The sequence below is a fragment of the Paraburkholderia sp. C35 genome (assembly GCF_003121405.1).
Classification (GTDB): domain Bacteria; phylum Pseudomonadota; class Gammaproteobacteria; order Burkholderiales; family Burkholderiaceae; genus Paraburkholderia.
On record NZ_QBUY01000012.1, the window covers coordinates 1 to 114,373 of the forward strand.

The 114,373-nt window shown below is 62.7% G+C and carries 102 protein-coding genes, 7 tRNA genes and 3 pseudogenes (1 of these 112 cut by a window edge); 54 read left to right on the plus strand and 58 right to left on the minus strand.

The annotated features are described in order from the left end of the window. Window positions 1-372: 372 nt before the first annotated feature. From DK391_RS10270 to DK391_RS10280, 3 genes are all read right to left on the minus strand, one after another. A complete protein-coding gene (locus DK391_RS10270) occupies window positions 373-831 on the minus strand; it encodes a GNAT family acetyltransferase (RefSeq protein WP_109477911.1) in 459 nt (152 codons plus the stop codon). Further along, entirely contained in the window at window positions 828-2,012 is a 1,185-nt protein-coding gene (locus tag DK391_RS10275) for an acetylornithine transaminase (protein WP_109477912.1), read from the minus strand. Before DK391_RS10275 ends, DK391_RS10270 begins: the two co-directional genes overlap by 4 nt. Window positions 2,013-2,339: 327 nt before the next feature. Beyond that, on the minus strand, window positions 2,340-3,371 hold the full coding sequence (locus DK391_RS10280; protein WP_109477913.1) for a CDP-6-deoxy-delta-3,4-glucoseen reductase: 1,032 nt from the start codon (window positions 3,369-3,371) through the stop codon (window positions 2,340-2,342). Between the two features lie 73 nt (window positions 3,372-3,444). On the opposite strand from DK391_RS10280, the gene DK391_RS10285 reads away from it, so the two are divergent. After that, entirely contained in the window at window positions 3,445-4,470 is a 1,026-nt protein-coding gene (locus DK391_RS10285; RefSeq protein ID WP_109478018.1) for an NAD(P)-dependent oxidoreductase, read from the plus strand. A gap of 44 nt (window positions 4,471-4,514) precedes the next feature. Here the strand turns inward: DK391_RS10285 and DK391_RS10290 are convergent, their stop codons facing one another. The 6 genes from DK391_RS10290 to DK391_RS10315 all read right to left on the minus strand — a co-directional run bounded on the left by DK391_RS10290 (window position 4,515) and on the right by DK391_RS10315 (window position 9,873). Then, window positions 4,515-4,703 (minus strand): hypothetical protein, encoded by a 189-nt coding sequence (locus tag DK391_RS10290; protein WP_109477914.1) that lies wholly within the window; start codon window positions 4,701-4,703, stop codon window positions 4,515-4,517. Window positions 4,704-4,869: 166 nt separating this feature from the next. Then, window positions 4,870-5,574 (minus strand): 16S rRNA pseudouridine(516) synthase, encoded by a 705-nt coding sequence (locus tag DK391_RS10295; protein WP_109477915.1) that lies wholly within the window; start codon window positions 5,572-5,574, stop codon window positions 4,870-4,872. A 138-nt stretch (window positions 5,575-5,712) separates the two neighbouring features. Next, window positions 5,713-6,534, minus strand: coding sequence for a glycine betaine/L-proline ABC transporter ATP-binding protein (locus tag DK391_RS10300; protein WP_109478019.1), 822 nt, complete (start codon window positions 6,532-6,534; stop codon window positions 5,713-5,715). 14 nt (window positions 6,535-6,548) lie between these two features. Continuing rightward, window positions 6,549-7,535 carry a proline/glycine betaine ABC transporter permease gene (locus DK391_RS10305; RefSeq protein WP_109477916.1) on the minus strand — a complete coding sequence of 329 codons (987 nt, stop codon included), beginning with the start codon at window positions 7,533-7,535 and terminating at the stop codon, window positions 6,549-6,551. Window positions 7,536-7,575: 40 nt separating this feature from the next. Beyond that, window positions 7,576-8,613, minus strand: a complete 1,038-nt coding sequence (locus DK391_RS10310) for an ABC transporter substrate-binding protein (protein ID WP_109477917.1) — start codon at window positions 8,611-8,613, stop codon at window positions 7,576-7,578. An 84-nt stretch (window positions 8,614-8,697) separates the two neighbouring features. Continuing rightward, window positions 8,698-9,873, minus strand: coding sequence for a mandelate racemase/muconate lactonizing enzyme family protein (locus tag DK391_RS10315; protein ID WP_109477918.1), 1,176 nt, complete (start codon window positions 9,871-9,873; stop codon window positions 8,698-8,700). A 206-nt stretch (window positions 9,874-10,079) separates the two neighbouring features. Between DK391_RS10315 and DK391_RS10320 the strand changes: the two genes are divergently transcribed. After that, window positions 10,080-11,510 (plus strand): PLP-dependent aminotransferase family protein, encoded by a 1,431-nt coding sequence (locus DK391_RS10320; protein ID WP_109477919.1) that lies wholly within the window; start codon window positions 10,080-10,082, stop codon window positions 11,508-11,510. Window positions 11,511-11,576: 66 nt separating this feature from the next. On the opposite strand, the gene DK391_RS10325 is transcribed toward DK391_RS10320, so the two are convergent. Further along, window positions 11,577-12,527, minus strand: a complete 951-nt coding sequence (locus tag DK391_RS10325; protein WP_109477920.1) for an alpha/beta hydrolase — start codon at window positions 12,525-12,527, stop codon at window positions 11,577-11,579. Window positions 12,528-12,803: 276 nt separating this feature from the next. On the opposite strand from DK391_RS10325, the gene DK391_RS10330 reads away from it, so the two are divergent. Further along, a complete protein-coding gene (locus DK391_RS10330; RefSeq protein WP_109477921.1) occupies window positions 12,804-14,183 on the plus strand; it encodes an amino acid permease in 1,380 nt (459 codons plus the stop codon). Window positions 14,184-14,417: 234 nt separating this feature from the next. On the opposite strand, the gene DK391_RS10335 is transcribed toward DK391_RS10330, so the two are convergent. After that, on the minus strand, window positions 14,418-15,059 hold the full coding sequence (locus tag DK391_RS10335) for a hypothetical protein (RefSeq protein ID WP_109477922.1): 642 nt from the start codon (window positions 15,057-15,059) through the stop codon (window positions 14,418-14,420). A gap of 188 nt (window positions 15,060-15,247) precedes the next feature. Between DK391_RS10335 and DK391_RS10340 the strand changes: the two genes are divergently transcribed. After that, window positions 15,248-15,688, plus strand: coding sequence for a hypothetical protein (locus DK391_RS10340; RefSeq protein WP_109477923.1), 441 nt, complete (start codon window positions 15,248-15,250; stop codon window positions 15,686-15,688). A 236-nt stretch (window positions 15,689-15,924) separates the two neighbouring features. On the opposite strand, the gene DK391_RS10345 is transcribed toward DK391_RS10340, so the two are convergent. After that, window positions 15,925-16,009, minus strand: a tRNA-Leu gene (locus tag DK391_RS10345). A 99-nt stretch (window positions 16,010-16,108) separates the two neighbouring features. Continuing rightward, entirely contained in the window at window positions 16,109-17,521 is a 1,413-nt protein-coding gene (gene hemN, locus DK391_RS10350; RefSeq protein WP_109478020.1) for an oxygen-independent coproporphyrinogen III oxidase, read from the minus strand. Between the two features lie 250 nt (window positions 17,522-17,771). Between hemN and DK391_RS10355 the strand changes: the two genes are divergently transcribed. From DK391_RS10355 to DK391_RS10365, 3 genes and pseudogenes are all read left to right on the plus strand, one after another. Next, window positions 17,772-18,068, plus strand: coding sequence for a YkgJ family cysteine cluster protein (locus tag DK391_RS10355; RefSeq protein ID WP_109477924.1), 297 nt, complete (start codon window positions 17,772-17,774; stop codon window positions 18,066-18,068). Window positions 18,069-18,122: 54 nt separating this feature from the next. Continuing rightward, the gene (locus DK391_RS10360) at window positions 18,123-18,716 is read left to right on the plus strand and encodes a DUF1439 domain-containing protein (RefSeq protein WP_109477925.1); all 594 of its coding nucleotides are present in this window, start codon (window positions 18,123-18,125) and stop codon (window positions 18,714-18,716) included. A 79-nt stretch (window positions 18,717-18,795) separates the two neighbouring features. Further along, window positions 18,796-19,632, plus strand: a pseudogene (locus DK391_RS10365) (undecaprenyl-diphosphate phosphatase). A 93-nt stretch (window positions 19,633-19,725) separates the two neighbouring features. Here the strand turns inward: DK391_RS10365 and trmB are convergent. The 5 genes and pseudogenes from trmB to DK391_RS10390 form a co-directional block, all read right to left on the minus strand. Beyond that, window positions 19,726-20,526: a tRNA (guanosine(46)-N7)-methyltransferase TrmB gene (trmB, locus tag DK391_RS10370; RefSeq protein ID WP_109477926.1), complete on the minus strand. Its 801-nt coding sequence runs from the start codon at window positions 20,524-20,526 to the stop codon at window positions 19,726-19,728. Between the two features lie 183 nt (window positions 20,527-20,709). After that, window positions 20,710-20,783, minus strand: a tRNA-Gly gene (locus DK391_RS10375). Between the two features lie 80 nt (window positions 20,784-20,863). Beyond that, window positions 20,864-21,427, minus strand: a complete 564-nt coding sequence (locus DK391_RS10380; protein ID WP_109477927.1) for a YggT family protein — start codon at window positions 21,425-21,427, stop codon at window positions 20,864-20,866. Window positions 21,428-21,555: 128 nt separating this feature from the next. Then, window positions 21,556-21,876: an EthD family reductase gene (locus tag DK391_RS10385; protein ID WP_109478021.1), complete on the minus strand. Its 321-nt coding sequence runs from the start codon at window positions 21,874-21,876 to the stop codon at window positions 21,556-21,558. 171 nt (window positions 21,877-22,047) lie between these two features. Continuing rightward, window positions 22,048-22,985: pseudogene (locus tag DK391_RS10390) on the minus strand (DUF2520 domain-containing protein). A gap of 276 nt (window positions 22,986-23,261) precedes the next feature. On the opposite strand from DK391_RS10390, the gene DK391_RS44825 reads away from it, so the two are divergent. Continuing rightward, on the plus strand, window positions 23,262-23,423 hold the full coding sequence (locus DK391_RS44825; protein ID WP_204117332.1) for a hypothetical protein: 162 nt from the start codon (window positions 23,262-23,264) through the stop codon (window positions 23,421-23,423). A 27-nt stretch (window positions 23,424-23,450) separates the two neighbouring features. Here the strand turns inward: DK391_RS44825 and DK391_RS10400 are convergent, their stop codons facing one another. After that, window positions 23,451-23,651: a hypothetical protein gene (locus DK391_RS10400; RefSeq protein WP_162600778.1), complete on the minus strand. Its 201-nt coding sequence runs from the start codon at window positions 23,649-23,651 to the stop codon at window positions 23,451-23,453. A 171-nt stretch (window positions 23,652-23,822) separates the two neighbouring features. Here DK391_RS10400 and DK391_RS10405 point away from each other — a divergent pair, with 171 nt between their 5' ends. Next, on the plus strand, window positions 23,823-24,119 hold the full coding sequence (locus DK391_RS10405) for a hypothetical protein (protein ID WP_109477930.1): 297 nt from the start codon (window positions 23,823-23,825) through the stop codon (window positions 24,117-24,119). Between the two features lie 130 nt (window positions 24,120-24,249). Here the strand turns inward: DK391_RS10405 and DK391_RS10410 are convergent, their stop codons facing one another. Together DK391_RS10410 and DK391_RS10415 are read right to left on the minus strand one after the other, a co-directional pair. Continuing rightward, complete coding sequence (locus DK391_RS10410) at window positions 24,250-24,927, minus strand: LysE family transporter (RefSeq protein WP_109477931.1); 678 nt, start codon at window positions 24,925-24,927, stop codon at window positions 24,250-24,252. Between the two features lie 50 nt (window positions 24,928-24,977). Continuing rightward, entirely contained in the window at window positions 24,978-26,555 is a 1,578-nt protein-coding gene (locus DK391_RS10415; protein WP_109477932.1) for a UbiD family decarboxylase, read from the minus strand. Window positions 26,556-27,169: 614 nt separating this feature from the next. Here DK391_RS10415 and DK391_RS10420 point away from each other — a divergent pair. Then, a complete protein-coding gene (locus DK391_RS10420) occupies window positions 27,170-28,381 on the plus strand; it encodes a transglycosylase SLT domain-containing protein (RefSeq protein WP_109477933.1) in 1,212 nt (403 codons plus the stop codon). Between the two features lie 116 nt (window positions 28,382-28,497). Here DK391_RS10420 and DK391_RS10425 read toward each other — a convergent pair whose 3' ends face one another. The 8 genes from DK391_RS10425 to DK391_RS10460 all read right to left on the minus strand — a co-directional run bounded on the left by DK391_RS10425 (window position 28,498) and on the right by DK391_RS10460 (window position 36,041). Then, window positions 28,498-29,691, minus strand: coding sequence for a pyridoxal phosphate-dependent aminotransferase (locus tag DK391_RS10425; protein ID WP_109477934.1), 1,194 nt, complete (start codon window positions 29,689-29,691; stop codon window positions 28,498-28,500). Between the two features lie 145 nt (window positions 29,692-29,836). Continuing rightward, window positions 29,837-30,274, minus strand: coding sequence for a transcription antitermination factor NusB (nusB, locus tag DK391_RS10430; RefSeq protein ID WP_109477935.1), 438 nt, complete (start codon window positions 30,272-30,274; stop codon window positions 29,837-29,839). Continuing rightward, the gene (gene ribH, locus DK391_RS10435; RefSeq protein WP_109477936.1) at window positions 30,271-30,789 is read right to left on the minus strand and encodes a 6,7-dimethyl-8-ribityllumazine synthase; all 519 of its coding nucleotides are present in this window, start codon (window positions 30,787-30,789) and stop codon (window positions 30,271-30,273) included. Before ribH ends, nusB begins: the two co-directional genes overlap by 4 nt. A gap of 89 nt (window positions 30,790-30,878) precedes the next feature. Beyond that, on the minus strand, window positions 30,879-32,015 hold the full coding sequence (ribBA, locus tag DK391_RS10440) for a bifunctional 3,4-dihydroxy-2-butanone-4-phosphate synthase/GTP cyclohydrolase II (protein ID WP_109477937.1): 1,137 nt from the start codon (window positions 32,013-32,015) through the stop codon (window positions 30,879-30,881). 114 nt (window positions 32,016-32,129) lie between these two features. Next, window positions 32,130-32,744 carry a riboflavin synthase gene (locus DK391_RS10445; protein WP_109477938.1) on the minus strand — a complete coding sequence of 205 codons (615 nt, stop codon included), beginning with the start codon at window positions 32,742-32,744 and terminating at the stop codon, window positions 32,130-32,132. A 25-nt stretch (window positions 32,745-32,769) separates the two neighbouring features. After that, window positions 32,770-33,891, minus strand: a complete 1,122-nt coding sequence (ribD, locus tag DK391_RS10450; protein WP_109477939.1) for a bifunctional diaminohydroxyphosphoribosylaminopyrimidine deaminase/5-amino-6-(5-phosphoribosylamino)uracil reductase RibD — start codon at window positions 33,889-33,891, stop codon at window positions 32,770-32,772. Between the two features lie 39 nt (window positions 33,892-33,930). Continuing rightward, window positions 33,931-35,211, minus strand: coding sequence for a glutamate-1-semialdehyde 2,1-aminomutase (gene hemL / locus DK391_RS10455; protein WP_109477940.1), 1,281 nt, complete (start codon window positions 35,209-35,211; stop codon window positions 33,931-33,933). A 200-nt stretch (window positions 35,212-35,411) separates the two neighbouring features. After that, on the minus strand, window positions 35,412-36,041 hold the full coding sequence (locus DK391_RS10460; protein ID WP_109477941.1) for a hypothetical protein: 630 nt from the start codon (window positions 36,039-36,041) through the stop codon (window positions 35,412-35,414). 193 nt (window positions 36,042-36,234) lie between these two features. On the opposite strand from DK391_RS10460, the gene DK391_RS10465 reads away from it, so the two are divergent. Further along, a complete protein-coding gene (locus tag DK391_RS10465) occupies window positions 36,235-37,461 on the plus strand; it encodes a Bcr/CflA family multidrug efflux MFS transporter (RefSeq protein ID WP_109477942.1) in 1,227 nt (408 codons plus the stop codon). 125 nt (window positions 37,462-37,586) lie between these two features. Here the strand turns inward: DK391_RS10465 and DK391_RS10470 are convergent, their stop codons facing one another. From DK391_RS10470 to zwf, 3 genes are all read right to left on the minus strand, one after another. Then, window positions 37,587-39,506 (minus strand): bifunctional transcriptional regulator/glucokinase, encoded by a 1,920-nt coding sequence (locus DK391_RS10470; RefSeq protein WP_109477943.1) that lies wholly within the window; start codon window positions 39,504-39,506, stop codon window positions 37,587-37,589. Further along, the gene (pgl, locus tag DK391_RS10475; RefSeq protein ID WP_109478022.1) at window positions 39,484-40,191 is read right to left on the minus strand and encodes a 6-phosphogluconolactonase; all 708 of its coding nucleotides are present in this window, start codon (window positions 40,189-40,191) and stop codon (window positions 39,484-39,486) included. Before pgl ends, DK391_RS10470 begins: the two co-directional genes overlap by 23 nt. 244 nt (window positions 40,192-40,435) lie before the next feature. Then, window positions 40,436-41,893 carry a glucose-6-phosphate dehydrogenase gene (gene zwf, locus DK391_RS10480; protein ID WP_109477944.1) on the minus strand — a complete coding sequence of 486 codons (1,458 nt, stop codon included), beginning with the start codon at window positions 41,891-41,893 and terminating at the stop codon, window positions 40,436-40,438. Window positions 41,894-42,420: 527 nt separating this feature from the next. On the opposite strand from zwf, the gene DK391_RS10485 reads away from it, so the two are divergent. From DK391_RS10485 to ugpC, 4 genes are all read left to right on the plus strand, one after another. Further along, complete coding sequence (locus DK391_RS10485; RefSeq protein WP_109477945.1) at window positions 42,421-43,668, plus strand: ABC transporter substrate-binding protein; 1,248 nt, start codon at window positions 42,421-42,423, stop codon at window positions 43,666-43,668. Between the two features lie 152 nt (window positions 43,669-43,820). After that, on the plus strand, window positions 43,821-44,762 hold the full coding sequence (locus DK391_RS10490; RefSeq protein ID WP_109477946.1) for a sugar ABC transporter permease: 942 nt from the start codon (window positions 43,821-43,823) through the stop codon (window positions 44,760-44,762). Beyond that, window positions 44,752-45,609: a carbohydrate ABC transporter permease gene (locus DK391_RS10495; RefSeq protein ID WP_109477947.1), complete on the plus strand. Its 858-nt coding sequence runs from the start codon at window positions 44,752-44,754 to the stop codon at window positions 45,607-45,609. The genes DK391_RS10490 and DK391_RS10495 overlap by 11 nt, the downstream gene beginning before the upstream one ends. Before the next feature lie 102 nt (window positions 45,610-45,711). Continuing rightward, window positions 45,712-46,827 (plus strand): sn-glycerol-3-phosphate ABC transporter ATP-binding protein UgpC, encoded by a 1,116-nt coding sequence (gene ugpC, locus DK391_RS10500; RefSeq protein WP_109477948.1) that lies wholly within the window; start codon window positions 45,712-45,714, stop codon window positions 46,825-46,827. Between the two features lie 87 nt (window positions 46,828-46,914). On the opposite strand, the gene DK391_RS10505 is transcribed toward ugpC, so the two are convergent. The 3 genes from DK391_RS10505 to trxB all read right to left on the minus strand — a co-directional run bounded on the left by DK391_RS10505 (window position 46,915) and on the right by trxB (window position 49,523). After that, window positions 46,915-47,535 carry a trimeric intracellular cation channel family protein gene (locus DK391_RS10505; RefSeq protein ID WP_109477949.1) on the minus strand — a complete coding sequence of 207 codons (621 nt, stop codon included), beginning with the start codon at window positions 47,533-47,535 and terminating at the stop codon, window positions 46,915-46,917. Between the two features lie 15 nt (window positions 47,536-47,550). Continuing rightward, window positions 47,551-48,366 carry a Smr/MutS family protein gene (locus DK391_RS10510; protein ID WP_109478023.1) on the minus strand — a complete coding sequence of 272 codons (816 nt, stop codon included), beginning with the start codon at window positions 48,364-48,366 and terminating at the stop codon, window positions 47,551-47,553. A gap of 155 nt (window positions 48,367-48,521) precedes the next feature. Beyond that, window positions 48,522-49,523 carry a thioredoxin-disulfide reductase gene (gene trxB, locus DK391_RS10515; protein WP_109477950.1) on the minus strand — a complete coding sequence of 334 codons (1,002 nt, stop codon included), beginning with the start codon at window positions 49,521-49,523 and terminating at the stop codon, window positions 48,522-48,524. A gap of 416 nt (window positions 49,524-49,939) precedes the next feature. Here trxB and DK391_RS10520 point away from each other — a divergent pair, with 416 nt between their 5' ends. Both DK391_RS10520 and lolA read left to right on the plus strand, forming a co-directional pair. Further along, window positions 49,940-52,255 carry a DNA translocase FtsK gene (locus tag DK391_RS10520; RefSeq protein ID WP_109477951.1) on the plus strand — a complete coding sequence of 772 codons (2,316 nt, stop codon included), beginning with the start codon at window positions 49,940-49,942 and terminating at the stop codon, window positions 52,253-52,255. Between the two features lie 164 nt (window positions 52,256-52,419). After that, on the plus strand, window positions 52,420-53,106 hold the full coding sequence (gene lolA / locus DK391_RS10525) for an outer membrane lipoprotein chaperone LolA (RefSeq protein ID WP_109477952.1): 687 nt from the start codon (window positions 52,420-52,422) through the stop codon (window positions 53,104-53,106). Window positions 53,107-53,115: 9 nt separating this feature from the next. Here lolA and DK391_RS10530 read toward each other — a convergent pair whose 3' ends face one another. Further along, window positions 53,116-54,030 carry a LysR family transcriptional regulator gene (locus DK391_RS10530; RefSeq protein WP_109477953.1) on the minus strand — a complete coding sequence of 305 codons (915 nt, stop codon included), beginning with the start codon at window positions 54,028-54,030 and terminating at the stop codon, window positions 53,116-53,118. Window positions 54,031-54,192: 162 nt separating this feature from the next. Here DK391_RS10530 and speB point away from each other — a divergent pair, with 162 nt between their 5' ends. After that, on the plus strand, window positions 54,193-55,185 hold the full coding sequence (speB, locus tag DK391_RS10535) for an agmatinase (RefSeq protein ID WP_109477954.1): 993 nt from the start codon (window positions 54,193-54,195) through the stop codon (window positions 55,183-55,185). A gap of 69 nt (window positions 55,186-55,254) precedes the next feature. On the opposite strand, the gene cytX is transcribed toward speB, so the two are convergent. Next, the gene (cytX, locus tag DK391_RS10540; protein WP_109477955.1) at window positions 55,255-56,571 is read right to left on the minus strand and encodes a putative hydroxymethylpyrimidine transporter CytX; all 1,317 of its coding nucleotides are present in this window, start codon (window positions 56,569-56,571) and stop codon (window positions 55,255-55,257) included. A gap of 314 nt (window positions 56,572-56,885) precedes the next feature. On the opposite strand from cytX, the gene DK391_RS10545 reads away from it, so the two are divergent. The 20 genes from DK391_RS10545 (at window position 56,886) to DK391_RS10640 (ending at window position 78,533) form a co-directional block, all read left to right on the plus strand. After that, entirely contained in the window at window positions 56,886-58,196 is a 1,311-nt protein-coding gene (locus tag DK391_RS10545; RefSeq protein ID WP_109477956.1) for a replication-associated recombination protein A, read from the plus strand. A 93-nt stretch (window positions 58,197-58,289) separates the two neighbouring features. Continuing rightward, entirely contained in the window at window positions 58,290-59,588 is a 1,299-nt protein-coding gene (serS, locus tag DK391_RS10550; RefSeq protein WP_109477957.1) for a serine--tRNA ligase, read from the plus strand. 159 nt (window positions 59,589-59,747) lie between these two features. Next, a tRNA-Ser gene (locus DK391_RS10555) sits at window positions 59,748-59,838 on the plus strand. A gap of 313 nt (window positions 59,839-60,151) precedes the next feature. Next, a complete protein-coding gene (locus tag DK391_RS10560) occupies window positions 60,152-60,382 on the plus strand; it encodes a hypothetical protein (RefSeq protein WP_109477958.1) in 231 nt (76 codons plus the stop codon). Between the two features lie 640 nt (window positions 60,383-61,022). After that, window positions 61,023-62,324 (plus strand): PAS domain-containing sensor histidine kinase, encoded by a 1,302-nt coding sequence (locus tag DK391_RS10565; RefSeq protein ID WP_239482787.1) that lies wholly within the window; start codon window positions 61,023-61,025, stop codon window positions 62,322-62,324. Between the two features lie 5 nt (window positions 62,325-62,329). Continuing rightward, the gene (locus tag DK391_RS10570) at window positions 62,330-63,055 is read left to right on the plus strand and encodes a response regulator (RefSeq protein WP_109478024.1); all 726 of its coding nucleotides are present in this window, start codon (window positions 62,330-62,332) and stop codon (window positions 63,053-63,055) included. Window positions 63,056-63,115: 60 nt separating this feature from the next. Continuing rightward, complete coding sequence (locus tag DK391_RS10575) at window positions 63,116-63,502, plus strand: response regulator (protein ID WP_109477960.1); 387 nt, start codon at window positions 63,116-63,118, stop codon at window positions 63,500-63,502. Window positions 63,503-63,738: 236 nt separating this feature from the next. Then, window positions 63,739-64,218 (plus strand): glycine zipper family protein, encoded by a 480-nt coding sequence (locus DK391_RS10580; protein WP_109477961.1) that lies wholly within the window; start codon window positions 63,739-63,741, stop codon window positions 64,216-64,218. A 136-nt stretch (window positions 64,219-64,354) separates the two neighbouring features. Beyond that, on the plus strand, window positions 64,355-65,602 hold the full coding sequence (locus tag DK391_RS10585) for an efflux RND transporter periplasmic adaptor subunit (RefSeq protein WP_239482788.1): 1,248 nt from the start codon (window positions 64,355-64,357) through the stop codon (window positions 65,600-65,602). 44 nt (window positions 65,603-65,646) lie between these two features. Continuing rightward, window positions 65,647-68,952, plus strand: a complete 3,306-nt coding sequence (locus tag DK391_RS10590) for a multidrug efflux RND transporter permease subunit (protein WP_109477962.1) — start codon at window positions 65,647-65,649, stop codon at window positions 68,950-68,952. 1 nt (window position 68,953) lies between these two features. Then, the gene (locus DK391_RS10595; protein ID WP_109477963.1) at window positions 68,954-70,423 is read left to right on the plus strand and encodes an efflux transporter outer membrane subunit; all 1,470 of its coding nucleotides are present in this window, start codon (window positions 68,954-68,956) and stop codon (window positions 70,421-70,423) included. After that, window positions 70,420-71,769, plus strand: a complete 1,350-nt coding sequence (locus DK391_RS10600) for a paraquat-inducible protein A (protein ID WP_109477964.1) — start codon at window positions 70,420-70,422, stop codon at window positions 71,767-71,769. Before DK391_RS10595 ends, DK391_RS10600 begins: the two co-directional genes overlap by 4 nt. After that, window positions 71,766-73,370 (plus strand): MlaD family protein, encoded by a 1,605-nt coding sequence (locus DK391_RS10605; protein WP_109477965.1) that lies wholly within the window; start codon window positions 71,766-71,768, stop codon window positions 73,368-73,370. The genes DK391_RS10600 and DK391_RS10605 overlap by 4 nt, the downstream gene beginning before the upstream one ends. After that, a complete protein-coding gene (locus tag DK391_RS10610; protein WP_109477966.1) occupies window positions 73,367-73,957 on the plus strand; it encodes a PqiC family protein in 591 nt (196 codons plus the stop codon). The genes DK391_RS10605 and DK391_RS10610 overlap by 4 nt, the downstream gene beginning before the upstream one ends. Window positions 73,958-74,181: 224 nt before the next feature. Then, entirely contained in the window at window positions 74,182-74,967 is a 786-nt protein-coding gene (map, locus tag DK391_RS10615; RefSeq protein WP_109478025.1) for a type I methionyl aminopeptidase, read from the plus strand. A gap of 224 nt (window positions 74,968-75,191) precedes the next feature. Then, window positions 75,192-75,734, plus strand: coding sequence for a GNAT family N-acetyltransferase (locus tag DK391_RS10620; RefSeq protein ID WP_109477967.1), 543 nt, complete (start codon window positions 75,192-75,194; stop codon window positions 75,732-75,734). 200 nt (window positions 75,735-75,934) lie between these two features. Further along, on the plus strand, window positions 75,935-76,732 hold the full coding sequence (gene minC / locus DK391_RS10625; RefSeq protein WP_109477968.1) for a septum site-determining protein MinC: 798 nt from the start codon (window positions 75,935-75,937) through the stop codon (window positions 76,730-76,732). A gap of 89 nt (window positions 76,733-76,821) precedes the next feature. Then, complete coding sequence (minD, locus tag DK391_RS10630; RefSeq protein WP_109477969.1) at window positions 76,822-77,637, plus strand: septum site-determining protein MinD; 816 nt, start codon at window positions 76,822-76,824, stop codon at window positions 77,635-77,637. Between the two features lie 15 nt (window positions 77,638-77,652). Then, a complete protein-coding gene (minE, locus tag DK391_RS10635; RefSeq protein WP_007583338.1) occupies window positions 77,653-77,907 on the plus strand; it encodes a cell division topological specificity factor MinE in 255 nt (84 codons plus the stop codon). Window positions 77,908-78,218: 311 nt separating this feature from the next. After that, a complete protein-coding gene (locus tag DK391_RS10640; RefSeq protein ID WP_109477970.1) occupies window positions 78,219-78,533 on the plus strand; it encodes a YXWGXW repeat-containing protein in 315 nt (104 codons plus the stop codon). Window positions 78,534-78,869: 336 nt separating this feature from the next. On the opposite strand, the pseudogene DK391_RS10645 reads toward DK391_RS10640, so the two are convergent. Continuing rightward, window positions 78,870-80,255, minus strand: a pseudogene (locus DK391_RS10645) (chloride channel protein). A gap of 284 nt (window positions 80,256-80,539) precedes the next feature. Between DK391_RS10645 and waaC the strand changes: the two are divergent. Next, complete coding sequence (gene waaC / locus DK391_RS10650) at window positions 80,540-81,547, plus strand: lipopolysaccharide heptosyltransferase I (RefSeq protein ID WP_109477971.1); 1,008 nt, start codon at window positions 80,540-80,542, stop codon at window positions 81,545-81,547. 808 nt (window positions 81,548-82,355) lie between these two features. Here the strand turns inward: waaC and DK391_RS10660 are convergent. The 7 genes from DK391_RS10660 to rph form a co-directional block, all read right to left on the minus strand. Then, a complete protein-coding gene (locus tag DK391_RS10660) occupies window positions 82,356-82,535 on the minus strand; it encodes a hypothetical protein (protein ID WP_109478026.1) in 180 nt (59 codons plus the stop codon). Between the two features lie 283 nt (window positions 82,536-82,818). Next, entirely contained in the window at window positions 82,819-84,126 is a 1,308-nt protein-coding gene (locus DK391_RS10665; RefSeq protein ID WP_109477973.1) for an MFS transporter, read from the minus strand. Window positions 84,127-84,606: 480 nt separating this feature from the next. Further along, the gene (locus DK391_RS10670) at window positions 84,607-85,113 is read right to left on the minus strand and encodes a TonB family protein (RefSeq protein WP_109477974.1); all 507 of its coding nucleotides are present in this window, start codon (window positions 85,111-85,113) and stop codon (window positions 84,607-84,609) included. Between the two features lie 400 nt (window positions 85,114-85,513). Next, window positions 85,514-85,603 (minus strand) — tRNA-Ser (locus tag DK391_RS10675). Between the two features lie 57 nt (window positions 85,604-85,660). Next, window positions 85,661-86,875, minus strand: coding sequence for a radical SAM family heme chaperone HemW (gene hemW / locus DK391_RS10680; RefSeq protein ID WP_109477975.1), 1,215 nt, complete (start codon window positions 86,873-86,875; stop codon window positions 85,661-85,663). After that, window positions 86,872-87,495 (minus strand): RdgB/HAM1 family non-canonical purine NTP pyrophosphatase, encoded by a 624-nt coding sequence (rdgB, locus tag DK391_RS10685; protein ID WP_109477976.1) that lies wholly within the window; start codon window positions 87,493-87,495, stop codon window positions 86,872-86,874. The genes hemW and rdgB overlap by 4 nt, the downstream gene beginning before the upstream one ends. Further along, window positions 87,488-88,228 carry a ribonuclease PH gene (gene rph, locus DK391_RS10690; protein ID WP_109477977.1) on the minus strand — a complete coding sequence of 247 codons (741 nt, stop codon included), beginning with the start codon at window positions 88,226-88,228 and terminating at the stop codon, window positions 87,488-87,490. The genes rdgB and rph overlap by 8 nt, the downstream gene beginning before the upstream one ends. Before the next feature lie 309 nt (window positions 88,229-88,537). On the opposite strand from rph, the gene DK391_RS10700 reads away from it, so the two are divergent. The 5 genes from DK391_RS10700 (at window position 88,538) to DK391_RS10720 (ending at window position 93,457) form a co-directional block, all read left to right on the plus strand. Then, a complete protein-coding gene (locus tag DK391_RS10700; RefSeq protein ID WP_109477978.1) occupies window positions 88,538-89,461 on the plus strand; it encodes a YicC/YloC family endoribonuclease in 924 nt (307 codons plus the stop codon). An 18-nt stretch (window positions 89,462-89,479) separates the two neighbouring features. Next, window positions 89,480-90,169, plus strand: a complete 690-nt coding sequence (gene gmk / locus DK391_RS10705) for a guanylate kinase (protein WP_109477979.1) — start codon at window positions 89,480-89,482, stop codon at window positions 90,167-90,169. Window positions 90,170-90,231: 62 nt separating this feature from the next. After that, window positions 90,232-90,435: a DNA-directed RNA polymerase subunit omega gene (gene rpoZ / locus DK391_RS10710; protein ID WP_006025620.1), complete on the plus strand. Its 204-nt coding sequence runs from the start codon at window positions 90,232-90,234 to the stop codon at window positions 90,433-90,435. A 74-nt stretch (window positions 90,436-90,509) separates the two neighbouring features. Next, the gene (locus DK391_RS10715; protein ID WP_109477980.1) at window positions 90,510-92,894 is read left to right on the plus strand and encodes a bifunctional (p)ppGpp synthetase/guanosine-3',5'-bis(diphosphate) 3'-pyrophosphohydrolase; all 2,385 of its coding nucleotides are present in this window, start codon (window positions 90,510-90,512) and stop codon (window positions 92,892-92,894) included. Window positions 92,895-92,968: 74 nt separating this feature from the next. Beyond that, window positions 92,969-93,457, plus strand: coding sequence for a phage protein NinX family protein (locus DK391_RS10720; RefSeq protein ID WP_109477981.1), 489 nt, complete (start codon window positions 92,969-92,971; stop codon window positions 93,455-93,457). Between the two features lie 79 nt (window positions 93,458-93,536). On the opposite strand, the gene DK391_RS10725 is transcribed toward DK391_RS10720, so the two are convergent. Both DK391_RS10725 and DK391_RS10730 read right to left on the minus strand, forming a co-directional pair. Beyond that, a tRNA-Arg gene (locus DK391_RS10725) sits at window positions 93,537-93,613 on the minus strand. Window positions 93,614-93,706: 93 nt separating this feature from the next. Then, window positions 93,707-93,783 (minus strand) — tRNA-Arg (locus tag DK391_RS10730). A 120-nt stretch (window positions 93,784-93,903) separates the two neighbouring features. On the opposite strand from DK391_RS10730, the gene greB reads away from it, so the two are divergent. Further along, complete coding sequence (gene greB / locus DK391_RS10735) at window positions 93,904-94,476, plus strand: transcription elongation factor GreB (RefSeq protein WP_109477982.1); 573 nt, start codon at window positions 93,904-93,906, stop codon at window positions 94,474-94,476. Between the two features lie 107 nt (window positions 94,477-94,583). Here the strand turns inward: greB and DK391_RS10740 are convergent, their stop codons facing one another. After that, on the minus strand, window positions 94,584-95,747 hold the full coding sequence (locus DK391_RS10740) for a porin (RefSeq protein WP_109477983.1): 1,164 nt from the start codon (window positions 95,745-95,747) through the stop codon (window positions 94,584-94,586). Between the two features lie 536 nt (window positions 95,748-96,283). Beyond that, the gene (locus DK391_RS10745) at window positions 96,284-96,526 is read right to left on the minus strand and encodes a hypothetical protein (RefSeq protein WP_109477984.1); all 243 of its coding nucleotides are present in this window, start codon (window positions 96,524-96,526) and stop codon (window positions 96,284-96,286) included. Window positions 96,527-96,934: 408 nt separating this feature from the next. Between DK391_RS10745 and DK391_RS10750 the strand changes: the two genes are divergently transcribed. After that, complete coding sequence (locus DK391_RS10750; RefSeq protein WP_109477985.1) at window positions 96,935-97,138, plus strand: cold-shock protein; 204 nt, start codon at window positions 96,935-96,937, stop codon at window positions 97,136-97,138. A 140-nt stretch (window positions 97,139-97,278) separates the two neighbouring features. On the opposite strand, the gene DK391_RS44260 is transcribed toward DK391_RS10750, so the two are convergent. After that, window positions 97,279-97,467 (minus strand): hypothetical protein, encoded by a 189-nt coding sequence (locus tag DK391_RS44260; protein ID WP_162600779.1) that lies wholly within the window; start codon window positions 97,465-97,467, stop codon window positions 97,279-97,281. Here DK391_RS44260 and DK391_RS10755 point away from each other — a divergent pair. Then, window positions 97,466-98,644: an exonuclease domain-containing protein gene (locus tag DK391_RS10755; protein ID WP_109477986.1), complete on the plus strand. Its 1,179-nt coding sequence runs from the start codon at window positions 97,466-97,468 to the stop codon at window positions 98,642-98,644. The two genes, DK391_RS44260 and DK391_RS10755, sit on opposite strands and share 2 nt — an antisense overlap. On the opposite strand, the gene DK391_RS10760 is transcribed toward DK391_RS10755, so the two are convergent. Both DK391_RS10760 and DK391_RS44830 read right to left on the minus strand, forming a co-directional pair. Next, complete coding sequence (locus tag DK391_RS10760; protein ID WP_109477987.1) at window positions 98,641-99,237, minus strand: chorismate mutase; 597 nt, start codon at window positions 99,235-99,237, stop codon at window positions 98,641-98,643. The genes DK391_RS10755 and DK391_RS10760 overlap by 4 nt on opposite strands. Window positions 99,238-99,590: 353 nt before the next feature. After that, complete coding sequence (locus DK391_RS44830; protein ID WP_204117333.1) at window positions 99,591-99,740, minus strand: hypothetical protein; 150 nt, start codon at window positions 99,738-99,740, stop codon at window positions 99,591-99,593. Window positions 99,741-99,966: 226 nt separating this feature from the next. Here DK391_RS44830 and DK391_RS10765 point away from each other — a divergent pair, with 226 nt between their 5' ends. The 4 genes from DK391_RS10765 to DK391_RS10780 all read left to right on the plus strand — a co-directional run bounded on the left by DK391_RS10765 (window position 99,967) and on the right by DK391_RS10780 (window position 104,650). Further along, the gene (locus DK391_RS10765; RefSeq protein WP_109477988.1) at window positions 99,967-100,347 is read left to right on the plus strand and encodes a DUF2946 domain-containing protein; all 381 of its coding nucleotides are present in this window, start codon (window positions 99,967-99,969) and stop codon (window positions 100,345-100,347) included. 191 nt (window positions 100,348-100,538) lie between these two features. Beyond that, window positions 100,539-102,920: a TonB-dependent receptor gene (locus DK391_RS10770; RefSeq protein WP_109478027.1), complete on the plus strand. Its 2,382-nt coding sequence runs from the start codon at window positions 100,539-100,541 to the stop codon at window positions 102,918-102,920. 95 nt (window positions 102,921-103,015) lie between these two features. Then, window positions 103,016-104,179 carry a sialidase family protein gene (locus DK391_RS10775; protein WP_239482789.1) on the plus strand — a complete coding sequence of 388 codons (1,164 nt, stop codon included), beginning with the start codon at window positions 103,016-103,018 and terminating at the stop codon, window positions 104,177-104,179. Beyond that, window positions 104,180-104,650: a thiol-disulfide isomerase gene (locus DK391_RS10780; RefSeq protein ID WP_109477990.1), complete on the plus strand. Its 471-nt coding sequence runs from the start codon at window positions 104,180-104,182 to the stop codon at window positions 104,648-104,650. It abuts the gene before it with no gap. 15 nt (window positions 104,651-104,665) lie between these two features. On the opposite strand, the gene DK391_RS10785 is transcribed toward DK391_RS10780, so the two are convergent. After that, window positions 104,666-105,601, minus strand: coding sequence for a LysR family transcriptional regulator (locus DK391_RS10785; protein ID WP_109477991.1), 936 nt, complete (start codon window positions 105,599-105,601; stop codon window positions 104,666-104,668). A 93-nt stretch (window positions 105,602-105,694) separates the two neighbouring features. Between DK391_RS10785 and DK391_RS10790 the strand changes: the two genes are divergently transcribed. Together DK391_RS10790 and DK391_RS10795 are read left to right on the plus strand one after the other, a co-directional pair. Beyond that, complete coding sequence (locus tag DK391_RS10790; protein WP_109477992.1) at window positions 105,695-106,933, plus strand: CoA transferase; 1,239 nt, start codon at window positions 105,695-105,697, stop codon at window positions 106,931-106,933. Further along, window positions 106,926-108,065, plus strand: a complete 1,140-nt coding sequence (locus tag DK391_RS10795; RefSeq protein WP_109477993.1) for an acyl-CoA dehydrogenase family protein — start codon at window positions 106,926-106,928, stop codon at window positions 108,063-108,065. The genes DK391_RS10790 and DK391_RS10795 overlap by 8 nt, the downstream gene beginning before the upstream one ends. A 133-nt stretch (window positions 108,066-108,198) precedes the next feature. On the opposite strand, the gene DK391_RS10800 is transcribed toward DK391_RS10795, so the two are convergent. From DK391_RS10800 to pepN, 4 genes are all read right to left on the minus strand, one after another. Beyond that, a tRNA-Thr gene (locus DK391_RS10800) sits at window positions 108,199-108,274 on the minus strand. Window positions 108,275-108,357: 83 nt separating this feature from the next. Beyond that, window positions 108,358-109,374 carry a class 1 fructose-bisphosphatase gene (locus DK391_RS10805; RefSeq protein ID WP_109477994.1) on the minus strand — a complete coding sequence of 339 codons (1,017 nt, stop codon included), beginning with the start codon at window positions 109,372-109,374 and terminating at the stop codon, window positions 108,358-108,360. A gap of 126 nt (window positions 109,375-109,500) precedes the next feature. Beyond that, entirely contained in the window at window positions 109,501-109,938 is a 438-nt protein-coding gene (locus tag DK391_RS10810) for a HigA family addiction module antitoxin (protein WP_109477995.1), read from the minus strand. 302 nt (window positions 109,939-110,240) lie between these two features. Then, a complete protein-coding gene (gene pepN / locus DK391_RS10820; protein WP_109477996.1) occupies window positions 110,241-112,943 on the minus strand; it encodes an aminopeptidase N in 2,703 nt (900 codons plus the stop codon). 191 nt (window positions 112,944-113,134) lie between these two features. Between pepN and DK391_RS10825 the strand changes: the two genes are divergently transcribed. Beyond that, entirely contained in the window at window positions 113,135-113,839 is a 705-nt protein-coding gene (locus DK391_RS10825) for a DUF4136 domain-containing protein (protein WP_109477997.1), read from the plus strand. A 136-nt stretch (window positions 113,840-113,975) separates the two neighbouring features. On the opposite strand, the gene DK391_RS10830 is transcribed toward DK391_RS10825, so the two are convergent. After that, window positions 113,976-114,373, minus strand: the 3' portion of a protein-coding gene (locus tag DK391_RS10830) for a TMEM165/GDT1 family protein (RefSeq protein WP_109477998.1). It continues 175 nt past the right edge of the window; 398 of the gene's 573 nt are visible here — the last part of the coding sequence; its start codon lies off the right edge, out of view — the gene reads right to left on this strand; its stop codon occupies window positions 113,976-113,978.

Below are 114,373 nucleotides of genomic sequence, written 5' to 3' on the forward strand. Positions count from 1 at the left end.
GGCCCGCTGAGACGCGGGAGTGTGAAGCGGGTGATGCGCTCTTAAAGAGCGTTGGCAGCGGGCATCAAGAAGAGTGATGCCGTGTGAAGGATAAGAACAGTGGGGGACCCGCAGGCAACTACAAGGGTTGGCGGTGTTCAGCGGCTTTCTTTTGCCTACTTTTCTTTGCCGCGGCAAAGAAAAGTAGGTGCTGCCCCGCACAGGGGCGACGCATGAAGAACCACTAACAAAACGCGGATGCCAGCGAACCCACAAGCAACCCAACCCAGCACCGCAAGACAAACCAAAGCCAGGTGCCGCCCGCACAGGGACAACACATCAAGCACGAAAGCAAATCGCGGATGCCAGCGAAAACCAAACGCAACCGCCCAGCTACGCTATAGCTCCCAACCTCTTCCCAAGACTGATTACCTCATCAGCCCGATACCCGAGGGACTCATAAAACCCCCTCACATCAGCCTTGGCGCTAAGCACCTGCAAATTCACCTTAGGACAATCCAGCGCGGTGAGTGCCGCTTCGGCATGATGAACCAGCTGCGTCCCGATTCCGAGTCGCCTTGACGACGCATCGACAGCGAGCGAATACATCCACCCACGATGCCCGTCATACCCGGCCATCACCGTGCCGACAATACTGCCGTCTTTAACGGCAACAAAGAACAGTTCAGGCTGCGTAGCGAGTTTATTCGCGATAGACAGATGCGGATTGCGCTGCGGCCTCGAAGCATCCCGATACTCAGGAAACGCTTCGAGCCAAAGCGCAATCACATCGTCCGTATCGCCCGCGTCGAACACGCGGATCGATACAGTCGAAGTCAAAGCCTCGATCACAGCGAATCCAGAATCGAGCGCAGCATCGCCATCATCTGATCGATCTCTTCCGTCGTCACGTTCAGCGCGGGCATGAAACGCAGCAGATTCGGACGCGCTGCGTTCAGCAGCAGACCGTCCGGGCCCATCAGGCGCGCCTTCTCGACGATCTGATTGCCGATATCCTTGCCGAGCAGCAGCGCACGCAGCAGACCTTCACCACGCTCGCCGAGGAAGCCGCGCTCTTCCGACAGTTCCAGCAGCTTCGCACGCAGATACTCGCCGCGCGCCTTCACGCCGTCCAGGAAACCCGGCGCCGTCAGTTGCGAGATCACCGAATAGCCCGCTGCCGTCATCAGCGGATTGCCGTTGTACGTGCCGCCCTGGTCGCCCGCTTCGAACACTTCCACATGCTTCTTGCACAGCAGCGCGCCCAGCGGCACGCCACTGCCGATACCCTTTGCCAGCGTCATCACGTCAGGCTCGATGCCCGACAGTTCATACGCGAACAGGGTGCCAGCGCGGCCACAGCCGCTTTGCACTTCATCGACGATCAACAGCAGGCCGTGCTTCGTCGTCAGTTCGCGCAGTTGCTGCATGAACTCGCGCGTGGCCGGAATCACGCCGCCTTCGCCCTGGATCGGCTCCAGCATCACGGCGATGGTCTTGTCGGTGATCAGCTTTTCGACGGAGGCGATGTCGTTCAGCTCGGCCTTCGGGAAGCCCGGCACCTGCGGTGCATAGATCGTGTCCCAGCCCGGCTTGCCGCTCGCCGACATCGTCGCGAGTGTGCGGCCGTGGAAGCCGTGATCGAACGTGATGATCTCGTACGCGCCGTTCTTGAACTTCTTGCCGTACTTGCGCGCGAGCTTGATCGCGCCTTCATTCGCTTCCGCGCCGCTGTTCGTGAAGAACACCTTGTCGAAGCAGCTATGCTGCGTGAGAAGGGCGGCCAGCTTCGCCATCGGCGCGTTGTAGAACGCCGGCGACGGATTGATCAGCGTCTTTGCCTGTTCCGTCAGCGCTTCGACCACGCCGTCGTTGCAATGGCCGAGGCTGTTGACGGCCCAGCCCTGAATGAAATCCAGATATCGCTTGCCGGTGTTGTCGTAGAGCCACGAGCCCTTGCCGTGCGTGAAAACGATTTCGGGCCGGTTCGTGATGTACATCAGCGAATCGATCGGATACTCATTGAAATTCATGGCTACAGGCTCCAGGCAAACAGGGATGAAAATCCGCCTCGGACAGAATGGCCCAGCAACGGAAAGAAAAAGGCACTGCGGAAATACAAAAAGCCACGGCATGCCGTGGCTTTCATGATTCGAACTGCAAGCGCGTTGTTCGCGCGAATCCGTGACGAAGCCAGCGGCGCCCCTAAGGGAGCAGCGAGCGGCGACGTCGAAGTTCGGACAGGATGCGGTTCATGCGCGAAAGAATACGACAATGCCGGCGCCCGTGTAAACCTGCAATTTGCATGTTTTTCACGCAGTGCCGGCCGGTTTCACTTACACAACGTGACAGCGCAACGATCAGACGGGGTTCGCGAGATCGGCGGCGCTGGTGAACGAATCCGCATAGAACTCGTCTTCCGGCAGGCGATGATGCTGCGTGAAATCGCGCTGCGCCGACTCGACCATCACGGGCGCACCGCACGCGTACACCTGATACGCCGACAAGTCTGGCAGATCTTCGATGACGGCCCGATGAACAAAGCCCGTGCGGCCCGTCCATGCGTCGTCAGCGTCCGGCTCGGACAGCACCGGCACGAACTTGAAGTTCGGAATCTCGCGCGCCCATTGCTCGGCGAGTTCCAGCATGTACAGATCCTTCTTGCGGCGCGCTCCCCAGTAGAGCGTCATCGGGCGCGTGATGTTCTTGAACACGGCATGTTCGACGATCGCTTTCAGCGGCGCGAAGCCGGTGCCCGATGCGAGCAGCACGATCGGCTTGTCCGATTCTTCGCGCAGGAAGAACGTGCCGAGCGGCGCTTCGAAGCGCAGGATGTCGCGCTCCTTCATCGTGTTGAAGACGTGGTCCGTGAACGCGCCACCCGGCATGTGACGGATATGCAGTTCGACGGGACCTTCCGCGCTCGGCGCGCTCGCCATCGAATAGCTGCGGCGCTTGCCGTCCTTCAGGATGAATTCGAGGTACTGGCCCGCCATGTACTGCAGGCGTTCATTCGCGGGCAATTGCAGCTTGAGCACGACGACGTCGTCGGCCTTGCGCTCGATTGCGTTCACGCGGCACGGCAGTTTCTTGATCTGCACGTCGCCGATGCCCGTCACTTCGCGGATATCGACTTCGAGGTCGGTGCAGGCCGTCGCGCAGCACAGCAGCGCCATGCCACGCGTCTTTTCATCGTTCGACAGCGCCGACGACGAATGCGCGCGCTGCTCGACTTCACCCGCGACCACCGTGCCCTTGCATGAACCGCATGCGCCGTTCTTGCAGCCGTACGGCAGGCCGATGCCCTGGCGAAGGGCGGCGGTCAGCACGGGTTCGTCGGGTTCTACCTGAAACTGCCGGCCACTCTGCCGGAGCGTTACGTTGAATGCCATATGTGTTCGATCTTCGAATGCAGGGAATCAGTCACCAATGCGTGTCGTGGATCGCAGATACAATGCGTCCACGATGAAAGCCACACGAACAATGCGCAGGCCGCGCGTGCTGATCGTCGGTTGCGGCGATGTGGGCATGCGCTGCGTACGGCAACTGCAAGGACGCGCGCGTCTCTATGCGCTCACGAGTCACGCGGAGCGCCGCGACGAACTGCGCGCGGCGGGCGTCACGCCGATTGTCGGCGATCTGGACGTGCGCGCGAGCCTCTCGCGTCTTGCACGCCTCGCGCCGACCGTGCTGCATCTCGCACCGCCGCAAAAAACGGGCGACACCGATACACGCACGCGCGCCTTGCTGGCCACACTGACTGCGCCGCGTAACAGCCGCGCCCGCCGTGTGGCGACGGGGCGATTGCGGCGCGCGCAGCATGCCATTCGTGCACGCAAAACATCCAGTATTGTACCCGACGGGGGGGCTCCCGCTCCGCGTGCCGGGTATCGGCCGAATGGGCGATTGCGCCTCGTTTATGCCAGCACCACGGGGGTCTACGGCGATTGCGGCGGCGCCTGGCTCGACGAAACGCGTCCCGTCGCGCCCGCCAATGACCGCGCGATACGCCGCGTATCGGCGGAAACGCAATTGCGGCGCGCGACGGCGCGACGTTCGATCACGGCAAGCATCGCCCGCATTCCGGGCATTTATGCGGGCAACCGGCTGCCGCTCGCGCGGCTGGAGAAGCGTACGCCCGCGCTCATCGACGCCGACGACGTCTACACGAATCACATTCACGCCGACGATCTCGCCGCGATCCTGCTGCGCATGACGACACATGGCCGTCCGTCGCGCGTAATCCACGCCTCGGACGACACGACGCTGAAAATGGGCGAATACTTCGACGAGGTCGCGGACGCGTTCGGTATCGAGCGCGCGCCGCGCATTACCCGCGCCGAAGCGGAACAGCAACTCGGCGAGATGATGCTGTCGTTCATGCGCGAATCGCGGCGGCTCATCAACGCGCGACTGAAACGCGAGTTGCATGTCAGGCTGCGTTATCCGAGCGTCGAGGATTTTTTGCGCACGGTCACGCGCGCCGGCTGACAGCAGCCGGACGCGGGCAAGCCCGAAAACGGCAGTCGGACTGCTCAGGTGAGTGCAGGCAGCGCTTCCAGCAACAGGAAGCAGCAGAACGCGCCGATCAGCGCGGCGATCAGGTTCGGCTCATATCGGTGCCGAAGATGCATGACGGCGACCACGCCGCCGATCATCAGCATCGCGAGCCCGATGAACGCGATCATCCCGTACGAAACCGCCAGGTTGCCGAGTGTGACCATGGCGCCTCCTTGCCTGCTTTGTAATGTTTGTTGATCCGAGTATAGGACGGGCGTTCGGAGCAAGCATGCTGCGTCGCAGCGTTTTTGCAAGGTTATGGTAGGGGTTTTGTTCGGAATCCCACGTAGTGTCAGGGACTTGCGACAAGCCGCACGTAGCGCTAGTCGTTTACCCGTTCCGTAGTGCGCCCAGGTCGGCTTCCGTGAGCCATTGCCACGCGCCTTCGGCGAGCGAGTCAGGCAGCGCCAGTCCGCCCACCCGCTCGCGATGCAGCGCTTCGACCCGGTTGCCTGCCGCCGCGACCATCCGCTTCACCTGATGGTATTTGCCTTCCAGCACGGTCAGTTCCAGCAGATGCTCACCGCGCGCCTTCGCGGCGACGGCGGCGATCGGCTTCGCTTCGCCATGCAGCAGCACGCCATCGCGCAAGGCGGCGAGTTGGGTGTCGTCGAGTGGATGGCGGGTGGTGGCCAGATAGACCTTCGGCACCTTACGCTTCGGCGACGTGTACGCGTGGACGAACTGGCCGTCGTCGGAGAGCAGCAGGAGGCCCGTCGTGTCCTGATCGAGCCGGCCGACGCATTGCACATTGCGCGACGCGAACTGCGCGGGTAGCAGGTTGAACCCGCTCAGATGATGCTGCGGATCGCGCGAGCATTCATAGCCCGCAGGCTTGTTGAGCAGGACGTACGCGCGTTCGTGATAAGGCCAGGCGGTGCCGTCGACTTCGAACGGGAGCGTGTTCGTATCGACATCGGCGTCGGGATCGTCAAGGGTGACACCCGCAATCGACACGCGGCCGTCCGCGATCATCGCGCGGCATTGACGGCGCGAACCGAAACCCTGGGAAAAGAGAACGCTTTCGAGATTCATGGGAGCGGGCAGAAGGGCATCGGGAAGCCGCGATGCATCAAAACGTCGACGGCGTCCTTCGTACGGAAGGACGCCGTCATTGCCTGCATTTTACCTTCCGCCTCGCGTCGCTCCGCCCGCAAAGACGCAAGACGTGCGTCAGTGCGCGCCCGAACGCCGCTCGACGAACCGCGCGACGTAATCGTCGGCGGGCCTGGTGAGGATTTCGTTCGGCGTGCCTTCCTGCACCAGCGTGCCGTCGCGCAGGATCGCAATGCGATTGCCGATGCGCAGCGCTTCGTCCAGATCATGCGTGATGAACACGATGGTCTTGTTGAGCGTCGCCTGCAGCTGCAGCAACTGGTCTTGCATCTCTGTGCGGATCAGCGGATCGAGCGCCGAGAAGGCTTCGTCCATCAGCAGCACGTCGGTATCGGCGGCGAGCGCGCGGGCCAAACCCACGCGTTGACGCATGCCGCCCGACAGCTCATCCGGATAGTGATCGGCGTAACCGTCGAGACCGACCTTGCCGAGCCACATGCGCGCCTTCTCGTTCGCTTCCGCCTTGCCTTCGCCGCGCGTGCGCAGCGCATAGGCAGTGTTGTCGAGCACGGTCTGATGCGGCAGCAGGCCGAAGTTCTGGAACACCATGCTGACCTTGTAGCGGCGCAGTTCGCGCAAACCATGCTGATCGAGCTTGATGACATCCGACCCGTCGATCACGATCTCTCCCGCCGTCGGCTCGATCAGCCGGTTGAAGTGGCGCACGAGCGTCGACTTGCCCGAACCCGACAAACCCATGATCACGTAGATTTCGCCCGAGCCGATATGCAGGCTCACGTCGTTCAGGCCGACATTGCAGCCCGTTTGCGCCAGCACTTCGGCCTTGGTCTTGCCGCTTTTCAAAAGATCCAGCACGCGCCGGTGACCCGCTTCATGGCCGAAAAGCTTGTACACGTTCTTGACTTCAATCGATGACATGTCCATGCCCTCCGTCAATCTGCCGTGCGGGTTTCGAGTCCGCTTTGCGTTGCGTTTTCACCGCCTGCTGCTGCCGTGGCTTCATCGCGTGCGCCTGCATTGCGATACGGCACACGCGATGCCGCCTTCGCCTTGCGGCGCTGCGCAGCGAGGCGTCGCGTGCGGCGGTCCTGTCCATAACCCTGACTGATCCGGTCGATCACGATAGCCAGAATCACGATCGCGATACCCGCCTGCATGCCCTTGCCGATATCGAGCGTCTGGATGCCGGCGAGCACGTCTTCACCGAGACCACGCGAGCCGATCATCGACGCGATCACGACCATCGACAGCGCCATCATCGTCGTCTGGTTGATACCCGCCATGATGCTGGGCCGCGCGAGCGGCAACTGCACGTTCATTAGCAACTGCCAGCGCGTCGTGCCGAATGCGCGTGCCGCTTCGACCACATCGGCATCGACGTGACGGATGCCGAGATCGGTCAAACGGATCAGCGGCGGCAGCGCGTAGATGATCGTCGCAAGAATGGCGGGCACCTTGCCGAGGCCGAACAGCATCAGCACCGGGATCAGATACACGAAGCTCGGCAGCGTCTGCATGATGTCGAGCACAGGCAGCAGCATGCGGCGCATCCACGGGCTGCGCGATGCCCAGATGCCGAGCGGAACGCCGAGCACCACCGACAGCACGGTTGCCACCAGCATCAGCGCGAGCGTCTGCATCAGCTTGTCCCACAAGCCAAAGCAGCCGATCACATACAGCAGCAGCACGAAAAAGCCCGCAATGCCGATGCGGCGCGTCGCGTTCAGCGTGAGCAGCCCGACGGCGATCAGGATCACCAGCGGCGGCGTCGCGCGCAGCATGCCTTCGAGCGGCACCAGCACGTAGCGCAGCAGCGCCGTGCTGAAGTCGTGAAAACTGTCGCCATACGCGGCGACGAACGATTGCACATGGTCGTTCACCCAATCGGCGATCGACAGATGCAGAAAGATCGAATTCATATTGAAACCCTCCGATGCGTCATCACGCGTCGCTGCTGAATCAGCTGGCCAGCGCGGCCTGAACCTTCTGTGCGACGTCGGTCGGCACCCATGCCTTCCACATGTCCGGATGGTCGCGCAGGAACTGCTTCGCCATCGTCTGGCCGTCGATCTTCTTGCTGGTCATATCGAGGATGGTCTTGTTGAGGAAGTCCATCGGGAAGCTGACCTTCGAGTAGGTTTCCATCAGTTGCGGCTCGGCCTGATAGAACGGCGTCGACACACCCACCTTCAGATGCGAAACCAGATACGACGACGCGCATTGCGACGTGCTGTTATCCGCGCGCAGCGTGTCCCAGCACTTCTGGTTGAAGGCGGGCATCTTCAGCTGGACGAACTTGTACTTCGCCATCAGCGCAGCAGGTTCCCAGTAGTAGAAGAGGATAGGCTTGCCGCGCTGATACGCCGATTCGATCGCGGCATCGAGCGCAGCGCCCGTGCCGGGACGGAAGTCGGTGTACGAATCGTCGAGGTTCAAGGTCTTCAGCAAGCGACGGTTCACGCGCTCGCAATCCCAGCCCGACGGGCAATTCAGGAAGCGGCCTTTGCCCGGTTCTTCATCGTCTTCGAACACGCCTTTGTACTTCGGCAGATCGGTGACGGAAACGAGGTTCGGCGCGACGGGCTTGATGTTGCGTTTCGCGTCGCCTTTCACGACGTACTCGGGCACGAACCAGCCTTCGTTGGTGCCGCCCGGCAGCGTGTCGCCGAGCAGTTTCACGTGGCCATCGGCGACCGCTTTCGCGATGATTTCCGAGCGGCCCGTCCACTGTTCGGACCACACCTGCAGATCGTCGCGCGACAGCGCGGTTTCGGTGGCGGCGGTGTTGCCGGGGATCGTGTCCGTCTTGCAGCCGTAGCCCTTTTCGGTAATGAAGCGCAGCACTTCCGACGTGAACGAACCGCTTTCCCACGTGACGCCCGCAAAGCGCACCGGCTTGCCTGCCGAGCACCACGTACCGGCGTGAGCGGCGGCGGGCCATAAGGCGCCGGCGGCGAGCGCGACCGTGACGGCGCGCATCAGGGATCTGATCTGCATGGTGTGTCTCCGATTGTGATTGGATGTCTGGCGCTGTCGTGGAGCGCCTTTCGTTGCGTTGCGTGTATTGCTTGCGTCGCGGCGTCAGCCGTACGTGCTGCTGGAACTGAGCGTCGCGGCGAGAATGTCTTCGTCGATGGCAAGACCGAGGCCCGGCGCATCAGATAGCGTGATCCAGCCTTCGCTGTCGATATCGATCGGGTTCCTCAACATGAAGTCGCGGCGTTCGATCGACCACTCGGGCGGGTCGTACGGAAATTCGATGAACGGCGCGCTCGCGGCACCCGCCGTCAGATGCAGGTTGGCGGCAAGGCCGATGCCGTTGCCCCACGTATGCGGCGTGAACACCTTACCGCGCGCCTCGACGGCCTGCGCGAGCTTGCGCAGCCCTTCCATGCCGAGCGAGCAGGCGACGTCCGGCTGGTACACGTCGAGGCAATCGCGTGCGAGCATCTGGTCGAACTCGTAGCGCTCGCGCGTCATCTCGCCGCCGGCTATGCGCAATGCCGGCGACACCGTTTGCCGCAGCCGCGCCATGCCGTCGTAGTCGCCGCGGTGCAGCGGCTCTTCCATCCAGTAGACGCGCTGCTGTTCCAGTTCGCGCGCGACGGCGAGCGCTTCGTCGAAGGTCCACGGCGCGGCCGTGTCCCACGGCATGCGCCAGCCCTGATTGCAATCGACCATCAGTTCGAGCCTGTCGCCGACGGCGTCGCGCACGGCGGCGAGCACGGTGAAATCGTCTTTCAGTTGCGGACGGCCAAAGCGGATTTTCAGCGCCGGAAAGCCGCGTTCCGCGACATGCAGCGCCATGCGCGCCATTTCATCGGGACGGCGGTGCACGCCGCTCGACGCATACGCGCGAATCCGGTGGCTGCGACCACCCGCCATCTGCCAGCACGCCTCGCCGCGGATTTTTCCGGCGAGATCCCACAGCGCGATATCGAGCGGCCACGGACGGCCCGCATGAAAACCGATGTTGTCGAGCACGGCGCTATGGCGCGCGAGATCGAGTGGATCGGTGCCGACAAAAAGATGCTGGTAGTCGGCGAAACCGTACATCGCGTCGCCGGAACCGATGCCGACATGACCGGCATCGTCGTGCACCCGCACGATGGTCGCGGGAAATTTGCGGCGCGGCTGGCTATCCCACGAGGCGGGGAAAGGCGGATCGAGCACCAGCTGATGGTGCGTCACTTCGATCCGGGTGATCCGGGTGGCTTGAGCGGTACAGCTCACAGCCTCGCTTGCTTCACGATCCATCAGGCGTCTCCTCCTGAATTGACGCAGTGCCGCATGCAATGCGGTCACAATGCGTATCGAATGGGATAAGAATGACGCAATGCTATGAAGGTGACGCAGGCAACTCAATCGGTTCAATAAAAGTAAATGACTGCATCCAATTCTGGGATATGCGTTGCGTATCATCCGAATGACACAACTCAACAAACTCCGGAGACCGTCGCATCATGGCGATGAATGCCTGGCTGCCGAGAATCGAGGCGGGCAGCGAACCGAAATATCAGGTGATTGCGCGCGCGTTCGCGCAGGCCATTCTCAACGGCCAGTTGCCTGCCGGCGAGAAGCTGCCGCCGCACCGGTCGCTGGCGAGCGAACTGAAAGTCACGACGGGCACGATCAGCCGCGCCTACGCCGAACTCGAGCGCCAGGGTCTCGCCAATGCGCGGGTCGGCGACGGCACGTACGTCGCGCAGGCGCGCTCGCGTGAGTTGCCGGCGGTCGCCAACGGTTATGCGGCGCTGCGTCCCGGCGTGGGCAGCGCGCCGCCGCTGATCGACCTCGGCCAGAACGTGCCGCAATCGACGGAAGAAGCTGCCGCGCTTTGCGCCACCCTCGCCGATGTCGCCACTGATCAGCGCCTTGCGGCCGAACTACTGCAATACGCGCCGGAAGCGGGTTCGATGCGCCATCGTCTGGCGGGCGCCGCGTGGCTTGGGCGCGCGGGCAGTCCGGCCAGCGCCGCGCGCGTGCTCGTCACGCAGGGCGCGCAACATGCGCTCGCGTCGGTGCTGCGCGCCGTCACGCGTCCCGGCGACACCGTGCTGGCCGAAGTGGTCAGCTATCCAGGCTTCATCGCGCTCGCGCGGCAGTTGCGGCTGCATCTGGTCGGCGTCGAAATCGATCAGGAAGGGCTGGTGCCCGCCGCGCTGGAACTCGCGTGCAAGTCGCTGCATCCGCGCGCGAGCTTTTGTGTGCCGACCATCCACAACCCGACCACGGCGACGATGTCGTCCGAACGGCGTGATGCTGTCGCCGAAATCTTGCAACGGCATGGCGTGCTGCTGATCGAAGACATCGTGCCGGCGATGCTGCTGGAAACGCCGCCGGAACCGCTCGCCGTGCGCATGCCGGAGCAGGCGTTTCTGATCGCGGGGCTGTCGAAATCGGTGGCGCCGGGTTTGCGGGTCGGTTATCTGCAGGCGCCGAGCGCGTGGTGCTCGAAAATTGCCGCGGTGATCCGCAGTGACTGCTGGATGACCGCGCCGCTGATGGCCGAGATTGTGTCGCGCTGGATCGAAAGCGGCGAGATGGACCGGCTCAATGGCTTGCAGCGGGTGCGTATCGACGCCGAGCACGAAGTGGCCAACGCCGCGCTCGAAGGGGTCACGTACCGGCAGGCGCCGACCAGTTCGCACCTGTGGCTGCCGTTGCCCGAGCCGTGGCGCGCGGCCGAGTTCGCGGCGGCGCTGCGTCAGGAAGGCGTGCTCGTCAAAACAGCCGACAGCTTCGTGATCGGCCGCAATGCCGCGCCGCACGCGATCCGCATCTGCATGAGCGGGGCAACCTCGCTCGACGCGCTCGCGCGTGGACTATCGCTGATTCGCACGACGCTCGAACATGGGCTTGAAAGCGGCATGGCGGCGTCGTACGCGCCTTGATGCGCGTTCCTGTCTGACTCGACGAAAGGACTGCGCGTCGTAATCGTAGGGTCTGCCGCCCAGGCGTCACTCCTTGCCGAATTCCTTCGCCGCGCGATCGATTGCATCGGCAGTCGCGCCCGCATGCGCGACGGGCACCAGATGGCTCGACGGCGTCTCGATGATGGTCGCGCCGATCCGATGCGCCATCCAGCGCTGGATTTCCGGCGACACGGCGCGGTCGCGCGACGTCACGAGATAGAACGAGGGCTTGTAGCGCCACGCGGCTTGCGTGGCGTGCTCTTCGAAGGCTTTGGCGGCAATTGGCTGCTGCGCGGCGACCAGCACGCGGGTCAGGCTTTCGGGCACATCGGCGGCGAAGTCGTCGTGATAGCGCGCCGGGTCGAGCCACAGGAAGCCGGTGCTGTCCTTCATCATCGCGGAGCCGGCGGGCATCTGCGGGCCGCGCTTGAGAATATCGACCGCCGATTCGCCCACGTCAGGCGCAATCGCCGACACATAGACGAGACCGACCACTTTCGACGCCTCCGGTCCCGAGCCCGCCTCGGTAATCACGACACCGCCCCACGAATGGCCGACCAGCACGGTCGGTCCGGATAGTTGAGCGAGCACGCGATTGGTGGCGGCGAGATCGTCGGCGAGCGAGGTCAGCGGAATCTGCACCGACACCACGTGATATCCCTTCTTTTGCAGCCGTTCGATCACGCCGTTCCAGCTAGAGCCATCGACGAACGCGCCATGCACGAGGACGATGTTCCTGACAGGGCCGCTTGGCGGCGCGCCGCCAGCGCTCGGGCGAGGCGCGGGCGCAGGCGCAGCGGCGGGCGGCGGCGGCGCGGGTTCGGCAGCGGCAGGAGCGGGTGCAGCAGGTACAGCAGGCGGAGGCGGCGCCTCATCGGCAGCGGGCGCCGCAGCAGGCGCAGGCTGTGGCGCGGGTTGTCCCGTCTGCGCGAACACGCCGGTGGTGGCGACACACGCGCCCAGGAGAACGGCATAGAGCAGACGTTTCGGCGACATGGCGACTCCATCGGCTGGGCGGGATTCTGCGACCATACCGAACGCAAGGCAGGGTGACAACCGCTATCCCACGGAGTTTTCGGACACGTTGCGCAACGGTTTGGCGGCTGCGTGGAAATCTGTTGCGAGAGCGGCGATGTGGATGCGGCACGCTTCGACCGGATCGGCGCCCGTCCTGCCCGATAGGTGGGCACTGCATCGAAGGGTACAATTTAGGGTTTTTCCGCACGGCTTCTCCCCGGGCGACGCGTATCCAATGCAGTGGAGTGAGACATCTTGAGTAACGAACAGCAGCATGATGGCCTGAAGCGTGGGCTGAAAAACCGGCATATCCAGCTGATCGCGCTGGGCGGCGCGATCGGCACGGGCCTCTTTCTCGGCTCGGCGGGCGTGCTGAAGTCGGCAGGGCCGTCGATGATTCTCGGCTACGCGATCGGGGGTTTCATCGCTTTCCTGATCATGCGGCAACTCGGCGAAATGGGCGCGCAGGAGCCGGTAGCGGGTTCGTTCAGCCACATCGCGTACAAGTACTGGGGCGATTTCCCCGGCTTCCTGTCCGGCTGGATTTACTGGGTGCTGTACGTGCTCGTGAGCATGGCTGAACTCACGGCCGTCGGGACTTACGTGCACTTCTGGTGGCCGGCTGTGCCCGCTTGGGTGTCGGCGCTGGTGTGCTTCGTCGTGATCAATGCGATCAACCTCGCGAACGTGAAAGCCTACGGCGAGACCGAGTTCTGGTTTGCGATCATCAAGGTCGTGGCCGTGATCGGCATGATCCTGTTCGGCGGCTATCTGCTGGCGACGGGCCAAGGCGGCCCGCAGGCGTCGCTGTCGAACCTGTGGAGCCACGGCGGCTTCTTCCCGCACGGCTTCAATGGCCTGTTCATGATGCTGGCCGTGATCATGTTCTCGTTCGGCGGGCTGGAACTCATCGGCATCACGGCGGCGGAAGCGGCCGAGCCACAGAAGAGCATTCCGAAAGCCGTGAATCAGGTGATCTACCGTATTCTCATTTTCTACATCTGCTCGCTGGTGGTGCTGCTGTCGCTGTATCCGTGGAATCAGGTAGCCGAAGGCGGCAGCCCGTTCGTGATGATCTTTTCGCAGATCGGTGCCGGGCTGACGGCGAATGTGCTGAACGTGGTGGTGCTGACGGCGGCTCTGTCGGTGTACAACAGTGGCGTGTATGCGAACAGTCGCATGCTGTACGGTCTCGCCGAGCAGGGCAATGCGCCGCGCGCGCTGCTCAAGGTCGATCGACGCGGCGTGCCGTATCTGGCGATCGGTCTGTCGGCGCTCGCGACGTTTGCTTGCGTGATCATCAATTACCTGATTCCCGCGAAAGCGCTCGATGTGCTGATGGCGCTCGTCGTCGCGGCGCTCGTGCTGAACTGGTCGCTGATCAGCCTGACGCATCTGAAGTCGCGCCGCGCGATGCTGGCGCAAGGCGAAACGCTCGTGTTCCGGTCGCTGTGGTTTCCGCTCGGCAACTGGATCTGCCTGGCCTTCATGGCGATGATCCTCGTGATTCTCGCGATGACGCCTGGGTTGAACGTGTCGGTGCTGCTGGTGCCGGTGTGGCTGATCGTGATGTGGATCGGCTATGTGGTGAAGCGGCGCCGTGCGGCGGCGCATCAGATGGCGGGAGCGCGCTGAGCCTTTACCGTTATCGCTGACATAGTCGTCGAAGCGTTGAAGCAAAGCCGGATTGGCCGCAAGGAGCCACAGGAGGATTACTCGCTGGAGGCTGCCTTCCGTATGCACTATGAACTTCTGAAGGGCAAAGTGAAAGCAGCAGAGGAAGCAGAAGCTGCGCGGCTGGAGGCGAAAGCTAAGACGAAGGGTGGGTGAGTGGTTAGAAGGCCTGCTGCGTGCAGGCCTTCCCGCGTCTTACTGGCCGATTCGGTAGCGCAAACTCGGAAGTATTTCGTGTCCGCCGCTGGTGAGCGCCCACTGCATTTTGCCTTGGTCTGGAGTCAAAGTGATCGCGCCAAAGTCATGTAGCTTCACCTTCAGCGATTGAAAATCGGCATCGAGTACATGGACGCTATTGAGTCTCCCAGCGGACTCGTCCTTCAGGGCCTTGTCGAGATAGCGCTTCACGGCCAGTTCGTCCGCGCCAGCCATCAGCATTGGTCCAAGAATGCGAAACAGTTCAAGGTAGTTGCCTCTCCATACGTCTTGTCCGACTAACTTTATCTCTCCAGGCCGCGCCACGAAGTCGTATCGAAGCTTGAGTTGTTCCGACATTCGTTCGATCGAAATCTTCTTTTGCGGCGCGGATGACTTGACTGGTTTCGGGGGGTCGCCGCTGATAGTGGCGGGCTTGGCGGTCGCAGTACGAACGATGTAGAGCGCGGCTAAAGCGGACAGAACTACCCAAATCGCGAGCAGCCAAAGCGGAACGTTGACGGGCTGATTCCATTTCAGTCCTGACAGGGCCGCGCCTGCTGAGGTGGTGGCAAGAAGAATCAGGCCAGCGATGACGTTCGCACCGACTGAATCTTTCCAAACTCGTTGAATGACGCTCATGTACGCCTGACGGGATTTCGTCCGATTGTTGTCGTGCCGCCGATTGTACAAGGCGGAAAGGCGGTCAACGCGTCGTGATGCTGCGTGAGTGATAGTAGGTGCTTGCGTGCGTTTTCGTACGTTTTCGTGCTTGACACTGCGTTTCTTTGCTGTAAAGTGCAAATACGTTCAAAAAAGGAGGTTCGAGCATGGAAACGCAAATTTCTGTTCCTGTCCAAACGCAGCAGTTCATTTCCCTAGTGGACTTCCTACGCAGCAACGGTGATTCGCGTGACCCCGTGCTTGTGGTCACAGAGGCCATCGACTATTGGATGGAGAACGCAAGCTGGAAATCGGAGTTGCTCAAAAAGAGCGCCACGCTCGGTTACCAGTGGAAGGAAGTCTTCATGGAAGATGGAACGGAAGTGCGGATGCAGTACAAGGGGCAGTACTACTACGCGAAGGTGGAGGGGGATCAGCTCATTTACGAAGGAGCGCCTACTACACCTGGGAGCCTTGCCAACACAATCGCAAACAGCAGCCGCAACGCGTGGCGCGATTTGTGGCTAAAGCTGCCGAGCGATCCGCAGTGGCGGCTGGCAGACGATTGCCGTGGATTGGCGCTGGGCGCCATGTTCAATGCCGGGTGATCGCGTAGAGTAAGCGTCGAACAGGAGCGCCGCGCATGGTCTATAAGCTCGCCGCCCGGCCCGTGGATCGCGAGTAGGGAAGGGATAGACGTTGCACTCGCGCGTCCGCTATAGTCGCGGCTCCGCAGTTGCGGGAAAATCGCGGAAAAGCTGAGAAGTAGCGGAAAAGTGCGGCTTAGACGGATGCCTGCAAAGGCTCGGAATCGAGCCTTTAGAATCAACGACTTTAAGAATTCTGGTGCCCAGGGCCGGACTCGAACCGGCACGCCTTGCGGCGGGGGATTTTGAGTCCCCTGCGTCTACCTGTTTCACCACCTGGGCTTGTACTGCTTACTGCGGCTCGACCTGGCGTTGCCGCCAGGCGAAGACGCAGATTATGGCGGAAAACGCGTCCGCGGGCAAGCCGACGCAACTGCGCGGCTACACCGTGCGCGAAAAGCGCTGCATCGTCTGCTGACCGAGATAGCGGTCGAACACCATCGCGATGTTGCGAACCAGCATCCGTCCCGCCTGCTGCACATCGAGCCGCCGGGCGCCGAGCTTCACCAGCCCGTCGTCCTCGAAGCCACGCAGCCGCTCCAGTTCCGGCGCGAAGGCATCCTGAAAGCGGATGCCATAGGCGGCTTCGAATTCGTCGAAACGCAGTTCGAGATTGCACATCAACTGGGTGATGATGTCGCGCCGCAGCCGGTCATCGGCGGACAGGCGCACGCCGCGCCGGATCGCCAGTTCGCCCTTGTCGATCGCGGCCGCGTAGCCCGGCAGGTCTTTCGCGTTCTGCGCATAGACATCGCCGACCTTGCCGATCGACGACGCGCCGAAGCCGATCAGATCGCATTCGGCGCGCGTGCTATAGCCCTGAAAATTCCGATGCAAGGTGCGCTTTGCCTGGGCGCGCGCGAGTTCGTCGGTGGGCAATGCGAAGTGGTCCATGCCGATATAGACATAGCCCGCGCCCGTGAGCCGTTCGACCACCAGTCGCAACAGCGCAAGCCGTTCGGCTGGCGAGGGCAGCGTGGATGCATCCATCTGACGTTGCATCTTGAAGAGCTGCGGCATATGCGCGTAGCCAAACACGGACAGCCGGTCGGGCGCGAGTTCGAGCATCGTATCGAGCGTCCTGCTGAAGCTGCTGACGGTTTGCGAAGGCAACCCGTAAATCAGATCCACGCCGATCGAATGAAAGCCCGTTGCGCGCGCGGCGCGTATGACGCTGGCCGTCATTTCGAGCGGCTGGATGCGGTTGATCGCGCGCTGCACGACGGGATCGAAGTCCTGCACGCCGAGGCTCAGGCGGTTGAAGCCGAGATTGCGCAGATGCACGATGGTTTTCGGCGACGCTTCGCGCGGATCGATTTCGATCGAAAATTCGCCTTCGGTGTCGCTGCGCATCAGGAAGTATTCGCGCGTCGTGGCCATCAGGTCTGTCATTTCGTCGTGCGACAGAAACGTCGGTGTGCCGCCGCCCCAATGCAGTTGCGATACGGGCCGCGCGGTGTCGAACAGCGCAGCCTGCATGGCGATTTCGCGCTTGAGCCGCGCCAGATACGGCGCCGAGCGCGCACGGTTCTTCGTCACCACCTTGTTGCAGCCGCAATAGAAACACACGGTGTCGCAGAACGGAATGTGAAAGTACAGCGACAGGTCGACGTCCGTCGCGCCGCGGTCGGCGGCGGCGCGTTGGTAATCGTCGATGGAAAAATCGTCGTGGAATTGCAGGGCGGTCGGGTAGGACGTGTAGCGCGGGCCGTTGGCGCTGTACTTCGCGAGCAGATCGGGGCGAAACAGCGAATCTGCCGAAGGAAAGGCGCGGCCGGAAGGAGCGGTGGTCATCGTATCGTTCTCCAGACGCCCGCCTGACGATGCACGAAGCCGCATGAATCGCGGCTTCCATGATGCGCGGGCAAGCAGGTCAGGCGGCACGCGACAGTGGGTTTGAGCGCGAACCAGTGTACGGGACGCCACGTGCGAGACGCTGGGTAAAAAGGTCACAACCCGGCCAATGGCACAATGTCGGTTGATCTGCGTCAAGTTATTGGCGATTTGACGCCGTCTCGAAGATTTGTGTTTCAGGAAGCGCGTAGTGTCCGTCCATCTGTCTCAACCGCCGTCCGCTTCTGCGGATCATGCGTGCCGTCCCGATTGCGGCGCGTGCTGCATCGCGCCGTCGATCAGCAGCCCGATTCCCGGCATGCCGCAAGGCAAGCCCGCAGGCGTGCGCTGCGTGCAACTCGGCGACGATTTGCGTTGCGCAATTTTCGGCAAGCCGGAACGTCCGGCCTGCTGCTCGGGTCTACAGCCGCAGGCAGACATGTGCGGCAACTCGCGCGATGAGGCGCTCGTCTGGCTCACGCGGCTGGAAGTCGACACGCGGCCCTGAGCGCAGCAAACGCATGCGTCGCAAGACTATCGTTCGAATCCCTGGAGAACCTGCATGACCCAACCCGCTGCGCCCGCACGGCGCCGCTTCCTGATGTCCGCGCTGTCCGCGTGTGCGAGCGCAAGCATTGCGGTGCCGCTGGCCGCGTGCGCCACGGCGACGTTCCCGTTTATTCCGGATCACTACACGTTTTCGCAGAAGCAGGTTCAGGAGGCCGTACAGCGCAAGTTCCCGTATCAGCGCACGGTATCGCAGGTATTCGATGTCGCGCTGAGCAACCCGGTAGTGGGCTTGCTGCCCGATACGAACCGCGTGGCGATCCGGCTCGACCTCCGCCTTGCCAGCCCGTTCCTGCAGCAGCCCGTCAATGGCGTGTTCACGCTGTCGAGCCAGCTCGAATACGATCCGCAAAGCCGTTCCGTCGTGCTGCGCGCGCCGAACGTCGACAATGTGAGCGTCGATGCCAACGTGCAGGCCTACGCGCAGCAGATCAACGCGGCCGCCGCGCTGATCGCGACCCAACTGCTGACCAACTATCCCGTCTACACCTTCAAGCCCGAACAGCTTCAATTTGCCGGAGTGAATTACGAACCCGGTACAATCACGGTCCTTACAAACGGCATACGCGTGCAGATCGTCGAAAAGTGACGTGCGCGCGGCCGGGCGGCCGCGCCATCCATGCTGACGCGGCCGGAATCGCCACCAACTCCAAGCGAAAAGGCCACGGATGGACTGGATACTCACGTTGAAGGCGCTGATTCTCGGCGTCGTGGAAGGCTTGACCGAATTTCTGCCGGTTTCGAGCACGGGTCACCTGATCGTCGCGGGCAGCGTGCTCAACTTCGATGTGCCGCAGGAAAAGACGTTCGACGTGGTGATCCAGCTCGGCGCCATTCTGGCCGTGTGCTGGGATTTCCGGCAGCGCATCATAAACGTCGTGTCGGGGCTCGGGACGCGTCCCGAGGCGCGCCGCTTCACGCTCAGCGTGATCATCGCGACGATTCCCGCCATCGTGCTGGGCCTGCTGTTCGAGAAATCGATCTAGGCGGTGCTGTTTTCGCCTGTGCCCGTGGCGTTTGCGCTGGTGGTGGGCGGCGTGCTGATCCTGTGGGTCGAGGCGCGGCAGCGCAACCGGCCGGACGTCCAGGCGCGCGTACATTCCGTCGACGATATGAGTCCGCTCGACGCGCTCAAGGTCGGTCTCGCGCAGTGTTTCGCGCTGATTCCGGGCATGTCGCGCTCGGGTTCGACGATTATCGGCGGGATGCTGTTCGGGCTGGACCGGCGCGTCGCCACCGAGTTTTCCTTCTTTCTTGCGATCCCGATCATCTTCGGCGCGACCGTGTACGAGTTGCACAAGGGCTGGCACGAACTGTCGACGGATGCGCTCGGGCTGTTCTCGATCGGCTTTATCGCTGCGTTCGTCAGCGCGTTCGCGTGCGTGCGCTGGCTGTTGAGCTACATCGCGGCGCTCGATTTCAGCGCGTTTGCCTGGTATCGGATCGGTTTCGGGCTGCTGATCCTGCTGATCGGCTATAGCGGCGGTCTGGCCTGGGCGGATTGAGGTTTTGCCGGGATCGTCGACAGTCCGGCAGATGTAAAAAAGGCCTGCGGTAGATTACAACCGCAGGCCTTTTTCATTCGACGCCACCGCGCTTCAGCTAACCGGACGCCGCTTGTAGATGAGATCCCACACGCCATGCCCGAGGCGCAGGCCGCGCTTCTCGAACTTCGTGACGGGACGGTAATCCGGGCGCGGCGCGTAGCCGTCGGCGGTGTTCTCGAGCGCGGGATCGGCGCCCAGCACTTCGAGCATCTGCTCAGCGTAGTTCTGCCAGTCGGTTGCGCAATGAATGTACGCGCCCGGCTTCAGACGCGACACGAGCAACGCGACGAACTTCGGCTGGATCAGGCGGCGCTTGTGGTGACGCGGCTTGTGCCAGGGATCGGGGAAGAAAATGTGCACGCCGTCGAGACTCTCGGGCGCGATCATGTTTTCGAGCACTTCCACGGCGTCGTGCTGGATGATGCGGATATTCGACAGGTTCTGCTCGCCCATCAGCTTCAGCAGCGCGCCAACGCCCGGCTCGTGCACTTCGACGCCCAGGAAGTCGTCATCCTGACGCCGCGCGTCGATTTCGGCTGGGGTAGCGCCCATGCCGAAGCCGATCTCCAGAATGCGCGGCGCGCGGCGCGCGAACACGGCATCCCAGTCCGGCTCTTCGGGCGAGTAGGGCACCACGAAGCGCGGCCCGAGTTCATCCATCGCGCGGCGCTGCCCCGTCGACACGCGGCCAGCGCGCGTCACGAAGCTGCGAATGCGGCGCAGATGCAGCGCGTTTTCCGGCGTTGTCGCGTCGGCGTCGATGCCGGCGGTATCGTTCGATTCGGGCAGTGCGTCGCCCGACAGTTCGGAAGCGTCGCTTGGCAGGCCGGCTTCGTTCGGATCGTGAATCATCGTGATGAAGGCAAGAGTGGCGGCGGGAAACCGATGTGCGGGAGAAGCGTCGTCGAGCGTCTTGTGACTGTCGCGGCAGGACGCACGCTATAAAAAAGCCGCCTTCAGGGCGGCGGCTCTCACGCTGGATTCTCCGCCTGGTCTCCCTGCTCGCGTGATGTGCGGAGAGGGAGCGGCTGAAAGTGGAGCGGGCGATGGGAATCGACCCCACGGCTCTAGCTTGGGAAGCTAGGGTATTACCATTATACGACGCCCGCAGAGCGCGCTATTTTACGCGGATTCGGCGGCTTTGGGCAAATTGGCCGGACGCGCGGCGCGTCCGGCACGCCAGTTTGCTTCAGATACCGAACAGCGTCAGTGAGACAGCCGCGCGCGTGCCGACCATCAGCAGCACCTGCACGATCACGAACAGCAGGATCGGCGAGAGATCGAGCCCGCCGAGGCGCGGCATGATCTTGCGCAGCGGATCGAGGAACGGCGCCGTCAGCTGGAACAGGATCGGCATGGCGGGCGAGCGCGGGTTGAGCCACGACAGCAGCGCCATCAAAATGGTCAGCCAGATCAGCAGGTTGAGCGCCCATTTGATGACGGTCAGCAGCGCGACGATCAGCAGCGACGGCATCAGCCCGAGCGGATCGACGCCGACGATCGCCACCATCAGCACGACATACACCACCGACGTGATCAGCGCGGCGACGATGCTCGCCCAGTCGATCCCGCGCGTGCCGGGAATGATCTTGCGCAGCGGCAGAACGAGCCAGTTGGTGACCTGCATCACCGCGCTCGACACCGGGTTGTACGGCTGCATGCGGATGAACTGGAGCCAGGCGCGCAGCAGCAGGGCCGCGCCGAACAGCGTGAAGACGGTATTGAGCAGAAAACGGGCGATATCGCCGAACATCGTGGATCCTTTCCTTCAGAAAGCGCCCCGTTTTGCGGAACGCGTGGCGCCGGCAGGCCGGCGGACGGCTGACAACATCGGGCGCGCGACGCTCGCGGTGACGCCGCAGCATCGCGCAGGTCGCCGCGCTAGTGCGCGACCTTGACTTCGCTAATCAGGATCTTGCCGTTGCCGCCGTCCGTGTAGTTGGGAATGTCGGCGAGCAATGTGTCGCTGGCGGGTTTGAAGACGTCGTAAAACGCTTCGATGGTATCGAACAGAAAATGCCCCGCGGCAACGAACGGCGGCGGCGAGCCGGGCGGCCCGGCGTTGATGCCGATATCGACCGACCAGCCCTTGAGCGCCGCGCCGAACAGCTTCGCGGCAAGCGGCATGTGCGTGCCGCAGTAATAGTCGACGTCGAAACGTCCGCCTTCTCGATACGGATACAGGATGCTGACCTTGATCATTGTGCGTTCTCGTCGGTTGGTCGCGATGCGCGGCTGGGCGTCGTGTGCCCGCTGCGCATCTGCCCGCGTGGTGGTCCCGGCGTTGCCTGCGAGGCTGTCCATGCCGCCGCGCCCCGTGATGGATGGCGGTCATGACGGTCCCGCTCATGCCGGACGTCACATTATCACGGCTTACTCGGCGCTTGCACCTTTCGCCGCGCCTTTGAGCGTGCGGCTCAGCGAGCGTTCGACGGCCGCGCCGATCGCGTCGACCGCGGCGGGCGGCGTCGTGCGCTGGCGAGCGAGTGCGACCGCACGACGCGACATCAGTCCGAACAGCGCGGCGTGATCGTCGCCGAGCGCTTCCATCAGCGACAGTTGCTTTTCCACCACGCCCAGATCGCCGCGCGACACGGGGCCCGCGAGCGCGTTGGCGAGGCCGCGGTCGCGCGCCGTTTCGAGCGTGCGGGCCATCATCGGCAGCAGCGCGCGGAGCGCGTCGTGCTCGTCGAAGCCGAGCTTGCGCCACAGGTTTACGTTTTCAGCCAGATTGCATAAGGTAAATCCTGCCGCGTAGTGGGCGGCGGCGTGATACAGCAGCCGACCGTCGGCGGGAATCGACAGGGGATGGCAGCGCAGCGCGGCCGCGAGCGCCAGCAAGGCGTCCTTGAGCGCGCCGTCCGCCTCGATGGTCACCGAGCAGCCGGCAATGCGGTCGACGTCTGTCGAATCGCCGCTGAACAGGTAAAGTGGATGAAAACCGCCGATCGACGCGCCCTGGTCCCGAGCCGGGGCAAGCAGTTCGACGGACGACGCGCCGCTGCAATGCACGACGGCCCAGGCTCTCGCGCCGGGTGCCGCGTGAGCGGGAAAGGCGAGTGTGTTCGCTGTCGTACCGATGCTGTCATCGGGGACGGTTAAAAAGAGTATGTCGCCGACTCGACGGCCCGCTGCGGGTCGTCATACGCGGCGCAGGATTCGATCTGACTGGCGAGTTGCCGTGCTGATTCCAGCGAGCGGCTCGCAATGGCCGTGACGGGATATCCGGCGCGTGCGAAGCCGGGCGCAAGGCAGCGCGCAATCCGGCCCGCGCCGACGAAGCCGAGGCGCGGCAGGGAGGGCTGGGACATGATTCCTGCTCCCGACGGGACTGAAGACAGAAGCTGGAGTATCGCGCTCCAATATTCCAGGGCGCGAACTGGCGGCATTCGTAGGTGGTTTGGGCGCATACAGGCGGGCGTTTCGCGGTTTACTGATGCCTCAGGGTGAGGCGTCAGGGCTGCTCAGGACGCGCGGCAACGGGCGCGCGAACGCACAGGCGCAAAAACTGCTTCAGGATTTCCGTAGGAGTGGATTGGCAGTTACCGTGGTTTTCAATGTCTCGCAGTCAGATTCGGGAGGTTACGATGAGCATCTTCGCGTACCGAAAGCACTTGCGGTTTCTCACGCATTCCCAACGCCGACGCTGGTGGGATCAGAAAAAGCGGCTCACCCCGCGGGTCAAGATCAGTGGCGCCTACGTGCCGCCTAATGTCTCGCGCGAATTCACCTATGTGAAAGTCGGTTGACGCCGATTCATAGCGGATCTGCAAGAATCAAGAGAAACGCCCGGCCTGTGCCGGGCGTTTTCGTTTGTGCATGCCGTTCTCGCGATGCCGTTCGATGCGCGCCCGCAACGCCCGCTGCTGAATTTGTAAATAAACATTACCGACGACGGCAGGGCGTTGCGAGGCGGAGCGGTCGAGTTGCCCGATTCGCATGCAATCAACCGCCAAACCCTTGATTTTCCGGGCCATCCACATCATATGACCAATGTGTAGAGGGCATTGCCTGACGAACCGCTTTCCCGCAATTGCAATTTGCAACAAATGCAGACAACGGCATGCAGGCTTTTTCGATACATTGAATTCAGCGCATGTCCGTCATGCGAACCGGTCATCAGGACCGGGCCGCCAGGAGAAATACAAGTGAAGAAGATCGTTCCGTTTATCGCTGCTGCTGCTCTCGGGGTGGGGTTGACCACTGCAGCACAGGCTCATGTGTCCGTTGGTATCGGTATTGGCGTGCCTGTTGCGCCGGCTTATCCCGTCTACGCCGCGCCGCCGCCGGCCTACTATGCACCGCCGCCTCCGCCTGTGGTGTACGCGCCGCCGCCGCCCGTCGTGTATGCGCCGCCTGCTGTCGTCGTGGGCGGTGGGTATTACGGCTATCACCGGCCTTATTACCATCACGGCTATTATGGCCGCCCATACTACCGCTATTGATGTCTGATTGCGTAGCGCTTGACGCTGCGCAAGCCGGATTGAAAAACGGCGCAACGCCGGCTGATTGCCGGGTTGCGCCGTTTTTGTTTCATCGTGCCGCCTCGTTCGTAGCGGACCGCCGCGTTGCCGCTCAGCTTGCGGCGTGAGCGGTTTGCACGATCAGATCGTTGTAGCCGTTGACGATCACGCTGTACGAAAAATACGCGAACAGCAGCGCCGACAGCACATGACACACACGCAACAGACGCGTGCCTGCGCGTTTGCGGCCGTGGCTCGCGAGGCCGCAGATAAAGAGCGTCCAGCACAGGCCACCAAGAAAAAACCCGCCTAGAAACACGGGTGCCGTCGTCACCGTTGTTGCGCCCGCTTTCGCGATCAATGCGCCGCCAACGGCCGCGAACCACAAGATCGCGCTGGGCGACGAGATCGCGAGCAATACGCCGCGCAGGAAACCGCGCTTCGGATCGAGATGTGGTGTCGATGCATCGGCTTCACCTTCGATGGGTGGCGCCGATGCAGGTATCAGCGCCTCGCGCGCCATCTTCCACGTGAGAAATAGCAGGATCGCCGCGCCGCCGATCCACACGACCCAGCGCACCGACTCGAATTGCAGCAACGCGGCCATGCCCGCCAGCGCGAGCGCGGCGTAGATCAGATCGCCGAAACAGGAACCGAGGCCGAGCCAGAAGCCAGGCCGGAAGCCATGCGACAACGTCAGCGAAATGATCGCGACGTTCACGAGGCCGATATCGAGACACAGCGACAACGACAGAAAAAAACCTTCCGACAACATCGACAAGCTATGCATCCGTCCAACCGTTTCTAGTGCGTGTTGTTATTCAGATCCGCGCTGGCGAATTACAAACCGAGCTCGCTCCACAAGCTGTCGATGCGCGTCTTCGTCGCCTGGTCCATGACGATCGGCGCGCCCCATTCGCGATCGGTTTCGCCCGGCCATTTATTGGTCGCGTCGAGTCCCATCTTCGAGCCGAGACCCGCAACGGGCGATGCGAAATCCAGATAATCGATTGGCGTGCGATCGACCAGCACGGTGTCGCGCGTCGGGTCGATGCGTGTCGTGATGGCCCAGATCACTTCCTTCCAGTCGCGGATGTTCACGTCTTCATCGACGACCACGATGAACTTCGTATACATGAACTGCCGCAAGAAGCTCCACACACCGAACATCACGCGTTTCGCATGGCCCGGATAGCTCTTCTTCATCTGCACGATCGCCATCCGGTAGCTGCAGCCTTCCGGTGGCAGATAGAAGTCGGTGATCTCCGTGAACTGCTTCTGCAGCAGCGGCACGAACACTTCGTTCAGCGCGACACCGAGCACGGCGGGTTCGTCGGGCGGTTTGCCTGTGTAGGTGGAGTGATAGATCGCGTCGCGGCGCATCGTGATGCGCTCGATCGTGAAGACGGGGAACCACTCCTGCTCGTTGTAGTAGCCGGTGTGATCGCCGTACGGACCTTCGAGCGCGTGCTCGTAAGCGGCGCTCGCACCTTTGGATGGACGTGGCGGCGCGCCTTCGGGTGCAGGCGCAGGCGCACCTTCCTGCGGATAGATGAAGCCTTCCAGCACGATCTCAGCGCGCGCCGGCACCTGCAGCGTATCGACGCCCGGCGTGATGCACTTCGCCAGTTCCGTACGGCCGCCGCGCAGCAGGCCCGCAAACTGGTATTCGGACAGCGTGTCGGGCACGGGCGTCACGGCACCAAGGATCGTGGCCGGATCCGCGCCGAGCACGACGGCCACGGGATACGGCTTGCCGGGGTTCTTCAGTGCGAATTCGCGGAAGTCGAGCGCGCCGCCGCGATGCGCGAGCCAGCGCATGATGACCTTGTTGCGTCCGATCACCTGCTGCCGGTAGATGCCGAGGTTTTGCCGCGTCTTGTTCGGCCCGCGCGTGACCGTGAGGCCCCAGGTGATCAGCGGACCGGCGTCGCCCGGCCAGCAGGTCTGGATGGGCAGCTTCGCGAGATCGACATCGTTGCCTTCCCAGACGATTTCCTGGCAGGGCGGTGCGCTCACCGTCTTCGGCGCCATGTCCCACACGGCCTTCGCGAGCGACAGCAGCTTGCCGGCATCCTTGAGACCTTTGGGCGGCTCCGGCTCCTTCAGCGCGGAGAGCAGCCGCCCGACATCGCGCAGCGATTCCAGCGCGACGCTATCGCCGTCCGCATCGCCTTGAGCGGCAGCATCGATACCCATGCCGAGCGCGACGCGCCGCGGTGTGCCGAACAGATTGCCGAGCACCGGGAACGCATGCGTTTCCTTCGACTCGAACAGCAACGCAGGGCCACCCGCGCGCAACACGCGGTCGCACACTTCGGTCATTTCCAGGATGGGCGACACCTTTTGCGGGATACGGCGCAGTTCGCCGAGCGATTCGAGGCGGCTCGCAAAGTCACGCAGGTCTTTGTATTTCATCGGTCCGGTTAGGCAGCCGCGAAGCGGCCAACGTAGGGCTGAAGCGGTGGCGGAGCGGGCAGCGGCACAGTGACAAACGTATGACGAACAACCCGCCCGAACGGATTGTCGATTTTACCTGCGTTAGCAAGCGCACGTTGAATACGGAAATTGTCAATCGGCTGGAAAGGCCCATGCGCAGCGGGTTGAGCGCCCTGAACACCGTTCATTATTACAATTGGTTATAGTTTTGGCGGTTTATAGTGTTGACGATCTATAAAACCCTGATAAAATCCGGACACATTGGTTGCAGGGATTGATAGTTTTTACCACCGTCCCCCGGTCCTTCAGACGCAACGCGTCGCTCTTACCGCCCCTGCTCGGTATTGACGGTCATATGTAGTCTCCACCAGCGCATATCGACGCTGGTTTTTCGCGTGGGAGCCATCGAATGCGTGCTTTTTGGCATGCAGGCGGTCCTTTTCGAGATTTTGGCTCCCCAACGGTACTTTTTGCCGTTTTCCCGACGTCGTTGTCGCCTTAACCAGAGCAGGCGGCGTCTTGGCTCTTCCGAACACGCAGTTCAACCGGTCGTTTTTACGGCGTTCGAGGAGCCAGCAACATGGGAGATCTGAATGAACGCCTGGTTATCGTGGCGTCCCAATGAGCGGCTCGCGCAGGTCATGCGCGGTGTGCTGCGTCAGGGGACGCGAGTAAGTCATCATCTTTTCAGCGTGGTCGGCGGATTTGCTGTCCTGTTCGCGCTCACGCTGTGGCTGATGCCGAGCTGGCGCCTGACGCTGGCAACGCGGCTGATGCCCTTCATCACGGCGGCCGTGCAGGCTGGCCCAGCGCGCCTGCTGCAGGGCAACCCGCTGCCGTCGTTCGCGCCTCAGCAACGTAACGCGGCGCCGCAGGACGACACGCTGTCCAGCAACGCGCCGACTCCCGCCGACAACGCCAACACGGCTGCGGCGGCTGCCGACGCCGGCTACACCGTCGCCAGCGACAACACCAGCTTCACCGCTCCGTCAGGCAACGGCGTGAGCACGGGCCTGTCCTCGGCGGCCCTCAACGGTCTCGATCCGCGCACGTTGCCAAGCGTCGGCACCATCGCTTCGATGATTCCGTCGCAGCGCGTCTCGCCGGATGCACGCGACGACCGCGTGCTGGTGTCCACCCGCGAGCAGGATCTCGTCGCGACGTTTATTGCGCGTCGTTACCGCGTCGCTCAGGAGCCCGTCAGTGAGCTCGTGAAGGCGGCGTTCGACACCGGTCGCGAAGTCGGCCTCGACCCGCTGCTGCTGCTCGCCGTGATGGCGATCGAGTCGGGCTTCAATCCGTACGCGGAAAGCGGCGTCGGTGCGAAGGGACTGATGCAGGTGATGTCGACGGTTCACTCGGACAAATTCCGCTACTTTGGTGGTCAAAGCGCGGCGCTCGAGCCGCTTGCGAACATCAAGGTCGGCGCAATCGTGCTGAAGGATTGCATTGCGCGCGGCGGCTCGCTGCCGGGCGGTCTGCGTCTGTATGTCGGTTCGACGTCGCAGGACGACGGCGGCTATGGCGCAAAGGTGATGGCCGAGCGCACCCGTTTGCGCGATGTCGCACGCGGCCGCAAGGTGCCGATCAACTCGCCGCAATCGCCGACGACCGTGACGGCTTCGACGCAACAGGCTCCTGCCGCAACGTCGAATAACTCGAACGGTTCGAACAAGCGTGTGCAGATGACGCTCGACGGCCACCCGCTGAGTGCCAACGGCACGGCGGTGAAGGGCACGGAACAGGATGACGCGAGCGCGAATGCCGCCAAGCATGTTGCGCAGCAGTCTGAACTGGGCGCCTGATTCCCCAGATCACGCTGTAAGCGAAATAGAAAAGGGCACCTTCGGGTGCCCTTTTTGTTACTGCGACGCCGGCTTTGCGTTGCCTTCGGCGCGAGGCACGCTCGCGCGCTGACAATTTACTTGCCGAAGAGCTTCCCGAGACGCGCCACAGCCTCTTCAAGCTTCGAATACGCGGTCGCATACGACAGCCGAATATACTCGCGCGGCTGATACGAACCGAAATCCATGCCCGGCACGAGCACAACGCCCGCATCGTGCAGCATCGCTTTCGTCAATGCCGCGCTGTCGCCGGCTGCGGGATGCGCGACGCCGCGGCAGTCCGCATACACATAGAACGCGCCGTCCGGCATGACAGGCACCGAAAAGCCCAGCGACTCCAGCGCCGGCGCAATGAAATCGCGTCGACGCTTGAACTCCAGCCGGCGGCCCTCGTAAATCGCCAGCGTGTCCGGATCGAAACAGGCAAGCGCTGCGTGCTGCGCAAGCGCCGACGCGCAGATGAACAGGTTTTGCGCGAGCTTTTCGACCGCACCGACGAGCGACGGCGGCACGACCAGCCAACCCAGCCGCCAGCCTGTCATGTTGAAATACTTCGAGAAGCTGTTGACGGTAACCACATCCTCGCCGAACGACAGCGCCGAAACGGGCGGCGCGTCGTAACTCAAGCCCTGATAGATCTCATCGACGATGGTGAAGCCGCCGCGCTTGCGCACGGCTTCAACGATCCGCTTCAGTTCTTCAGGTTCGATCGACGTACCGGTCGGGTTCGACGGCGACGCGAGCAGCACGCCGCGCGTGCGCTCGTTCCACAGACGCTCGACATCGGCTGCCGTTAGCTGGAAGCGCTCAGCCGGACCGCTCGGCACCATCACCGGCTTGCCTTCGGCCGCGGCGACGAAGTGCCGGTTGCACGGATAGCTCGGATCGGGCATCAGCACTTCGTCATCGCGATCGACGAGCGCCGCGCACGCCAGCAACAGCGCCGCCGACGCACCCGCCGTCACGACGATCCGCGCCGGATCGACATCCAGGCCATAAGAATGCTTGTAGTGACCGGCGATCGCCTCACGCAACGCGTGAATGCCAAGCGCGCTGGTGTATTGCGTGACGCCGCTGCGCAGCGCCCGCGTTGCCGCCTCGATCACAGGTTCCGGCGCCGTGAAATCGGGTTCGCCGATGCCCATATGGATGATGTCGCGCCCGGCGCGCTCCAGCAGCGCCGCTTCCTTCGCCAGTTCCATGACATAGAACGGCTGGATGGCATCGACGCGGGCGGCCAGTTTCACGAGGGGTTCGGTCACGCTGTTCATTCGCTGAGTCCAGTTCAATCCAGTTCAATACCAACGCGCGCTGATGCTCGCGGAAAAAACAAAGGCGGGTCCGCGTAACGCTGGACCCGCCTGCATCGCCAACTGCCGAGCCAACCATGAAGAAGGCCAGGCGCGTGACGTGAGCTTACTGCTTGCGGCCGGCCGCCTGCGTTTCCGCTTCGCGCAGCTTCACCGACAGCTTGTCCAGCACGCCGTTGACGTACTTGTAGCCGTCTGCGCCGCCGAAAGTCTTCGCCAGTTCGACGGCCTCGTTGATGACGACGCGGTACGGAATGTCGACGTGATTCTTCAGCTCATACGCGGCCACCAGCAGCACCGCGCGTTCGACGGGCGACAACTGGTCGATCGGGCGGTCGAGGCAGGGCGTGAGATCCGTGGACAGCGCTTCCGAATCGCGGATCACGCCATGCAGGATCGCGTCCAGATGTTCGTGGTCGGCCTTGTCGTAGCCCTGGGCACCACGCAGCTGCGCGTCGATTTCACCTGCCGGCGAACCCGACAGCAGCCACTGATAAAGCCCCTGCGTGGCCAGTTCGCGGGAGCGTCGGCGTGCGCTTTTCATGCCCGTTCCTCTTCGTCGTCCTCGTCTTCGCCTTCCTCGTCGTCGTCGCCGTCCAGTTGCTCCAGTGCGACTGCGAGGTTCGCCATTTCAACCGCGGTGCGTGCCGCGTCGCGGCCCTTTTCGGTCATGCGGGCGACAGCCTGCTCGTCGTTTTCCGTGGTCAGCACGGCGTTCGCGACGGGGATGCCGAAGTCGAGCGCGATGCGCGAAATGCCCGAGCCGCTTTCGTTCGACACGAGTTCGAAGTGATACGTCTCGCCGCGAATGACCGCGCCGAGCGCGATCAGCGCGTCGAACTGGCCGCTTTCGGCGAGCTTTTGCAGCGCCAGCGGGATTTCCAGCGCGCCCGGCACGGTGACGAGCAGCACGTCTTCGCCCGTGACGCCGAGGCGTTCGAGTTCTTCGATACATGCATCGGCGAGGCCGTTGCAGACGGGTTCGTTAAAGCGCGATTGGACGATGCCAATGCGCAGGCCGTCGCCGTCGAGATTCGGTTGGTATTGTCCGATTTCCATATGAGGTCCGTAGTGTGTTGGTTGAGCGCAGGTTAGCGTGAACTAAGCAGGAACTAGGCGAAAACTGTTCGTGAAAGCAGTTGATGCGTTCAGCAGTTTTGCGGCTTTTCAGCCGCGCTGCCTGGCATCGGCACGAAGCCGGTTACTTCGAGCCCGTAGCCGGACATGCTGCCCAGCTTGCGCGGGTTCGACAGCACCTGCATCTTGCCGACACCGAGTTCGCGCAGAATCTGCGCGCCGATGCCATACGTCTTGAAGTCCACCGGGCGGCGCTTGAGCGCCTCGGCCCGGCTTTTTTCGTCGAATGCCTTGAACACGTCGATCATGTGTTCCTTCGAGTCGCCGCAGTTCAACAGCACGATCACGCCGTGATCGCGCTCGGCGATTTCCTTCATGGCGGCGTCGAGCGTCCACGAGTGGGTGGACGTGCCGACTTCCAGCAGATCCAGCACCGAAAGCGGCTCGTGCACGCGCACCATGGTTTCTCGATCCGGCGTGGGCGTGCCGCGCACCAGCGCCATATGCGGCTGGCCGCTCGGTTGATCCAGATACATTACCGCGCGGAACGGGCCGTGCACGGTTTGCATGGTGCGTTCGCAGACACGTTCGACGATCGATTCTGTGCGGCTGCGATAGTGGATCAGATCGGCGATCGTACCGATCTTCAGGCCGTGTTCTTCCGCGAACGTCATCAGATCGGGCAGGCGCGCCATCGTGCCGTCGTCCTTGATGATTTCGCAGATCACGGCCGCCGGCGTCAGGCCCGCAAGCGCCGTGAAATCGCAACCGGCTTCCGTGTGGCCCGCGCGTACCAGCACGCCTCCCGGTTGCGCCATGATCGGGAACACGTGGCCCGGCTGGACGATGTCTTCGACGCGCGCATTCGCCGCGACGGCCGTCGCGATGGTGTGTGCGCGATCCGCTGCCGAAATGCCCGGGGTGACGCCTTCAGCCGCCTCGATGCTGACGGTGAACGCGGTGCCGTACTGGGTGCCGTTGCGGGCCGTCATCAGCGGCAGGTTCAGCAGCTTGCAGCGTTCCTGCGTGAGCGTCAGACAGATCAGACCACGGCCGTAACGCGCCATGAAGTTGATCGCTTCCGGCGTGATGAATTCCGCTGCGATCACGAGGTCGCCCTCGTTTTCGCGGTCTTCTTCGTCGACAAGAATCACCATCCGGCCAGCTTTGAGCTCGGCGATGATTTCAAGGGTGGAGGCGAGGGTCATGTTGGCGAGAAGTTTGGGAAAGCGCGTATTTTACGCCACGCCGCCCGGCAAGTCGCCCGTCCGAACGGCATATGCCATCCGGACGAATGTTCAGTTGCCTGGAGCCGCGCCAGACTACTTGGGCGCGTTGAGCATCCGCTCGACGTAGCGCGCGATCAGGTCGATCTCCAGATTCACCTGCGCGCCTTCCTTCAAGGCCTTGAGCGTGGTGACTTCAACCGTATGCGGAATCAGATTGATCGAAAACTCGCAGCCGTCGGCAAGATCTTCGACCGAATTGACGGTCAGGCTCACGCCGTTCACGGTAATCGAGCCTTTGTACGCCAGATACTTGCCGATCTCGCGCGGCGCCAGCACGCGCAGCTCGTGCGATTCGCCCACGCGGGCGAAGCGCGTCACCTTGCCCAGACCGTCCACATGGCCCGAGACGATATGGCCGCCCAGCCGGTCATGCGAGCGCAGCGCCTTTTCCAGATTCACTTCGCCCGTGTCGCCGAGGCCCACCGTGCGGTTCAGGCTTTCGCGCGACACTTCCACGTCGAACGAAGACGGCGTCTTTTCGATCACCGTCATGCACGCGCCCTGGATCGCGATGCTGTCGCCCAGTTGCACGTCTTCCATATCGAGGCCGCCCGCTTCGACGCTCAGCCGCACGCCTGCGTCCGGCTCGCTGCCCAGCGGTTTGATCGATGCAATGCGGCCGACTGCCGCGACGATTCCCGTAAACATCGTGTCGTGTCCTCTATCTAATCGGTCAATGCGTGGGTTGCTTCGTCAACAGGCGCGCGAGAATGCGCACGTCAGTGCCGATCCGGTCCACGGAGTGAAATTCGAGTTGTGTGCGCGCATCCAGCGAGTCGGGCGCGGCAAGGTTGAACATGCTCATCGAATTGTTGCCGAGCAGGCTCGGCGCCAGATAGACCAGCAATTCGTCGACGCAACCTTCGCGCAGCAGCGAGCCATTCAGTTTATAGCCCGCCTCGACATGCAGTTCGTTGACCTCGCGCTTGCCGAGTTCCTCGAGCATGCGTGGCAGATCGACCTTGCCTTGCTCGTTCGCGAGCGGCACGATTTCCGCGCCACGGTCGTGCAGTGCGGCGGCGCGCTCTTCGAGCAGCGGCGTGAGCGTGCTGCAGAAAATCAGCGTCGGCGCGCCGGCCAGAATCTGCGCCTCGGGCGGCACTTCCAGCTGACTGTCGATCAACACGCGATGCGGCTGGCGCGGCGTATCCACGGCGCGCACGGTCATGCGCGGATTGTCTTCCCTCACGGTGCCGATGCCCGTCAGGATCGCCGACGCGCGGGCGCGCCACGCGTGGCCATCGTTGCGTGCCGCTTCGCCCGGGATCCACTGGCTTTCGCCCGACGGCAAGCCGGTGCGGCCATCCAGCGAAGCGGCCACCTTCATTCGAACCCAGGGCCGGCCGCGCGTCATCCGCGAGACGAAGCCGATGTTCAGTTCGCGCGCTTCGTTTTCGAGCAGGCCGCAGCGCACCTCGATGCCCGCGTCGCGCAACATCGACAGGCCGCGTCCCGACACGCGCGGGTTCGGGTCTTCCATTGCCGCCACTACGCGCGCGAGCTTCGCTTCGATCAGCGCGTTCGCGCACGGCGGCGTGCGTCCGAAATGGCTGCAGGGTTCGAGCGTGACGTAAGCGGTTGCGCCTTGAATGTCGTGGCCGCGCTTGCGCGCGTCCTTGAGCGCCTGGATTTCCGCGTGATCGTGACCGGCGGGCTGCGTAAAGCCTTCGCCGATCACCTCGCCGTTCTTCACCAGCACACAACTGACACGCGGATTCGGGTCGGTCGTGTACAGGCCGCGCCAGGCGAGGGCCAGCGCGCGTTCCATGTGGACAAAATCGGTCTGCGAGAACATCGGCTTCGGCTTATCCGTTCAGAGTTTCGGCAGCGTGAATCAAACCAGCGCCTTGAAGGCGCCGCGCGCGGCTTCGACGGTGGCGTCGATGATCGCGTCGTCGTGTGCGCTCGACACGAAGCCGGCTTCGTACGCGGACGGCGCGAAGTACACCCCTGCATCCAGCATCTTGTGGAAGAACGCGTTGAAGCGCGGCACGTCGCAGCGCGAGATTTCCGCGAAGCTGCCCGGCACCGATTCCGAGAAGTACAGCCCGAACATGCCGCCGACGGAATCGGCTGCGAACGGCACGTTCGCTTCGCGCGCCGCTTCAGTGAGGCCTTGCACGAGGCGCGTGGTTTGACGCGTCAGCGCATCGTAGAAACCGGGTGCCTGGATCAGTTGCAGCGTTTTCAGACCCGCCGCGACGGCGCTCGGATTGCCCGACAGCGTGCCGGCCTGGTACACGCCGCCCAGCGGCGCGAGATGAGCCATGATGTCGCGGCGTCCGCCGAAGGCCGCCGCCGGCATGCCACCGCCGATCACCTTGCCCAGACACGTCAGATCCGGCGTGATGCCATACAGTTGTTGCGCGCCGCCCAGCGCAACGCGGAAGCCGCACATCACTTCGTCGAAAATCAGCACGGCGCCGTACTCGGAGCACAGGCGGCGCAGCGCGCCGAGGAATTCGGGCGTAGCGCGCACGAGGTTCATGTTGCCCGCGACCGGCTCGACGATCACCGAGGCGATCTCGTCGCCGAACGCCTTGAAGGCCTCTTCGAGCGCGGCGACGTTGTTGTATTCGAGCACGGTGGTGTGCTTCGCGATATCGACGGGCACGCCTGCCGAAGTCGGATTGCCGAACGTCAGCAGACCCGAACCCGCCTTCACCAGCAGGCTGTCCGCGTGACCGTGATAGCAGCCTTCGAACTTGACGATACGGCTGCGGTTCGTGAAGCCGCGCGCGAGACGCAGCGCGCTCATGGTCGCTTCCGTACCGCTCGACACCATCCGCACCTGTTCCATCGAAGGCACCAGCTTGCAGATTTCTTCGGCGATCTCGATCTCGGCTTCCGTCGGCGCGCCGAACGAGAAACCGTTGGCCAGCACGCGCTGCACGGCTTCGAGCACTTCAGGATGCACGTGGCCGACGATCATCGGCCCCCACGAACCGATGTAATCGATATAGCGCTTGCCCTCGGCGTCCCAGAAGTACGCGCCTTGCGCGCGCTCGATGAAACGCGGCGTGCCGCCGACCGAACGGAAAGCGCGCACGGGCGAATTGACGCCGCCAGGAATGGTTTTCTGGGCGCGGTCGAAGAGTTCTTGATTGGTGGACATGAGCGTTGGACCTGCTTGGGTTGGGCTCGCGCGCAAGATGGCCATCACGTGCGCGAGTGCAGTACAAGGGCGGTGCGGAGGCCGTGCGAACGCGCGCCTCGAAGCGCGCAGGGAACGCATGAGCCTGGAAATGACCTCACGAAATTGTACCGGAGTCGTATGGAATCGGCCTTGAGCGGGGCGAGGCGCTCCCTTTGCGCTCAGGTCTCGCCGCCGTTGCCTTCGCCGTCGCCGGGCGTGTCGTTCTGGCGGTTGGGCGAGCTGAAGTACATGGCCACACGCGCCGCGCGTTTGCCGGCGGCCGCCTTGTTCGCGGCGCTCCAAGCCTCGTTTGCCTGTTCTTTGGTCGATTTTGCGGGCATGTCCGCGTGCGGCGCGATAACAGGACGCGCCCGCTTGCCGGTGCGCTCGATCCACAGCTTTTCGAGCGCGCCTTCCGCCATCGGCTTGATCGAGATGCCGGACGTCTGGGCGTCCCACGTCTGCACGGAAAACGGATGCTTGCGCAGTTCGTCGCGAGTCACCACGACTTCATGATGCGCGTCGACCAGATAGTCGTAGACGAAGTCCACGCACAGCCGGTAACCGCTCTTTTTGGTGGCGTCGGGCATTTCATACGGCGCGCGCGTCACGTAGCCGGAAGCGAACACGCCTTTCGGTTCCAGCGTCACGCGGTGAAGAAACACGCGATCTCCCGGCAGAATGCTGCGCGAGAAGCCGCAGCCCCAGACGTCGGTGACGGCTTCGCCCGCGGCGACGCGCTGTGCCACGTCAGGCAGTTCGGGCCACGGCCACTTTTTCGGGCTCCAGATCAGCAGAAAGGCAGTCATCCGGCTCGGATATCGGAATGGAAGGCAAGGACGGCCAGCTTACCCGATAAGGCGTGGAAAGCCCGCTTCACGTGCCCTCGGGGAAGGGAAGGACAGGGCGTCGGTTACAATCGGGGGCCGTATCCGCAGCGCTGCACGGCCCGCTGGGTCCAGCATCGGCCCATCTTCGCGCGCTGCATCTCACTGGAATCCCATGTCTTACGACGTCAGATCCCGGCCGGATGCCCGGCTGATTCTGCTGCTCGGCGCGCTGGCCGCGTGCGGGCCGATTTCGATCGATATGTATCTGCCCAGCCTGCCGTCCATTACGCAGGCGTTCAGCGTCAGCGCAGGCGCTGCGCAGGGCACGCTGACCAGCTTCATGCTCGGCTTTTCGTTTGGCATGTTGCTGTACGGCCCGATGTCCGATGCTTATGGTCGGCGTCCCGTGCTGCTCGGCGGCATCATCATGTACACGCTGGCGACGATTGCCTGCGCGCTGTCGCTGTCGATCGGTGCATTGGTCACCTTCCGGTTTCTGCAGGCACTTGGCGCTGGCGCGGCGTCGGTGCTGGCGCGCGCGATCGCCCGCGATGCGCACGGCCCGTCGGACGCCGCGCGCGTGCTGTCGATGCTGGCCATCGTCACATCGATCGGGCCATTGCTCGCGCCGCTGATCGGCGGGCAGTTGCTGCTGCTGGGCGGCTGGCGCGTCGTGTTCGTCGCGCTGACGATCTTCGGTACGATCTGCGCCGTCACCGCGTTCCTGCGGGTGCCGGAAACCTGGCCGCGCGAGAAGCGCGCGCACGGCGCGGTGCTGAAATCGTTTGGCGCGTATGGCACCTTGCTCAAGGATCCCGTGACGTGGGGGCACATGTTGTGCGGCGGCATGGCGTTCGCGTCGATGTTCGCGTACATCACGGCGACGCCGTTCGTGTATATCGAATACTTCCACGTGTCCGCGCAGCACTATGGCTTTCTGTTCGGACTGAACATCGTCGGCATCATGCTCGGCAACTTCATCAACACGCGGGTTGTCGGCAGAACTGGGCCGCTGCCTGTTATCTCCGTGGCGGCGATGATCAGTTTCATCGCGTCGCTGTTCGTCGCGCTGATGTGTCTGACGGGGTGGGGCGGATTGTGGTCGATTGTCGCCGGGCTGTTTTTTGTGGTGGGCGTGGTCGGGGTGCTGTCGGCCAATTGCACGACGGATCTGATGCATCGCTATCCGAGCAATGCCGGCGCAGCAGCAGCCGTGTTCGGTGCGATGCAGCTTGCGCTCGGCGCGCTGTCGAGTTTCGCCGTCGGGCTGTGGCACGACGGCTCGCCGCAAGGGATGGGCGTGACCATTGCCGTGGCGGGATCGCTTTGCTTCGTTGGTCGATTGCTGGTGATCCGCTGGCATGGAAGAAAGGCGCCAGTGGGAGCGACCTCGATCTGAGGGTGGCAGCGTGGGTTGCCTGACGATCCAAAACGCTGATCTCATAACGAGAAAGCGTCAGCGCATCCGCAAATAAAAACCGGGCCTTCGCAGCCCGGTTTTTTTTCAGCAAGACAGTGACGTCATCAATCCCGCGGTGAAGCCGCCGCACCGTGACTCAGCCAGTCGAGCACAGCCGACGTATCGTCATCGGCGCCCTTGCGCGCCTTCGTCACTGCCGCGCTGACCTCGGAAGAAGCCGGCGCAGCACGTCGAATCGCCACGCCGACAGCCAGAATGTCGATCATCAGCAGATGCAGAACCCGCGAGATCATCGACAGCTGCGACTCGCGAATCTCGATGTGATCGGTCTCCAGCGCGACGGTCGCGCGCTTGGCGAGCGGCGTGTTGCTCGACGTGATCGCGATCACCTTCGCGCCTGCCTGCATCGCCACTTCCAGCACGCGCAGCAGTTCAGGCGCACGACCCGACTTCGACACCGCGACAATCACATCGCCCTTGCCGAGCAATGCAGCCGACGCCGCCTGCATATACAGATCGCCATAAGCAATAGTCGGAATACCGAAGCGGAAGAACTTGTAGTGCGCGTCCTGCGCGACGATGTTCGAATTGCCGAGACCATAGAACTCGATGCGTCGCGCGCTGTTCAACAGATCGATTGCCGCCTCGACGTGCTCGAAGTTCAGATGCTCGCGCAACTGCAAAATCGCGGAAACGGTGTTGTCCAGCACCTTTGCACCGAAGTCCGTCGCCGTATCGCCGAGATGCACCTGGCTGTGCGAGACGGGAATCGTGCCCGTCAGACCTGTCGCCAGCTTCAGCTTGAAATCGGACAAGCCCTGGCAGCCCAAAGAGCGGCAGAAGCGGATCACCGTCGGCTGGCTCACATCGGCCTTGCGCGCAATATCGACGATAGGATCGTTGATGATCGAGCGTGGATGATTCAATGCGAGATCCGCGACGCGGCGCTCAGCGGGCGTCAGCGCATCGCGCATCTGGCGAATCCGCTCGAACACCGCCGACGAACTGCCGCCCGCGCGATTCGACAATTGCTCCGCGAGAATCGCCGACACGCCCAGGAAGGCCGGATACTCCGCCGTAATCACGTAGGTCGGCACGTTCTTCAGATACGCCTCGAAGCGGCCTTTCGCCTCGAAACGCTGACGGAACGACGAACGCGCGAACACGTCGCCCAGACGCGGCACCACGCCGCCACCGATATAGATGCCGCCCAGCGCACCCAGCGTCACCGCGATATTGCCGGCGAACGTGCCGAGAATGCCGCAGAACACGTCGATGGTTTCAGCCGCGAGCGCATCGCCGTCGAGTCCCTTCTTGACGATCTCCGAGACTTCGAGCGTGGCCGGCACGCGCTTCTTGTCGCGTTGCGCGAGCGCACGGTAAATGATCTCGATGCCAGGACCCGCCGCCACACGTTCGAACGACACATGCGACCACTTCTTGCGCGCGTATTGCAGCACGAGGTCTTCACGTTCATCCATCGGCGCAAACGTCGCGTGGCCGCCTTCGCTGCCGAGCGCGATCCAGCGGTCGTCGGCGGGAATCCGGCCCGAGACGCCCATGCCCGTGCCCGGACCGAGCAGACCGATCACGCTGTTCTGCCGGCGCGCGCCGCCGCCTACCTGCACACGTTGCGTATCGGTCAAGCCCGGCAAGGCCATTGCCAAAGCCGTGAAGTCGTTGACGACCAGCAGCGTATCGAAACCCAGCGCACGGCGCGTCGCTTCGATCGAGAAGGTCCAGTCGTGATTGGTCATGCTGACCTGATCGCCGTCGACCGGGTTCGCAATCGCGATCGCCGCATGGTTCACGCGGCCGATCTTCGTGTCCTTCAGATACTTCTTGATGACTTCCGCAACGCCCGGATACTCCGCGCAGGGATAAACGAGCACCTGCGTGATTTCGCCTGGACCCGTCTCGAGCGCGAAGCGCGCATTGGTGCCGCCGATATCGGCAAGCAGCCTCGGTCCGTCGGCGTGCTGTCCCGCGCCGGGCACAGTCTTAGTTTGCACACCAGTAGACATCGAGTCTCACTCCCTTATCGTTCGCCAGCGTCGAGATGGCATTTTTTTGTGGGGCGGCTGCGGCGGCATTGAGCACGTCGAGCTTTTTCTGACCGGCGATCAGCAGGAACAACCGGTCGATTTTCTTCAAGGCGGACATCGACCAGCTCACGCGCGCATGCGGCGCGGCGCCGGGATGCACGGCGACGAACGGCTCGGCTGTCGAGATCGCGTGTTCCCATTCGGGCGCGTCCGCAAAAATCGATGCCGTGTGGCCGTCTTCGCCCATACCAAGCACGGCGATATCGGGCAGATGCCGGTCGCCGCTCGCGACTTCGCCGTTCAATGCAGCGACATACGCGTCGAGCGATTGCGCCGTGTCCACCAGCGGGAGGAAGGCGGCGTCGCGCGCGGCGTGCTGCAACAGCGTCTCGCGTGCGAGGCGGGCGTTGCTGGCGCTATCCGTTTCAGGCACCCAGCGGTCGTCGACGAGCGTCACGGCGATGCGCTTCCAGTCGAACGGCTGTGTGGACAGGGTTTGCAGAAACGGACGCGGACTCGTGCCGCCGGACACGGCAAGCGTCGTCGCGCGGGCGCGGGTCGCGCTCGCACGAGCGGCGAGCGACGCATGTAACGCGTCGCCAACCGCCTTCGCCAGCGCGTCGGATTGGGCGCGCGGGTCGTCGAAAGCGTGAAGCTCGATCACTTCTCCTCCATGCTGCTTTCTTTGTTTGATCTGAAGTGCGACGGGCGATGACGTCGAGCCATTCCAGCCGACGTCGATAGATCCCGCTGCTGCCGCGAACGGACCCGTGCGATCCAGGTCCGTTCCGGCCATTCATGCTGTGTTCAACCGCTGTGTTGAGCGCTTACTGCACACGGCGCGCTGCGAGCGAAACGATCATGATCGCAGGACAAAACAAAACGCGCCGCTCAAACAACCATTCACATCAATTCTCTTCTTCGAGCCAGCAGGTGCCGTGCTGCGCGAGCATCGCGCTCGCGGCAGCGGGGCCCCACGTGCCGGCCGCATAAGGCTTCGGTTTGCCCGACGCGGCCCATTCGTTGAGGATCGGCTCGACCCACTTCCAGGCCGCTTCCTGTTCGTCGCGGCGCACGAAGAGGGCGAGGCGTCCGTTGATCACGTCGAGCAGCAGACGTTGATACGCCTCCATCTGGCCTTCCTTGAAGAACTGATCGAAGGCGAGGTCGAGGTGGACGCTCGACAGGTTCATCCCTTCGCCCGGCTTTTTCGCGAGGCAATAGAGGCGAATCATTTCGTTCGGCTGCAGGCGGATCACCAGACGGTTCGCACCCGCGCGCAACGCCGACGCACCCAGCGCCGAATGCGGCACCGCACGGAAGTTAACGACGATCTCCGCGACGCGATCAGCCAGCCGCTTGCCCGTGCGCAGGAAGAACGGCACGCCTGCCCAGCGCCAGTTTTCGATCTCGACCTTCAGCGCGACGAAGGTTTCTGTCGCGCTGTCGGGCTTCACGCCGTGTTCGGTGGCATACGCGGGCACCGAGGTGCCGCGAATCACGCCCGCGTGATACTGGCCACGCACGGCGACCTTGCTGATGTCGCGCGGATCGATCGGTTTCAATGCGCGCAGCACGCGCAGCTTTTCATCGCGGACGGAATCGGAATCCATCGAATGCGGCGGTTCCATCGCGACGATCGAAAGCAGTTGCAGCAAATGGTTTTGCACCATGTCGCGCAGTGCGCCCGTGTTGTCGTAGAAGTCGCCGCGTGCTTCGACGCCGAGTTCTTCCGCAATCGTGATCTGGATGCTCTCGACCCACTCGCGGCGCCACAGCGGCTCGAACAGCGCATTGCCGAAGCGCAGCGCCAGCAGGTTCTGCACGGGCTCTTTGCCGAGATAGTGGTCGATACGGTAGATCTGCTCTTCGGCGAAGATCTCGCCGACGGCATCGTTGATTGCATTCGACGAACGCAGGTCGTAGCCAAGCGGCTTTTCCAGCACGATGCGCGCGTTCTCGTTCAGGCCGACGGAGGCCAGCGCGCGGCAGATCGGCACGAACAGCGACGGACCGGTCGCCAGATAGAACACCCGCGTACCCGCATGATCTTGCAGTGCATCACGCAGCGTGACGAAGTCTTCCGCTTTGCCGAGATCGAGCTTCACGTACTCGATGCGATCGATAAAGCTCGCCCACGCGCTTTCGTCGAGACCGTTCTTCGCGACGTGCGCCTTCACATGTTCATTGACCCATTGCAGATAGCTCGCGCGGTCGTCTTCATGACGTGCGACCGCGACGATCTTGCCGCTCGCCGCCAGCATCCCTGCACGGTGCGCTTCATACAGAGCCGGAAGGATCTTGCGCATCGACAGATCGCCGGTTCCGCCGAAGAGAACGAAGGTGAAGCTAGAGTCGGTTTGCATGCGTCTCCGGGGGGTATCTGATGGGCCTGTAAGGCGCCCGTAGTCCGATAAAATTTTTTTTGACACTGAATTGTAGTTTAACTACAATCCAAATCAAGAGGTAACGTGAATTCGTTGAAAAAAGCGGGCGGGGCTTGAGAACAAGCGCCTTTTCGCGGGTGCACGTAGCTTCCCTGCATGTTAACGGACAACGCGTTCCAGCATGCGCCAGCGTGCCTTTGCACGCGGTGCTGCACCACGGAATCAGGCGTTTTCGGCGAATGACGTGCGCGGACACCTCGAGTCTGCAACGCGCCGCAGTCAGAAGGCGGAGCAGGCAAAAATCAAAAGAGGAGACAGTTCTTGCATCGCAAACCACTCATCTCTTGAGCGTCTCGCGGCCGAACCTCGGCGCGCTGGCACACCCACATCATGTGTGCCTGTCGGGCGCTCGACCGTCCTTCGCATTGCCTGTTTGACCAACCATCACACCCTGGTGACATCAGGGGCCACTCGTTTTTAGTTCAGGTGTCTGGAGGAGATAAGCAATGAAATTCCGTGCGATCATGGGCGCCCTGTGCGCCGCAGGTCTGATGTGTGGCGTCGCCACGGCACAGGCGGCCGAATCGGTTGAAGTGCTGCACTGGTGGACGTCGGGCGGCGAATCGAAGGCCGTCGGCGTGCTGAAGGACGATATGCAGAAGCAGGGCTACGTCTGGAAGGACTTCGCGGTGGCAGGCGGTGCGGGTGCAGCGGCCATGACGGCACTGAAGACCCAGGTGATCTCGGGCAACGCGCCGAGCGCGGCCCAGATCAAGGGTCCGCTGATCCAGGACTGGGCGTCGCAAGGCGTGCTGGTGAACATCGACTCCGTCGCTGGCGACTGGAAGAAGAACCTGCCGCCGGAAATCGACAAGATCATGCATGCAGACGGCCACTACGTCGCGGCGCCGTTCTCGGTGCACCGCGTCAACTGGCTGTACATCAACAAGGCAGCGCTCGACAAGGCAGGCGGCAAGGTCCCGACCACGTGGGCTGAGTTCTTCGCTGTCGCCGACAAGATGAAGGCAGCCGGCATCCAGCCGATCGCCATGGGCGGCCAGCCGTGGCAAGACCTGACGCTGTGGGAAGACGTCGTGCTGTCGCAAGGCGCGGATTTCTACAAGAAGGCGCTGGTCGACCTCGACCAGAAGACGCTGACGTCGGACAAGATGGTTGGCGTGTTCGACACGGTCCGCAAGATCCAGGGTTACTTCGACAGCGGCCGCACGGGCCGTGACTGGAACCTGGCAACGGCCATGGTCATCAACGGCAAGGCCGGCATGCAGTTCATGGGTGACTGGGCGAAGGGCGAGTTCGCGAACGCGAACAAGAAGTCCGGTACGGACTACATCTGTGCTGCAGTGCCGGGTACGGAAAAGTCGTACACGTTCAACGTCGACTCGTTCGTGTTCTTCCAGCAGAAGGACCAGAAGGCGGCAACGCCGGGTCAGCTCGCGCTCGCGAAGACCATCATGAGCCCGGAATTCCAGGAACAGTTCAGCCTGTACAAGGGTTCGATTCCGGTTCGTCTGGGCGTGTCGATGGATAAATTCGACGACTGCGCGAAGAAGTCCTACGCTGATGAACAGGTCGCCATCAAGTCGGGCGGTTATGTTCCGTCGCTGGCTCACGGCATGGCTCAACCGGACGCAGCAGCAGGCGCCATCTCGGACGTCGTGACGAAGTTCATGAACTCGAACGAAGACTCCAAGACGGCTGTTGCCGCTCTCGCGAAGGCTGCGAAGACCAAGTAAGGCAGTCGTAGCAAAGTTGTAGCAGAACGCCCGGCGCGCATGGCCTTTAATACACCATGCGCGCCGGACGACGATGGTGCGATGCATCACCGCGCCTCTGCCGTTCGGGTACCTCCCTCGATGCCTGACGGTACAGTTCCAGGAGTCTCGTTGTGACTGCTTCTATTAGCGGAAACGCAAAAGGCACGGCGTCCGCAGCACGCCGCGCGTCGCCGATGGCGGCCATGGCCGACCGCTGGATTCCGAAGCTGGTGTTGTCTCCCAGCATCGTGATCAGCATTGTCTTTGTCTACGGTTTCATTCTCATCACGGGTTATCTGTCGCTGTCGACGTCGCGACTGATGCCTCGCTACGATTTCTCCGGTTTCGACCGCTACGCCGAACTGTTCGACAACGACGTCTGGTGGACGTCGGCGAAGAACCTCGGCTGGTTCGGCATTCCGTTCATCGCGATCTGCGTCGGCCTGGGTCTGTTTCTCGCGATCCTGCTCGATCAGAAGATCCGCAATGAAGGCGCATTGCGCGCCGTGTTCCTGTACCCGATGGCGCTGTCGTTCATCGTGACGGGCACGGCATGGCAGTGGATTCTGACCCCGGATCTCGGCTTCCAGAAAGTGTTGAACGACTGGGGCTGGACGAGCTTCTCGTTCGGCTGGCTCGGCGACCCCGACAAGGCGATTTTCTGCGTCGAGATCGCGGCGGTCTGGCAGTCCACCGGCTTTGTGATGGCGCTGTTCCTCGCCGGTTTGCGCGGTGTGGATAGCGAAATCTTCAAGGCTGCGCAGGTGGACGGCGCGACGCTGCCGACCATCTATCGCAAGATCGTGATTCCGAGCATGCGCCCGGTGTTCTTCTCCGTGCTGCTGATTCTCTGCCACATCACGATCAAGACCTTCGACCTGGTCGTCGCGTTGACGGCAGGTGGTCCGGGCACGTCGTCGTCGCTGCCCGCCATGTTCATGTACACGTTTTCGTTCAACCGTGGGCAACTCGGTGTCGGCGCAGCGTCGTCGATGATGATGCTCGCGACCGTCGTGGCCGTGCTCGTGCCGCTGATGTATCTGGAATCGAGGAGCACGCGCAATGCAGCCTAAGATGAACATCAGCCGCGCATTTATTTACGCGGCGCTGATCCTGTTCGCGTTGTACTTCCTGTTTCCGCTGTACGTGATGCTGTCGACGTCGTTCAAGGACATCGACCAGTTGCGCTCGGGCAACCTGCTGACGCCGCCTACGCACTGGACGTTCGCGCCGTGGGTGAAGGCGTGGAGCGAAGCCTGTACGGGGGTGCGCTGCGACGGCATGCAGCCGTTCTTCTTCAATTCGGTGAAGATGGTGATTCCGGCCGTGCTGATCTCGTCGATCATCGGCGCGTTCAACGGCTATGTGCTGACGCACTGGCGCTTCCGCGGCGCGGATGCGCTGTTCACGATGCTGCTGGTCGGCTGCTTCATTCCGTTCCAGGCGATCCTGCTGCCGATGGCGCGCGTGCAAGGCTACTTCGGGCTGTCGAACACGATCGGCGGGCTGGTGCTGGTGCACGTGGTCTACGGTATCGCGTTCACGACCATGTTCTTCCGCAACTTCTATGTGAGCGTGCCGGCGGAACTCGTGAAGGCGGCGCGTATCGACGGTGCGGGTTTCTTCATGATCTTCACGAAGATCATGATGCCGATCTCGCTGCCCATCTTCATGGTGTGTCTGATCTGGCAATTCACGCAGATCTGGAATGACTTCCTGTTCGGTATCGTGTTCTCCGGCGTCGATTCGATGCCGATCACCGTGGCGCTGAACAACCTCGTGAATACGTCGACGGGCGTGAAGGAATACAACGTCGATATGGCGGGCGCGATCATCGCGGCTCTGCCGACGCTGCTCGTCTATGTGATCGCCGGCCGCTACTTCGTGCGCGGTCTGACGGCGGGCGCGGTGAAGGGTTAATTCATTTTCAATGCGCCCGCCCGATGGCGGTGCGCAACGGTATTCGGCTCGCGTCGCCAGCTAGCGACGCATCAGCAGTACAGAGACTAGAGGATTCACAGCATGGCAAGCCTTTCCATCCGTGACGTGTACAAGACCTACCCGAATGGGGTGCCTGTCCTGAAGGGTGTCAATATCGACATCGAAGACGGTCAGTTCCTGATTCTCGTCGGCGGCTCGGGCTGCGGTAAGTCGACGCTGCTCAACATGATCGCCGGTCTCGAGACCGTGACGAAGGGTGATATTCAGATCGGCGGCAAGACGGTGAACAACCTGTCGCCGAAAGATCGCGATATCGCGATGGTGTTTCAGTCGTACGCGCTGTATCCGTCGATGACGGTGCGCGAGAATATTTCCTTCGGGTTGAATATCCGCAAGGTCGCGAAGGGCGAGCAGGATCAGATCGTGGCGCGCGTGTCGAAGCTGCTGCAGATCGAGCATTTGCTGGATCGCAAGCCGGGGCAACTGTCGGGCGGTCAGCGTCAGCGGGTGGCGATGGGGCGTGCTTTGGCGCGCGATCCGGCGATGTTCCTGTTCGACGAACCGCTCTCCAATCTTGATGCGAAGCTGCGGATTGAGATGCGCTCGGAAATCAAGTTGCTGCATCAACGCCTGGGTACGACGATCGTTTATGTGACGCACGATCAGATCGAGGCTATGACGCTGGGCGATCGGATCGCGGTTATGAAGGACGGCGTCGTGCAGCAGTTCGGCGCGCCGCAAGAGATTTATGATTCGCCTTCGAATCTGTTTGTCGCTGGCTTTATTGGCGCGCCGCCGATGAACTTCATTCAAGGTAAGGTGGTTGAGCAAGGTTCAGGCGTTGGGCTGGAGCTTGATACCGGCGTGAAGCGCTCGGTGCTGAATCTGCCTTTCGATGGCGCGGTGAAGGGCCATGTCGGCAAGGAAGTGATTCTGGGGCTGCGTCCTGAGCGGATTACGGATACGCGCAATGCGCATAATGTCGAGGACGGGAAGCTGCAGCCGATCGAGGTTAAGGTCGATGTGATCGAGCCGACTGGGCCGGATACTTTGGTGTTTGCGCAGGTGAATGGCAAGCGCATCGTTAGCCGTGTGCATCCGGGTGCTAATCCCCAGCCTGAACAGAATATGTCGCTGATGTTTGATGTGTCTAAGGCGGTTCTGTTTGATCCTAAGACGGAAGAGCGGATTGCTTAAGGGTTAGTTGGTCTGGTTGAGTTGTTTTAAGGAAGGCCCCGAGCGTTTAAGATGCGCTTGGGGCTTTCTTGTTTTTGGCTGGGCCTGTCAATGCGGCAACCTGACATCCAGCTTGAACGTCACCAACCGCGCCACAAGAATAAATCCCGTCGCAATCAACACGCTATAAACCGTATCGAAGTTAATGTAGTCGAGCAGTAGATACAGCCAACAGCCCACCAACGCGCAAGTTGCATAGGGCCGCGAATCACGAAGGATGAGCGGCACCTCATTACAGATCACATCCCGAAAAATCCCGCCAAACACGCCGGTCGCCACACCCATCATCGAAGCCACAAACCACGGCATCTGCGCATCGAGCGCGAGCGAAGTCCCCGAAATACTAAACAGCCCCAACCCCACCGCATCGGCGACCAGCAGCACGCGTTCATTAAAGACCCGCGTATAAGCCTTCAGCACAAACGGCGCAAAGAACGAGAGCACGAAGATCAGAATCGGATACCACTGATGCTCGACCCAATAGAACGGTCGCCGATCAAGCAGAATATCTCGAACAGTCCCACCGCCAAACGCAGTCGCCATCGCGACAAGAAACGTCCCAACGGCATCAAGCCGTTTCGTCCTTGCCTCGATAAAACCTGAGATCGCGTAGGCGAGAATAGCCAGCGCTTCCATGATGGCAAGCGCGAGAGTGAGACGAGGAGGCATCGTTGAAAAGCCTTCTCAGACTTTGCCGGACGAGGGCGAGGACGATGAAGAAGCGGAAGACCCGGACGACCCACCAGACCCAGGCTGCAACAGCACCAGCACAGCGCCTGCGCCACCATCATGCGCACGGGCCTGCGAAAACGCGATGACTTCTTCCTTCTGCACGAGCCACGCGCGAACCTTGCCTTTCAGCACAGGCTCTTTCCCAATCGATCCAAGACCTTTCCCATGAATCACGCGAAGGCATCGTAGCCCTTTCTTACTGGCTTCGCGTATGAACTCGGCCAACGCCTCACGCGCTTCCTCGCGACGCATCCCATGCAGATCGAGCTGCGCCTGGACAATCCACGCACCGCGTCGCAGTTTCTTAACGACTTCCTGGCTTATTCCCGGCCGGCAATAAGAAAGCGACTCATCGGTATCGAGCAGCACTTCAGGATCGAACTCATCTGAGATCGCTTCATGGAGCACGGCTTCTTCGTCGAGTTTCGTCTGAAGGGGAAGGGGCTCGGGCGGGGTGCGCGCAACGGACGCCCGAGGTTTCGCACCCAATGGCGCGACTTGTCCAATCTCACGCCGGAACAGATCAGAATCGGCGGCTGCTTCACGCGATGCTTGCGTCGCCGCAGCCTTCTCGCGTTGGGCGCGTTGCGACGCGCCTTTCAGTGCGTCGCGTAAGCCGCCGAGACCGGACAATCCCGCGCCAGTCTCGACCAACGGCTTTTTCGGCGAAGCGACAGCACCCGAAGACGCATCAGCGCCAGCAGCAGGACCAGGCTTCGCATTACGCGGACGTTTCGGTTCACTCGGATGGGGAAGATTCTTAGGCATGGCGATCGAAGCAGGAAAACAAAAAGGGCCGCCGGCAAACCGCCGCGGCCCTTCGAACATCGAGACTCAAAACAAGCGCGGCAAGCGTGCTGCATGCCGCCATTTTACCGATCCGCGCCGAAAACCGGCGACGCGATCAGTCCATCACGCTCAAATCAACGATCCGCCTCAGCGCTCATCGCGCGCTCGCCGATCGATTCGTGGATGGTTTCCAGATAACGCTGTGCATCCAGCGCGGCCATACAGCCCGTGCCTGCGCTCGTGATCGCCTGACGATACACGTGATCCTGCACGTCGCCGGCTGCGAACACGCCCGGCACGCTCGTGCCCGTCGCGTTGCCGTTCAGGCCGCCGTTCGTGATGATGTAGCCGTTCTTCATCTCCAGCTGGCCTTCGAAGATATCTGTGTTCGGCTTGTGGCCGATCGCGACGAACAGGCCTTGCAGGTCGAGATCGGTGGTCGCGCCCGTCTTCGCGTCCTTGATGCGCAGCCCGTTGACGCCGCCTTCGTTACCCTTCACTTCGTCGAGCACGTGGTTCCACTTGATTTCGACGACGCCTTCCTTTTCCTTCTCCAGCAGACGGTCGATCAGGATCGGCTCGGCGCGGAACTTGTCGCGGCGGTGGATCACCGTCACTTTCTTCGCGATGCCGGCCAGATACAGCGCTTCTTCAACGGCCGTATTGCCGCCGCCGACCACCGCGACGTGCTGGTTCTTGTAGAAGAAGCCGTCGCAGGTCGCGCATGCCGACACGCCGCGGCCCATGTACAGCTCTTCCGACGGCAGGCCGAGATACTGCGCCGACGCGCCCGTCGCGATGATCAGCGAATCGCAGGTGTACTCGCCCGAATCGCCGATCAGGCGAATCGGCTTTTCGTCCAGCTTGGCCGTGTGGATATGGTCGAACACGATCTCGGTGTTGAAGCGCTCGGCGTGCTCGAGAAAGCGCGCCATCAGTTCCGGACCTTGCACGCCGTTAGGATCGGCGGGCCAGTTTTCGACTTCCGTCGTGGTCATCAACTGGCCGCCCTGCGCGAGGCCCGTGACGAGCATCGGCGACAGGTTGGCGCGCGCCGCGTAGACGGCCGCCGTGTAACCGGCAGGGCCGGAACCGAGAATCAGAACCTTCGCGAGTTTGGTCGGGGAAGCTGGCATGATCGAAATCCGTAAAAAGCGTCGGCGGGCGGCGAAAACGGGGCTGCCACAACCGGCGGTACTGGCGTCGAGCCGGGAAACCTGCTTGACACGTTAGTTGGGTATCAGGCCGTCATTATAAAGGGCAGGGCAAGCCGCTGCTTCATGAAGCTTTACGATCACAGCGATAGCCATGCCGGATGCGTATGCCCCGTTTTGCTGCCAAAAGCGGCCAAAACCGGCCGTGTTTCGCCCCGAAACGTATGGGAATTACGACATTCCTGGCCGTTCGGCCACCGTTACCGTCATTTACAGCCTTGTGCGCAACAGTGCGTTTACAATAGTCGCCAACGAACGACAGGCGGCTTGCCGGCAGCAAACGGGGCATCCGGACCGGCGCCCGAAACCGCTGCAGGCCGTCACACGCAACAGGCTCAATGGCAAAAGCACCATACTCCGCGAACGCGCAGGCATTGCCTCACCGCATGTCGCGCCTTTTCACCGAAATCCGCTGGATTCTCCAGGTGGCGCTCGGCGTTTTCCTCGTGATGGCGCTGATCAGCTACAGCCGCCGCGACCCGAGCTGGACGCACGCAGCGCAGGTCGACCACATCTCGAACTGGGCCGGCCGCGTCGGCGCCTGGACTTCCGATATCCTCCTGCTTCTCTTCGGCCTGTCCGCCTGGTGGTGGATCGTGCTGCTCGCGCGCCGCATCTCGGCGAACTACAAGCGCATTACCCGACACGAAGAACCCGCCGAAGACGCGCCGCGCGATAACAGCTGGCTCGCCGATGTGTTCGCGTTCCTGCTGGTGCTGCTGGCATGCGACGGCATCGAGGCGTTGCGCATGTGGTCGCTGAAGGTCCAGTTGCCGCGTGCGCCGGGCGGCGTGCTGGGCGAGGCGGTCGCGAAAGGCGTGTCGCACGCGCTCGGCTTCACAGGCGGCACGCTCGCGTTGCTGATCGCGCTTGGCATCGGCCTGTCGCTGTACTTCCGTTTCTCGTGGCTGTCGGTGTGCGAAAAAGTCGGCGATTCGATCATCAACGGTGGGACGCTCGCCAAACTGCGCCGAGAAGCCGGCCGCGACCGCAAGCTCGGCGAAGCGGCGGCCGTGAAACGCGAAGGCAAGGTCGTCCAGAGCCGCGTGAAGATCGAAGAACACGAGCCGGTGATGATCGTGCCGCCCGTGACGAAGCCGGAGAAATCGGAGCGCGTCGAGAAAGAACGTCAGGTGCCGCTGTTCGAAAGCCTGCCCGGCGATTCCACGCTGCCCGCCATCTCGCTGCTCGACCCGGCGCCCGCGACGCAGGAAACCATTTCCGCCGATACGCTCGAATTCACCTCGCGTCTCATTGAGAAGAAGCTGAAGGATTTCGGCGTCGATGTGAGCGTGGTTGCGGCTTATCCTGGTCCCGTTGTCACGCGTTACGAAATCGAACCGGCTGTCGGTGTGAAGGGCAGCCAGCTCGTGAATCTCGCGAAGGATCTCGCGCGCTCGCTGTCGCTCACGTCGATCCGCGTCGTCGAGACGATTCCGGGCAAGAACTTCATGGCGCTCGAACTGCCGAACCAGCGTCGTCAGACGGTTCGGCTGTCGGAGATTCTCGGCGCGGCGGTCTATGCCGACGCCGGTGCGCCGCTGACGATGGGCCTCGGCAAGGACATCGGCGGCAAGCCGGTGTGCGCGGACCTCGCGAAGATGCCGCACTTGCTGGTCGCGGGTACGACGGGTTCGGGCAAGTCGGTCGGTATCAACGCGATGATTCTCTCGCTGCTTTACAAGGCGAGCGCGGATCAGGTCCGAATGATCCTGATCGATCCGAAGATGCTCGAAATGAGTGTCTACGAAGGCATTCCGCATCTGCTGTGTCCCGTCGTCACTGACATGCGCCAGGCTGGCCACGCGCTGAACTGGACCGTCGCCGAAATGGAACGTCGCTACAAGCTGATGAGCAAGCTTGGCGTGCGTAACCTCGCGGGCTTCAACAACAAGATCGACGAAGCCGCCAAGCGCGAAGAGAAAATTCCGAATCCGTTCAGCCTGACACCGGACGAACCTGAACCGCTGTCGCGTCTGCCTAATATCGTCGTCGTGATCGACGAACTGGCTGACCTGATGATGGTGGTCGGCAAGAAGGTTGAAGAACTGATCGCGCGGATCGCGCAAAAGGCGCGTGCGGCGGGTATCCATCTGATTCTCGCCACGCAGCGTCCGTCCGTCGACGTCATCACCGGTCTGATCAAGGCCAACGTGCCGACACGGATGGCGTTCCAGGTGTCGTCGAAGATCGATTCGCGCACGATTCTCGATCAGCAGGGCGCGGAATCGCTGCTCGGCATGGGCGACATGCTGTATCTGCCGCCGGGTTCGGGTCTGCCCGTTCGCGTTCACGGCGCGTTCGTGTCCGACGAAGAAGTGCATCGCGTCGTCGACAAGCTCAAGGAGCAGGGCGAGCCGAACTATATCGAAGGGCTGCTGGAAGGCGGCGTGTCGGGTGAAGGCGACGAAGGCTCGGCCGACGGCGCGGGAACCGGAGCAGGCGGCGGCGAGTCCGATCCTCTGTACGATCAGGCGGTCGAAATCGTCATCAAGAATCGCCGCGCGTCGATCTCGCTGGTGCAGCGGCATCTGCGCATCGGCTACAACCGCGCGGCGCGTCTGCTGGAGCAGATGGAGCAGTCGGGGCTGGTGTCAGCGATGTCCTCGAACGGCAACCGCGAAATTCTGGTGCCCGCGCGCGAAACGGAGTGACGTGCGGCGCTTCAATCATGCGACTGATGGCGGACAGCGGCACGCATCGAGCGTTGCCGCTTTTTTGATTCATGTCCTGCTGTTGTCCGAATCGCAAGCAACGCTTTGATGGACCAGATTCAGCGCGAGGGCGCCGAATCCGGTAGATATAGGGAGAAAACAACATGGTTGGATCTAAGACTCGTCTTGGCAGTCTGATGCGCACGCTGGCTTTCGGCGCGTCGATGCTCGTCGCGTCGCATGCATTCGCAAGCGGCACGGATCAACTGAAGCAGTTCGTGTCGCAAGTGCATTCGGCGCGCGGCGAATTCACGCAAACGGAAGTGCGCGCACCGAGCAACGCGCAGCAACAGGCGAGCGGCGTGCTGTCGACGCAAAACGCGACGCAGAACAAGGTGTCGAGCGGCACGTTCACGTTCGCGCGTCCCGGCAAATTCATCTGGGCGTATGAGAAGCCGTATGCGCAATTGCTGCAGGCCGACGGCGACAAGCTCTACGTCTACGACAAGGACCTGAACCAGGTCACGGTGCGCAAGCTCGGCGGCGCGCTCGGCGCGAGTCCGGCAGCGATTCTGTTCGGCAGCAACGATCTCGACAAGAACTTCACGCTGAAGGACGCGGGCGTGAAGGCGGGCATTGACTGGCTCGAACTGATTCCGAAGTCGAAGGACACGCAGTTTCAGCGCGTCGGCATCGGCTTTCGCGACGGCAATCTCGAAGCGATGGAACTGCACGACGTGTTCGGCAACGTGACGTTGCTGAAATTCTCGAACATCCAGAAGAACCCGCCGCTGCCGGCCGACGCGTTCAAGTTCACGGTGCCGAAGGGCGCCGACGTGATCAACGGCTAAACACTCTGCTCAAACCTGAAGGCCGGGCGATGGATGCGCGGCCTTCATATCGTCGATAAACGCATCGACGATTTCCGTCCGATGCTGCCGCGTGCGCGTGACCATATGAAACGCGACGCGGTAGCCCATCTCCTGCGGGTTCACCGCGGCAAGCAATCCTTCCTTCACATACGGCGCGGCGAAGTGCCCCGGCAGATAGCCGAGGTGATGTCCCGACAGCACGAGCATCGCGACGGCTTCCATGTTGTCGGCGACAGCCGTGACGTTGTGCGGTGTCGCCGATGCTTCGGCTTCGGGCAGCGGATAGCTGCGCCACGCCCATTCGTGCTGCGCTGCTTCTGCGGGCGAAACATCGCCTGCCTGAGCGAACAGTGGATGTCCCTTCGCGCAATACGCAAACTGTTCCTCAGAGAAGATCTCCGTGTACTCGAGCGACGGCACGCGATGCCAGAAATAGCCGATGCCGATCTGAATGCGTCCGCTCAGCAGCAATTCCTCGAGTTCGCCCGGCGATCGAACGAGAATTGAGAAACGCACGGACTCGTCGCGGGCGCGGAAGCGCGCAATCGCATCGCTGATTCGCGCACTTTCCGACACCGGCGTGTGCCCGATCATGCCGATTCCGAGCGTGCCGACCAGTTTTCGCCCGACATTTCGCGCCTGCGCGCCGAACGCATCCACAGCGGAAAGCAGTGCGCGGGCGGCGTCGACAAACTGTTCGCCTCGCGCGGTCAGGCTAAAACCGCTGCGGCCGCGCTCGCACAGGCGATAGCCCAGACGGGTCTCGAGCGTCGATAGCTGGGTGCTGATGGTCGATTGACCTACATTTAATGTAGCTTGTGCAGGCGAAACGCCACCCGCGTCCACGATGGCGAGGAATACGCGTATCAGGCGCAGGTCTAGATCGGTCAGTTGCGAAAACATACGGCAGGATACATCGGTGGGGATCGATGTGAAGTTTTTTCTGTCGGCATTTTATATTGGCCAGAACTGCACAAAAATAAGAAATGCCCCGGCGTCGCGTGCTTTGCGGCGGCTGGATCTCACGCTTTTATAAGACGCTGTGCCTTTCATTGGCGAACCACGATGAATACTTCCTCGAATTTCGTTTCCCCGGACCTGACTGAGCGGCCGCAGCCGCTGTCGGGCAACGCGATGCCGCGCTCGGGCGGCATTGCCACCATGATGCGCTTGCCGAATGTCGGCTCGGCGGAAGGACTCGACGCGTGTTTCGTCGGCGTGCCGTTCGATCTGGGCACGTCGAACCGCACGGGCGCGCGTTTCGGTCCGCGCCAGATCCGCGCTGAATCGGTGCTGCTGCGCCCGTACAACATGGCCACGCGCGCCGCGCCGTTCGATTCGCTGCGCGTCGCCGATATTGGCGACGTGGCGATCAACCCGTACAACCTGCTGGATTCGATCGGTCGTATCGAGCGTGCTTACGACGAAATCCTGCAGCACGGCACCAAGCCGATCACGCTGGGCGGCGACCACACCATCGCGCTGCCGATCCTGCGCGCGATTCATCGCAAATATGGCAAGGTCGGCCTGATTCACGTCGATGCGCACGCCGACGTCAACGACACGATGATGGGCGAGAAGATCGCGCACGGCACGCCGTTCCGCCGCGCGGTCGAAGAGGGCTTGCTGGACACGAACCGCGTCGTGCAGATCGGTCTGCGCGGCACGGGTTACGCGGCGGAAGATTTCGACTGGTGCCGCGATCAGGGCTTCCAGGTCGTGCAGGCCGAGGCGTGCTGGAACCAGTCGCTGGTGCCGCTGATGTCGCGTGTGCGCGAGCAGATGGGCGACGGTCCCGTCTACATCACGTTCGATATCGACGGGATCGATCCGGCGTTTGCGCCGGGTACGGGCACGCCGGAGATCGCGGGGCTGACGGTGCCGCAGGCGCTCGAAATCATTCGCGGCGCGCATGGGCTGAATATCGTTGGCTGCGATCTGGTGGAAGTCGCGCCGCCGTACGATCCGTTCGGCACGACGGCGCTGCTCGGCGCGAATCTCGCGTTTGAGTTGCTGTGTGTGCTGCCTGGCGTCGAGTATCGACCGGCGACGCGCTAAGTCGTCGAGACAAATAAAAAACGCCCCGTGACCCAAGTCACGGGGCGTTTTTTTCGCGCGCTGCGAGCGTTACGCGTAAGCCTGCTTGCGCGTCGACACCAGCGCGAGATAACAGACGGCGCCGATCACCAGCGCCGGCAGCGTCGCGCCGAGATTCGGCAGCCACTGGTTGATCGCCTGATACGCGGCAATGCCAATCGCCCACGCGATGAACGCGCTCACGTGCCAGCCGCCCGAAAAACCGTAGCGGCCTTGCGTATCGGCGAGTGCTTCGGCGTCGATGCGGCGTTTGCGCACGATGAAGTGATCGACCAGCACCACGCCGAACAGCGGCGCAAACACCGAACCGATCAGCAGCAGGAAGTTCTGATACTTCGCCATCGGCACGATCAGCGCGATCAGCGTGCACAGCGCGCCGAACGCAGCCGACAGCAGCGGCACGCTCGCACGCGTCCAGAATGTACCCGTCGATACCGCCGCAGAGTGCACATCGGCGAACGCGTTGTCGATCTCGTCGATCAGCACCAGCAGCAGCGCCAGCCCGCCGCCCGCTTGCGCGAGCGCGGTGGTCAGCAGCGCATCGCCGCCACCTGCCGCGAGGCCGTACACCGCGCCCAGCATGTAAAACCAGATATTCGCGATGCCATAGCCCAGGATCGTGCCGCGGAACGTCTCGCCCGCCTTGCGGCCGAAGCGCGTGTAATCGGCGATCAGCGGCAGCCACGACAGCGGCATCGCGACCACCAGATCGATTGCGCCGCCAAACGACATTTCGCCCGTGCCCGGACGGCGCATCAGCGCGCCGAGATCATGTTGCGCGAGCAGGCTGTAGGTGAGCCACGCGGCGCCCGCGAGCAGCAGCCAGATACCCCACGAGCGCAGAAAGCGCCGCACGAACGACAGTGGGCCGCTGATAGCGAGCAGCGTTGCCAGCACGCCGAAAATCAGCGTCCAGACGAGCGGCGCGGAAAAGCCGAACGCCTGCTTTGACAACGCATCGGCGGAATCGCGCATCACGATCACTTCGAACGAACCCCAGCCGACCAGCTGGATCATGTTCAGCACGGCAGGAATCGACGCGCCGCGCACGCCGAGCGTGGGACGCAGCGATGACATCGCGGCCAGCCCCGTGTCCGTGCCGATCACGCCCGCCAGCGCGAGCAGCACCACGCCGATCACGCTGCCGATCAGAATGGCCAGCAGCGCATGAGGCAGCGACAGCCCCGGCACGAGCAGCGCGCCTGCCTGCGCGACCAGCAGCCCGATGCCGAGCGAGAACCACAGCGCGAAGGCGTCGTGCGTCTTGAACGCGCGGCGCGACGCCGGCACGGGCGTGAGCGGCGCGTAGGTCGAACCGGTCTCGCCGGCGGTGGGATCCTGAGCCATCTGATCTGTTTCCTGTCTGTCGTTGTCGTGTCGGCCGTGCTGGTGGCCGCGTTGTTTGCCGTGTTATTTGCCCTGCGGTATGCGTCTTGCGGACCGCCGCATCAGAAAGCACTTATGACGTTTGCCGGGAGCCTCGCCGCGCGACGGCTGTCATAATGCACAACTCTGGATGCACCGCAGTTCACAGGATGACGGTTCCGCGCGGTTGCATGCCGTTCTGGGCCATGCCGCTGCGCAGATTGTCGTGCACCCTCGTGCATGTTGTGTTGTGTGACGGTTTATACCCGAAAAGCCGAGATTATCCCCAAAACGCCATGTTTGAAGAAACCCGCGCCAATGTTCCCCTCGCCGAGCGCCTGCGGCCCCGCACCATCGACGAAGTCATCGGGCAGAAGCATCTGCTGGGCCCGAACAAGCCGTTGCGTGACGCGTTCGAATCGGGTGAAGCGCATTCGATGATTCTCTGGGGGCCGCCCGGCGTCGGCAAGACCACGCTCGCGCGGCTGATGGCCGACGCGTTCCACGCGCAGTTCATCGCGGTGTCGGCGGTGCTGTCGGGCGTGAAGGACATCCGCGAGGCCGTCGAAACGGCGCAGATCCATCGCGCGAACGGCCACCAGACACTCGTGTTCGTCGACGAGGTGCATCGCTTCAACAAGAGCCAGCAGGACGCGTTCTTGCCGCACGTCGAGTCCGGGTTGTTCGTGTTCGTCGGCGCGACGACGGAAACCCCGTCGTTCGAGGTGAATAGCGCCTTGCTGTCGCGAGCGGCCGTGTATGTGCTCAAAAGCCTCGATTCGGACGAGCAGACAGAGTTGCTGGAACGTGCGTGCGCGGAACTCGGCGGCCTCACATTCACGGACGAAGCACGCGACGCGCTGATCGGTTCCGCCGACGGCGACGGCCGCAAGCTGCTGAACAATCTGGAGATCGTCGCGCGCGCGGCGGCCCAGCAGAAGAAGACGGAGATCGACGGCGAACTGCTCGCGAGCGCGCTCTCTGAAAACCTGCGGCGCTTCGACAAGGGCGGCGATGCGTTCTACGACCAGATCAGTGCGTTGCACAAGTCCGTGCGCGGCAGCAATCCGGACGGCGCACTGTACTGGTTCTGCCGGATGCTCGACGGCGGCGCCGACGCGCGCTATCTGTCGCGGCGCCTCGTGCGCATGGCATGGGAGGACATTGGTCTCGCCGACCCGCGCGCCGCGCGCATCGCGCTCGACGCCGCCGAAACCTACGAGCGCCTCGGCACGCCCGAAGGCGAGCTGGCGCTGGCGCAGGCGGTGATCTATCTGGCCGTCGCACCCAAGTCAAATGCGGGCTACAACGCGTACAACGCGGCGCGTGCGTTTGTCGGCAAGGACCAGTCGCGTGCCGTGCCGATCCATCTGCGCAACGCGCCGACCAAGCTGATGAAGGAACTCGGCTACGGCCACGAGTACCGCTATGCGCACGATGAGCCCGACGCGTACGCGGCGGGCGAAACCTATCTGCCCGACGGCATGCGCGATCCGCGCTGGTATCAGCCGACGCCGCGCGGCCTCGAAGGCAAGATCGGCGAGAAGCTGTCGCGTCTGGCCGAACTCGACGCACACTGGCGTAGCGAGAACCGCAAGAAAAGCTGAGGCGCGCGTTGCGCCTGAACCGAGAATGCCGCCGGACAGCCGCGCCGGTGCGCTAAAATCGCCCATTCATACAACGAACTGTCGTCCCGACCCATGCTTGACATCCAGCTGCTGCGCAAAGACATCGACGGCGTCGCCAAGCGCCTCGCCGATCGCGGCTATACGTTCGACGTCGCGGCTTTCTCCGCGCTCGAAGCCGAACGCCGTGCCATCCAGACCCGTACCGAAGAGCTGCAGGCCAAACGCAACAGTCTGTCGAAGCAGATCGGCGCGATGAAAGGGCGGGGCGAGGACACGTCGGCGGTGATGGCCGAGGTGGGCGGTCTCGGCGACGAGATGAAGGCGTCGGCGCTGCAGCTCGAAGAAATCCAGAAGGGTTTGTCGGATCTGCTGCTCGGCGTGCCGAACCTGCCGCACGACAGCGTGCCCGTCGGCCGTGATGAGGCGGACAACGTCGAAGTGCGCCGTTGGGGCACGCCGCGCCAGTTCGATTTCGAGGTGAAGGATCACGTCGATGTCGGCACGCCGCTCGGTCTCGACTTCGAAACGGGCGCGAAGCTGTCGGGCGCGCGTTTCACGATGCTGCGTGGCCAGATCGCGCGTCTGCACCGTGCGCTCGCGCAATTCATGATCGACACGCACACGCAGCAACACGGCTATACCGAAATCTATACGCCGTACATCGTCAATCCTGAAATCCTGTTCGGTACGGGCCAGTTGCCCAAGTTCGCCGACGACATGTTCCGTGTCGAAAAGGGCGGTGGCGAAAACACGGTGACGCAGTATCTGATCTCGACGTCGGAGATCTCGCTGACGAACACGGTGCGCGACAGCATCGTCGATGCGAATGAACTGCCTATCAGGCTGACGGCGCACTCGCCGTGCTTCCGTTCGGAAGCCGGTTCGTATGGCCGCGATACGCGCGGCATGATCCGCCAGCATCAGTTCGACAAGGTCGAGATGGTGCAGATCGTTGCGCCCGAAACGTCGTATGACGCGCTCGAGCAGATGGTCACGCACGCGGAAACGATCCTGCAGAAGCTTGAGTTGCCGTATCGCGTCATCACGCTGTGCACGGGCGACATGGGCTTTTCCGCGACGAAAACCTATGACCTCGAAGTGTGGCTGCCTGCGCAGAACACCTATCGCGAAATCTCCAGCTGCTCGAACACGGAGTCGTTCCAGGCTCGCCGGATGCAAGCACGCTTCCGCAACGCGCAAGGCAAGCCGGAACTCGTGCATACGCTCAACGGTTCGGGGCTCGCAGTGGGCCGTACGCTCGTCGCGGTGCTGGAGAACTTCCAGAACGCGGATGGCTCGGTGACGGTGCCTGCCGCGCTGCGTCCGTATCTGGGTGGCGTCGAACGCCTGGAACTGAAGGCGTCTGCCTGAGCCCGGAAGGCAGTTCGGATCGGTCCAGGTCCTTTTTCAAGTTTCTGCGAAAAAGGGCTTGGAATCCGAAAACAGGTGTTCTATAATCTTTGTCTCACGCAAGCAGCGACCCGCTTAGTGTGGCACGACAAGACCACTCGTTGGTAAGTCAAAGAATCTGGAAAGGTGGCAGAGTGGTCGAATGCGCCGGACTCGAAATCCGGTGTACAGTTATGCTGTACCGTGGGTTCGAATCCCACCCTTTCCGCCAGATGCAAAGCGAAACAGACCCTTCGGGGTCTGTTTTCGCTTGTGCGGCGATTTTATGCATTGCCAGGCATCTGACTTCGCCGCGGGTTACTGTCGGGCTTCGCAAATTACAACGCGACTGCGCCGCGCGCCCCACTTTCTCCTCTCCTCGAATCCCTCAAATCTGCGCTTTGCGCAAGCGCATGTTCGTTTGCACATCCGTGCGCGACCCGGCAGGGCGGGCAATGGGCGCATCCGTTGTATGCGCCCGCACAATCGATTGGTACATTCGTTGCATGACGGAAGGCGTCTGCCAACCACAATTGGAGTCCACGATGACGAACCCCAATCGCGAGGAAAGCACGCTGCCCGAAGATCCGGCCGAAATCCCGCCGACTGAGTTGAACAAGCCCATCGGCGATGCGATCCCGACGCCTGTCGAGCCGGGCCTCGATCAGCCGTTGCCCGAGAAACCCAAGACGGACGACGCAAACACCGCCGAGCCGATAGGCGACGACGATCCGCCTCCGGGCGTGCCCGCGCCGGGCCCATCCGATTTCGCGTGACTTCGCGCGTCCAAACGTTCGCGCGGCCAACGCTTAACCACGCATCGGGATCCAGTGGATCCCTTCCTTCAGGCCTCTCCTACGCGCTGTCCGAAACGATAGAAGAATCGCATCAACGTTTCGGGCCGCGCATCAAATACTCCGCTAAAAGCTGCCAGTCACCAATGCGTGCCTGATGCGCATTCCCCCGGTGGGAAATGGCATCCACCTTCACATTGCCGCCAATGGGCCGGACTCAGCCTTTACTAAGCCCTGCTTTATGCATACGATGAAGTTGCACTTTTTTCCTCCTGATTCGATGCGGGTAAGTAAAAAATCGACTGCAATTATTCACAAAAAGATAAACAGAAATATTCGTAGTCCATATGAAGATTCGACCTGTCGGTATTAGGCACTTCCATCATTCAAGTCAATCATTGCAGGGCATTGAACTCGTCGACAGACGAGAAGCTTCACGGCAAGACGTTGTCACGGTTCCATGCGTCAAGACAAAGGCGTCGCGCGCCCGATTCCCGCGCCGTCGTCCGGTTGCGTTGCTAACAACAACGAAGGCGTGCGCAGATCGTCACGGCACTTCGCGTGCGGACGCCTTGAGGAACGGTGAGTCATGCACATCGCTATATCTGCTTTGACAGTCGCGGTGGCTGCAATCGTAGTCTGGTGGTCGCTGCATCCACGGCGCATTGCGCCGGAACGCACGGGGGAATCTGCGTCCGTCCGTCATGTCACGCCAGTCTGGCCGCCGCGCCATCGCGTAGCCAGCGCTGCCGCGCGCGAGGCGGGCTTGCGAGGCACTGGTGGCTTCCTGGCGTTTGCGCGCCGTCGTATGGACACGACCGACGAACTGGCCGACGTCTTCGAATGTTTGCCCGTCGCCTCTGTCGTGTTCGATGAGCATGGCGTGATCGTGCTTGCGAATGCGCAGGCCGAGCGTCTGCTCGACTACAGGCGCGGAGCGCTGGCGGGTGCATGTCTGGGTCTGGTCGCGCCGGGGCTGTCGCACGAACAGCATCGCGCGGGCGCCTCGCAGGCGAGCCGCCAGGCCTCTACGCGCACGCGCAGTCTGCGCGCGCGCCGCCGCGACGGCAGCGAGTTTCCTGTCGAGATCGCGACCAGCGCGATCCGCCACGAAGGGCGCACGGCAACTGTCGCGTTCATCACCGACATGACCGAGCGCTTCGAGCTGGAGCGCAATCGTCGGGAGTTGGCGCATCTCACGCGTGTGTCGACGATGGGCGAGCTCGCCGCATCGCTCGCGCATGAGCTGAACCAGCCGCTGACGGCCATTCTCAGCAACGGCCAGGCCGCACAGCGTTTCATGGATCAGCAGCCGATCGATCTCGCCGAAGTGCGCGACATCCTGAAAGACATCGTCGACGACAGCGGCCGTGCAAGCGAAGTGATCCGCCGTATGCGCGCCTTCGTGAAGAAGGAAGAGCAGCAGCAACTGACGACTGTCGATGTCGGTGGCTTGCTGCGCGACGTCACGCTACTCGTGCATGCCGATGCCGTCGCGCGCGGCATTAACGTGTCGCATGTGATCGACGACGGTTTGCCGTCCGTGCGCGGCGACAAGGTGCAACTGCAACAGGTGCTGCTCAATCTGCTGCTCAACGCTTTCGATGCCGTCGGTGAGCGCGCCGCAGCCGATCGTTCGGTGGCGCTGTTCGCGCAACCAGGCCGCGATGGCATGGTGCGGATCACGGTGCGTGACCGCGGGCATGGCCTGACGCCCGACAAACTGGAATGCATCTTCAAGCCCTTCGTCTCGTCGAAGCCGCAAGGACTCGGTCTCGGCCTGTCGATCAGCCGCTCGATCGTGCAGATGCACGGTGGCCGTCTGTGGGCCGAGAACAATCCGGATGGCGGCATGACCTTCCATGTCGAATTGCACGCATCGCGAGATGTCTGCCATGCGGGCGTGGCGCAGGCGGCCACATGAGCGTCATGAGTGACATGGCGGCCCTCGTCTACGTCGTCGATGACGACCCGTCAGTGCGCCGCGCGCTGACGCGGCTGATCAGGTCGGCGGGCCATGAAGTCGAGGCCTACGGTTCGGCATGCGAATTTCTCGAGCATGCGTGTGCCGGGCGTGGACCCGCTTGCGTCGTACTCGACGTGCAGTTGCCCGATCTGAGCGGACTCGAATTACAGCGCCGCCTCGATGCCCGCCTGCCCATCGTTTTTCTGACGGGGCACGGCGATATCGCGATGACGGTCGGCGCAATCAAGGCCGGCGCGAGCGATTTCCTCACCAAGCCCGTCAGCGACAGCGACCTGTTGCACGCGATCGATCAGGCGCTCGCGCGTTCCGTCGAAGTGTCGAAGTCGCTGCACGAACTGGAAGAATTGCGCAGCCGTGTCGACCGTCTGACGGTGCGCGAGCGTGAAGTAATGAACCTCGTCGTGCTGGGACGGCTGAACAAGCAGGTCGCGTGCGAGCTCGGCACGGTCGAGAAGACGGTCAAGGCACATCGCGCGCGCGTGATGCAGAAAATGGAAGTGAGTTCGCTGGCGGAACTGGTGCGCATCGCCGACAAGGTGGCCGTCGCAGCCGTCAACCACCAGGCCGCCGTGCCGCTTCCAGCGGTTTCATCCGTTGTTCCGCCTGGCGTTGCCGCCGGACGGATACGAGACCAAGGTCCAATACCCCCGACGCCCACAGTTTCATAGTCTATTGCTGAGACGCCCACGCACCATGCGTGGACGCAGCGGCTCAACAGGCTAATCAGAATGGGCACAGATAAACCCTTCGTCGTCGTGGTCGACGACGATGCGTCGGTGGGCAGGGCGATCAGGCGTCTGCTGCGTTCCGTCGGGATCGCGGCAGATACCTACACGAGCGGCGACGAGTTTCTCGACGTGTTGTCGGCGACGCCTTCGTATCGTCCCGACTGCGCGATCCTCGACGTGCAGATGCCCGGCTTCAACGGCATCGAGGTCCAGCACCGCCTGGCCGGCAGCGCCGTGCCCATCATTTTCATCACCGCACACGACGACCCGGGCGTGCGCGATACCGCACTCGCGGCGGGCGCAAAGGCGTATCTGCGCAAGCCGTTTAACGATGTGCTTTTCATCAGGACAGTGTGCGCGGTACTCGGCATTGCTGCGCCGCTATGACGCGGCGGCTCCCTCTTGCACGCAGGAAAAGAGCGCGGACGCGTGCCCGGTGTTGCGCAAGATCATTGTTGTCGGCGGGGTATTGGACCAAGGTCCAATTGTTTTCGACTTGCCCCGATTCCACACTGGATCACATCGGACTCGCCGGGCCAACTGGCGCGCATCTGGAATTGTCCGCCGCGCGATGCGCGCGCACTGAGCACGACGGACGCAACTATCGCTTGGGGAGCTTCACCATGAGACGTACCTTTCGAAACACGCCGATCCTCGCCGTGATGCTGACGATGGCAGGCGTGGCAGTGGCGCAGCAGCCAATTTTCTATCCCGCCAAAGGGCAGAGCCAGCAGAAGCAGTCCAGCGACACCGCTCAGTGCCACAGCTGGGCGACGCAGAACACGGGTATCAATCCCGCCGTGCTGGCGCAGAACGCGGCCAATCAACCGCCGCCGCCTGGTCCGCAGGGGCAGCGGCTGGGCGGCGCGGCACGTGGCGCTGCAGGCGGCGCCGCGATCGGCGCGATCGCCGGCGATGCCGGCAAGGGTGCGGCGGCGGGCGCTATCGCGGGCACGATGGCGGGCGGCGCGCGGCAACGCCGTCAGGCGGCCGCGGCCGAACAGCAACAGCAGGCGACACAGCAGCAGACCTCGCAGCAGATGGCCACGTGGAACCGCGCGGTTGCCGCCTGCATGACAGGACGCGGCTACACGGCGCAATGACATGGCGATCGAAGGGAGTCGCGCAATGAATGGTCGATCGTACGCAGGCATGAACGGGAAGCAGGCAGCCGCTGCGCTGCATGTGGGCGGCGCGGCGGCGCGCGCGAAGGCTGCGTTGCGTTGGCCGCTGGCCGCGATGCTGGTGTCCGTCCTGTCGCTCACCGCCTGTAAGAAAGCCCCCACGGAAACCCCACGTCCTACCGTCGAGGTGACGGTGGTCACCGTCGCGCAGAAGGAAACGCCTGTCGATTTCGAATTTACCGCGCAGACGCAAAGCTCGCGCGAAGTGGAAATCCGCGCGCGCGTCGATGGCTTCCTGGAGCGGCGCATGTACACGGAAGGCTCGCTGGTCAAGGAGAACCAGATCCTTTTCGTGATGGATAAAAAGCCCTTCGAAGCCGCGCTGCAATCGGCCCGCGGCGCGCTTGCGCAGCAGCAGGCCCGCCTGCTCGTCACGAAGCAGAACCTCGCCCGCGTGATTCCGCTGGCCGCACAGAACGCGCTGAGCAAGAAAGATCTCGACGACGCCACCGGCAATGAGAAACAGGCCGAAGCGGCCGTGATCGCCGCCCAGGGCGAGGTGCGCACGGCCGAACTGAACCTGAGCTACTGCACGATCCGCTCGCCGCTCAAGGGTCTGTCGAGCTTCGCGCGCGTGCAGGACGGCAGCTACGTGACGCCGAACCAGTCGGGATTGCTGACCTATGTGTACCAGCTCGATCCGATGTGGGTGAACTTCAGCATCTCGGAGAACGAACTGCTGCGCTACCGTGACCAGATCGCCAAAGGCTTGCTGCGCTTTCCGGCTGACAACAAGTTCGACGTGACGGTGATCCAGGCCGACGGCTCGGTCTTTCCGCAGCAGGGCCGCATCGACTTCACCAACCCCGCGTTCAGCCAGGAAACGGGCACCTTCCTCGTGCGGGCGAGTTTCGCCAATCCGCAGGGCACGCTTAAGCCGGGGCAGTTCGTGCGCGCGAAAGTGTCGGGAGCGGTGCGCCCGAACGCGATTCTCGTGCCGCAGCGCGCGGTGCTGCAGGGCGCGAAGAGTCACTTCGTGTGGGTGCTCGATCAGGACTCGAAGCCGCATCAGCGCGTGATCGAGGTCGGCGACTGGCACGGCGACGACTGGTTCGTCAACGACGGCCTGAAGCCGGGCGAGCGCGTGGTGGTCGATGGAGCGATACGAGTGTCGTCGGACGCGCAGATCAAGGTGGTGAGTGCGCCGCCCGCCTCGGGCGCGCCTGGGGCGCCCGCTTCGGCACCTGCGCCCGCGAGTGCGGGGGCGGCATCGGCACCCGCTGCGACGCTGGCGCAGGGCGCCACGCCTGCACCCGCGCCAGCAGCGGCGGGCCGCAGTGCGACACAAACCGCCAGTCAGTGACATGACCCGATGACGACGACCGCCCTCGGGCGCACACCGATCCAATGAACATCTCCCACTTCTGCATCGACCGTCCGATCTTCGCGTCGGTCATCTCGATTGTGATCACGCTGGGCGGCGCGCTGTGCATGTTCGCGCTGCCCACGGCACAGTATCCCGACATCACGCCGCCGCAGATCACGATCTCCGCGACCTACCCGGGCGCGAGCGCCGATGTCGTCGCCAACAACGTCGCCGCGCCGATCGAGCAGCAGGTCAACGGCGCCGACAACATGATCTACATGAGCTCGTCCAGCTCCTCGACGGGCAACCTGACCATCAACGCGTACTTCCAGATCGGCACGAACCCCGAACTCGCGCAGGTCGACGTGCAGAACCGCGTGAATCTCGCGCTGCCGCAACTGCCGCAATCGGTGACGAACCAGGGCGTGCAGGTCCAGAAGAAGTCGCAGGCGTTCATGATGGTGATCGCGATCTACTCGCCCTCCGAACGCTATGACGCCACCTACATCGCCAACTACGCGAACGTCTACGTGCTCGATGCGTTAAAACGCGTCCCGGGCGCCAACCAGTCGAGCATCTTCGGCACGCCCGACTACGCGATGCGTATCTGGCTGCGCCCCGACCGCATGGCGCAGCTAGGCATCACCGCCGCCGACGTGCAGCGGGCAGTGGCGAACCAGAACCAGCAGTTCGCCGTCGGGCGATTAGGACAGTCGCCAACGGGCAGTCCCGTCGAGCAGTCGTTCGCTGTCACCACGACAGGCCGGCTCACCGAGCCGTCCGAGTTCGAGAACATCATCATCCGTGCACAGAACGGCAGTGCGGCCATCGTGCGGCTGAAGGATATTGGCCGTGCCGAACTGGGCCAGAAAGATTATTCGATACGCAGCCGCTTCCAGGGCAAGCCTGCCACCGTGCTGGCCGTCTATCAGCAGCCGGGCGCGAACGCGCTCGATGTGTCGAAACAGGTGCGCGCCACGCTCGCCGAGATGAAGAAGACGTTCCCCGAAGGCATCGACTACGAAATCGCGATGGACACCACAGAGTTCACGCGCGCGTCGATCACGGACGTGGTGCACACGTTCTTCGAGGCCGTCGTGCTGGTGGTGATCGTCGTGTTCGTGTTCCTGCAGAGCCTGCGTGCCACGCTGATTCCCGTGCTGGCCGTGCCCGTGTCGATTGTCGGCACGTTCATGGGGATGGCGGCGCTCGGCTTCTCGATCAACATGCTCACGCTGTTCGGCATGGTGCTCGCAATCGGGATCGTGGTCGACGATGCCATCGTCGTGATCGAGAACGTCGAACGCAACATGACGGTGCACAAACTCGATCCGAAGACGGCCGCCAAGCAGGCGATGGATGAAGTGGCCGGCCCGGTGGTGGCCATCGTGCTGGTGCTGTGCGCGGTGTTCGTGCCCGTGGCGTTTCTCGGCGGCATCACCGGGCAGATGTACAAGCAGTTCGCCATTACGATTGCGATTTCCGTGGTGATCTCGGGCATCGTCGCGCTGACGCTCTCGCCCGCGCTCGCGGCGCTGCTGCTCAAGCCGGGGCATCACGAGAAGAAGGGCTTTTTCCGCTGGTTCGACAACCAGTTCGCGCGCATGACGGCGGGTTATACGCGTGCCGTGCGGCTGATCATCAAGCGGTTCGTGATTGCGCTGCTGCTGTTCGTCGGCATGATCGTGCTGGCCGTGATCATGATGCGTGACATTCCTTCGGCATTCCTGCCGCCTGAAGATCAGGGCTATCTGCTCGGCGCAGTGATCATGCCCGATGCGGCGTCGCTGGATCGCACGGGTGCGGTGTCGGATCGCGTTTCCGAGTACTTCATGAAGCAGCCCGCCGTGAGCAGTATCACGACAGTCGATGGCTTCAGCATTCTCGACAGCCAGAACAAGAACAATGCATCGACGTTTTTCGTGGGCTTCAAGAGTTTCGAGGAACGCTATACGTCGGCGAACATTCGCACGCAGAATGCGCGTGCCGTGCTCATCGATGCGTACAAGACACTCTCGCAGATCCGCGAGGGCATCGTCGTGCCGCTCAATCCGCCGTCGATTCCAGGTCTCGGCACCACGGGCGGCACCGAGATGTGGATCCAGAGCAAGGGCGATGCGACCATCGCGCAGTTCAACGCTGTCGTGCAGGATTTCGTGGCGAAGGCCAAGCAGCGGCCCGAACTCACGGGTGTCACGTCGACGTTCAACGCGAATTCGCAGCAACTGCTGGTCGACGTGGACCGCGACAAGGCCGAGACGCTGGGCGTGCCGGTGGAAGATGTCTACAGCGCGATGCAGACGATGTTCGGCTCGCTGTACGTGTCGCAGTTCAACCGGTCGAGCCGCCTGTGGCAGGTGATTCTGCAGGCCGAGCCGTCGTACCGGCTGAGGCCGGAGGATCTCACGCAGGTCTACGTGCGCAGCAAGACGGACAGCATGGTGCCGCTCAAGTCCGTGGTCACGTCGCGCTATGTGACGGGGCCAGACCTGATCACGCGCTTCAACAACTTCCCGGCGGTCAAGATCACGGCGAACGCGGCGCCCGGCTATGCGTCGGGCCAGGTGATCAGCGCGCTCGAAGATGTCGCGGCGCAGATGCCGTCGGAATACGGCATCGCGTGGAGCGGTGAAGCGTTCGAAGCGAAGCAGTCGGGCGGCACCTCGGGTCTGGTGTTCGTGTTCGGTCTGATCATGGTGTTCCTGATTCTCGCGGCACAGTACGAGAAGTGGAGCCTGCCGTTCGGCGTGCTGATGGCAGTGCCGTTCGCGCTGTTCGGCGCGCTGCTGGCCATCCTCTTGCGCGGGCTGAACAACGACGTGTACTTCCAGATCGGCCTGACGATGCTGGTCGCGCTCGCGGCGAAGAACGCGATCCTGATCTTCGAGTTCGCGGTGCTCAATCGCGAGGCGGGCAAGTCGGTGTTCGAGGCGACGATGACGGCGGCCGCGGAGCGGTTAAGGCCGATCGTGATGACGTCGCTGGCGTTCATTCTGGGTTGCGTGCCGTTGGCAATTGCGACGGGCGCATCGGCCAACAGCCGGCATTCGATCGGCACGGGTGTGATCGGCGGGATGCTGGGGGCGACGGCTATCGCCGTGTTCTTCATCCCGATGTTCTTCTATGTGCTGGAGACGCTGTCGGAACGTTCGGAGAAGAAGAAGGACAAGAAGGCGGGCGATGTGCCGCCTGCGGGGCCCTCTGCCGGGCCGGGTTCAGGAACCGCATCGGGTGGTTCCACGCCAGGTGCGCCGGAAGCGCCGCCGAAGGTGCCACCGTCGGCGGGTGGTCCAAAGGTGGGCGGTGGGCCGACCACCAACCCGTCCGCCCCGCGCGAGGGTGACTGACATGCGCCGCGCTCTCGTTCTCTGCGTGCCGTGCGTCATTGCCCTGAGCGGCTGCCTGCTCGGCCCGAACTATTCGCGCCCGCCGCTCGACGTGCCCGCGACGTACCGCTTCCCCGACAACTACGCCACCGACATCGCCAATACCGAATGGTGGAAGCAGTTCAACGATCCCGTGCTCGACGATCTGATCACCGCGGCGCTCGCGAACAACAACGATGTGAAGGTCGCCGCCGCGCGCGTGGACCAGTTCCTCGGCCAGTTCGTCACCACGCGCGCCGCGTTGCTGCCGCAGGTCAACGGTGGCTTCGACGCGCAGCGCGAGCGCATCTCGACCTCGTCGTCGCCGTTGCTCGCGAACGTGCAGAACCCCGTGTTCAACACGTATCAGCTGGCGCTATCGGCGTCGTGGGACATCGATCTGTTCGGCCATAACCGGCGCCTGACGGAAGCGGCGCGCGCGAGCCTGCTGTCTACCGAGGAAGCAAAGCGCGGCACGATCCTGACGCTGGTGGCGTCGGTGGCGACGGCGTACATCAATCTGCGCAGCCTCGACCGGCAACTCGAAATCGCGACTGCGACAACAGCAAGCCGTGCCGAATCCGTGCACGTGTTCGAACTGCGCTTCAAGGGCGGCGAGGTCTCGCAGATGGAACTGGCGCAGAGCCAGTCCGAATACGAAGCCTCGCGTGCCGTGATCCCGCAGATCGAGGCGCAGATCGCGCAGCAGGAAGATGCGCTGTCGGTGCTGCTCGGGCGCAATCCGGGCGACATCTTGCGCGGGCACGCGCTGGCGGAACTGGCAGCGCCTGCCGTGCCAGCCGGTCTGCCATCCGATCTGCTCGAACGGCGTCCCGATCTGCGTCAGGCCGAGCAGGATCTGGTTGCGGCCAATGCGCAGATCGGTGCAGCGAAAGCGCTGTATTTCCCGCAGATTTCGATTACCGGATTGCTCGGCACACAGAGCGGACAGTTCTCGAAACTCTTCACGGGGCCGTCGAAGGTGTGGTCGTTTGCCGGCTCGGTGACGCAGCCGATCTTCGAAGGCGGCGCGATCGCCGGTCAGGTGAAACAGGCTGAAGCCGTGCAGCAGCAGGCGCTGTACTCGTACCGTAAGGCCATCCAGGTGGCGTTCCAGGAAGTGAACGATGCGCTGATCTCGTCACAAAAGCTGCGCGAGCAGTTCGACGTGCAGGGGCGTCAGGTGGAGGCGCTCGGGACGTACGCGCACCTTGCGCGACTGCGCTATGAAGGCGGCTATACGAGCTACATCGAAGTGCTCGATGCCGAGCGCAGCCTCTTCAACGCGCAACTGAGCCAGACGCAGACGCAGGCGGGGGTGCTGGTGTCGTATGTGAACCTGTACAAGGCGATGGGCGGCGGCTGGGTCGTGACAGCTGAAGGGCTGACGACGCAGGCGGCCCAGGCGCCTCAGCCAGGCGGCGAACCGACCGCTCCCCAGAGCGCGAAATGAGCGACACGGCTGCCGCCACCTATCTGGGTCACGCGGCGCGCGTGCGGGTGATCGCCTGCCACGAATGCGACCTGCTGCAGCGCGAGAGCGACGTGCCGGCCGAAGGCGTGCTGCGCTGCTGCCGCTGCCGCGCCACGCTGTACCGGCGTCACGCCGACAGCCTCGATCGCACGCTGGCTTATGCGCTCGCCGCATGCGTGCTGTGGGTCGTGTCGAATGCGTTTCCGATCGTCGGTCTGTCGGTGAACGGCGATCTGGTCGAAACGACTATGTTCGGCGCCGTGCGCGTGCTGTATCGCGACGGCATGTGGCCGCTCTCCGCACTGATCTTCATCACCACGATGCTGATGCCGGCGTGTCAGGCAGTGGGCCTCGTGTGGCTGCTGTTACCGTTGCGCCTCGGACGCACGCCGTTTCGTGCGGACGCCGTGTTTCGTGCGCTGCGCATCGCGCAGGAGTGGGGCATGACCGAGGTGCTGATTCTCGGCCTGCTGGTCGCGCTGGTGAAGCTCGCGCATATCGCCGCGGTGGTGACGGGGCCGGCGCTATGGTCGTTCGGCGCGCTGATGCTGACGCTTGCCGCCGCGGCGTCTGCCTTCGATACGCGCGACATGTGGGCGCGTCTCCAGGGCGTGCCCGATGCCGGCCCGGCGTTCGACGGCGACACGCCGTTCCCCGCCGCGACAGCGGCCGCGTGCGGCCTGTGCGTCTGCCACGACTGCGGGCTGCTGACGCGCGTCGCGCCCGCGCAGGCCCACGCAGAAAGCGACTACGCGAATCCGCATGCCGCCATGCACCTGCCGCCGCATCCCACGCATTGCCCACGCTGCGGCGCGCATCTGCATCTGCGCAAGCCCGATAGCCTCGCGCGCACGTGGGCCTATCTGATCGCGGCCGTGATTCTCTATATCCCCGCGAACCTGCTGCCCGTGATGGACACCAGTTCGCTGTTCGGCGCGCAGAAAGACACCATCATGAGCGGCGTCGTGTATCTGTGGACTTCCGGTTCGTGGCCGCTCGCGGTGCTGGTGTTCATCGCGAGTATCGCGGTGCCGATGCTGAAGATTCTCGCCATCGGCTTTCTGGCGACGTCGGCGAATCTCCGCTCGAACTGGCAGCCGGATCAGCGCGCGCGTATCTACCGGATCGTCGAGCTGGTCGGGCGCTGGTCGATGCTCGACATCTACGTGATCGCCGTGCTCACGGCACTCGTGCAATTCAACGCGCTCGCGACCGTGCGCGCCGGGCCTGCGTCGATTGCGTTCGGCGCAGTCGTGGTGCTGACGATGTTCGCCGCGCTGTCGTTCGATCCGCGCCTCACCTGGGATGCGAGGAAAACCGAATGAGCAGGCCGCCCGAGCTACCCGACGCCGTTGTCGTGCCGCGCAAACGCTGGCGCATCCAGTGGATCTGGCTGGTGCCCGTAGTGGCCGTGCTGGTCGGTCTCTGGCTCGCGGTGCAGGCGGTGCTGTCGCAAGGACCGACCATCACGATCAGCTTCAAGACGGGGGAAGGACTCGAAGCGGGCAAGACCAAGATCAAGTTCAAGGAAGTGGATATTGGCGTGGTGAAGAAGGTGCCGCTGTCGAACGATTACCGCAGTGTGATCGCGACGGCGGAACTCACGCGCGATGCCACCAACATGCTGGTCGACGACACGCGCTTCTGGGTCGAGCGGCCGCGCGTGGCGGGCGGCAACGTGTCGGGCATCGGCACGCTGCTGTCGGGCGCGTTCATCGGCATGGATATCGGCCGTGCGAAGCAGGAGCGGCGCGATTACACCGGACTCGAAACACCGCCTGTGTTCGCGAGCGACGTGCCGGGCCGCGAGTTCGTGCTGAAGGCGACCAATCTGGCGTCGCTCGATGTCGGCTCGCCTGTCTATTTCCGGCGTCTGCGCGTGGGCCAGGTGACGGCGTTCGAACTCGACAAGGATGGCGGCGGCATCACCATGCGCATCTTCGTGAACGCGCCCTACGACCGCTACGTGAAGAGCGATTCGCGCTTCTGGGAAGCGGGCGGGATCGACGTCGCGCTCGGCACCGACGGTGTGAAGATCAACACGCAGTCGCTGGTGTCGATCCTGATCGGCGGGCTGGCGTTCGAAACGCCGGCGGCGTCGCTGGCTGAGGACGAAGCGCAGCCGCGCACGCCGTTCACGCTGTTCGCGACGCGCGCCGACGCGATGAAGGTGCAGGACCGTATCGTCGATACCTACGTGCTCAATTTCACAGAATCGGTGCGCGGCCTGACAGTCGGTGCGCCCGTCGATTTTCGCGGCCTCGTGCTCGGCGAGGTGTCGGCGATCTCGACGCGCTTCGATCCCGTCACAAAACAGATCAGTATTCCCGTCGAGATCAAGTTCTATCCTGAACGCTTCACGTCGCGCTATGCGGACGGCAAGCAGGATAGCGGGCGCGTGCAACGCGATCCGAAGGCTGTCGCGGATTTCCTCGTATCGCGCGGTTTCCGCGCGCAGCTGAAGACAGGCAGCCTGCTGACGGGCCAGCTGTATGTGTCGTTCGACTTTTTCCCGAACGCGCCAAAAGCGACCATCGACTGGAGCCGCACGCCGGCCGAGCTGCCGACCGAGCCTAGCGGTCTGCAATCGCTGCAGGAGTCGCTCAACCGGATCGTCGCGCGGCTCGACAAGCTGCCGCTCGAACAGATCGGCAAGAACGCACAGCAGACGCTCGCCGATGCGGGCACTCTGTTGCAGAGCCTCAACACGCAGCTCGTGCCGCAGGCGAAGAGCACGCTGTCGGCAGCGCAGAGCACGCTCAACTCGGCCAACAGCGCGCTCGCGCCCGATTCGACGCTGCAGCAGGACACGAGCGATGCGATCCGCGAGCTGGCGCGCACGGCGGCATCGTTCCGCGCGCTCTCCGACTATCTGCAGCGCCATCCCGAGGCGCTGATCCGAGGCAAACAGGAGGACGGCAAGTGAAGCGATCCCTGCTCCCGCGCGCCGCATGCGTGTGCGTCGCTGCCGTGCTGGCCGGCTGCAGTTCGCCGCGCACGAACTTCTATACGTTGAACGCCGATTCGACGCTCCAGGCCGCGGGCGCGCCGGTCGCGGTGTCGGTCGTGGTCGGGCCGGTGACGGTGCCCGATCTCGTCGACCGGCCGCAACTGGTCACGCGCGTGTCGGGCAATGAAGTGAAGCTCAACGAGTTCGCGCGCTGGGGCGAGCCGCTCAAGAGCGGTGTCGCCGCTGTGATCGCCGCGGATCTCACGCGTCTGCTGGGTTCGCCGCGCGTGTCGGTGTCGTCGCAGACGGTGGCGGGCACGGACGCGTACCGCGTGCGTGTCGATATCGTGCAGTTCGAATCGATACCCGGCGAGGCGGTCGCCGTCGACGCGCTGTGGACCGTGCGCGTGGCGGGCCGCGCGGACTTGCTGACGGGCCGCTCGACGGTGCGCGAGCCGGTGCAGGGCGCCGACGATACCGCACTCGTCGCTGCGCACAGCCGGGCACTGGCAGCCGTGAGCCGCGACATCGCCGCGGCGATCCGGCGCACGCCGCCGGGCTGACGCACCGGGCCGAAGCAAGGACCACTGCAAGGGCCGCAGCACGGCGTGCTGCCGGCGCCGGGACTGCCGCCCGGGCAGACTCTGTACAATGGCCTGATCGACAACCGCACGCATGGCTGCGCTGCGGGCCATTCCGTGCCGGGCGCGCCGCGCCCCGACACGCACGACGGACGCCCGCCTGATCGCACGAAGCCGCGCCATGCATGCCGCCTACGCTTTTCGACATGGCCATCACCTACAAGACTCCCGAAGACATCGCGCGCCTGCGCATCTCAGGCCGGCTCGCCGCCGACGTGCTCGCCATGATCGGCGAGCATGTGAAGCCCGGCATCTCGACGGGCGAACTCGACGCCATCTGCCACGACTACATCGTCAATACGCAGAAAGCGATCGCCGCGAACGTCGGCTACATGGGCTTTCCGAAGACGGTCTGCACGTCGGTGAATTCCGTCGTGTGCCACGGCATTCCCGACCGCAGCGAGATCCTCAAGGACGGCGACATCATCAATATCGACGTAGCCGTCATCAAGGACGGCTACTTCGGCGACACCAGCCGCATGTACACGGTCGGCGAGCCGAGCCCGGTCGCGCGCCAGCTGATCGACACGACGTATGAAGCGATGCTCGAAGGCATTCGCCAGGTGAAGCCGGGCGCGACGCTCGGCGACGTCGGCCATGCGATCCAGAAGGTCGCCCAGCGCGAAGGCTTTTCGATCGTGCGCGACTACTGCGGGCACGGCATCGGCAAGGTCTATCACGAAGATCCGCAGGTGCTGCATTACGGCCAGCCGGGGCAGGGCGTACGCCTGAAGCCGGGCATGGTGTTCACCATCGAGCCGATGATCAACGCGGGCCGTGCCGGCACGACGGTGATGCGCGATGGCTGGACGGTGGTCACCAAGGACCGCTCGCTGTCCGCGCAATGGGAGCACATGGTCGCCGTCACCGACGACGGCTACGAGCTGCTCACGCCGTGGCCCGATGGCACGGGAAGCTACGCAGCACCCTAAGGCCGATCGTCCACACGCCTTGCCCGCGCATGGCCTTCGATGCGATGCAACACGCGAAACGCCGATGCGTGCCGCGTTTGCGCTCGCCTGTCAACCCGTGCGCGCTGGCTCGCACTGCGCCGAATTAAAGATTTGACTCAGGCGCCCGTTCGGTTAAAGCTACGCGCTAACGCTTCACCCGGATGACAAAAGGGTTTTCAAGGATTTAAGGGATTGTCGACCGCATGAGTCCTTCACTGACCGTTCGCCGTATCGCAGCCGATCAGGGCGCTGTCTTCCGTGAGCTTCGTACTGCGTCGCTACGCGAAGCGCCGTACGCGTTCGGCGACACGCTGGAAGAAGCGTTATCGGCCGATGCGTCCACGTTCGAAGAGACGGCCGCGCGGCATGCCACGTCTGCCGCGTCGACCTCGTTCATCCTGTACACGGAAGGGCATCCCGCCGGCCTGATCGGCGCGTGCTTCGAAGATGCGCCATCGCATCGGGCGTTCGTCAGCGAGTTATGGGTCGCGCCTGCCGTGCGGCATCTGCGTGGCGGCGAACTGCTCGTCAACACGGCGAGCGGCTGGCTTGCGGGCTCGGGCGCCACGGAAATCTACGCGTGGATCGCCGACGAGAACCGCAACGCCATGCGCTTCTACGAGCGTCTCGGCTTCGGCCCGACGGGCGAGCACGAGCGTATCGCGCGTGCGCCGGACCAGTTTCAGACGCTGCTCGTACGGCACGTCCCGCAACTGCAGGACGCGGACGAGACCACGCACGAGTAGACCCGCAAGACGGCGTCCTTGCCGTCGCCCGTGGCGTTCCTGCACTTCGTGAACGCCCGTCTTTCCCACTTTTTGTCGATCTGTCCGCCCCGAGGACAGTACGCGCGCGGCAATTTCCTGTCGCGTGAAGGCTTATTGGCAAAAAAGCTCACCGTTCGCCTGGACGCCTGTAAAATACGCAAAATTTTTTGCCGAACGCTATGTCGCCCAGGAAATCGCCATTTTTTGAACTGCGCAGTGGCGCGGTCGACACGCTGCTGTTTGTCGTCAAGACGACCAACCTCGAAGAGATGCGTGCCGAGCTGAACCGGCGCTTCGAGGCGACGCCCGAATTCTTCGCGAACGACACGGTAGCCATCGACGTGCGCCGTCTGGCCGAAAACGAGCGCGTGCCGCTCGCGGAGATCGCGAAGCTGCTGGACAGCGTGCGCATGCGTCCCATCGGCGTCGTGGCCGATAGCGCGCAGCACGCATGGGCGAACGAAGCCGGCTTGCCGCTGCTCGATGCACGCGATCCGCGCGCCAGCAAGAGCAATGGCGACGAGAGCGAAGAAGCCAGATCTTCGGCAAAAACAGACACGGAGACGGCAGCGGTTGCAGCTGCGCCCGAGCCGGAATCCGCCGCATCAGACGCGGCCGAACCAGTGCGCATCGGCACCTCGTCGCAGACCATGGTGGTCGACAAGCCGCTGCGTTCGGGCCAGCGCATCTACGCGAAGGGCGATCTCGTCGTGCTCGGCATGGTGAGCAACGGCGCCGAAGTGATCGCAGAAGGCAACATCCATATTTACGCGCCGTTGCGCGGCCGCGCACTCGCGGGCGTGCATGGCAATCACGACGCGCGCATTTTCTGCACGTGCCTCGAAGCCGAACTGATCTCGATCGCGGGCAGCTACCGCACGGCCGAGAACCCGCTGCCTGCCGACGTGCACGGCAAGCCGGTGCAGATCTGGCTCGAAGAAGAAAAGCTGATGATCGAACCGTTGCGGCTCACCTGACGCGTGTGCCGCGCATGCAGTGTGCGCGCTGCGCGATGGAACTCCCGCCGGACTCAATAGACGAATTGACGAACACAAGGTAAAGGGTAATGGCAAAAATCATTGTGGTGACTTCGGGCAAGGGTGGCGTAGGCAAGACGACCACGAGCGCGAGCTTTGCCTCCGCGCTCGCATTGCGCGGTGCGAAAACGGCCGTGATCGATTTCGACGTCGGCCTGCGCAATCTCGATCTCATCATGGGTTGCGAGCGCCGCGTGGTGTACGACCTGATCAACGTGATCCAGGGCGAAGCCAACCTGAACCAGGCGCTGATCAAGGACAAGAAGTGCGAGAACCTGTTCATTCTTCCGGCCTCGCAGACGCGCGATAAAGACGCGCTGACGATGGAAGGCGTCGAGAAGGTCATCAACGATCTGATCGCGATGGACTTCGAATACATCGTGTGCGATTCGCCGGCAGGTATCGAATCGGGCGCGCTGCTCGCGATGCATTTCGCCGATGAAGCGCTGATCGTGACGAACCCGGAAGTGTCGTCGGTGCGCGCCTCGGACCGCATTCTCGGCATCCTGTCGTCGAAGACCAAGCGTGCGATCGAAGGTAAGGACCCGATCAAGGAACACCTGCTGATCACGCGTTACAACCCGAAGCGTGTGAGCGAAGGCGAAATGCTGTCGCTCACCGACATCCAGGAAATCCTGCGTATCGACCTGATCGGCGTGATTCCGGAATCGGAAGCCGTGCTGCACGCGGCGAACCAGGGCTTGCCGGCTGTGCACCTCGACGGCACCGATGTCGCCGAAGCGTACAAGGATGTCGTGTCGCGTTTCCTCGGCGAGCAGAAGTCGCTTCGCTTTACCGATTACCAGAAGCCGGGCCTGTTGCAGCGCCTCTTCGGCACCAAGTAAAGGGAGGCGCATCTGATGTCGATTCTTTCGTTTTTGCTGGGCGAGAAGAAGAAGTCCGCGTCGATAGCGAAGGAACGCCTGCAGCTGATCATCGCGCATGAGCGCGTGGGCGGCAAAGCGCCCGCCGATTATCTGCCTGCGTTGCAACGCGAGCTCGTCGCTGTGATTTCGAAGTACGTGAAGATTTCGGACGACGATATCCGCGTGAATCTCGAACGTCACGACGACCTCGAAGTGCTCGAGGTCAAGATCGAGATTCCGCAGGCCTGAGCGGTCTGTCGTTGTTCGCTTCCCGCTTTAGCTGAATATCTGCCTGACGCGTGCCACTGTCATACAGTGGCGCGCGTTGTCATGTGCGCGTTTCGAGCGCGTCTCAAGCGCGTCTCTTCGCTGCCTTCCTTTGCGGACTTCTTCCGCATGTCCTTCGCGGTGCTCTGCCGCCCATCCTCCGAAATAATCCGTTGCACTTGAGGGCATGCCGTTACACGGCGCCTGTCAGCTATTTCGTCACCTCGCGCATTGAACCGTCAACGCCGTCATTCGGTGCTGACACAGAGTTTCAAAACACAAGGGGTGAAAACATGAACAAGTCGATTCGTTTGCTGGCAGCGTCTGCAGTGCTCGTGATGTCTGGTTTGTCCGCTATCTCGTCGGCTTCGGCTGCTGAGGTGATCGTGGTCGCGCCGTCCGCGCCGCCCGTCGAACGCTTCGAGGCCGTGCCTGCACCGCGTGTGGGCTACGTGTGGGACAAGGGCCACTGGCGTTGGGATCATGGCCGCTATGCATGGGTGCCGGGCCACTGGCAAGCCGAGCGCGTCGGCTTTCACTGGGTGCCCGGCCACTGGGTCGCGCATGGTCCGAACTGGCATTGGGTTCAAGGCCACTGGGCGGCCTGACGTGTAAGTGATCATCGAACGGGTAGCGATGACGCGTGCTGAACGCATCGCGCGCGGCTGTCGGCCCGTTCACGCTACGCGCCCAAGAGCGCGGTTATCCGCAACCATCAAGGGAGCTGTCACATGAAAAAAAGAACCTTGCTCGCGATCGTCGCGATGGCGATCACGTTGGCTGGTTGCGTCGTCGTACCGGCGCGACCGGTGTACTACCATCCGGTTGGTGTTGTCGTGTATTGATGAATGGGGAGGTCGGGGGCGGCTGTTTTTTTCAGCTGCACCCCGATTTTTTACGGGTTTGGCTTGATGGTTGATGGCTTTGCTGCGACCGTCTCGAACTTATTCTTTTGCTTCGCTGCGTGTCGTCGGCTGATCTTCGACAGTAGCCGCCTCTTCTGATGCAGCGGCAGCAGGTTCCGCCACAGGCACAGTGGGCGTCATATACCGCTCAGCCAGCGCCTCATACAACGGCGGCGCAAACAGGCTGGAGATACGGCTCGAGATCAGCGCTGTCGCCATCAGCGAAATCACCAGCGCGTGTCCGTTGATCATCTCCATCACGATCACGAACGACGTAATCGGCGATTGCGTTACAGCAGCCATGTAACCGACCATCGCCAGCGCGATCAGCATGGGCAGTTGCATGTCGCTGAACACCATGTGCAGCACGTTCCCGAAGCCGGCACCGATCGACAGCGACGGCGCGAAGATGCCGCCCGGAATACCTGGCAGATACGAGCCGATCATCGACGCCATCTTCAGCAGCGGATACATCACCGACAGATGCTCAGTCCCATACAGCAGCCCGCGCGCTTCGGAATAACCGCTGCCGAACGTGGTGCCGCCGGAAACGATGCCGATCACCGCAATGGCAAGCCCGCACAGCGCAGCGCACGCAACAGGCCGCTCGCTGTTCAGCTCGCGCAACGGCGCGGGAATCCAGCGCTAGGTATTCAGCAGCAGCCAGCCACAGCTGCCGCCCGCAATGCCCGTGACGATGGCCGTGATGATCACGGCAATGGCCAGCGAGTCGGGAAACCGCGATCCGATGTCGATGGTGCCAAAGTACGTGTAGTTGCCGTTCAGCCCGAGCGCGATGATGCCGGCGATGATGATGGCCGTAATCAGCACCCCACTGGCGCGCGCTTCGAAGCTGCGCGTGAGTTCCTCGATCGCGAACACGATGCCCGCCAGCGGCGTATTGAAGGCTGCCGACAGGCCCGCCGCCGCGCCGGCCAGCACCAGTTGCCGCTCGATCAGCGCGTTCGAGCGCGGGTAGAGGCGGCGCAGGTTGAACATCAGCGCCGCGCCGACCTGCACGGTTGGCCCCTCGCGACCGATCGTAAAGCCGCCGAGAATGGCGATAAACGACACGAGAATCTTGCCGAGCAGAATGGGGAAAGTCAGCAGCCGTGCGCCTGCCGCGCTGGTGTTCGAATGCAGGATGGCGATAACTTGCGGAATGCCGCTGCCTTCGGCGCCGCGAAAGAAGCGGCGCGTGAGCCAGACGGACACGGCCGCGACGGCAGGCGTCAGCAGCAGCGTCAGCCAGATGTGATCTTTCTGTAGCCGCAGGAAGGCGTTGTAGCCGACGTCGATCAGCCGGGCGTAATAGACAGCGATCAGGCCGACGGCGATCGCACCCAGCCAGAAAATGCCGTACTGACGCCAGAGACGTCGTAGGCGCCGGCCAATGCTCGAGGACAGCAGGGGTGTCCGTGACATGGGGATTCGGGCTGGGAAGTTGGGCAAATTATAGACGGATGGCGCGCGTCGGGGCGGCGAGACGGGCCGGATGCCGGCCAGGATCCGCGGCAGGAAAGGGGCGCATGCGCTCCCGCACAGCGCCGTTTGGGGCCTCCGACTGTCAAGGAAAGTAACGTCTGGTAACGCCAGAACGCTGCTGGCAAGATTTGCCGCTGCCCATTTTGCGGGCATTTGTTTGGTTGGTCGGCTAAAATTGCTGATTGCACCCGTGCAGCCAACCGTGTAGCCAAAACAGGCAATCAATGAAGCGAATTCTTATCGTCAAAGTCACCTCCATGGGCGACGTGATTCAGGCGCAGCCGATCGTGTCGGATCTGAAGCGCGCGTTTCCCGGCGTCGAGGTCGACTGGGCAGTGGACGAATCGTTCGCCGAGATCGCCCGCTGGAACCCCGGCACCGATCGCGTGCTGTGCGCGCCGCTGCGCCGTTTCAAGAAAGCGCGCCGCTGGTCGGACTTCAAGGCAATCGCGGATTCGATCGGCGAATTGCGCGCGCATCGCTATGACGTCGCGCTCGATATTCACGGTGTCTACAAGAGCGCGATCATTTCCTTTCTGTCGCGCTCGCGCCGGCGTCTTGGCTATCGCAACAAGGATCTGGGCGAGCGTGGCGCCGCCTTCGCCTATACGGGCCGTTTCGAGCCGCCGCGGGACCGCAATGCGTGGAACGGCATGCGCGAAACGGTGAGCACGGCGCTTGGCTATCCGCTCGACAATCCGCCCGATTACAACCTGCATATTCCCGCGCCCGTCAAACCGCTCGTCGATACGGGCGGCCGGCCGCTCGCCATGCTGTTTCATGCGGCTTCCAAGGACGACAAGAAGTGGCCGGCCGAGCACTGGATCGCCATTGCGCGCGATCTCGTGCGGCGTGGCTTCCATGTGGTCGTGCCGTGGGGTTCAGCGGCCGAGCGCAACGAGGGGCTGGCTATCGTCGAGCAGGTGGACGGCGCGGAGTTGCTGCCGCAACTGAGCGTCACGGAGATCGCCCAGGTGATCGCCGCGTCGGATTTCGTGATTGGCGTCGACACCGGCTTTGTCCATCTGGCGCACGCGCTTGAAAAGCGCACGGTGATGATCTTCATCGCGACGTCGCGCGAGACGTTCGGCAACAACGTGCCGTTCCGGTCGGTTTCGATTGGGGATGGCAACTCGGTGCCGCCCGTTGCCGAGGCGCTCGCTGCCATCGACCACGTGCACGCCGAGCCGCTGGGCATGGGCGGGCAGGGCAAGTCGGTGGCTGCGGCCTGAATCGGACCGACGAGCAGCGGACCGAAGAACGGACGGCGTGAGAAAAAAGAAAAGAGGCGTACGCGCAGTTCGCCCAATCTCGGACGCCGTCGCGACACGCCTCTGAAAAGCCCGCGCCTGAAGCGCGCGGACCGAGAGGAAACCTGCAGAACAAACTGGTACAACATCCGTAGAGACACTACGGATGTGAACAAGTTCAACCATTTTTTGACTTTTTTGTTCGATGTGCGGCGCACGGCTTCGTGTGCGCGCTATGGGTTTGCCGCGTCTGCGCTTTGCACAGCGGGACTCGCGTTTCGTGTTCGCACGCGGGTTTGCGCCCGGCTCCGCCCATTACACGCCTGTTAAAACTGTCGCTTTTCTTTTGCCTTTCGGCGACGCGAACAGCATGTTTCGCCGACGCCTGCGCGAAGCCGTCCGCCCAATCTGGCGAAGCTGCGCCCGCCGCGGCTTTGCTGGCGGCCTTCATGCGTCTTGCGTAGCTTTCCCGCGTTCCGCTTCGACGCTGCTGCGACGGTTCACAACCCGCGACGGCGTCGGCTGCCTGTAACAGAAGCCCGGTGGACGCTTACAAATTGCAACGGTCGCCCCTGTCAGGTTCGTGTTCAATCGAGGTCATTCGGGGTTCGCTCGAATAAAACGACACTGACTCAAAAGGGAGAAAGAACGTGAAACGCTTGATCTTGGCTTTGGTGACGGGCGCGCTGCTGGCAGCATCGCTGAGCGGCTGTATCGTGGTGCCGGAAGGTGGTGGCTACCATCACGGCTACTACTACCGCTGATCGGAGCAACGGATGCTGATGGTCACTCAGGCCATCAGCATCTCGAAGGCGACGACGGCGACGATCGCAGCCAGATTGGCAGCCACGGCTTCGACGACGATGCCTTTCCAGCTTGCCGGCTTGAAGCGCAGTGCAAGCAGCAGCGAACCGAGCAGCGCCAGCGTAATCATGACGACGACATCCGCGTTGCTGAGATGAAAATTCATCGCTGCCTCCCCATTCGGCATGGTGTTACCCAATCACTCGTTGCGGCTGCTCTCAGGCCGGACCGCTGTGGATTCGAATGCTTTTGACCCGAGTATAAGCATGTCAAAAAGGCGGCAAGCAAGGGAGTTTCCCTGTGCTCGTTGATACGGACTCAAGGTTTTCGAATCGCTGACGCTTCGATCTCGTCAGGCTTGCGCAACAAACTCACGACATAAAAAAACGGCCCCGGCGCAGTGCATCGCGCCGGGGCCGTTCTGTTGCGACGTGTCGTGGTTCGACAGCTTACATCAGCCGCGCGTCGCGCGTTTCGCGCATGCAGGCCACGCCGACCAGGCTCAGCACGGCGGCCGCGGACACATACATGCCGACCCACGACAGCCCGCCTTGCGCCGCGAGCATCTGCGCGATGTACGGCGCCACCGATGCGCCCAGAATCCCGCCCAGGTTATACGCGACGCCCGCGCCCGTGTAGCGCACGTTGGTCGGGAACAGCTCGGGCAGCAGCGCGCCCATCGGTGCGAACGTGACGCCCATCAGGAACAGTTCGATGATGAGGAACAGCTGGATCAGTGGCGTCGAGCCGCTGCCGAGCAACGGTGCCATCGTGAAGCCCGACAGGATCGCCGCGATACAGCCGACGATCAGCACCGGCTTGCGGCCGAAACGGTCGCTGGCCCAGGCGGAGAGCGGCGTCGCGAGCGCCATGAAGACGACGGCGACGCACAGCATGCCGAGGAAGCTCTGCCGCGAGATATGCAGCGCCGACACGCCATACGACAGCGAGAACACCGTCGAGATATAGAACAGCGTGTAGCAGACGACCATCGCGAACGCACCGAGCATCACTGGTCCGAGATGGCGGCTAAGCAGCGTCGCGACCGGGACGCGCACGCGTTCCTGACGATCGATTGCCGCCTGAAAAGCCGGCGTCTCCGCGATTTTCAGGCGCACATAGAGCCCGAGCGCGACCAGCACCGCGCTGACGATGAACGGCACGCGCCAGCCCCAGCTGCGGAACTGCTCGTCGGACAGCGACAGCGCGAGGCCGAAGAACAGGCCGTTGGAAGCCAGAAAGCCGATCGACGGCCCGAGTTGCGGGAACATGCCGAACCAGCCGCGCTTGCCGGCGGGTGCGTTCTCGGTCGCAAGCAAGGCAGCGCCGCCCCATTCGCCGCCGAGGCCGATGCCCTGGCCGAAGCGCAACACGCACAACAGGATCGGCGCAAGGCTGCCGATCGAATCGTAGCCGGGGACGAAGCCGATCAGCGTGGTCGACAGGCCCATGACCAGCAGCGAGGCGACGAGCGTCGATTTGCGGCCGATGCGGTCGCCGAAGTGGCCGAACAGGAACGAGCCGATCGGACGCGCGATAAACGCGATGCCGAACGTGACGAACGCGGATAGTGCTTGCGCCGTCGCCGAGCCGTGCGGGAAAAACACCGGGCCGATCACGAGCGCGGCGGCTGTCGCGTAGACGTAGAAGTCGTAGAACTCGATTGCAGTGCCGATGAAGCTCGCAAAGATCACGCGCGAAGCGCTGCTCTTGTGTCCGGCGCCGGGCTGGGCGCTGGAAAGGGGCGATGTGGACATGCAGGGTCTCCAGATGTCGTGACGCAGCCGCGGGGCGGGCGGTGCGCCTTTGTGTGTTCAAGTGTGCGGCGAAGCGGGTGAGCGCGCAATCCTGCCGATGGCAGTGCGGGCAGACTCGCGACGCGAGACGTTGCATGTGCAACGAGTCGACAGATTGCATGGCGCCTGTGGAACCGCATGCGCCGCATCGCCTTCGGAAAAGACGCAGCGGTGCAAACGGCAAAGCGCAATGCAAACCGGGCGGACGCGCGCGCGGGTGGCGCGGCAACGTGACGGTCGGGCTGCGCGAGGCGGGCGGGTGAGCCTGTCGCGAGCAGCGATGGCCGGAGAATCCGGCAGATATTTAAAAAATTATAGCGAGGGCGGGCGGCGCGCAGCAAGGCGCACATTCGGCGCCGTGCGCGCTGGGGTTCGCGAGTTCGTGCTGCACGCGATGAACGGCGTTCGTTCGTGACGAATCACGGACCTGCAAAAGCCATCTCAATCGATGGTTTGCGCCTGCGGCGATGCGAAAGTGCGCAACTGGAACTTGCCGTTGTCGTTGAAGAGCCAGTCTTCGAACAGTTCCACCTGGCCTCGGCCGTTCAGCAGCTTCGACGGCGGCAGCGGCAGCGGCGCCGAGCGGCGCAGCGTTGTCAGCGCAGTGCTCTCCGCTTCGTCGTCGCCGTTCGTGCGATAGACGTTCGACGCGACGATCTGTCCATTGCGATCAACGACGAACGACACGACGACGAGCGAGCGCAGCATCGCCTGCGGCGTGCCGCGCAGCACATACGACGGATTGCGCTCGAGGATGCGTTGCGCGACGGCCGAGCGGTATTGGTCGAGCGTCTGACTGTTGATCGCGGCGGGCGGCGGGGCTACGCTTGCGGACGTCTGAGGCGGCGTGACGGTGAAGCTGCAGCCGGCGCCGATCAGCGCAAATGCGAGTGCCGCGACTCGCCTGAACGTGGGATTGATGCGGCCTGACAGCGAGAGGGTGGACATCGCAATAACTCGCACGCGAGATGTATCTTCATCGTAGACGATCAGTGTTGCGATTCAATGAGCGTTGCTACGGATGTGAGGGCTGGCGCGCACGGGGATATCGGTGCTGCTATCGCCTAGAATGTAAAGGCGGCCACGACTTGTGACGGAGGACGCTGTGAACGGAACGTTGATGGCATATTTGCTGGGACCGATCGTGATGGCGATCGTCGGAATGGTGCTCTGGCTTGCCGCGCATTATCACGGTAGCAGTACCCGGGAACGCCCAAGTCGATGGCTCGACACCCATTACGTCGACTTGATGCATCACCGGCATTGAAGGCAGATGCTTTTCGTATCCGCGTGAGCTTTTGGGCGTAGAAATGAAAACGGGCCGAAAGGCCCGTGTTCATTGAGTGTCTGGCGGAGGGTGTGGGATTCGAACCCACGAAGGCCGTAAAGCCTTGCCGGTTTTCAAGACCGGTGCATTCAACCGCTCTGCCAACCCTCCGAGCCGGAAATTGTAACCTGGATCACCGCGCCCACGAACAACAAACCGCGACGCCGCTCAAGAATCCTTCAAAAACAGCTCTTGAAGATCATTGAGGAATGCCTGGCCGAGCGGCGTCGGGGCGATCTTCTCGAAGTCGCGCGTGATCAAGCCGCGGCGCTCCGCTTCCTGCAACGCGGGTTCGATCGATGTCATCGGCAGACCGGTGCGCTCGATGAAGCGGTGCACAGGGAATCCCTCCACCAGCCGCAGCGCGTTGAGCATGAACTCGAACGGCAGATCACGCGCGCCGACTTCATGCTCTTCCTGTACGGCATTGCCCGCACGGGCTTCTTCGATGAACGTCGCGGGATGCTTGAAGCGCATCTGCCGCAGGATGCGATTCGGAAACGACAGCTTCGTATGCGCGCCCGCGCCGATGCCGAGATAGTCGCCGAAGCGCCAGTAGTTCAGGTTGTGCTTGCTCTGCCGATGCGGCTTCGCATACGCCGATACCTCATAGCGCTCGTAACCCGCCTCGTGTGTGCGCTCATGAATCCAGTCCTGCATGTCGGCGGATGAAGCGTCGTCGGGAAGCGGCGGCGGAAACTTCGCGAACAGCGTGTTCGGCTCGAGCGTCAGGTGATACAGCGACAGATGCGGCGGCGCGAACGAGAGCGCCGTTTCGATGTCCGCCTGACATTCGGCCATCGTCTGCTTCGGCAGCGCGAACATCAGCTCGAGGTTGAAGTTGTCGAAGGTATTCGCGGCGACTTCGACGGCGAGGCGCGCCTGCGTCGAATCGTGAATCCGGCCGAGCGCCTTCAGATGCGCTTCGTTGAAACTCTGGATGCCAACCGACAACCGGTTCACGCCGCTCTTGCGAAACTCCGCGAACTTGTCGGCTTCGAAGGTGCCGGGATTCGCTTCGAGCGTGATCTCGGCATCGGCGTCGAGCGGCAGCAAGGCGCGCACGTCCGACAGCAGCCGATCAAGCCCTTTCGCCGACAGCAGGCTCGGCGTGCCACCGCCGATGAACACCGTATGCACCTGCCGTCCCCATACGAGAGGCAGCGCCTGTTCGAGATCGCTGCGCAGCGCGTCGAGGTAATCGTCTTCCGGAAACGCGCCGCCTTTCGATTCGTGCGAATTGAAGTCGCAGTACGGGCACTTGCGCACGCACCACGGGAAATGCACATACAGCGCGAGCGGCGGCAGCGACGTCAGACGGATGCTGCCGGGCGAGGAGAACGCCTGGATGACGCGGGCGCCCTTCGTCGATGCGTCGCTCACGCTTCCTCCTTCAGCCGCGCGAAAAGCTGCTGCAGCGCGATCGCGCGATGACTGCTCGCGTTCTTCACAGCCGGGTCGAGTTCCGCTGCCGTCGCGTTCAATGCGGGCAGGAAAAAGTACGGATCGTAGCCAAAGCCGTTGGCGCCGCGCGGCGCATCGAGGATCTCGCCGTGCCAGCGGCCTTCGGCGATCAGCGGTTCGGGATCGTCGGCGTGGCGCACGAGTGCGAGCACGCAGAAGTAGTACGCGCGGCGGTCGCTCACATCCTTCAGTTGTTCGACCAGAAGCGCGTTGTTGGCGGCATCGCTCTTTTCGCCGCCCGCAAGCTGCGCGTAACGTGCCGAATACACGCCCGGTGCGCCGCGCAACGCGCGCACGCACAGGCCGGAATCGTCGGCGATAGCGGGCAGGCCCGTCAGCTTCGACGCGTGACGCGCCTTGGTCAGTGCGTTTTCGACGAAGGTCGGGAACGGCTCTTCCGCTTCGGGCACATTCAGCGCGCCTTGCGGAATCAGTTCGATACCCGCCGTGCCGAACAGTGCCGCGAACTCGCGCAGCTTGCCCGCGTTGTTCGACGCGAGCACGATCTTGCCCAGCGGCTTGTCCTGTCGATCACTCACCCTTCAACTCCAGTGCTTCCTTTTGCTTCGCGATCAGCGTCGTGATGCCTGCCTGCGCGAGGTCGAGCAGGCTGTTCATCTCATCGCGCGAGAACGGCACACCTTCGGCCGTACCCTGAATCTCGACGAAGCCGCCGTCGCCCGTCATCACGACGTTCATGTCGGTATCGCACTGCGAGTCTTCGTCGTAGTCGAGATCGAGCACGGGCAGGCCGTCGAACACGCCGACCGAGATCGCCGCGACGTAATCGTTGATCGGCGAGCTTTCGATGCGGCCCGTGGCGAGCAGCTTCGCGACGGCATCGTGCGCGGCGACGAAGGCGCCCGTGATGCTCGCCGTGCGCGTGCCGCCGTCGGCCTGAATCACGTCGCAATCGATATTGATGGTGCGCGCGCCGAGCTTTTCGAGGTCGAACACCGAGCGCAATGCGCGCCCGATCAGGCGCTGGATTTCCTGCGTGCGGCCCGTCTGCTTGCCGCGTGCGGCTTCGCGATCGCTGCGCGTGTGCGTGGCGCGCGGCAGCATGCCGTATTCGGCCGTCAACCAGCCCTGGCCGCGATCGCGCAGGAACGGCGGCACGCTTTCGGCGACGCTCGCCGTGCAGATCACCTTGGTATCGCCGAATTCGACCAGCACGGAGCCTTCCGCGTGCTTCGTGTAGTGGCGCGTGATGCGCACGTCGCGCAGCTGATCGGCGGCGCGGCCGCTGGGGCGTTTCGTGATGTCGTTCATCGTCGGAAAATGGAGGAGAGAGGGCGGAAGGAAACCGCAATTTTACCGCCGATCGCGTTGCCGCCGCCCGCGCGGGTGATCGCGGTACGCCGTGAAGAACCCGTCGCTACGCAGCGCGTGGCCAGGCGCATGTGAACGGCCGTGCTTCCGGGCTTACCCGAAGGCCGCCTCCGGCAGGTGTCGCCGGTAAAAATGGGATAATGCGCGTTCCCCGCCTCGCGTCTCGTAAACGCCGGGCGACTCGAATCCCTGGTCGTGCGATGTGATCCACTTTTCCACGTTCGCGCGACCACAATCGCGAGACCTATCATGATCTACAGTATGACTGGCTATGCGAGCGCCACGCGCGAACTCGCAGCAGCATCGGGCACCGGCGGCGTCAGCGTGTCCGTCGAATTGCGCACGGTGAACTCGCGCTTTCTCGACCTGAACTTCCGCATGCCGGAAGACGTGCGCGTCTGCGAACCGACGCTGCGCGAAATGCTGATGAACAAGCTGTCGCGCGGCAAGGTCGACATCCGTATCAACCTGCAGCGCAGCGAGCAGTCGGCCAACGCGGGCGCGCTCAACCGCGACGCACTCGAACAGCTCGCCATGCTGGAGCGCTCGGTGCTCGAAGCGTTTCCGGATGCGGGCCGTCTGCGCACGGGTGAAATCCTGCGCTGGCCGGGCGTGCTGGCCGAGAGCGGTGTGTCGCCGGAAGTGCTGCGCGACGCCGTGCTCGCATGCGGCAAGCAGGCGATCACGGATCTGATCGACGTGCGCGCGCGCGAAGGCGCGCAACTCGCCACGATGCTGTTGAACAACGTCAGCGAGATGGAAGCGATCGTCACGCGCATCACGCCGCTGGTGCCGGAACTGATCGCCAAGCATCAGCAGAAGATCGTCGAACGGTTGCAGGAAGCGCTCGGTATCGCCGCGCCGGACCAGTCGGCGACGATCGTGTCGCGCGAAGAGATCGCCGAGCGCATCCGTCAGGAAGTGACGATGTACGGCATTCGCATCGACATCGCCGAAGAACTGTCGCGCCTCACCGCGCACCTGAACGAAACGCGCCATGTCATCACGAAGGGCGGCAAGGTCGGCAAGCGCCTCGACTTCATGATGCAGGAGCTGAACCGCGAAGCGAACACGCTCGGCTCGAAGGCGGCCGCAAAGGAACTCGCCGATTCGTCGATGACGCTCAAGCTGCTCATCGAGCAGATGCGCGAACAAGTACAAAACCTGGAGTAATACGGGAGTCTCACCAGCATGACCGAACCTAAAGCCGAACATAAGCGCGAAGGCGCGCCGCGCAATCCGTACGCAGGTGTCTATCCGGGCAACCTGTTCATGGTCGTCGCGCCGTCGGGCGCAGGCAAGTCGACGCTCGTCAACGCGCTGCTCGCACAAGACGCGGCCATTCGACTGTCGATTTCGTACACCACGCGCAAGCCGCGTCCGAAGGAACAGGACGGCGAGCACTATCACTTCACGACCGTCGAAGATTTCCTTCAACGTCACGATGACGGCGAGTTTCTCGAAAGCGCGGAAGTGCATGGCAACTACTACGCCACGTCGCGCGTGTGGATCGAAGAGCAGATGAAAAGCGGCCATGACGTGCTGCTCGAAATCGACTGGCAGGGCGCGCAGCAGGTGAAGAAGCAGTTCCGCAATGCTGTTGAGATTTTCATCTTGCCGCCTTCGCTGGAAGCACTCGAAGAGCGTCTGAAGAAGCGCGGCCAGGACGAGCCGAACGTGATTACGCGACGTCTTCTCGCAGCGGGCAGCGAGATGGCGCACGCAGCGGAAGCGGAGTATGTCGTGATCAACGAGAACTTCGATCGCGCGCTCAACGAACTGCAATGCCTCGTATCGGCGACGCGCTCGCGCTTTGCATCGCAATACGCGCGCCACACGGACCTCTTCATGCAGCTCGGCATCCACCTGCCGCACGCATGATACGGGCGAGGTCGCAAGGACATAAGGTAGAATAACCAACATACAGAGAAGGAATTTTCAACATGGCCCGCATTACCGTCGAAGACTGTCTCAAACAGATCCCGAATCGTTTCGAACTGGCGCTCGCCGCAACGTATCGCGCACGTCAGCTCGCTCAAGGCCACACGCCGAAAATCGAAAGCCGCGACAAGCCCACGGTCGTCGCGCTGCGCGAGATTGCGGCTGGCCAGGTCGGCGTTGAAATGCTGAAGAAGGTGCCTGTCTAAGGCACGCTTCATCGTTTGATCGTCGTGTAATCAACTCTTCGCGTGCAGACGGCACTATCGACACGGAGGCGACCATGAGCACCAACCCCTCGCCATCCGCCACGGAAGTGGACCATGCTGCCCAGGAACACGATAGCGATTCGCCATCGTCTGCACGCAAGTACATCGACGCGGTCCTCGAACAATCGTTTCGCCATCTGTTCGGGCCGACCGCCACGCCGGAGCAGCCGCGCCGGCATGATGTCGTCTCCATCGCCAAACTGACCACCGCGCTCTCCGGCTATCTCAGCCCGGAAGAGATCAAGGAGGTCAAGGCCGCTTTCCACTTCAGCGACGAAGCCCACCTCGGGCAATACCGTCAAAGCGGCGAACCCTACATCACGCATCCTGTTGCCGTCGCGGAAACGTGCGCGGCGTGGAAGCTCGACGCGCAGTCGATCATGGCCGCGCTTCTGCACGACGTGATGGAAGATCAGGGCGTGACCAAGACCGAACTCGCGGAGCGGTTCGGTGCGAAAGTCGCGGAACTGGTCGACGGGTTGTCGAAGCTGGACAAGATGGAGTTCCGCAGCCGCGAGGAAGCGCAGGCGGAAAACTTCCGCAAGATGCTGCTCGCGATGGCGCGCGATGTCCGCGTGATTCTCGTGAAGCTGGCGGACCGGCTGCACAACATGCGTACGCTCGGCGCCGTGCCGCCGGAAAAGCGTCGCCGTGTGGCGCGCGAAACGCTGGACATCTACGCGCCGATCGCGCACCGGCTCGGTCTGAACAATACCTATCGCGAACTGCAGGATCTGAGCTTCGCGAACTTCAATCCGCACCGTTACGCGACGCTCGAAAAAGCGGTGAAGGCGGCGCGCGGCAACCGGCGCGAAGTGGTCGGCAAGATTCTCGAATCGGTGCAGCGCGCCATTTCGGACGCGAAGCTCGATGCCGAAGTGACGGGCCGCGAGAAAACCATCTTCAGCATTTACAAGAAGATGCGCGACAAGCAGTTGTCGTTCTCGCAGGTGCTCGACGTGTACGGCTTCCGCGTGGTCGTGGAAAGCGCGCTCGAGTGCTATACGTGTCTGGGCGCACTGCATGCGCTGTACAAGCCCGTGCCGGGCAAGTTTAAAGACTACATCGCGATTCCGAAGGTCAACGGCTATCAGTCGCTGCATACCACGCTGGTCGGCCCGTTTGGCGCGCCGATCGAGTTCCAGGTGCGCACGCGCAAGATGCACGAGATCGCGGAAGCGGGCGTCGCCGCGCACTGGCTGTACAAGAACGGCGGCGCAGATCTGAACGATGTGCAGAAGCGCGCGCATCAGTGGCTCAAATCGCTGCTCGACATTCAGAGCGAAGTCGGCGATTCGAGCGAGTTCCTCGAACACGTCAAGATCGACCTGTTCCCGGATGCGGTCTATGTCTTCACGCCGAAGTCGAAGATCATGGCGCTGCCGCGCGGCGCCACGGCGTTGGACTTCGCGTATTCGATCCACAGCGATCTGGGCAACCAGTGCGTCGCGGTGAAGATCAACAACGAACTGCTGCCGCTGCGCACCGAGTTGAAGAGCGGCGATATCGTCGAAGTGATTACGGCGCCGTATTCGAAGCCGAATCCTGCGTGGCTGGGTTTCGTGCGCACGGGCAAGGCGCGCACCGCGATCCGTCACTATCTGAAGACGATGCGCCTGAACGAGTCGGTGCAACTCGGCGAGCGTCTCGTCGATCAGTCTTTGAAGGGCTACGGGCTTGCGCTGTCGGATGTCACGCCGGAAGTGTGGGACAAGCTCGTGCTGTGGACGGGCAACAAGAACCGTCAGGAAATTTTCGCGGACATCGGCCTCGGGCGACGCGTGGCCGCTGTGATGGCCAAGCGGATCGAAGTGCTGATGAACGGCCGCGATGGCCACGAAGGCGACGACGATCACCCGCGCTCCGAACATTCCACATCGAATGCGCCGCCCGTTGTCATCACGGGTACGGAAGGCATGTCGGTGCAGCTTTCCGCGTGCTGCCGCCCGATTCCTGGCGACAATATCATGGGCTATATCGGCATCGGCCTCGGCATGGCGATCCACACGACGGATTGCCGTGTCGCGCAGCGCATCCACCGGCGCGATCCGGGCCGCTGGATCGACGTCGCATGGGCGCCGCAGCCGGGTCGCCTGTTCGACGTGGCGGTCAAGGTGCTGGTCAAGAACACCAAGGGCGTGTTCGCGCGCGTCGCGGCGGATATCACGTCCGCAGACGCGAACATCGTGCACATCGCGATGGACGAAGACCAGTCGCAGGAATCGACGGTGCTGCGCTTCGTCATTCAGGTCAGCGACCGCGTGCATCTCGCCAACGTGATGCGCCGCGTGCGGACCAATCTCGACGTGATGCGCATCGCGCGCGAACGGCCGAGCGAAGAAGGGCATCGTCACCACGACGGCGGCATGCGGATCGATCGCGAGCGCGCCGATTACTGAAATCGAAGTTGAGAGGCGGGCGTGTCGTTTCTACCGACGCGCACGAGCCTCTGCCTGTCCACAGGAACAACGCGATGAACGTAGCTGATCTCTCCGGTCTGTCGCTCGACTACTGGGTCGCCCGCAGCCTGCACGACTTCGTGCGCGAAATCCACTTTACCGATAGCGGCAGCGTCGTCTCGATACGCGGCAACGACCGCGGCCGCCCGTGGGATGGCCGCTTCACGCCATCGACCTCATGGGAAGCGGCCGCTGTCGTGCTGGAACGCGCGCAGCGGCTCGAAGTGCGCGAGCGTACGCGTGATGGCGCAGCGCATTGCGTCGCGGATTTCGAGGGTGGACACAAGACGGTGTCCGCGCACGGTGAATCGCTGCGTATCGCGCTCCTGAAGGCGTTCGTGATCAGCCGGTTCGGCGAGACCGTCGACGACGTCGTGCGTCAGCCTCAATCGCTGTTTGGAACGCAAGCGACGCCGATCGGCGAGCAATGGTCGGTGGGAATCGAGAACGATATGCCTCACCCGGATGGCGAGATCGGCGATATCCAGTCGGCGCCGCGCTGAAGGCTAGTGCAGCGGTCGGACGATTGAAAAGGGAAGCACAAAAGACAAAGGGCCTTCCGATTGGAAGGCCCTTCATGGGTGGCGCGGCTGGCAGGATTCGAACCCACGACCCCTTGGTTCGTAGCCAAGTACTCTATCCAACTGAGCTACAGCCGCACGCTAAACTTGAATTGCTCGGTCGACGCTAACTGCATGCATTCGACCCGGTGAAACGAAAGGGCCTTCCAGGAGGAAGGCCCTCGAAAAAAGTGGCGCGGCTGGCAGGATTCGAACCCACGACCCCTTGGTTCGTAGCCAAGTACTCTATCCAACTGAGCTACAGCCGCACGCAGAAATGAGATTATAGCAAGGTCTCAGAAAAAGGGAAGGGGCAACCCGGAAATTTGTGACAACAGCCTTATCATGTAGGCTTGATATCTGGATGTCCGCATCAGCGCTGAACCATCATGAACAAAGCCTTTGTCAAAGAATCGACTGACGAGAACGACGACGATCTCGACGCCGCGCAACCCGACATGCCGGCGGGTGCGAAGAACTACATCACGCCCGCCGGTTATCGGCGTCTGCGGGACGAGCTGCTGCATCTGATCGACGAAGCGCGGCCGGAAGTGGTGAAGCTGGTGTCGTGGGCGGCGTCGAATGGTGACCGCTCGGAGAACGGCGATTACATCTACGGCAAGCGCAGGCTGCGCGAGATCGACCGGCGTATCCGCTTTCTGACCAAGCGTATCGATCTCGCCGAGGTCGTGAACAGCAGCCGTCAGGAAAGCACGGATCAGGTCTTCTTCGGTGCGACCGTGGAATATGCAACGGAAGACGGCGAAACCCATACCGTGAAGATCGTTGGCGTCGACGAGGTGAACCTGGACGTAGGGCACGTTAGCTGGATCTCGCCCATTGCGCGCGCGCTGCTGAAAGCGAAGATCGGCGATCAGGTGATCTTGCATACGCCTGCCGGCCCGCAGCCGATCGATGTGCTCGACGTCGTCTATCCGACGCGTGAGGAAGAAGAGGCCTGAGAAGCTATCGTCGCCCGTCTATCGCGCGGTTCGGACCATCACAAAGCCCAGACGAAAAAAAGGCGCCGCTAGCGGCGCCTTTTTCATGCTGCAAGTACTGCTGATGCTTAGAAGCGGTGACGCAGACCAGCCGTCACAGCAACTTGCTTCTCGTTGCCCGAAGCTGCCAGACCGTTGATGTCGGCGTTCACGACATTGTTCGAGCTGACTTGCTGGTATTCGCCCTGCAGGTAGACGTCGGTACGCTTCGACAGCGCATATGCCGTTTGCAGGTTGAACTGGTTCCAGTGCGGACGCTCGCCTTCCAGGCTTGCACGCGTGTACGTGTACGAACCAGCAACGCTCAGAGCCGGCGTCAGTGCGTAACGTGCGTTCGCTTCGAAGTTCTGGAAGTGAGCGCTCGAGCCGTTCAGGCCAACACCACCCGTCACGCCCGATGCACCTGCGCCGATGCCGCCGAGGCTCGACAGGTTCGTTTGCGTGTACACGATGCCAGCCGTTGCCGGGCCGAACGTGTAGTTTGCGCCTGCGCCCCACGTTTGCTGACGGCCAGCGAAGAACGTGTTGTCGCCGTTGATTGCGCCGCCCGAGTTGAAGGCTGCCGTGTTTGCTGCCAGCGAGCCGTTGCTGTTCAGTTGCAGGTAAGCAGCAGCGACGTTGAAGCCGGCGAAGCTGTACGATGCGCCCGCGCTGTATGCACGGTTGTTCGCGAAGCCTTGACCTGCAGCGCCGTCAGCCTGGTTCGAGAAGCCATACAGTGCGCCGAACTTCAGGCCGCCGTAGTTAGCGCTCGTGTACTTGACCGAGTTGTTGACGCGGAACGAGTTGTTCAGGTTGTCGTTGTCGAACGGGTGGGCGAACTGCGTGCCGCCGTATTGCGTGCCCGTCAGTGCCAGCGGGCCGACGTAGTCGACCATGCTGTCGTATTGACGGCCGAGGGTCACAGCGCCGTACTGGGCGCTTGCCAGACCAACGAACGCCTGACGGCCGAACAGACGGCTGTTCTGCTTGAGCGTGCCGTCATTGATGCCGAAGCCGTTTTCCAACGTGAAGATTGCCTTCAGGCCGCCGCCGAGGTCTTCAGCGCCGCGCAGGCCGAAACGGCTGCCGTTCACCGAACCGCTCGTCATTTGAACGTTGCTGCTGCCGTGCTGGTTGTTCGTGTAGGTGATGCCGGCGTCGATCAGGCCGTACAGCGTGACGCTGCTTTGCGCATGCGCTGCCGTTGCAAATACGCCCGTGAGGGCTGCGACCATGAGAGTCTTTTTCATCTTTGTAACTCCGAGAACAGGATGGGTTTTGGAAACCCAGGCTTGAAGGAAACTTCACGCGAGTGGAATGCTGCGAGAGGGCCAGGTCGCGTGAACAACGCACGGTGACCGACGTGCGTTCGTTTCCGGGTAGGCAAAGTGTAGAGACGTGCCGTGCCCGATGGCCGTTCCGAAATCAGCAATAAAGTATTACGTGAGAGGAAATTATCGAGATAGAGGCTGAAAGCCTTATTGATAAAGGCTTTGCGGCCGATTGGCCGGCGCGGGGATCAGGTGTCAACCTTTGCGCGTTGTTCAATTACGACATGAAATGACGTATGAAAACAACGTAAAAATAGTTCAATTGCGATTGTTGTCAGCCCTGCAATAGTGGATTGCGAGAGTCGACGCTAATCAAATTCGCGACGAGCGCTATACTGAAATCTCTGCTTTTCGAAGCAGACTTTTTCGTTGACGAAAAAGATCTCCAAACCTTTGTCGGCGCGACTTCGCAAGAGTCGCGCGTTTTTTGCCTGTTTTTTCTGCAATTTGCCGATTTATTGCGGCTTGCCATCCACGCCGGCGGGCGCGAATTCCAGTCCCGGCATCAGGCTCCAATCTTCGATCACATAGTGACGCGCGTCCATTGGGGAAGACAGCAGGTTCTGCCAATGATCGCCGTGCCACATCGGGTCGAACTCCAGCAGTGACGGGCGGTGCAGCGGCGAGTCGGAGAGCGGGGCGCCCTTCGTTGACGGGAACAGATGCGCGGCGAGGCGGCGAAGGGTGTCGAACAGCATGGCGTTTCTCCCATTGCAAACTGCTAGCTGAAATCTTCCGATCCGCTGTCCACCTTAACAAGTCGTGAAAACACTTACGAAAGTCACGATTTGTTACACACCGGCAAAGTTTTCTGACAGATATTTGTTATAAGCCTTGCAACCGGAAATTCGGACCGAACATGGTTAAATAATCTTCACGCAATCCCGACTATGCGTTCGCTTTATCGAATGATTTGACGCAGGTCCAGGCTTCCATTTAAAACCGCTTGACGCGTATATGTGCTTGCCCGTATAAATGGCCTGCTGGATTTTTCGATGACGAATACCTAACTGTGCAACCTGCATATATTCCGGTTTCAGAATCGTAAATCGTTAAACGGCATTTAACGGCTTTGGCTGACTTATCAAATCGAGGAAGAGTGGAACATGGAAACCGGTATCGTCAAATGGTTTAACGATGCTAAGGGCTTTGGCTTTATCACGTCCGACGCGGGCGGCGAAGATCTCTTCGCGCACTTCTCGGAAATCCGTTCAGAGGGCTTCAAGTCGCTGAAGGAGAACCAACGCGTGTCGTTCGACGTGAAGGCTGGGCCGAAGGGCAAGCAGGCTGCGAACATCCAGCCGCTGTAATGCGCGGTTGAGCCGCTGGCTCTCAGGATAAACCCTCGCTTGTCGAGGGTTTTTTATTGCCTGGTGTTCGAGAATAAATCTGGATGCGCATTGATTCTTCAGGAAAAACACCAGGCCGAACATTTCTTTCTGGTTGGACATTAATCTGTCATATTGGCGTAATCCCTGATTGCTGCATTATTTATGGCGATTAAGCCGATAAACTGATTCTCGTCGGCATACCATACTGGAAGCACGACATTCGCCGCTGACTGGTATTGCGTCGCGCAACGCACGCCGCCGATAGGGCATACTTCTACGAAGTCATGCACCGCACTGTTTTTTCTCATGTCTGAACTGCTTCTGTCCGAGCCGGCCATCGCCGAGCCGATCGTCTTTGTCGACCTTGAAACGACGGGTGGGTCCGTCGGTACGCACAGAATCACCGAAATCGGTGTGGTCGAAGTAGGGCCCGAAGGCACGTCCACGTGGACCACGCTCATCGATCCGGGGCAGCCGATCCCGCCGTTCATCCAGCAACTGACGGGCATCACCGACGCCATGGTGCGAGGCGCGCCGACCTTCGAATCGGTCGCGGCGGAGCTGTTCGCGCGGCTCGACGGCAAGCTGTTCATCGCGCACAACGCGAACTTCGACCGCGGCTTCCTGCGCAGCGAGTTCCAGCGCGTGGGTTGCGCCTTCAATCCCGACATGTTGTGCACCGTGCGCCTGTCGCGGGCGCTGTTTCCTGCTGAAAAGCGTCATGGACTCGATGCGTTGGTCGAGCGGCACGCGCTCGTGCCGTCGGACCGTCACCGCGCACTCGCCGATGCCGATCTGATCTGGCAATTCTGGCAACGCCTGCACGGCCTCGTTCCGGTCGAGGTGCTGCGCGGCCAGATCGACAAGACCATGCGCCGCTTCCGCGTGGCGGGCGATATCACCGAAGACCTGCTCGATACGGCGCCCGCCGGCTGCGGCGTGTATGCGTTCTACGGCGAGGACGACGTGCCGCTCTTCGTTGGACGCAGCGTGCGCGTGCGTCAGCGTCTGCGCGCGCATCTGACGGGCGAGAAGCGCTCTTCGAAAGAGTTGCGGCTGGCGCAGCAGGTAAAGCGCGTCGAGTGGCGCGCAACGGGCGGCGAGATCGGCGCGTTGCTGGCCGAAGCACAGATGATCGCGGCACTTCGCCCAGCCAACAACCGTTTGCCACGCGTAAGCCGCAGCGACCCCGCCGATGCACCCTGGCCGTACGACGGCGCCATCGCTTTCGAGGAACGCGACGCGGCCGAGGGCGAGCGCGTATTTCACATCGTCGATCAATGGCGCTACGTTGGTCATGCGCCTACGCTGGCCGAGGCATCCACGTTGCTCGCGGCGAGCGTCGCCGGCACGTTTGAACTGTCGACGTGGCGCATCCTGCAGTCTCATCTCGCACGCGGGCTGCGCGTGCTGCCGCTCAGCCGGGCGGCAGTCGCGTCCGGCAATGCTGCGAGTCTCACATCGGCAGCGGCGGACGCCGCTTAACCCGTCGCTCCAACGCCACCCGATTCGCACACATGCCCCAGCGCGCGCGTCAGCGCAGCGTTGCGGGTGTTGTCGTAGCGTGTCAGCGATTTCCAGTTGTCGATGCCACGCGCGACGCGTGTCGGGCAGTCATCCTGCGTACGCAGCGTCTGCACGCGCGCGAGACTCGCGATCAGCGATTGCGTCAGCTTGTCCAACTGCGGCCTGAGGCTCGTCGCGAGATCCGGCGGTGCGCCTTCGGGCGGTCGCGTGGCGCGCCATGTATCGAATAGTGCGTTCTGCACGTCCTTGCTGGCATCGATCTGGTCCTGGAAAAACGCCCGGGCAAACGCCGGGTCCACGCCCGCCCGCGCCGAGCGCTTTTCGACATCGGCGAGCAAGGCCTGTTCGCGCGGTGTGTCGGTGATCGGCTGCTGGTGCGCCCACTTGTAGCGGGCGACGGGTTCGGCCAGCGCGAGCCGCTGCGACACGAGCGCAATCAGATTCGTAAGCGCGGTGTCGTCGCCGTCGGCACGGGCCGATGCTGGCATGAAGAGACAGGCAGAGGAAAGCACGATCGCGCCAAGCGCGCCGACAAGATTCGCACGGATCATTGAGCGTGGTGCAGCATGGCTGCAAAGAGATAAGGGAAAAGACAGAAGAATAGACGAAGCGCGTCACGATGCGTTACGCATACGCAAAGAGCGCAAGCACTGCGAAGGAGGGAGAAGGAAGAAGACAGCGGCAGGCGATCGGTACAAGATCAGCCCGAACAGGCGTGCACAACCGCGACACGTTGACGCGTCGTCAGCGCTCGCTCAGCAGAACGAAGTCAACTGCGAGCCATGCGAAATCATCGGCGCGCACTCACCCAGCGCTTCGACAACCGAAGCACGTAGACGCGCATCAACACAACGCGCACGCATTCGTTGCGCGAACCCCGATGCTGCAATGCATACAACGACCGTTACTTCGGGTCGCACAACTTGCGTTGTTCGTCAAAGAACGCGCGAACATGCTCAGGCAGTTCTGCGCCCAGAAACTCAACGCCTGCCGGTTCCGGATCCGGGCTGAACACCTTGTCGGGCGTCGGAATCTTCGGCGGTCTGGTATCCATGATCTTTCTCCTTTACGAATTCATTATGTCCCTCGGGCCGTGCAGCGCACCAGCGCTGCCGCACGCAGGCGATGTTTTGGCGCGCGCTCTGTTGCTTTAACGGCACATGGTCCCAGGGATTGAAGCGCCTTGTTTAGAATTAAACGATTGTCGGTATTGCAGTACCTCTAAACACTGTCTCGCGGCCGCTTGCTATACTGCGCGCGCTCACTTTCTCCCCGTCGCGATGACACGCTCAACACGCTGGATCAGTCTTGTATGGCTGGCGCTGGTACTCAGTGTACTGTCGCCCGTCATCGGCTATGCGCGTGCGCCGGGCGCTCAAGGCCCGCTGTCCGTCGAGCTCTGTCACGCGGCTGGTGCGCAGAACGTCGTCATCGATCTGGATGCTTCACACGACCAGACGCCGAAGACGCATCTCGTCGTTCCCCACTGTGTCTACTGTCCGGGCTTCGCTGCCAACTTCGCACTCGGCGCGAGCGTCCCGTTCATCACACCGCCTGCCCGCACGCTTGCCCATGTGCAAGCCGGCGAGCCGGAATCCGTCTTTGTGCGCCGCAGCGTACGCGTCGCACAGCCTCGCGCCCCGCCTGTCACGTCGATCTGAAGCTGTCCTAGCCAGTCCGTTCGCCCGTCTACGTCTGACGTGTCGTCAAGACTCGTGACGTAGCGGGTGGCGGGCCGCCTTGCGCGCGTCGTGTTCCCTGACCGTTCGTCTGCCGTGTGCTTGTTCACACGCTGGAACGGAAGGGCACGCGCATGCGCATGGCGACATCGATCACGTTTCCAGGATTTTTCATGCGCATCGTTTCCGCTGCGCTGTCCGCACGCACGCCGCTTTCGCTTGCGTGCGCGGCAGTGTTCGCCGTTCAGCCAGCATGGGCTGACGAAAGTACGACCGATCGTGCCGTCATCGACGCTTCCGCGTCAGATGCTTCGGTCTCCCATCCTTATGTAACGAACCATTCCGCGAATGCGTTGACGGACTCCGCCAACACATTGCAGGCCGTGAGCGTCACGGCCGCGCGCACCGCGCCTGCATTCGCGCCCGACACGCCGGGTGTGGTCGAAAGCGTCACGCGCGAACAGATCGACGCGCACAACATCGTCAACACGGAAGACGCGCTCAAGTACATGCCCAACGTGATGGTGCGCAAGCGCTTCACGGGCGATCGCAACTCGGTGTTCGCCGGGCGCGATTTCAACGAGCTGCAAAGTGCGCGCGGCCTCGTGTACGCCGATGGCCTGCTGCTGTCGAACCTGCTCGGTTCGAGCTACGCGTATCCACCGCGCTGGTCGCTGATCGCTCCCGACGACATCGCGCAGGTCGACGTGCTGTACGGCCCGTTCTCGGCGCTGTATCCGGGCAACTCGATCGGCTCGACCGTGCAGATCACGACGCGACGGCCGGAGAAGCTCGAAGCGTCGCTGGATACGCAGTTCTTCACGCAGCATTACGACGACGCTTACGGCTTCTCGAAGAACTTCGGCGGCAATCATCAGACGGCACATATCGCCGATCGTGTCGGACGGTTCTGGTATTCCCTGACGCTCGACCGTCTGGAGAACAACAGCCAGCCGATGCAGTACGCGAGCCCGAGCAGCACGTACAACGCGAAGCTCGGCGCGCCCGTCGCGGTGACGGGCGCGGCCACCGACATCGGCCCGAACGGCCAGCCGCGCGTGATCGTCGGGCCGCAGACGATGGAGCGCACCGAGCAGATCAACGAAAGCGTGCGCATGGGTTACGCGCTGACCGATCTCGTCGATGCGACGCTCACGCTCGGGCATTGGGAAAACCACTACAAGGACCGCTCGGATACGTTCCTGACGGATGCCGCCGGTAACCCGGTCTATGCGCGCAACGTGTCGATCGGCGGGAAGAACTACACGATCTCGCCGACGGCGTTCTCGCCCGCCAACGGCGACCAGGAGAACTGGCTCTACGCGTTCGGCCTGAATGCGCGGCTCGATTCGGGCTGGAAGCTGTCGGGCATCGTGTCGGCGTATGACGTGTCGCGCGACACGCTGCGCTCATCGCCGACCGCGCCGCCTGCCGCGTACAGCGGCGGCCCCGGCACGATCTTCTACGGCGACGGCACCGGCTGGCGAACGTTCGATCTGAAAGCGGAATCGCCGTTGTACGCGGGCCATGCGCTCACGGTCGGCTATCACTTCGACAACTACTTCCTGCGCAACGAGACCTGGAACACACCCGACTGGCTGACCGGCTCGCCATCGACGCTCGCCAGCACCTATCGCGGCGACACGCGCACGCAGGCGCTCTACGGTCAGGACGCGTGGCATTTGGCGCCCGGCTGGCTGGCCACGCTCGGCCTGCGCTACGAGCGCTGGGACGCCTATGACGGCGCGCTCGGCAACGGTTCGTCCACATTCGGCTACGCGGACCGCAGCGCGAACGCGCTGTCGCCGAAAGCGTCGGTGCAATGGCAGGCCACGCAGGACTGGCTGTTCCGCCTGTCGTTCGCGACGGGCACGCGCTTTCCGAGTGTCGCCGAACTGTTTCAGGGCACGATCTCGAACAACGCGATCGTCAACAACAATCCGGGCCTGAAGCCGGAGAAGGCAATCGACTGGGACTTCACGGCCGAACGCGATGTCGGCGTGGGCGTGGTGCGGGCGAGCGTGTTCCAGAGCGATCTGCGCGATTCGATCTATAGCCAGACCACCGTCAACGGCTCTGCGACGGTCACGAATATCTCGAACGTCGACCGCGTGCGCGTGCGCGGTGTCGAACTGGCGTTCTCGGGGCAGAACGTGCTGCTGCACGGCCTCGATCTCGACGCCAACGTGACGGCGACGAACTCGAAGATTCTCGCCGACTCGGCGAATCCGTCGTATGTCGGGAAGCGCTTTCCGCGCATTCCCGTCGTGCGGGCGAATCTGCTCGCGAATTACCACTTCACGCAGCAGTGGCAGGGCAGCGTCGGAATACGCTACTCCGGCCGCCAGTACAACACGCTCGACAACAGCGATATCAATCCCGACGTCTATGGCGGCACCAGTTCGTTCTTCGTGATCGACCTGAAGGCGCGCTATCAGGTTGGCAAGCACTGGCTTGCGTCGGTGGGCATCGACAACCTGACCGACCGCCGCTACTACGTCTTTCACCCTTATCCGGGCCGCACGTTCTACGGAGAACTCAAATGGATGCTTTAAGAAAATGGGCGGCGGCATGGGCCGTCGGTTTCTCGTTGATACAGCCGGTGATGGCGCACGACATGCAGATGGACATGTCGGGCGGCAAGGGCGGAATGGGCGGTATGAACATGAACGCCGCAGCCGCCGCGAAGCCTGCAAAAGCGCCCCTCGCGACGGGCGCCGCGTTCGATGCGAAGCACAGACTGTGGGTCGCGTGGGTCGAAGGGCAGCACGTCGTCGTCGCGCATTCGGACGATCGAGGCCGCACGCTGACGCCGCCCGTCACGGTCAACGCGATGCCAGAGCCGATCTACACCAGCGCCGAGAACCGCCCGAAAATAGCTGCGAGCCCGGACGCGCAGACGATCTACGTGACCTGGTCGATGCCGCTCGACGCGCCGTACACGGGCATGGTCCGCTTCTCGCGTTCGACCGATGGCGGCGCTACATGGAGCGTCCCGGCCACCGTGCATGGCGACCGGCAGCCGATCACGCATCGTTTCGATTCGCTGATCGTCGATGGGCAAGGGCGCATTTTCGTGACGTGGATCGACAAGCGCGACCTGACGCTGGCGAAAAAAGCGGGCAAGCCGTACGACGGCGCGGCCGTCTACTACGCGGTATCGACGGATGGCGGTCAGACGTTCCAGCCCGAGCGCAAGGTCGCGGATCACAGCTGCGAGTGTTGCCGCATCGCGCTGGCGCTCGACAGCGAAGGCCGCGTGCAGGCGATGTGGCGCAACGTCTTCGAAGGCCAGATCCGCGATCACGCGCTTGCCGTGCTGCCCGCCGAAGCGAGCCAGCCCGTCATGCCGATCCGCGCCACGTTCTCCGGCTGGCACATGGAAGCGTGCCCCGAGCACGGCCCGGCGCTCGCAATCACGCCGGATGGCGTGCGGCATATGGCGTGGTTCAGCGTCGTCAACGGGCGCGCCGATGTCTACTACTCGCGCCTTTCCGCCGATGGCAAGCCGCTCGGCGAGCCGTGGGCGTTCGGCGATACGGGCAAGCCGGACGAGCAGGCGTCGCACGCGGCGCTGATCGCGCGAGGCAAGACGCTGTGGCTCGCGTGGAAGGATTTCGATGGCGACACGATGCGCCTGATGCTGCGCCGCTCCGACGACGCAGGCGCGCACTGGAGCGCGCCGCGCACGCTGGCGCAGACGGCGGGCGGCAGCGACAACCCGCAGTTGCTCGACGACGCGGGTCGCATCTATCTGTCGTGGCGCACGCAGAACGACGGTTACATGCTCCTTCCCATCGAGGAGGGCAGGTAAATGAAACGATGGCTACTGATGCTGGTTTCGTATGTACTCGCGTTCTCGACCGCGTTTGCCGTCGATCTCAAGCCGCTGCGCGCGCCGGATGTCGAAGCGGTGCTCGCCGCTTCCCAAGGCAAACCGCAGATCGTCGAAATCTGGTCGCTCGATTGCAGCTATTGCCGCGAGAACACGGCGCGCATCGTCGAATGGCAGAAGCAGCATCGCGATGTGCGCCTGACGATGATCGCGATGGATCCGATTGATGACAATGCGGCGGCGCTGTCGCAGGTGCTCGCTTCGCTTGCGTTGCCGCCTGGCACCGCGTTCTACGCGAACGCCGAGGCGATTCCGGAAAAGCTGCGCCGCGCGCTCGATCCCAACTGGCGCGGTGAGATGCCGCGCACGCTGCTGATCGACGCACACGGCATGCGTCAGGCATCGAGCGGCATGTTGCAGCCTGCGATGCTCGATGCCTGGCGTCGCTAGCGTCGGGCGTTCACGTTACGTACGCGGGCGTCCTGTGCGTGAGGTTCGCCCGGCACGTCTGGCCAGCGCCTGATCGACTGCGTCGCGCATGCATTGCGCGACCAGTTCCGAGGCCTTGGTCCGCGATGCGCGCGCGGGCCGCGCAATCACCAATGGTTGGCGAATCGTCTCTTCGCGGATCGGACGCTCGACAGCATCGGCTGCAGCTGTCTGATCGCCTTGCGTGATCAGCAGCGACACGCCCAGTCCATTCGCCACCATGCCGCGCACGAGTGCCAGCGAGGTCGCGCGATAACGCACTTCGGGCGCGAGTCCGCATTGCCAGAACGGTGCCATCAGAAACTCGCGGCTGTGCGGCAGATCGATCAGGATGAGCGGTTCTTTCGCGAGATCGTGCAGCGATACCTTGCCCGCTTTCTTCGCTAGCTTCGATGCCGCCGGCACCAATGCGTAGGGCCTGAGTTCTGCCAGACATTCGCGTTCGATGTCGGCAGGCAGGCCGACGTCGTACATCAACGCAAGTTCGATGCGGCTGCTGCGCAGTGCATCCTCGAGTTGCATCAGGTCGCCTTCGATGAAGCGTATCGACAGATCCGGAAAACGTGTGCGCGCGATCTGCAGCAGCACGGGCAGATAGACGGGGGCGATCGTGCTGAACACGCCGATCTGCACTTCGCCCGTGGTGGCATTGCCGCCGTCGTCGGCTTCGAAGGATGCCGCGGCGTTCAGCAATTGATGCGCTTCCGCGAGCTTGCGTACGCCGAAGCGGGTCAAGGTCATCTTCGTACCGGACTCGCGGGTGAACAGCGTGTCGTCGAACAACGCTTCGAGTTCGCGTATCGCCACCGATATGGACGGCTGCGACACGTTCAGCAGCTTCGCGGCCGCCGTGGTGCTGCCCGTTTCGGCCGCCGCCGTGAAATAACGCAGAAGCCGCAACGAGACACGCATCAGAAAATCCTATAGGTGCTAGTTTGATTCCATATTTTACTTGATAGCCTGTCCCGCCCAGAATCGTTGCATCACTCATGACAGGAGCGAACGATGCAACATTCGAATCTGCCGCTCGAAGGGCTGCGCGTGATCGACTTCTCGCGTGTGCTGGCGGGACCCTATTGCGCGGCGCTGCTCGGCGATCTCGGCGCCGACGTGATCAAGATCGAACCGCCTTCCGGCGACGATTACCGCGCCGTCGGCCCGTTCAATGCGGACGGCGAGAGCGGACTGTTCGCCGCGATGAACCGCAACAAGCGCAGCATCGTGCTCGATCTGAAGACGGAAGCGGGGCGCGAACTGGCGCGCGCGCTGTGCGTAGACGCCGATGTCGTGGTCGAGAATTTCCGGCCGGGCGTCGCCGGCAAACTGGGCATCGGTTACGCGGAACTGAGTGTTGCGAACCCGTCGCTCGTGTATGCGAGCGTGTCGGGTTTCGGGCAGACCGGGCCGGAATCGCATCGTCCCGCGTACGACATCATTTTGCAGGCCATGTGCGGGCTGATGGATGCAACGGGTTCGCCCGACGGGCCGCCCACGATGATCGGCGAGTCGGTGTCGGATGTGGTCAGCGGGCTGTTTGCGTCGTGGGGCGTGCTCGCTGCATTGCTTGCGAGAGAGAAGAGCGGCAAGGGCACGCACGTCGATGTGTCGATGTTCGATGCCACGCTCGGCCTGAGTGCAACGCTGGTCGCGCGCTACGCGGCGACGGGCATCGCGCCGCGCCGCGTGGGTAACCGGCATCCGTCGTCGGCGCCGTTCGGCGCGTTTCGCGCGGCCGATGGGTTTTACGTGGTCGCGGTGCTGAACAACAAACTCTTTGCGGCGTTTGCGCATGCAATCGGTGCGCCGTATCTCATCGACGATGCGCGTTTTGCCAGCGATGCATCGCGCTGCCAGCACGAGTCCGCATTGCGCGAAACAATCGAGGCATGGTCGTCGACGCTGAGTGTCGATGAAGTCAATTGCGCGCTTGGCGCAGCCGGTGTTCCCGTTGCGCCGATTCGCAATCTCCAGCAAGCGCTGGAAAGCGAGCATGCCGCGCATCGCGCGGTGCTGACCGAGGTGAAGCGCGATGCAAAACCGACGACGCGTGTGCCGTCGCAGCCCGTGAAGTTTTCCGCCTATGCGAGCAATTGTGTGCAGTCTGCACCTGCGCTTGGCGAACACGCCGACGCGCTGTTACAGCAGCTTGGTTACGACGCCGAAGACATTGCCGTGTTACGCGAACGTGGCGCGTTTGGCGCCGAGGCTATCAATGTGGCTACTAAGGAGCGCGACCATGCGTAAGCGACTGGGCGTCGAAGACAGCGACCTCGAAATCGCCGATGCAATCTCGCGCTTCGCGCAGAGCGAACTGGCACCGCACGCCGCGCAAATCGATCGCGATGAAGTGTCCACCACGCACTATGTCGCGCAACTTGCTGAACTCGGTGTGATGGGCATGAATCTGCCCGAACGATGGGGCGGCGCCGAGGCGTCGGCGGTGGCGATCGTGCTGTCGCTGGTGGAGATCGCGAAGGCTTGCGCATCGACGTCGTCGATGATCGGCGCGCACTACCTTGCCACCGATTCGATTCTGATCGGCGGCGACGATGCGTTACGCGATCGCTATCTGCCTGAAGCCGCGAGCGGCGCAAAGCTCGGCGCTTTCGCGCTGACCGAACCGCGCGCAGGCTCCAATCCCGCCGACATGGCGACGCGTGCCACTCGCGAAGGTGATGGCTACCGGCTCACGGGCGTCAAACACTTCATCTCGAACGCGGATGCGGCGGGGTTCATCGTCGTGTATGCGAAGACCGATCCCGAAGCCGGCACGCGTGGAATCAGCGCGTTCGTGGTCGACAGGAACACGCCCGGTGTCGAGGTCGCGCCCGCCGAAAAACTGATGGGCATTCGCGGTGCGCCTGCGCACGAAGTGGCGCTCGACTGTTTCGTACCGGCTACGAATCGACTCGGCGCGGAAGGCAGTGGTTTTCGTACTGCGATGAAGGTGCTCGACAATAGTCGGCTAGATGTGGCCGCAACGGCTATCGGCATCGCGGAGGCGGCGCTGACGGCGGCAACTGGCTGGCTGAAGGAGCGGCAGGTTGGTGGCGAACCGCTGGCAGCGCGACAAGGCTTGCAATGGACAATCGCCGATATGAAAACGCGGCTCGAAGCGTCCTGGCTGCTGACCTTGCAGGCAGCGGCGAGACGCGCGGCGGGCGAGCCGTTCACGCAGGATGCGTCGATGGCTAAGCTGTATGCATCGGAGATGGTTGCGTTCGTCACCGATGCCGCGTTGCAGATGCATGGCGGATACGGCTTCACGCGTGAGATGCCGCTGGAGCGTTACATGCGCGATGCACGCATTCTGCGCATCTACGAAGGATCGTCCGAGATTCAGCGAACGGTGATCGCGCGGACGGTTTTGGGGTGAGGAGCGTGAGCTTTGCTAGCGACAGCTTGCGATGACAACGCAACGTATTACGTGCATCGATATACGTCTTTCAATTCGGCGAACCAAAACAAAAAGCCCAGTCACGAGGACTGGGCTTTTTGTTTGATTCTGCTGGTGCCGGAAAGAGGAATCGAACCCCCGACCTTCGCATTACGAATGCGCTGCTCTACCGTCTGAGCTATTCCGGCTCCGTTGTTGCTTTCGTTTTTATTCGTCAGCAACGAAGAAGCAAGATTATAGAATGCTCGTTAGAGCGTTGCAAGTACTTTTCTCAACTTTTCTTTTCGAGATGATAGCGGGTCACGCGATCGACTTCGTTCTTCGAGCCGAGGAACACGGCGACACGCTCATGCAGGCTCTTCGGCTGGATGTCGAGGATGCGCTTCTCGCCATTGGTTGCCGCGCCGCCCGCCTGTTCGACGATGAACGCCATCGGGTTTGCTTCGTACATCAGGCGCAACTTGCCGGGCTTCGACGGATCGCGCTTGTCGGCGGGATACATGAAGATGCCGCCGCGGTTCAGGATACGATGCACATCCGCGACCATCGATGCGATCCAGCGCATGTTGAAGTCGGACTGGCGAGGACCGTCCTTGCCAGCGTTCAGTTCGCCGATGTACTGCTGCACGGGATCGAACCAGTGACGCTGGTTAGACGCGTTGATCGCATATTCGCGCGTTTCGACGGGAATGCGCATGTCGCTCTGCGTGAGCACCCACGAACCCAGTTCGCGGTCGAGCGTGAAGCAGTTGACGCCGTTGCCCGTGGTCAGCACGAGCACCGTTTGCGGACCGTACACGGCATAACCTGCGGCGACCTGCTGCGTGCCCTTTTGCAGGAACGACTGCTCTGTGGGCTGCTGGCCGTCCGGGCAGCGCAGCACCGAGAAGATCGTGCCGATCGACACGTTGACGTCGATATTCGACGAGCCGTCGAGCGGATCGAACACCAGCAGGTATTCGCCCTTCGGATAGTTTGCCGGGATCGGGAAGAACTGTTCCATCTCTTCCGATGCCATGCCGGCCAGGTTGCCGCCCCATTCGTTGGCTTCGAGGAGGATTTCGTTCGACAGGATGTCGAGCTTCTTCTGCACTTCGCCCTGCACGTTCTCGCTGCCGGCCGTGCCGAGCGCATCGCCGAGCGCGCCCTTGCTGACGTGATAGCTGATGGCCTTGCACGCGCGCGCGACGACTTCGATCAGCAGGCGCAGATCGGCAGGCAGATTATTGTTTTCGCGCTGCTGCTCGATCAGATACTTCGTGAGAGTGGTACGACGTTGCAAAGACATTGCAGTACTCCGGAGAGGCTTGGGAATTCCCTGATTTTAACCTTTCGATGTGGGGGTTCCGTGACTTTAAAAAATCGGCGGTTGCGCCCACGCCACCCGTTGCGGAATCGGCTCGGCTAAATACCGTCAACGCGAGGCTGTTCGGCGTGTTGCTGCCGCTGCGTCTTCGGCGGCTTTCGACTGCGCACGCGGCAGTTGAGAAGGCTTCAGCCGGCGCGACGGTGGCAGCGGCTCGATTTCGCGCTCGATCTGTTCGCCCGATTCGGCAATGGCAACCCGCAAGTCATAGGCGATCTGCAGATTGAGCCAGAAGTGCGCGCTATTGCGAAAAAAACGTGCCAGTCGCAGCGCGGTTTCCGACGAGATGGCCCGCTTGCCGCGCACGATGTCGTTGATGCGCGGCGCCGGCACGCGCAGCTTGATCGACAGTGCGTTGGCCGACAGGCCGAGCGGTTCCATGAACTCGCTGCGCAGGACGTCGCCAGGCGTGGTTTCGGACATGCGTTCGCCGCTGGAAACCTCGGAGAAGTCGATGTTGTCGAGTTCGGCGCGTTTGATGACCATGCGGGTCTCCCGTGATTCAGTGATAGTCGACGATCTCGACATTGAGCGCGTCGCCGTTGATGTTGCACGAACACGCCCTGGAAGACGGCCGCTGTTTCTTTGTCGTTGAATGAAGAGATCACGGGGAGTGTATAACGCGTCATGTTAAACGTAAACTATTAAATGAACACGTTCAGTGTGATCTCGAAGCGGGCGTGACAACAGTCGGCAATGCGGCATAGGACAAATGCCATCGCACGCAGCAGACGAAAAAAAGCCGGCACACGTGCCGGCTTTTTCATACATCGACGAACCGTCAGCTATCAGGCCAACGCCTTCTCGACGATTTCACGCACATCGCGCGATTTCGCCTGCGTCGCGACCTTCTCCAGCGCGGCGCGCATCTGGTCGCGCAACGCCGGCGTGAAGCGGCGCCACAGTTCCAGCGCCCGCGCAAGACGCGCAGCAACCTGCGGGTTGAGCGCGTCGAGTGCGATCACCTGTTCGGCCCAGAACGCATAGCCCGAGCCGTCCTGCGCGTGGAACTGCGCCGGATTCGCCGAGCAGAAGCTGAAGATCAGCGAACGTGCGCGGTTCGGGTTCTTCAGGTTGAAGGCGGGATGCGTCATCAGCTTGCGCACGATCTCGATCACGGGCCGCTGCTTCGCGCCGCGTTGCATGGCTTGCAGCGCGAACCACTTGTCGATCACGAGCGGCTCGTTCTCAAAGCGGCGATAGAAGTCGTCGAGTGCTTCGGCCGCCGCCGCGCCGCCGTTCGATGCCGCCGCCGTTAGCAATGCCGACAGCGCCGCCGCGCGAGCCGTCATGTTGTTGGCCGCGGCGTACTGGGCCTTTGCGAGTCGCACGGCATCGACCGGATCTTGCAGTTCGGCGAGATAGGCGAGCGCCAGATTCTTCAGCGCGCGATGGCCGCCTGCTGCAGGTGTCGGCTCATATTCGCCCGGCGTCTGATGCCGTTCGTAGATCGCGAGCCAGTCGCCCTTGAGCGCCGATGCCAGACGCTTGCGCACGAACTGGCGCGCACTGTGCACGGCGGCAGGATTCGACTCGTCCATCTGCTCGGCGAGATAGGCCTCCGACGGCAGCATCAGCGCCAGTTCGCGGAAGGCCGGCGAGAGCGACTCGTCCGTCAGCACCCGGCCGAACGCGGCGACGACGGTGTCGTCCAGTTCCAGCGCCTTGCCTGTTGCGGCATATTCGGCGAGCGTCAGCAGTTCGCGCGTCGCGAGACGCTGGCCGGCTTCCCAGCGGTTGAACGGATCGCTGTCGTGCGCGAGCAGGAAGGCGAGTTCATCGGCTGTGTAGTCGTACTCGACCACAACCGGCGACGAGAAATTGCGCAGCAGCGACGGCAGCGGCTTCTCAGCGACATCGACGAAGGTGAAGCTCTGTTCCTTCTCCGTGAATTCGAGCACGCGCGTGGTCTGCGGCGAAGCGGCAGCCTCGCCTTCGAGACGCAGCGGCAGGTCGGCGCCGTCTTCGCCGATCAGGCCAATGGCAAACGGAATCAGCAGCGGACCTTTCTGCGTTTCACGCGCCGCCGCCGATCCATCGCCGTAGCCCTGCGTGAGCTTGACGGTGTAGCGTTTTTGCGCGGCGTCATAGTGGGTATCGACGGTGACGCGCGGCGTGCCTGCCTGGCTGTACCAGCGCTCGTATTGCGCGAGGTCGCGGCCATTGGCGTCGGCCATCGCGTGACGGAAGTCGTCGCACGTTACGGCCTGGCCGTCGTGGCGCTTGAAATACAGATCCATCCCGCGCCGGAAGCCGTCGCGTCCGAACAGCGTCTGATACATCCGCACGACTTCCGAACCCTTCTCATAGACGGTCATCGTGTAGAAGTTGTTGATTTCGACGTAGCTTTCCGGGCGCACCGGATGCGCCATCGGGCCGGCGTCTTCGGCGAACTGCATCTGGCGCAGCACGCGCACGTCTTCGATACGCTTGGTCGCGCGGGACGCCTGGTCGTCAACTGAACTGCCGCCGCTCGCCATGTCCGCGGAAACCTCCTGGTCGCGGAACACGGTCAGGCCTTCTTTCAGGCTCAACTGGAACCAGTCGCGGCAGGTGACGCGGTTGCCTGTCCAGTTATGGAAGTATTCGTGGCCGACCACGGCCTCGATGTTCGAGAAGTCGGTATCCGTCGCCGTCTCGGGATTGGCCAGCACGTACTTCGTGTTGAAGATATTGAGGCCCTTGTTCTCCATCGCGCCCATGTTGAAGTCGCTCACGGCGACGATCATGAAGCGGTCCAGATCGAGTTCGAGGCCAAAGCGTTCCTCGTCCCAGCGGATCGAGTTGATCAGCGAATCCATCGCGTGGCGCGTCTTGTCGAGATCGTGCGGCTCGACCCAGACCTGCAGCAGCTTTTCCTTGCCCGAACCCGTCTTCACGCGCTCTTCCAGCGCGACCAGCTTGCCCGCGACCAGCGCGAACAGATAGCTCGGCTTCCTGAACGGATCTTCCCAGCGCGCGAAGTGGCGGCCGTCAGGCAGATCGCCTTCTTCGAGCAGATTGCCGTTGGACAGCAGCACCGGGTACGCGGCCTTGTCGGCGCGCAGCGTCACGGTGTACGTGGACATCACGTCGGGGCGATCGAGGAACCACGTGATGCGGCGGAAGCCCTCGGCTTCGCACTGCGTAAAGAAGTTGCCGCTCGACACATACAGGCCCGACAGCGTCGTGTTCGCGGCGGCGTTGGTGATGCCCGTCAAGGTCAGTTCGAACGAATCGGGCACATTGTCGACGGTGAGGCCGTGCTCGTGCGCATGGACGCTGGCATAGGGCTTGCCGTCGATGGCTGCCTCGACGAATTCCAGTGCCTCGCCCATCAGTTCGAGATGGGTGGCGCGCACGGCGTCGGGGTTGCGACGAATGCGCATCGTATTCCTGACGACCGTGCGCTCGGGGACGAGATCGAACTCGAGTGCGACGGTATCGATGAGAAAGGCGGGCGGCGCATAGTCGGCGCGGCGGATCACTTGAGGCGTTTCGGTATCGGCCATGGTCTCGTGTCGGGAATAAGCTCGAAGCCGGCGCGTTATAGACATACTGGGGGACGGCGCGCCGGGGATCGGACCATTGTACAAAGCCTCGGCCGATCGTGCGGAGAGAACTTTTTACCGTCCCGACCAGTCAGCGTATTATCGGGCCGCACGCGCGGCAAGCGCGAGCGACGATACCAACGAGGAAGACCATGAAGCTCGACCGATTGACCCGCCAGGCCGCACTCGTGCTCGCGGCGGTTGCCACGCTGCTGGCTGGCTGCACGTCGTATGTGACGACGCAGGTGACGGCCTTTTCCGACTGGAGCGGCAGCGACGCGACGCGCACTTACGCGTTCTCGCGCACGGGTGACCAGAAGAACAGTCTCGAACAGGCCACCTACGAGCAGATCGTGGCGAACGAACTCGCCACGCATGCATTCCGTCAGGCCGACGAGCGCCAGGCGCACTACCTGGTCGCGCTCGCTTATGGCATGCGTTCGGATACCGTAACGGTGTCGCAGCCTGTTTACTACTACAGTGCGTGGCCCGGTCCGTACTACTGGGGCCGTCCGTTCGATCCGTGGGGCCCCTGGGGACCGTGGGGTCCGTATTCGGGCGGCTATGTGAACCAGAGCTATCCTGTGTTCACGCATCTGCTGGGGATCCGCATTACGGATCGTGCGACAGGCAAGGAGCTGTATAACGTGACGGCGCGCAACACGGACGAGCAGTCGTCGCTGATTGCTGCCATGCCGTATCTGGCGCGCAGCGCGATGTCCGACTTCCCGATGGGCAACGGCGTTGTGCGCACCGTGAAGCTGCCCGTCGACGGCAAGGGCGGCGTGTCGAACGAGATGGCGGCGGGCAGCGCCGCGCCGCCGGAACCGGCTTCGGGCGCCAAGACGGTTCAGTAATTCAGTAAGCGTGCCCGGAGCGGTGTCGCAAGTCGCGGATAAGCAAAGGAAAAACGGCCGCATCGTGAAAGCGATGCGGCCGTTTTTCCGTGCGGTGTATCGATCCGCAGCGATTGTCAAATGCCCCAGTGCACCGTCAGATGCCGATGCCCATCACTGCCATCGCGCCGAGCACCACGAACATCACCGCGGCGATCCCGTGCACGAGCTTCGTCGGCAGTTTGTGCGCAAAGCGGTCGCCGAGCAGGATCGCCGGCACGTTGGCGATCATCATGCCGAGCGTCGTGCCCGCGACGACACCGAAGAACTCGTGGAAGCGCGCGGCGAGCGCCACGGTGGCGATCTGTGTCTTGTCGCCCATTTCGGCGAGAAAGAAGGTGACCACGGTGGCGCCGAATACGCCGAGATGCGTGCGGCTGGTGTTCGCTTCTTCGTCGTCGAGCTTGTCGGGCACGAGAATCCACAAGCCCATGCCGATAAACGATGCCGCCAGCGCCCAGCGCATCACGGTCGGCGTGAGCAGCGAGCCGAGCC

Coding starts and splice junctions, on each gene's coding strand:
- DK391_RS10295 (WP_109477915.1), bottom strand. CDS start 5,574: ATGAATCTCGAAAGCGTTCTCTTTTCCCAGGGTTTCGGTTCGCGCCGT.
- minE (WP_007583338.1), top strand. CDS start 77,653: ATGTCGATTCTTTCGTTTTTGCTGGGCGAGAAGAAGAAGTCCGCGTCG.
- DK391_RS10570 (WP_109478024.1), top strand. CDS start 62,330: ATGAGTGACATGGCGGCCCTCGTCTACGTCGTCGATGACGACCCGTCA.
- DK391_RS10320 (WP_109477919.1), top strand. CDS start 10,080: ATGGCGATGAATGCCTGGCTGCCGAGAATCGAGGCGGGCAGCGAACCG.
- DK391_RS10760 (WP_109477987.1), bottom strand. CDS start 99,237: ATGATCCGTGCGAATCTTGTCGGCGCGCTTGGCGCGATCGTGCTTTCC.
- DK391_RS10805 (WP_109477994.1), bottom strand. CDS start 109,374: ATGTCTTTGCAACGTCGTACCACTCTCACGAAGTATCTGATCGAGCAG.
- DK391_RS10745 (WP_109477984.1), bottom strand. CDS start 96,526: ATGCTGTTCGACACCCTTCGCCGCCTCGCCGCGCATCTGTTCCCGTCA.
- DK391_RS44830 (WP_204117333.1), bottom strand. CDS start 99,740: ATGGATACCAGACCGCCGAAGATTCCGACGCCCGACAAGGTGTTCAGC.
- DK391_RS10595 (WP_109477963.1), top strand. CDS start 68,954: ATGCGCCGCGCTCTCGTTCTCTGCGTGCCGTGCGTCATTGCCCTGAGC.
- hemL (WP_109477940.1), bottom strand. CDS start 35,211: ATGTCCACCAATCAAGAACTCTTCGACCGCGCCCAGAAAACCATTCCT.
- DK391_RS44260 (WP_162600779.1), bottom strand. CDS start 97,467: ATGAGAAAAAACAGTGCGGTGCATGACTTCGTAGAAGTATGCCCTATC.
- rph (WP_109477977.1), bottom strand. CDS start 88,228: ATGAACGACATCACGAAACGCCCCAGCGGCCGCGCCGCCGATCAGCTG.
- DK391_RS10310 (WP_109477917.1), bottom strand. CDS start 8,613: ATGCAGATCAGATCCCTGATGCGCGCCGTCACGGTCGCGCTCGCCGCC.
- DK391_RS10415 (WP_109477932.1), bottom strand. CDS start 26,555: ATGAAATACAAAGACCTGCGTGACTTTGCGAGCCGCCTCGAATCGCTC.
- minD (WP_109477969.1), top strand. CDS start 76,822: ATGGCAAAAATCATTGTGGTGACTTCGGGCAAGGGTGGCGTAGGCAAG.
- pepN (WP_109477996.1), bottom strand. CDS start 112,943: ATGGCCGATACCGAAACGCCTCAAGTGATCCGCCGCGCCGACTATGCG.
- waaC (WP_109477971.1), top strand. CDS start 80,540: ATGAAGCGAATTCTTATCGTCAAAGTCACCTCCATGGGCGACGTGATT.
- greB (WP_109477982.1), top strand. CDS start 93,904: ATGAACAAAGCCTTTGTCAAAGAATCGACTGACGAGAACGACGACGAT.
- DK391_RS10750 (WP_109477985.1), top strand. CDS start 96,935: ATGGAAACCGGTATCGTCAAATGGTTTAACGATGCTAAGGGCTTTGGC.
- DK391_RS10495 (WP_109477947.1), top strand. CDS start 44,752: ATGCAGCCTAAGATGAACATCAGCCGCGCATTTATTTACGCGGCGCTG.
- DK391_RS10560 (WP_109477958.1), top strand. CDS start 60,152: ATGACGAACCCCAATCGCGAGGAAAGCACGCTGCCCGAAGATCCGGCC.
- DK391_RS10410 (WP_109477931.1), bottom strand. CDS start 24,927: ATGCATAGCTTGTCGATGTTGTCGGAAGGTTTTTTTCTGTCGTTGTCG.
- DK391_RS10305 (WP_109477916.1), bottom strand. CDS start 7,535: ATGAATTCGATCTTTCTGCATCTGTCGATCGCCGATTGGGTGAACGAC.
- DK391_RS10575 (WP_109477960.1), top strand. CDS start 63,116: ATGGGCACAGATAAACCCTTCGTCGTCGTGGTCGACGACGATGCGTCG.
- map (WP_109478025.1), top strand. CDS start 74,182: ATGGCCATCACCTACAAGACTCCCGAAGACATCGCGCGCCTGCGCATC.
- DK391_RS10285 (WP_109478018.1), top strand. CDS start 3,445: ATGAAAGCCACACGAACAATGCGCAGGCCGCGCGTGCTGATCGTCGGT.
- DK391_RS10470 (WP_109477943.1), bottom strand. CDS start 39,506: ATGTCTACTGGTGTGCAAACTAAGACTGTGCCCGGCGCGGGACAGCAC.
- nusB (WP_109477935.1), bottom strand. CDS start 30,274: ATGAAAAGCGCACGCCGACGCTCCCGCGAACTGGCCACGCAGGGGCTT.
- DK391_RS10340 (WP_109477923.1), top strand. CDS start 15,248: ATGGAAACGCAAATTTCTGTTCCTGTCCAAACGCAGCAGTTCATTTCC.
- DK391_RS10280 (WP_109477913.1), bottom strand. CDS start 3,371: ATGGCATTCAACGTAACGCTCCGGCAGAGTGGCCGGCAGTTTCAGGTA.
- DK391_RS10275 (WP_109477912.1), bottom strand. CDS start 2,012: ATGAATTTCAATGAGTATCCGATCGATTCGCTGATGTACATCACGAAC.
- DK391_RS10720 (WP_109477981.1), top strand. CDS start 92,969: ATGAACGTAGCTGATCTCTCCGGTCTGTCGCTCGACTACTGGGTCGCC.
- DK391_RS10740 (WP_109477983.1), bottom strand. CDS start 95,747: ATGAAAAAGACTCTCATGGTCGCAGCCCTCACGGGCGTATTTGCAACG.
- DK391_RS10545 (WP_109477956.1), top strand. CDS start 56,886: ATGTTTGAAGAAACCCGCGCCAATGTTCCCCTCGCCGAGCGCCTGCGG.
- DK391_RS10600 (WP_109477964.1), top strand. CDS start 70,420: ATGAGCGACACGGCTGCCGCCACCTATCTGGGTCACGCGGCGCGCGTG.
- DK391_RS10315 (WP_109477918.1), bottom strand. CDS start 9,873: ATGGATCGTGAAGCAAGCGAGGCTGTGAGCTGTACCGCTCAAGCCACC.
- DK391_RS10790 (WP_109477992.1), top strand. CDS start 105,695: ATGCAACATTCGAATCTGCCGCTCGAAGGGCTGCGCGTGATCGACTTC.
- DK391_RS10510 (WP_109478023.1), bottom strand. CDS start 48,366: ATGCCTAAGAATCTTCCCCATCCGAGTGAACCGAAACGTCCGCGTAAT.
- ribD (WP_109477939.1), bottom strand. CDS start 33,891: ATGTTCTCGCAGACCGATTTTGTCCACATGGAACGCGCGCTGGCCCTC.
- DK391_RS10360 (WP_109477925.1), top strand. CDS start 18,123: ATGACCCAACCCGCTGCGCCCGCACGGCGCCGCTTCCTGATGTCCGCG.
- DK391_RS10770 (WP_109478027.1), top strand. CDS start 100,539: ATGCGCATCGTTTCCGCTGCGCTGTCCGCACGCACGCCGCTTTCGCTT.
- speB (WP_109477954.1), top strand. CDS start 54,193: ATGAATACTTCCTCGAATTTCGTTTCCCCGGACCTGACTGAGCGGCCG.
- DK391_RS10530 (WP_109477953.1), bottom strand. CDS start 54,030: ATGTTTTCGCAACTGACCGATCTAGACCTGCGCCTGATACGCGTATTC.
- serS (WP_109477957.1), top strand. CDS start 58,290: ATGCTTGACATCCAGCTGCTGCGCAAAGACATCGACGGCGTCGCCAAG.
- DK391_RS10700 (WP_109477978.1), top strand. CDS start 88,538: ATGATCTACAGTATGACTGGCTATGCGAGCGCCACGCGCGAACTCGCA.
- DK391_RS10660 (WP_109478026.1), bottom strand. CDS start 82,535: ATGAATTTTCATCTCAGCAACGCGGATGTCGTCGTCATGATTACGCTG.
- lolA (WP_109477952.1), top strand. CDS start 52,420: ATGGTTGGATCTAAGACTCGTCTTGGCAGTCTGATGCGCACGCTGGCT.
- DK391_RS10765 (WP_109477988.1), top strand. CDS start 99,967: ATGACACGCTCAACACGCTGGATCAGTCTTGTATGGCTGGCGCTGGTA.
- DK391_RS10485 (WP_109477945.1), top strand. CDS start 42,421: ATGAAATTCCGTGCGATCATGGGCGCCCTGTGCGCCGCAGGTCTGATG.
- DK391_RS10385 (WP_109478021.1), bottom strand. CDS start 21,876: ATGATCAAGGTCAGCATCCTGTATCCGTATCGAGAAGGCGGACGTTTC.
- DK391_RS10520 (WP_109477951.1), top strand. CDS start 49,940: ATGGCAAAAGCACCATACTCCGCGAACGCGCAGGCATTGCCTCACCGC.
- DK391_RS10465 (WP_109477942.1), top strand. CDS start 36,235: ATGTCTTACGACGTCAGATCCCGGCCGGATGCCCGGCTGATTCTGCTG.
- DK391_RS10300 (WP_109478019.1), bottom strand. CDS start 6,534: ATGTCATCGATTGAAGTCAAGAACGTGTACAAGCTTTTCGGCCATGAA.
- zwf (WP_109477944.1), bottom strand. CDS start 41,893: ATGCAAACCGACTCTAGCTTCACCTTCGTTCTCTTCGGCGGAACCGGC.
- DK391_RS10795 (WP_109477993.1), top strand. CDS start 106,926: ATGCGTAAGCGACTGGGCGTCGAAGACAGCGACCTCGAAATCGCCGAT.
- DK391_RS10505 (WP_109477949.1), bottom strand. CDS start 47,535: ATGCCTCCTCGTCTCACTCTCGCGCTTGCCATCATGGAAGCGCTGGCT.
- DK391_RS10290 (WP_109477914.1), bottom strand. CDS start 4,703: ATGGTCACACTCGGCAACCTGGCGGTTTCGTACGGGATGATCGCGTTC.
- DK391_RS10620 (WP_109477967.1), top strand. CDS start 75,192: ATGAGTCCTTCACTGACCGTTCGCCGTATCGCAGCCGATCAGGGCGCT.
- DK391_RS10425 (WP_109477934.1), bottom strand. CDS start 29,691: ATGAACAGCGTGACCGAACCCCTCGTGAAACTGGCCGCCCGCGTCGAT.
- DK391_RS44825 (WP_204117332.1), top strand. CDS start 23,262: ATGAGCATCTTCGCGTACCGAAAGCACTTGCGGTTTCTCACGCATTCC.
- DK391_RS10590 (WP_109477962.1), top strand. CDS start 65,647: ATGAACATCTCCCACTTCTGCATCGACCGTCCGATCTTCGCGTCGGTC.
- cytX (WP_109477955.1), bottom strand. CDS start 56,571: ATGGCTCAGGATCCCACCGCCGGCGAGACCGGTTCGACCTACGCGCCG.
- DK391_RS10380 (WP_109477927.1), bottom strand. CDS start 21,427: ATGTTCGGCGATATCGCCCGTTTTCTGCTCAATACCGTCTTCACGCTG.
- DK391_RS10785 (WP_109477991.1), bottom strand. CDS start 105,601: ATGCGTGTCTCGTTGCGGCTTCTGCGTTATTTCACGGCGGCGGCCGAA.
- ugpC (WP_109477948.1), top strand. CDS start 45,712: ATGGCAAGCCTTTCCATCCGTGACGTGTACAAGACCTACCCGAATGGG.
- DK391_RS10580 (WP_109477961.1), top strand. CDS start 63,739: ATGAGACGTACCTTTCGAAACACGCCGATCCTCGCCGTGATGCTGACG.
- DK391_RS10325 (WP_109477920.1), bottom strand. CDS start 12,527: ATGTCGCCGAAACGTCTGCTCTATGCCGTTCTCCTGGGCGCGTGTGTC.
- ribH (WP_109477936.1), bottom strand. CDS start 30,789: ATGGAAATCGGACAATACCAACCGAATCTCGACGGCGACGGCCTGCGC.
- trmB (WP_109477926.1), bottom strand. CDS start 20,526: ATGATTCACGATCCGAACGAAGCCGGCCTGCCAAGCGACGCTTCCGAA.
- DK391_RS10810 (WP_109477995.1), bottom strand. CDS start 109,938: ATGGTCATCAAACGCGCCGAACTCGACAACATCGACTTCTCCGAGGTT.
- hemN (WP_109478020.1), bottom strand. CDS start 17,521: ATGACCACCGCTCCTTCCGGCCGCGCCTTTCCTTCGGCAGATTCGCTG.
- DK391_RS10400 (WP_162600778.1), bottom strand. CDS start 23,651: ATGGCCCGGAAAATCAAGGGTTTGGCGGTTGATTGCATGCGAATCGGG.
- trxB (WP_109477950.1), bottom strand. CDS start 49,523: ATGCCAGCTTCCCCGACCAAACTCGCGAAGGTTCTGATTCTCGGTTCC.
- DK391_RS10780 (WP_109477990.1), top strand. CDS start 104,180: ATGAAACGATGGCTACTGATGCTGGTTTCGTATGTACTCGCGTTCTCG.
- minC (WP_109477968.1), top strand. CDS start 75,935: ATGTCGCCCAGGAAATCGCCATTTTTTGAACTGCGCAGTGGCGCGGTC.
- DK391_RS10640 (WP_109477970.1), top strand. CDS start 78,219: ATGAACAAGTCGATTCGTTTGCTGGCAGCGTCTGCAGTGCTCGTGATG.
- DK391_RS10670 (WP_109477974.1), bottom strand. CDS start 85,113: ATGTCCACCCTCTCGCTGTCAGGCCGCATCAATCCCACGTTCAGGCGA.
- DK391_RS10445 (WP_109477938.1), bottom strand. CDS start 32,744: ATGTTTACGGGAATCGTCGCGGCAGTCGGCCGCATTGCATCGATCAAA.
- DK391_RS10755 (WP_109477986.1), top strand. CDS start 97,466: ATGTCTGAACTGCTTCTGTCCGAGCCGGCCATCGCCGAGCCGATCGTC.
- gmk (WP_109477979.1), top strand. CDS start 89,480: ATGACCGAACCTAAAGCCGAACATAAGCGCGAAGGCGCGCCGCGCAAT.
- DK391_RS10460 (WP_109477941.1), bottom strand. CDS start 36,041: ATGACTGCCTTTCTGCTGATCTGGAGCCCGAAAAAGTGGCCGTGGCCC.
- DK391_RS10775 (WP_239482789.1), top strand. CDS start 103,016: ATGGGCGGTATGAACATGAACGCCGCAGCCGCCGCGAAGCCTGCAAAA.
- ribBA (WP_109477937.1), bottom strand. CDS start 32,015: ATGACCCTCGCCTCCACCCTTGAAATCATCGCCGAGCTCAAAGCTGGC.
- DK391_RS10605 (WP_109477965.1), top strand. CDS start 71,766: ATGAGCAGGCCGCCCGAGCTACCCGACGCCGTTGTCGTGCCGCGCAAA.
- DK391_RS10335 (WP_109477922.1), bottom strand. CDS start 15,059: ATGAGCGTCATTCAACGAGTTTGGAAAGATTCAGTCGGTGCGAACGTC.
- DK391_RS10665 (WP_109477973.1), bottom strand. CDS start 84,126: ATGTCCACATCGCCCCTTTCCAGCGCCCAGCCCGGCGCCGGACACAAG.
- DK391_RS10715 (WP_109477980.1), top strand. CDS start 90,510: ATGAGCACCAACCCCTCGCCATCCGCCACGGAAGTGGACCATGCTGCC.
- DK391_RS10585 (WP_239482788.1), top strand. CDS start 64,355: ATGCTGGTGTCCGTCCTGTCGCTCACCGCCTGTAAGAAAGCCCCCACG.
- DK391_RS10825 (WP_109477997.1), top strand. CDS start 113,135: ATGAAGCTCGACCGATTGACCCGCCAGGCCGCACTCGTGCTCGCGGCG.
- DK391_RS10420 (WP_109477933.1), top strand. CDS start 27,170: ATGAACGCCTGGTTATCGTGGCGTCCCAATGAGCGGCTCGCGCAGGTC.
- rpoZ (WP_006025620.1), top strand. CDS start 90,232: ATGGCCCGCATTACCGTCGAAGACTGTCTCAAACAGATCCCGAATCGT.